This window comes from Sorangium sp. So ce119 (genome assembly GCF_051524405.1).
GTDB lineage: Bacteria > Myxococcota_A > Polyangia > Polyangiales > Polyangiaceae > Sorangium > Sorangium cellulosum_G.
Genome location: NZ_CP150310.1, coordinates 9,904,550 through 10,019,892, shown reverse-complemented (window position 1 = coordinate 10,019,892; position 115,343 = coordinate 9,904,550). Strand labels below are relative to the sequence as shown.

The 115,343-nt window shown below is 73.2% G+C and carries 94 protein-coding genes (2 of these 94 running past the window's edge); 48 read left to right on the top strand and 46 right to left on the bottom strand.

Annotated features, from left to right (window positions below; genetic code table 11):
* The 3 genes from WME76_RS37920 to WME76_RS37910 form a co-directional block, all read left to right on the top strand.
* On the top strand, positions 1-598 hold the final stretch of the coding sequence (locus WME76_RS37920) for a sensor histidine kinase (protein WP_437957034.1). 722 nt of this gene lie to the left of the window's left edge; 598 of the gene's 1,320 nt are visible here — the last part of the coding sequence; the start codon falls outside the window, past its left edge; the stop codon is at positions 596-598.
* Positions 595-1,137, top strand: a complete 543-nt coding sequence (locus WME76_RS37915) for a response regulator transcription factor (RefSeq protein ID WP_437957033.1) — start codon at positions 595-597, stop codon at positions 1,135-1,137. The genes WME76_RS37920 and WME76_RS37915 overlap by 4 nt, the downstream gene beginning before the upstream one ends.
* Positions 1,138-1,204: 67 nt before the next feature.
* A complete protein-coding gene (locus tag WME76_RS37910) occupies positions 1,205-3,031 on the top strand; it encodes a glycoside hydrolase family 15 protein (RefSeq protein WP_437957032.1) in 1,827 nt (608 codons plus the stop codon).
* Between the two features lie 292 nt (positions 3,032-3,323).
* Here the strand turns inward: WME76_RS37910 and WME76_RS37905 are convergent, their stop codons facing one another.
* Together WME76_RS37905 and WME76_RS37900 are read right to left on the bottom strand one after the other, a co-directional pair.
* On the bottom strand, positions 3,324-4,127 hold the full coding sequence (locus WME76_RS37905; protein WP_437957031.1) for a hypothetical protein: 804 nt from the start codon (positions 4,125-4,127) through the stop codon (positions 3,324-3,326).
* A gap of 1,126 nt (positions 4,128-5,253) precedes the next feature.
* Positions 5,254-5,700, bottom strand: coding sequence for a hypothetical protein (locus WME76_RS37900; RefSeq protein WP_437957030.1), 447 nt, complete (start codon positions 5,698-5,700; stop codon positions 5,254-5,256).
* On the opposite strand from WME76_RS37900, the gene WME76_RS37895 reads away from it, so the two are divergent.
* Positions 5,681-6,538, top strand: coding sequence for an RCC1 domain-containing protein (locus tag WME76_RS37895; RefSeq protein ID WP_437957029.1), 858 nt, complete (start codon positions 5,681-5,683; stop codon positions 6,536-6,538). The genes WME76_RS37900 and WME76_RS37895 overlap by 20 nt on opposite strands.
* A gap of 404 nt (positions 6,539-6,942) precedes the next feature.
* Complete coding sequence (locus WME76_RS37890; RefSeq protein WP_437957028.1) at positions 6,943-7,587, top strand: hypothetical protein; 645 nt, start codon at positions 6,943-6,945, stop codon at positions 7,585-7,587.
* Here the strand turns inward: WME76_RS37890 and WME76_RS37885 are convergent.
* Positions 7,569-9,647, bottom strand: a complete 2,079-nt coding sequence (locus tag WME76_RS37885; protein ID WP_437957027.1) for a carotenoid oxygenase family protein — start codon at positions 9,645-9,647, stop codon at positions 7,569-7,571. The two genes, WME76_RS37890 and WME76_RS37885, sit on opposite strands and share 19 nt — an antisense overlap.
* Positions 9,648-10,028: 381 nt before the next feature.
* On the opposite strand from WME76_RS37885, the gene WME76_RS37880 reads away from it, so the two are divergent.
* The 3 genes from WME76_RS37880 to WME76_RS37870 all read left to right on the top strand — a co-directional run bounded on the left by WME76_RS37880 (position 10,029) and on the right by WME76_RS37870 (position 12,165).
* Positions 10,029-11,159 carry a site-2 protease family protein gene (locus WME76_RS37880; RefSeq protein ID WP_437957026.1) on the top strand — a complete coding sequence of 377 codons (1,131 nt, stop codon included), beginning with the start codon at positions 10,029-10,031 and terminating at the stop codon, positions 11,157-11,159.
* A 199-nt stretch (positions 11,160-11,358) separates the two neighbouring features.
* Positions 11,359-11,709, top strand: coding sequence for a hypothetical protein (locus WME76_RS37875; RefSeq protein ID WP_437957025.1), 351 nt, complete (start codon positions 11,359-11,361; stop codon positions 11,707-11,709).
* A 27-nt stretch (positions 11,710-11,736) separates the two neighbouring features.
* A complete protein-coding gene (locus WME76_RS37870; RefSeq protein WP_437957024.1) occupies positions 11,737-12,165 on the top strand; it encodes a hypothetical protein in 429 nt (142 codons plus the stop codon).
* Between the two features lie 203 nt (positions 12,166-12,368).
* Here the strand turns inward: WME76_RS37870 and WME76_RS37865 are convergent, their stop codons facing one another.
* Complete coding sequence (locus tag WME76_RS37865; protein WP_437957023.1) at positions 12,369-13,778, bottom strand: sensor histidine kinase; 1,410 nt, start codon at positions 13,776-13,778, stop codon at positions 12,369-12,371.
* Positions 13,779-13,932: 154 nt separating this feature from the next.
* Between WME76_RS37865 and WME76_RS37860 the strand changes: the two genes are divergently transcribed.
* From WME76_RS37860 to WME76_RS37840, 5 genes are all read left to right on the top strand, one after another.
* Complete coding sequence (locus tag WME76_RS37860; RefSeq protein WP_437957022.1) at positions 13,933-16,107, top strand: MopE-related protein; 2,175 nt, start codon at positions 13,933-13,935, stop codon at positions 16,105-16,107.
* A gap of 48 nt (positions 16,108-16,155) precedes the next feature.
* Complete coding sequence (locus WME76_RS37855) at positions 16,156-17,088, top strand: ABC transporter permease (protein ID WP_437957021.1); 933 nt, start codon at positions 16,156-16,158, stop codon at positions 17,086-17,088.
* Positions 17,085-17,738 (top strand): hypothetical protein, encoded by a 654-nt coding sequence (locus WME76_RS37850; RefSeq protein ID WP_437957020.1) that lies wholly within the window; start codon positions 17,085-17,087, stop codon positions 17,736-17,738. Before WME76_RS37855 ends, WME76_RS37850 begins: the two co-directional genes overlap by 4 nt.
* Positions 17,739-18,057: 319 nt before the next feature.
* Positions 18,058-18,945, top strand: a complete 888-nt coding sequence (locus WME76_RS37845; protein ID WP_437957019.1) for a zinc metalloprotease HtpX — start codon at positions 18,058-18,060, stop codon at positions 18,943-18,945.
* Between the two features lie 263 nt (positions 18,946-19,208).
* A complete protein-coding gene (locus WME76_RS37840) occupies positions 19,209-19,694 on the top strand; it encodes a hypothetical protein (protein ID WP_437957018.1) in 486 nt (161 codons plus the stop codon).
* A 182-nt stretch (positions 19,695-19,876) separates the two neighbouring features.
* On the opposite strand, the gene WME76_RS37835 is transcribed toward WME76_RS37840, so the two are convergent.
* The 5 genes from WME76_RS37835 to dapA form a co-directional block, all read right to left on the bottom strand.
* Positions 19,877-20,614 carry a hypothetical protein gene (locus WME76_RS37835; protein ID WP_437957017.1) on the bottom strand — a complete coding sequence of 246 codons (738 nt, stop codon included), beginning with the start codon at positions 20,612-20,614 and terminating at the stop codon, positions 19,877-19,879.
* A 379-nt stretch (positions 20,615-20,993) separates the two neighbouring features.
* Complete coding sequence (gene glyS / locus WME76_RS37830) at positions 20,994-23,093, bottom strand: glycine--tRNA ligase subunit beta (protein WP_437957016.1); 2,100 nt, start codon at positions 23,091-23,093, stop codon at positions 20,994-20,996.
* 147 nt (positions 23,094-23,240) lie between these two features.
* Positions 23,241-25,559 (bottom strand): hypothetical protein, encoded by a 2,319-nt coding sequence (locus WME76_RS37825; protein ID WP_437957015.1) that lies wholly within the window; start codon positions 25,557-25,559, stop codon positions 23,241-23,243.
* Between the two features lie 136 nt (positions 25,560-25,695).
* Positions 25,696-26,547, bottom strand: a complete 852-nt coding sequence (gene dapB / locus WME76_RS37820; RefSeq protein ID WP_437957014.1) for a 4-hydroxy-tetrahydrodipicolinate reductase — start codon at positions 26,545-26,547, stop codon at positions 25,696-25,698.
* Between the two features lie 29 nt (positions 26,548-26,576).
* A complete protein-coding gene (gene dapA / locus WME76_RS37815; RefSeq protein WP_437957013.1) occupies positions 26,577-27,482 on the bottom strand; it encodes a 4-hydroxy-tetrahydrodipicolinate synthase in 906 nt (301 codons plus the stop codon).
* Between the two features lie 387 nt (positions 27,483-27,869).
* On the opposite strand from dapA, the gene WME76_RS37810 reads away from it, so the two are divergent.
* From WME76_RS37810 to WME76_RS37785, 6 genes are all read left to right on the top strand, one after another.
* Positions 27,870-28,511, top strand: coding sequence for a NuoI/complex I 23 kDa subunit family protein (locus WME76_RS37810; RefSeq protein ID WP_437957012.1), 642 nt, complete (start codon positions 27,870-27,872; stop codon positions 28,509-28,511).
* 67 nt (positions 28,512-28,578) lie between these two features.
* The gene (locus WME76_RS37805) at positions 28,579-29,094 is read left to right on the top strand and encodes an NADH-quinone oxidoreductase subunit J family protein (RefSeq protein WP_061619465.1); all 516 of its coding nucleotides are present in this window, start codon (positions 28,579-28,581) and stop codon (positions 29,092-29,094) included.
* Positions 29,095-29,097: 3 nt separating this feature from the next.
* On the top strand, positions 29,098-29,406 hold the full coding sequence (nuoK, locus tag WME76_RS37800; protein WP_061606420.1) for an NADH-quinone oxidoreductase subunit NuoK: 309 nt from the start codon (positions 29,098-29,100) through the stop codon (positions 29,404-29,406).
* Between the two features lie 326 nt (positions 29,407-29,732).
* Positions 29,733-29,978, top strand: coding sequence for a hypothetical protein (locus WME76_RS37795; protein ID WP_061619469.1), 246 nt, complete (start codon positions 29,733-29,735; stop codon positions 29,976-29,978).
* Positions 29,979-30,156: 178 nt separating this feature from the next.
* On the top strand, positions 30,157-31,200 hold the full coding sequence (locus tag WME76_RS37790) for a glycosyltransferase family 2 protein (protein WP_437962199.1): 1,044 nt from the start codon (positions 30,157-30,159) through the stop codon (positions 31,198-31,200).
* A 5-nt stretch (positions 31,201-31,205) separates the two neighbouring features.
* Positions 31,206-31,805: a class I SAM-dependent methyltransferase gene (locus WME76_RS37785; protein ID WP_437287008.1), complete on the top strand. Its 600-nt coding sequence runs from the start codon at positions 31,206-31,208 to the stop codon at positions 31,803-31,805.
* 19 nt (positions 31,806-31,824) lie between these two features.
* Here the strand turns inward: WME76_RS37785 and WME76_RS37780 are convergent, their stop codons facing one another.
* The 6 genes from WME76_RS37780 to WME76_RS37755 form a co-directional block, all read right to left on the bottom strand.
* Positions 31,825-34,431 (bottom strand): hypothetical protein, encoded by a 2,607-nt coding sequence (locus tag WME76_RS37780; RefSeq protein ID WP_437957011.1) that lies wholly within the window; start codon positions 34,429-34,431, stop codon positions 31,825-31,827.
* Between the two features lie 191 nt (positions 34,432-34,622).
* On the bottom strand, positions 34,623-35,693 hold the full coding sequence (locus tag WME76_RS37775; RefSeq protein WP_437957010.1) for a lysylphosphatidylglycerol synthase domain-containing protein: 1,071 nt from the start codon (positions 35,691-35,693) through the stop codon (positions 34,623-34,625).
* Entirely contained in the window at positions 35,690-36,433 is a 744-nt protein-coding gene (locus tag WME76_RS37770) for a class I SAM-dependent methyltransferase (RefSeq protein ID WP_437957009.1), read from the bottom strand. Before WME76_RS37770 ends, WME76_RS37775 begins: the two co-directional genes overlap by 4 nt.
* Positions 36,434-36,441: 8 nt before the next feature.
* A complete protein-coding gene (locus WME76_RS37765) occupies positions 36,442-39,339 on the bottom strand; it encodes a protein kinase domain-containing protein (RefSeq protein WP_437957008.1) in 2,898 nt (965 codons plus the stop codon).
* A gap of 55 nt (positions 39,340-39,394) precedes the next feature.
* Positions 39,395-39,826, bottom strand: a complete 432-nt coding sequence (locus WME76_RS37760) for a hemerythrin domain-containing protein (protein ID WP_437957007.1) — start codon at positions 39,824-39,826, stop codon at positions 39,395-39,397.
* Between the two features lie 82 nt (positions 39,827-39,908).
* The gene (locus tag WME76_RS37755; RefSeq protein WP_437962198.1) at positions 39,909-40,322 is read right to left on the bottom strand and encodes a hypothetical protein; all 414 of its coding nucleotides are present in this window, start codon (positions 40,320-40,322) and stop codon (positions 39,909-39,911) included.
* A gap of 207 nt (positions 40,323-40,529) precedes the next feature.
* Here WME76_RS37755 and WME76_RS37750 point away from each other — a divergent pair, with 207 nt between their 5' ends.
* Positions 40,530-44,624: a transglutaminase domain-containing protein gene (locus tag WME76_RS37750; protein WP_437957006.1), complete on the top strand. Its 4,095-nt coding sequence runs from the start codon at positions 40,530-40,532 to the stop codon at positions 44,622-44,624.
* A gap of 202 nt (positions 44,625-44,826) precedes the next feature.
* On the top strand, positions 44,827-45,717 hold the full coding sequence (locus tag WME76_RS37745) for a DUF2267 domain-containing protein (protein WP_437957005.1): 891 nt from the start codon (positions 44,827-44,829) through the stop codon (positions 45,715-45,717).
* A 14-nt stretch (positions 45,718-45,731) separates the two neighbouring features.
* Here the strand turns inward: WME76_RS37745 and WME76_RS37740 are convergent, their stop codons facing one another.
* From WME76_RS37740 to WME76_RS37720, 5 genes are all read right to left on the bottom strand, one after another.
* Positions 45,732-46,118 carry a response regulator gene (locus WME76_RS37740; protein ID WP_437286999.1) on the bottom strand — a complete coding sequence of 129 codons (387 nt, stop codon included), beginning with the start codon at positions 46,116-46,118 and terminating at the stop codon, positions 45,732-45,734.
* The gene (locus WME76_RS37735; RefSeq protein WP_437957004.1) at positions 46,115-47,662 is read right to left on the bottom strand and encodes an RAD55 family ATPase; all 1,548 of its coding nucleotides are present in this window, start codon (positions 47,660-47,662) and stop codon (positions 46,115-46,117) included. Before WME76_RS37735 ends, WME76_RS37740 begins: the two co-directional genes overlap by 4 nt.
* Positions 47,659-48,696 (bottom strand): sensor histidine kinase, encoded by a 1,038-nt coding sequence (locus WME76_RS37730; RefSeq protein ID WP_437957003.1) that lies wholly within the window; start codon positions 48,694-48,696, stop codon positions 47,659-47,661. The genes WME76_RS37735 and WME76_RS37730 overlap by 4 nt, the downstream gene beginning before the upstream one ends.
* A gap of 301 nt (positions 48,697-48,997) precedes the next feature.
* Positions 48,998-49,999: an NAD-dependent epimerase/dehydratase family protein gene (locus WME76_RS37725; protein ID WP_437957002.1), complete on the bottom strand. Its 1,002-nt coding sequence runs from the start codon at positions 49,997-49,999 to the stop codon at positions 48,998-49,000.
* Positions 49,996-54,585: an AMP-binding protein gene (locus tag WME76_RS37720; RefSeq protein ID WP_437957001.1), complete on the bottom strand. Its 4,590-nt coding sequence runs from the start codon at positions 54,583-54,585 to the stop codon at positions 49,996-49,998. The genes WME76_RS37725 and WME76_RS37720 overlap by 4 nt, the downstream gene beginning before the upstream one ends.
* Before the next feature lie 279 nt (positions 54,586-54,864).
* On the opposite strand from WME76_RS37720, the gene WME76_RS37715 reads away from it, so the two are divergent.
* Positions 54,865-55,797, top strand: coding sequence for a deoxyribonuclease IV (locus WME76_RS37715; RefSeq protein ID WP_437957000.1), 933 nt, complete (start codon positions 54,865-54,867; stop codon positions 55,795-55,797).
* Between the two features lie 89 nt (positions 55,798-55,886).
* Here the strand turns inward: WME76_RS37715 and hutU are convergent, their stop codons facing one another.
* A complete protein-coding gene (hutU, locus tag WME76_RS37710) occupies positions 55,887-57,560 on the bottom strand; it encodes a urocanate hydratase (RefSeq protein WP_437956999.1) in 1,674 nt (557 codons plus the stop codon).
* Positions 57,561-57,736: 176 nt separating this feature from the next.
* On the opposite strand from hutU, the gene WME76_RS37705 reads away from it, so the two are divergent.
* On the top strand, positions 57,737-58,102 hold the full coding sequence (locus WME76_RS37705; RefSeq protein ID WP_437956998.1) for a hypothetical protein: 366 nt from the start codon (positions 57,737-57,739) through the stop codon (positions 58,100-58,102).
* Positions 58,103-58,182: 80 nt separating this feature from the next.
* On the opposite strand, the gene WME76_RS37700 is transcribed toward WME76_RS37705, so the two are convergent.
* The 4 genes from WME76_RS37700 to WME76_RS37685 all read right to left on the bottom strand — a co-directional run bounded on the left by WME76_RS37700 (position 58,183) and on the right by WME76_RS37685 (position 62,520).
* Positions 58,183-60,222: a protein kinase domain-containing protein gene (locus tag WME76_RS37700; RefSeq protein WP_437956997.1), complete on the bottom strand. Its 2,040-nt coding sequence runs from the start codon at positions 60,220-60,222 to the stop codon at positions 58,183-58,185.
* 22 nt (positions 60,223-60,244) lie between these two features.
* Positions 60,245-61,234 (bottom strand): hypothetical protein, encoded by a 990-nt coding sequence (locus WME76_RS37695; protein ID WP_437956996.1) that lies wholly within the window; start codon positions 61,232-61,234, stop codon positions 60,245-60,247.
* Positions 61,235-61,355: 121 nt separating this feature from the next.
* Positions 61,356-62,120 carry a hypothetical protein gene (locus tag WME76_RS37690; RefSeq protein ID WP_437956995.1) on the bottom strand — a complete coding sequence of 255 codons (765 nt, stop codon included), beginning with the start codon at positions 62,118-62,120 and terminating at the stop codon, positions 61,356-61,358.
* Between the two features lie 94 nt (positions 62,121-62,214).
* Positions 62,215-62,520, bottom strand: a complete 306-nt coding sequence (locus tag WME76_RS37685; protein ID WP_061610113.1) for a YfhL family 4Fe-4S dicluster ferredoxin — start codon at positions 62,518-62,520, stop codon at positions 62,215-62,217.
* 162 nt (positions 62,521-62,682) lie between these two features.
* On the opposite strand from WME76_RS37685, the gene WME76_RS37680 reads away from it, so the two are divergent.
* The 6 genes from WME76_RS37680 (at position 62,683) to lpdA (ending at position 68,430) form a co-directional block, all read left to right on the top strand.
* Positions 62,683-63,414, top strand: a complete 732-nt coding sequence (locus WME76_RS37680; RefSeq protein WP_437956994.1) for a hypothetical protein — start codon at positions 62,683-62,685, stop codon at positions 63,412-63,414.
* A 124-nt stretch (positions 63,415-63,538) separates the two neighbouring features.
* Complete coding sequence (locus tag WME76_RS37675; RefSeq protein WP_437956993.1) at positions 63,539-64,516, top strand: HEAT repeat domain-containing protein; 978 nt, start codon at positions 63,539-63,541, stop codon at positions 64,514-64,516.
* A gap of 114 nt (positions 64,517-64,630) precedes the next feature.
* Positions 64,631-65,245: a DUF4149 domain-containing protein gene (locus WME76_RS37670; RefSeq protein ID WP_437956992.1), complete on the top strand. Its 615-nt coding sequence runs from the start codon at positions 64,631-64,633 to the stop codon at positions 65,243-65,245.
* Positions 65,246-65,273: 28 nt separating this feature from the next.
* Positions 65,274-65,549 (top strand): hypothetical protein, encoded by a 276-nt coding sequence (locus tag WME76_RS37665; protein WP_433930663.1) that lies wholly within the window; start codon positions 65,274-65,276, stop codon positions 65,547-65,549.
* Positions 65,550-65,667: 118 nt separating this feature from the next.
* Positions 65,668-66,861 carry a thiamine pyrophosphate-dependent dehydrogenase E1 component subunit alpha gene (locus WME76_RS37660; RefSeq protein WP_437956991.1) on the top strand — a complete coding sequence of 398 codons (1,194 nt, stop codon included), beginning with the start codon at positions 65,668-65,670 and terminating at the stop codon, positions 66,859-66,861.
* Between the two features lie 162 nt (positions 66,862-67,023).
* Entirely contained in the window at positions 67,024-68,430 is a 1,407-nt protein-coding gene (gene lpdA, locus WME76_RS37655; protein ID WP_437956990.1) for a dihydrolipoyl dehydrogenase, read from the top strand.
* 288 nt (positions 68,431-68,718) lie between these two features.
* Here lpdA and WME76_RS37650 read toward each other — a convergent pair whose 3' ends face one another.
* Both WME76_RS37650 and WME76_RS37645 read right to left on the bottom strand, forming a co-directional pair.
* Complete coding sequence (locus WME76_RS37650; RefSeq protein ID WP_437956989.1) at positions 68,719-69,873, bottom strand: bifunctional methionine sulfoxide reductase B/A protein; 1,155 nt, start codon at positions 69,871-69,873, stop codon at positions 68,719-68,721.
* Between the two features lie 139 nt (positions 69,874-70,012).
* Entirely contained in the window at positions 70,013-71,017 is a 1,005-nt protein-coding gene (locus WME76_RS37645) for a hypothetical protein (protein WP_437956988.1), read from the bottom strand.
* Positions 71,018-71,184: 167 nt separating this feature from the next.
* Here WME76_RS37645 and gloB point away from each other — a divergent pair, with 167 nt between their 5' ends.
* The 3 genes from gloB (at position 71,185) to WME76_RS37630 (ending at position 74,714) form a co-directional block, all read left to right on the top strand.
* Entirely contained in the window at positions 71,185-71,940 is a 756-nt protein-coding gene (gene gloB, locus WME76_RS37640; protein ID WP_437956987.1) for a hydroxyacylglutathione hydrolase, read from the top strand.
* Positions 71,941-72,006: 66 nt separating this feature from the next.
* Positions 72,007-73,785: a 1-acyl-sn-glycerol-3-phosphate acyltransferase gene (locus WME76_RS37635; RefSeq protein WP_437956986.1), complete on the top strand. Its 1,779-nt coding sequence runs from the start codon at positions 72,007-72,009 to the stop codon at positions 73,783-73,785.
* The gene (locus WME76_RS37630) at positions 73,782-74,714 is read left to right on the top strand and encodes an NAD(P)-binding domain-containing protein (protein ID WP_437956985.1); all 933 of its coding nucleotides are present in this window, start codon (positions 73,782-73,784) and stop codon (positions 74,712-74,714) included. The genes WME76_RS37635 and WME76_RS37630 overlap by 4 nt, the downstream gene beginning before the upstream one ends.
* 586 nt (positions 74,715-75,300) lie before the next feature.
* On the opposite strand, the gene WME76_RS37625 is transcribed toward WME76_RS37630, so the two are convergent.
* Positions 75,301-76,602, bottom strand: coding sequence for an SUMF1/EgtB/PvdO family nonheme iron enzyme (locus WME76_RS37625; protein ID WP_437956984.1), 1,302 nt, complete (start codon positions 76,600-76,602; stop codon positions 75,301-75,303).
* A gap of 350 nt (positions 76,603-76,952) precedes the next feature.
* On the opposite strand from WME76_RS37625, the gene WME76_RS37620 reads away from it, so the two are divergent.
* Positions 76,953-78,611, top strand: a complete 1,659-nt coding sequence (locus WME76_RS37620; RefSeq protein ID WP_437956983.1) for an SBBP repeat-containing protein — start codon at positions 76,953-76,955, stop codon at positions 78,609-78,611.
* Positions 78,612-78,642: 31 nt separating this feature from the next.
* Here WME76_RS37620 and WME76_RS37615 read toward each other — a convergent pair whose 3' ends face one another.
* Positions 78,643-79,353 carry a hypothetical protein gene (locus WME76_RS37615; protein ID WP_437956982.1) on the bottom strand — a complete coding sequence of 237 codons (711 nt, stop codon included), beginning with the start codon at positions 79,351-79,353 and terminating at the stop codon, positions 78,643-78,645.
* 184 nt (positions 79,354-79,537) lie between these two features.
* On the opposite strand from WME76_RS37615, the gene WME76_RS37610 reads away from it, so the two are divergent.
* Entirely contained in the window at positions 79,538-80,227 is a 690-nt protein-coding gene (locus WME76_RS37610) for an HAD family hydrolase (RefSeq protein WP_437956981.1), read from the top strand.
* A gap of 92 nt (positions 80,228-80,319) precedes the next feature.
* Here WME76_RS37610 and WME76_RS37605 read toward each other — a convergent pair whose 3' ends face one another.
* Positions 80,320-82,125 (bottom strand): right-handed parallel beta-helix repeat-containing protein, encoded by a 1,806-nt coding sequence (locus WME76_RS37605; protein ID WP_437956980.1) that lies wholly within the window; start codon positions 82,123-82,125, stop codon positions 80,320-80,322.
* A gap of 340 nt (positions 82,126-82,465) precedes the next feature.
* On the opposite strand from WME76_RS37605, the gene WME76_RS37600 reads away from it, so the two are divergent.
* From WME76_RS37600 to WME76_RS37585, 4 genes are all read left to right on the top strand, one after another.
* Positions 82,466-83,029, top strand: a complete 564-nt coding sequence (locus WME76_RS37600; RefSeq protein WP_437956979.1) for a hypothetical protein — start codon at positions 82,466-82,468, stop codon at positions 83,027-83,029.
* Between the two features lie 186 nt (positions 83,030-83,215).
* A complete protein-coding gene (locus WME76_RS37595; RefSeq protein WP_437956978.1) occupies positions 83,216-84,322 on the top strand; it encodes a M50 family metallopeptidase in 1,107 nt (368 codons plus the stop codon).
* A 10-nt stretch (positions 84,323-84,332) separates the two neighbouring features.
* Entirely contained in the window at positions 84,333-85,367 is a 1,035-nt protein-coding gene (locus WME76_RS37590; RefSeq protein WP_437956977.1) for a hypothetical protein, read from the top strand.
* Positions 85,368-85,486: 119 nt separating this feature from the next.
* Positions 85,487-86,203, top strand: coding sequence for a hypothetical protein (locus WME76_RS37585; RefSeq protein WP_437956976.1), 717 nt, complete (start codon positions 85,487-85,489; stop codon positions 86,201-86,203).
* Positions 86,204-86,269: 66 nt separating this feature from the next.
* On the opposite strand, the gene WME76_RS37580 is transcribed toward WME76_RS37585, so the two are convergent.
* A complete protein-coding gene (locus WME76_RS37580; RefSeq protein ID WP_437956975.1) occupies positions 86,270-88,045 on the bottom strand; it encodes a hypothetical protein in 1,776 nt (591 codons plus the stop codon).
* Between the two features lie 191 nt (positions 88,046-88,236).
* Here WME76_RS37580 and WME76_RS37575 point away from each other — a divergent pair, with 191 nt between their 5' ends.
* The 3 genes from WME76_RS37575 to WME76_RS37565 all read left to right on the top strand — a co-directional run bounded on the left by WME76_RS37575 (position 88,237) and on the right by WME76_RS37565 (position 90,347).
* Entirely contained in the window at positions 88,237-89,040 is an 804-nt protein-coding gene (locus WME76_RS37575) for a hypothetical protein (protein WP_437956974.1), read from the top strand.
* A 383-nt stretch (positions 89,041-89,423) separates the two neighbouring features.
* Positions 89,424-89,750: a BatC protein gene (locus tag WME76_RS37570; protein WP_437956973.1), complete on the top strand. Its 327-nt coding sequence runs from the start codon at positions 89,424-89,426 to the stop codon at positions 89,748-89,750.
* Between the two features lie 21 nt (positions 89,751-89,771).
* Entirely contained in the window at positions 89,772-90,347 is a 576-nt protein-coding gene (locus WME76_RS37565; protein ID WP_437956972.1) for a hypothetical protein, read from the top strand.
* 582 nt (positions 90,348-90,929) lie between these two features.
* Here WME76_RS37565 and WME76_RS37560 read toward each other — a convergent pair.
* Together WME76_RS37560 and WME76_RS37555 are read right to left on the bottom strand one after the other, a co-directional pair.
* Positions 90,930-91,091 (bottom strand): hypothetical protein, encoded by a 162-nt coding sequence (locus tag WME76_RS37560; protein WP_433930630.1) that lies wholly within the window; start codon positions 91,089-91,091, stop codon positions 90,930-90,932.
* A 247-nt stretch (positions 91,092-91,338) separates the two neighbouring features.
* Positions 91,339-94,638 (bottom strand): DNA translocase FtsK 4TM domain-containing protein, encoded by a 3,300-nt coding sequence (locus WME76_RS37555; protein WP_437956971.1) that lies wholly within the window; start codon positions 94,636-94,638, stop codon positions 91,339-91,341.
* Positions 94,639-95,095: 457 nt separating this feature from the next.
* On the opposite strand from WME76_RS37555, the gene WME76_RS37550 reads away from it, so the two are divergent.
* The 3 genes from WME76_RS37550 (at position 95,096) to WME76_RS37540 (ending at position 99,348) form a co-directional block, all read left to right on the top strand.
* Entirely contained in the window at positions 95,096-96,691 is a 1,596-nt protein-coding gene (locus WME76_RS37550) for a hypothetical protein (protein WP_437956970.1), read from the top strand.
* Between the two features lie 172 nt (positions 96,692-96,863).
* The gene (locus WME76_RS37545) at positions 96,864-98,009 is read left to right on the top strand and encodes an FHA domain-containing protein (protein ID WP_437956969.1); all 1,146 of its coding nucleotides are present in this window, start codon (positions 96,864-96,866) and stop codon (positions 98,007-98,009) included.
* 55 nt (positions 98,010-98,064) lie between these two features.
* Positions 98,065-99,348 (top strand): L,D-transpeptidase, encoded by a 1,284-nt coding sequence (locus tag WME76_RS37540; RefSeq protein ID WP_437956968.1) that lies wholly within the window; start codon positions 98,065-98,067, stop codon positions 99,346-99,348.
* A 191-nt stretch (positions 99,349-99,539) separates the two neighbouring features.
* Here the strand turns inward: WME76_RS37540 and WME76_RS37535 are convergent, their stop codons facing one another.
* From WME76_RS37535 to WME76_RS37495, 9 genes are all read right to left on the bottom strand, one after another.
* Positions 99,540-99,878, bottom strand: coding sequence for an ATP synthase F0 subunit C (locus tag WME76_RS37535; protein WP_437956967.1), 339 nt, complete (start codon positions 99,876-99,878; stop codon positions 99,540-99,542).
* Between the two features lie 294 nt (positions 99,879-100,172).
* Positions 100,173-100,940 (bottom strand): F0F1 ATP synthase subunit A, encoded by a 768-nt coding sequence (gene atpB, locus WME76_RS37530; RefSeq protein ID WP_437286962.1) that lies wholly within the window; start codon positions 100,938-100,940, stop codon positions 100,173-100,175.
* Positions 100,941-101,158: 218 nt separating this feature from the next.
* Positions 101,159-101,623 (bottom strand): ATP synthase subunit I, encoded by a 465-nt coding sequence (locus tag WME76_RS37525; RefSeq protein ID WP_437956966.1) that lies wholly within the window; start codon positions 101,621-101,623, stop codon positions 101,159-101,161.
* A complete protein-coding gene (locus WME76_RS37520) occupies positions 101,613-101,981 on the bottom strand; it encodes an AtpZ/AtpI family protein (protein WP_437956965.1) in 369 nt (122 codons plus the stop codon). Before WME76_RS37520 ends, WME76_RS37525 begins: the two co-directional genes overlap by 11 nt.
* A gap of 115 nt (positions 101,982-102,096) precedes the next feature.
* Positions 102,097-102,723 carry an RdgB/HAM1 family non-canonical purine NTP pyrophosphatase gene (gene rdgB, locus WME76_RS37515; protein WP_437956964.1) on the bottom strand — a complete coding sequence of 209 codons (627 nt, stop codon included), beginning with the start codon at positions 102,721-102,723 and terminating at the stop codon, positions 102,097-102,099.
* Positions 102,720-103,493 (bottom strand): ribonuclease PH, encoded by a 774-nt coding sequence (rph, locus tag WME76_RS37510; protein ID WP_061615156.1) that lies wholly within the window; start codon positions 103,491-103,493, stop codon positions 102,720-102,722. Before rph ends, rdgB begins: the two co-directional genes overlap by 4 nt.
* 80 nt (positions 103,494-103,573) lie before the next feature.
* Positions 103,574-104,587, bottom strand: a complete 1,014-nt coding sequence (locus tag WME76_RS37505; RefSeq protein WP_437956963.1) for a murein hydrolase activator EnvC family protein — start codon at positions 104,585-104,587, stop codon at positions 103,574-103,576.
* On the bottom strand, positions 104,584-105,477 hold the full coding sequence (locus WME76_RS37500; protein WP_437956962.1) for a cell division protein FtsX: 894 nt from the start codon (positions 105,475-105,477) through the stop codon (positions 104,584-104,586). Before WME76_RS37500 ends, WME76_RS37505 begins: the two co-directional genes overlap by 4 nt.
* 42 nt (positions 105,478-105,519) lie before the next feature.
* Positions 105,520-106,338, bottom strand: coding sequence for a cell division ATP-binding protein FtsE (locus tag WME76_RS37495; RefSeq protein ID WP_433930612.1), 819 nt, complete (start codon positions 106,336-106,338; stop codon positions 105,520-105,522).
* 74 nt (positions 106,339-106,412) lie between these two features.
* Between WME76_RS37495 and WME76_RS37490 the strand changes: the two genes are divergently transcribed.
* The 4 genes from WME76_RS37490 (at position 106,413) to WME76_RS37475 (ending at position 112,187) form a co-directional block, all read left to right on the top strand.
* A complete protein-coding gene (locus WME76_RS37490) occupies positions 106,413-107,291 on the top strand; it encodes a methionyl-tRNA formyltransferase (protein ID WP_437956961.1) in 879 nt (292 codons plus the stop codon).
* A 119-nt stretch (positions 107,292-107,410) separates the two neighbouring features.
* Positions 107,411-108,538 (top strand): hypothetical protein, encoded by a 1,128-nt coding sequence (locus WME76_RS37485; protein ID WP_437956960.1) that lies wholly within the window; start codon positions 107,411-107,413, stop codon positions 108,536-108,538.
* Positions 108,539-108,563: 25 nt separating this feature from the next.
* Complete coding sequence (locus WME76_RS37480) at positions 108,564-111,620, top strand: BamA/TamA family outer membrane protein (RefSeq protein WP_437956959.1); 3,057 nt, start codon at positions 108,564-108,566, stop codon at positions 111,618-111,620.
* 60 nt (positions 111,621-111,680) lie between these two features.
* Positions 111,681-112,187, top strand: a complete 507-nt coding sequence (locus tag WME76_RS37475; RefSeq protein ID WP_437956958.1) for a hypothetical protein — start codon at positions 111,681-111,683, stop codon at positions 112,185-112,187.
* Positions 112,188-112,336: 149 nt separating this feature from the next.
* On the opposite strand, the gene WME76_RS37470 is transcribed toward WME76_RS37475, so the two are convergent.
* The 4 genes from WME76_RS37470 to WME76_RS37455 all read right to left on the bottom strand — a co-directional run.
* A complete protein-coding gene (locus WME76_RS37470) occupies positions 112,337-112,516 on the bottom strand; it encodes a hypothetical protein (RefSeq protein ID WP_433930605.1) in 180 nt (59 codons plus the stop codon).
* A gap of 302 nt (positions 112,517-112,818) precedes the next feature.
* Entirely contained in the window at positions 112,819-113,115 is a 297-nt protein-coding gene (locus WME76_RS37465; RefSeq protein WP_148314458.1) for a hypothetical protein, read from the bottom strand.
* A gap of 449 nt (positions 113,116-113,564) precedes the next feature.
* Positions 113,565-114,848 (bottom strand): penicillin-binding transpeptidase domain-containing protein, encoded by a 1,284-nt coding sequence (locus WME76_RS37460; protein ID WP_437956957.1) that lies wholly within the window; start codon positions 114,846-114,848, stop codon positions 113,565-113,567.
* A 162-nt stretch (positions 114,849-115,010) separates the two neighbouring features.
* Positions 115,011-115,343 carry the 3' portion of a porin gene (locus tag WME76_RS37455; protein WP_437956956.1) on the bottom strand. The gene runs 1,434 nt beyond the window's last position, so only the last 333 of its 1,767 coding nucleotides appear in the window; its start codon lies off the right edge, out of view — the gene reads right to left on this strand; it ends in the stop codon at positions 115,011-115,013.

Sequence of the window (115,343 nt, the reverse complement as noted above, 5' to 3'; positions counted from 1 at the left end):
CGACGCCGCGCGGCGCCGCGCCCGCACGGTCGCGGAGCAGGTCGAGCGCTGCCGCGTGGTCATCGCGCGCATGCGGGCGGACGTCCGGGCGGACGGGCTGCGCGCCGGCGTCGACGTCGGCCAGGCGACGCGGCGCGGCGTGGCGGCGTGGCAGGCGGCGCACCCCGGGGTCGCGGTCGAGGTGCGCGGCGACCTCGCGCCGCGCCGCACGGTGCCGCTCGACGCGGCCGACATCGAGGCGGCGCTGTTCGCCCTGCTCGACAACGCGCTCGAGGCGCTCGGGCCGAGCCCGGCGGCCGCGGGGCCGATCGTCGTCACGGTCGGGGACGAGGGCGGCGCGCCGGTGATCAGCGTCGAGGACGGCGGGGTGGGCGTCCCGCAGGGCCTCGAGGGGCGGCTCGGCGAGCCGTTCGTGACGACCAAGGCCCCCGGCGAGGGGATGGGCCTCGGGCTCTACCTCGTGCGGACGCTCATCGAGCAGGTCGGAGGGCGCCTCACGGTGTCGTCGAGGCAGGGGCCGGACGCAGGCGGCGCGGGCAGCGCCAGCGGCGCGCGCGGCACGCGGGTCGCCCTGCGCCTCGCGCCGGTGGACTCATGAGCGCGGAGCCCGCTTCCGAGCCGACGCTGCTCATCGTCGACGACGACGCGACCTTCCGGTCCGCGCTCGGCCAGGCGCTCGGCAGGAACGGCTTCGCCGTGTTCCTCGCCGGCAGCGCGGAGGAGGCCACGGCGATGGCGCGCGAGCACGTGTTCGAGTACGCGCTCGTCGACGTCCGGATGCCCGGGCAGAGCGGGATCGAGCTCGTGGGGACGCTGCGGGGCATGGATGACGGCATCCGCATCGTGGTGTTCACCGGATACGGCACGATCGCGAACGCGGTGGCGGCGATCCGCGCGGGCGCCGTGGATTACCTGACCAAGCCGGTCGACGCGGCCCGGTGCGCGCGGTCGCTGCTCGGCTTCGCCCCCGCCGCGGGCGGCGACGAGGACCTGCCGTCGCTCGAGCGGGTCGAGTGGGAGTACCTCCAGCGCGTGCTCGCGGACTGCGAGGGGAACATCTCCGAGGCGGCGCGCAAGCTCCGGATGCACCGCCGCTCGCTCCAGCGGAAGCTCTCGCGGCTGCCGCCGCGATCGTGAGCAATTTAACATTCCAGATTTGCCGGGGGGCGGTTCCTATCGGCCGGGCGGGCGCTATGGAGAGGCCATGCCCTACAAGCCCATCGAGTCCTACGGCGTCATCGGCGACATGCACTCCGTCGCGCTGGTCGGGATGGATGGCTCCATCGACTGGTGCTGCCTCCCCCACTTCGACTCGCCGAGCGTGTTCGCCGCCATCCTCGACGACAAGCAGGGGGGCAGCTTCGAGCTCGCCGCGGCGCACAGCGCGTCGCGCAAGCAGATGTACCTGCCGGACACCAACGTGCTCCTCACGCGGTTCCTCGACGCGGAGGGCGTCGGCGAGGTCTGCGACTTCATGCCGATCCACCGGGACACGTACGGCGCGTACCGCCGCGGCATGCACCAGATCGTCCGCGTCGCGCGCGCCGTCCGCGGGGCGGTGCGCTTCCGGCTCTCGTGCCGCCCGGCGATCGACTTCGCCCGCCGCCCCCACCGCGTCCTCCTCGACGACCCGCGCGGCGCCGTCTTCGACTCGGATGGCCTCGACCTCGCCCTGATCAGCCCGGTCCCCCTGCTCCCCGACGGCGCGGGCGGGGTGACCGCGGACTTCGTCCTGCAGGAGGGCGAGTCGGCCACGTTCTCGCTGCGCCAGGTCGAGGACTGGACCGCGAACGCCGACCTGCTCTCGACGCCGATCAACGGCGAGGAGGCGCTCCGGCGCACGGTCACCTTCTGGCGGCAGTGGCTCGGCAAGTCGCGCTACAAGGGGCGCTGGCGCGAGATGGTCGACCGGTCGGCGCTCGTCCTCAAGCTGCTCACGTTCGAGCCGACCGGCGCGATCGTCGCCGCGGCGACCACCAGCCTGCCCGAGGAGATCGGCGGCGTCCGCAACTGGGACTACCGCTATGTCTGGGTGCGCGACGCCGCGTTCACCCTCTACGCGTTCCTCCGGCTCGGCTACACCGAGGAGGCCGCGCGGTTCATGGAATGGCTGAGCGCCCGCGTCTCCGAGGAGGACGGCCCCACCGGCCCGCTCCAGCTCATGTATGGAATCGACGGGCGCCATGAATTGCCCGAGGTCGCGCTGACCCACCTCGACGGCTACCGCGGGTCGAAGCCGGTCCGCGTCGGGAACGGCGCGACAGAGCAGCTCCAGCTCGACATCTACGGCGAGCTCATCGACTCGGTGTACCTGTTCGACAAGTATGGATCTCCCATCTCCTACGACTTCTGGCGCGAGCACCGGCGCATGGCCTACTGGGTTTGCGAGAACTGGGACAAGGAGGACGAGAGCATCTGGGAGGTGCGGGGCGGGAAGCGGCAGTTCGTCTACTCCAAGCTCCAGTGCTGGGTCGCGCTCGACCGCACCTTGCGGCTCGCGGACAAGCGCTCGCTGCCGCTCGACCGGCAGCGCGTCGCCCGCGCGCGGGACGAGGTCTACGAGACGATCATGACCCGCGGCTGGGACGCGGAGCGGCGGACGTTCGTGCAGTCGTTCGGCTCGGCGGCGCTCGACGCGAGCAACCTGCTCATGTCGCTCATGCGCTTCATCTCCCCCACCGATCCGCGCATGGTCGGCACGATCGATCGCACGCTCGCCGAGCTCGCGAGCGACACGCTCGTCCACCGCTACGAGCTCGGCAAGGGCGCCGGCGATGGCCTCGACGGCAAGGAGGGCACGTTCAGCATCTGCAGCTTCTGGCTCGTCGAGGCCCAGGCGCGCGCTGGCCGCCTCGACGACGCGCGGTTCCTCTTCGAGAAGATGCTCACGTACGCCAACCACCTCGGCCTGTACTCCGAGCAGATCGGGCCGAGCGGAGAGCTGCTCGGCAACTTCCCCCAGGCGTTCACCCACCTCGGGCTGGTGAGCGCGGCGTTCTACCTGGATCGCGCGCTCGGTCAGGGCGGCTGAAGGTGGAGCGACGGCGGGTGGAGTGACGGCGGGTGGAGTGACGGCGGGTGGAGTGACGGCGGGGGGGATTGACGGCGGGTGGATGGAGGGCTCGCGCGATCCCCACCGGCATCGGTGGGGCGGCTTCCGCGCGAGCGTGAGGAGGGGAGAGGGAGCCGCCGGCAGCCCGGGATATCCAACCCCGGGCTACCGGCGCTCGGGAACCCATCGAAGAGGAGGGCCGGAGCGGCGCCGTGGCATCCTGGGACGCGGAGCCTGTGGCGCCGTCCGGCGCGGTGCGGTCAGATCAAGCTCACCAGAAGCCGCCGATGCCGCCGAAGCCGCCGCCGAAGCCGCACGGGCTGAAGCACGGGTTGACGAACGTCGGGACGAGGCTGGTGATCGACGTCGTGACCGCCGTCAGACCGCAGCCGAAGCCGCCGCCGAAGCCGCCGAAGCCGCCACCGAAGCAGCGCGCACCGTCACGCTGGCTGGCGTCCTGCCCCACGAGGCCCGTCTGCCCGACGCCGACCTGGCTGATGCCGGCCGTCTGACCCGTCTGCGCCCAGCCGAGCTGCCCCTTCGAGGCGACCTGCGCCTGCGAGCTGATCTGCGCCTGCGAGCCGATCTGCGCCTGCGAGCCGATCTGCGCCGGCCCGACCTGCGCCTGCGAGGGGCCCATCTGCCCGACGGCGGACTGGCCGATCTGCGCCGGGCCTTGCTGCCCGTACTCGCCCTTCGTCGGGTAGCCCTTGGTCGGGAGACCCTTGGTCGGGAGGCTGCCCTTGCTCGGGAACGAGGCCTTGCTGGGCAGGAGCTCGCCCTTGCTGGGGCCGAACTCGCCCTTGCTGGGCAGCATCTGGCCGACCTTCGAGGGCAGACCCTTGCTCGGGGGCAGGCCGAGCTTGCTGGGCCCCATCTGGCCGACCTGGGCCTGCGACTGAGCCGCGTACCCGCCGCGCTCGGCCTCTTCCAGCGCCGCGGTCGTGGAGTCGACGCTCTCCTCGTCGAGCTCCACCGCGTCCATGTCGACCTCCTCGTCCGCGCCCGCCGCGCACCCGGCCCCGAGCGCCAGCACCATCGCGAGACCCATCATCTTGCCGTGAATCGAGATCATTGGTCCTCCCCGGTGTCCATGCCTGGCCTTGCGGCCCCGAACACCTTGGCTCACCTATGAGCAGGGTGTGTGCCTCGCTCTTCTGTGCAGGTGCTGCCGCTCCGAGCCCGCGTGGATTCGCGCGCTGCGTCCGCGAAATAGGCGCTCCTCGGATCTGCGCGCCCTTGGGACTTCTCCGCGATTCGAGCAAATTGGACCCTGGTGACGCGCGTCGCGCGCGCGCCTCGGCGCTTGTTTTCGCGCCGGATCGGCGGCTCGTCGTCCTCGCCGCGCCCCTGCGCGCGGCAAAAAACGATACGAGACATGGCCCACGCGCTCTCTGCCGCGTGGAGCTCCCGCCGCGGCGCGATCCCGCGCTGCGGTCGTGGCGAGCTCAGGTGTTGTCAAAATGTGGAGCTCCCCTCCGCGGGCAGAAAAACGCGGGCCGCGCGCAGCGCCGACGCAACCGCTCGCGCCGTCCCGGGGAGACGGCCGCGCTGCGCCCTGCCTGCTCAGCGCCGTACGGGTCGTCACGTTTGTGCATCCGCGCGCTCGCAGGAGCGGAATGCTCGCTTCGGGCCGGAATGCTCCGCCGTGGCCGTGATCGAACCCTCCACGACATAACCGCTCCGGGCCGTGTCGCCGCCATGTCGCGACGTTACGCGCCGTTCATGCGTGCTCGCATCCGGCTAGGTCGCGTGTCCGCAGCTTTCCGCGTTGGGCGCAGCTAGGACGTAAAATAACAGGACCGCAGGACCGCTGGAGTGGAGAAGACGCGGCGAGTCGGGGCGCGAAGAGGCGTTTGCCGCCCGGCGCTCGGATCTCCTGTCGAGCGCATCGGGCATCGATCTCCAGCGGCCTTCCGGGGGCTCCAGCAGGGCAACTCGGTGGTAATGAAGTTTTACGCTGAGATTGCAGCCATTACCCGCGGGGTGGGACTGAGCTAGATTTCGTGCTGCGCTCCTCGAGCTCCTCCCTGGAGACGAAGCCCGTTGCCCCGGCGGCACCGCGCCGGCTTCCGCGGTGGATCCGGGAGGCAGCGAGGGCACGGAGGAGAAAGAACGAGCGTCTCTGTGTCCTCTGCGCCTCTCGGGCCCGTCTCATGAATCAGGGGCGAGCCGGGAAGCGCGGTACCAACGCGAGGTCTTCACATGAGTTCGAAACGTTCCTTGGTGATACTGGGCTTCTTGGCTTGTGGATGGATGGCCTGCTCGTCGTCGGGCGGGGAGGAAGGCACGGGCGGCGCGGCCGCGTCCGGCGGCGGCGACCCCGGCGTCACCAGCGCCGGCAGCGGGACGACGAGCGGCGTCGGGGCCGGCAGCGCGAGCAGCGCCTCGGCCGGCAGCGCGACCAGCACCTCGGCCAGCAGCGCGAGCAGCACCTCGGCCAGCAGCACCGGGGCGAGCAGCGCGAGCAGCACCTCGGCCAGCGGCGCGAGCAGCACCTCGGCCAGCAGCACGACGGGCGCGGGGGGCAGCGACCCGGGCACCGGGTCGGATTCTCCGGCGTGCGCCGGGCTCAACAACGGATCGGGCACGACCATCCCGTGCGCGACGACGGTCGACGGCAAGGCGGTGTGCTTCGCGTCGACCACGCCGACGACGCTCACGTACGAGGGGGGCGGGGAGATCACCGGCGTCGTCCAGGTCACGGGCAAGGGCTTCACCGAGGAGGCGTGCGTCCTGCTCGACACGGGCGCGGTGCACTGCGGCCGTCACACAACGATCTCCAGGACGCCCACCGTCGGCGCGGGCGCGACGATGGTCTCCGGCGGCCTCAACCACGCGTGCGCGATCGTCGGCAGCGCCGTCAAGTGCTGGGGCGGGGACGTCCCCGCGGACGTGACGTTCAGCGGCGAAGCGCCCGTCCAGGTCGCTTGTTATTACCATGGCTGCTGCGCGGTGACCGACGCAGCGAAGCTGTACTGCTGGGGCGAGAACAACGGCGGAATGCACGGCATCGGCACCTCATCAGGCACGGGCGGCCCCGTGTCGCCCACGACGGTCCCGGGCAGGGCGCTCTACGTCGGTCCGGGTCAAGATCACATGTGTGCGGTCTTCGAGGGTGGCAAGGTCCAGTGCTGGGGTCAGGACTGGAACAAGCAGCTCGGCGGCCTCGGCGCCTCGTCCGACCCGGGCGTCACCCTGGTCGAGTCGGGGGCGGTCGCCGTGGTCGGCGGGCAGTTCCACACCTGCGTGCTCCTGGCGACGGGGCAGGTCCAGTGCTCGAGCGGCGGGCAGTCCGAGGGCGCAGGGCTCGACATGGGCCGGCTCACGCCCGTCGCGGGCATCTCGACCGCCGTCGCGCTCTCGGCGGGGAAGCACTATAGCTGCGCCCGGCTCGCGGACGCCTCCGTGCAGTGCTGGGGCGCGATCAACCACAGCGCCACCCCCGCGACGATCAGCGGCCTGAGGACGCGCGACTGCGACTGAGGCGCGCAGGCCCCCATGCGCGGCCGGCCCCGCGGACCTGCGACGCGCCGCGGCGCGCGCATCGCGGGCGGGCGGATCGCCCCCGATGCGACGCGCAGCGCCGCCGCGCGCCGCTCCTCCGGGAACGGACGGGGGCGCAGCGGCGTCATTCCCCCTTGCGCAGGACGTTCAGTAAATGGTCCAGTGGATGACGTCGGAGACGGGGAGGGAGCATCCGAGTTGTTGGCTGTCGCACGGTGCCTGTCGTGTCGACGGCGGATTGTCTCGTGCTGTCCGGGACACCGGCTCGACGCGGTACCCGGCGCTGGCCGATCGGCGCCGGTGGGGCTCCGGATCGAGCCTTCCCGGCGGAGGATTGCATCGTCGGCGCGCGCCGGGGGCGGGCGCTGGAGCAGAGCGGGAACATGCTTGAAGGGCGCATCACGGCCGTCGCAACGTATCTTCCGGAGCGCGTCGTCACGAACCAGGAGCTCGTCACGAGCTACGGTCTCCCTTGCTCCGCCGACTGGCTCCAGCGGGCGACGGGGGTCGTGGAGCGGCGCTTCGCCGGCGCGGCGGAGACCACGCTGTCCATGGCCGCCGCGGTGCTGCGGCAGCTCATCGAGGCGGGGCGGCTCCGCGACCCGTTCGTCGACGTCCTCATCATGACGAGCGGCGACGGCGCGCGGGGCGACGGCGGCGCGGCGGCGTTCGCCGCGTGCATGGCCGGCCTCTCGCCCGAGCTGGTGCTCGACCTCTCGTCCGCGCAGGGCGGCCTCGCCGCGGCGCTCCACGTGGCGAACCGGCACCTCGACAGGGGCTTCCGGCGCGCGCTCGTCGTCGCGAGCGAGGTGCGGTCGTCGCGCCTGCGCGCGGGGCAGCCGTGGGCCGGCCACGACCTCGAGGCGGTCCTCGGCGACGGCGCCGTGGGCGTGCTGCTCGAGCGGGGCGACGGCGTCGTGCCCGACGCGCGCGGCGCGGCGCTGCTCGGGTCCCGCGCGGCGGCGCCGCTGCTCGGGTCCCGCGTGGCGGCGCCGCTGCTCGCCGCGCCTCACGCGAGCCGCGGATAGACCTCCTCCTCGAACAGCGTCTTCACCTCGTCGGTGGGGGCCTCGGCCACGAAGTCCTCGTGATCCTCCGCCGCCGGCACGCGGTATCCGCCCCTCCAGGGCGCGACAGCGTTGAGCCACGCCATGTGCTGGGTGAGCCCCGGCCGGAACGACGGGTGCCCGAGCTTGCAGAGCGGCCCGCGCGCCAGGTTCGTCGCGTCGAACACCCAGATCTCGGCCCGGTGCGCCGTCGCGACGAGCGCGACCACGTACCCGTCGGTGTCCGCGCCGCTGCCGCCGCGCCGCGGCACGAACTGCAGCGAGCTGATCCAGCCCCCCACGGCGCGGCGCGGGAGCTCGTGGCGATCCTCGATGCGCATCGCGCGGTGGTTGAACCGGAACAGGCTGTCGGGGTGCCCGCCCTCGGCGCGCATCCGCCGGAGCGCGGCCAGGGGGAGCGACCGGTGCGGGTGCGCCGCGTAGAGCCGGTCGATGAACTCGGTCGAGAGCTCGTCCCAGACCCCGACGCCGCGCCAGTAGACGTTCTCGAGCCGATCGGGCGGCATCCACGACGCGCCTGTCTCCCGGTACGTGTAGAGGCCGACGCCGAGCGCCCGCGCCGGGTCGGCGAACACCGTTTGATCCACGACCCGCTCGGCGGCCGCGTCGAGCGTGTACCGGCCGATCCGGTGCACGTCCGCCTGCCCGGACGGGGACATCCCGCGGAGCCGCGGCGGCGCCGGGGCCTTGCTGGCCGCGTGCCGGTCGAAGGACCGCAGCCACTCCCCGTGATCGGTCGCGCAGCTGTGCGCCGCGTGCACGGTGATGCGGTCGCCCGCGTCCTCGTAATCGACGAGGAAATGGAGCGTCTCCAGGGGGACGACGACCTTCTTCACGACGGCCTGCCCGCCGCCTGGCCGCAGCGCGTCCCGCCGGACCAGGTAGAACGTCGTGCTCGGCTCCTGGGGCATGGTGAGCAGCGCCCGGAGGAGGCGCTCGACGCCGGGGCTCTCCGGCGCGCTCTGGCTGACCACGCTCTCCAGGCCGATCCTGGGCGCCGTGTCCGCGAGCACGACCCAGCGCCGCGTCAGCCCGAGCTGGTGCACGCTCTGCTCGATCCGCAACGGCCGCACCGCCGCGCCGCCCGGCGCCGGCAGGACGAGCTGGTGCCGCTCCGGCTCGTTGTGGCCGTCCCACCGCAGCAGGAACACGAAGTCTCCCCCGGCCTCGGCGAGCGGGGTGCCGCCGAGGCGCGCCGCCTGCCGCGCCAGCAGGTCGCCCGGGCCCGGCGGCGCGCCCGGGCGCAGGCGCGCGGGCAGGAGCTCGAGCGCGCGCTTCGCGAACAGATCGAGCCGCTCCGCGCTCGGCCGGAGCATCTGCTGCTCGATCATCGACGCGGCCGCCGACGCGAGCCGGTCCCAGGAGCGCGGGAGCGCGCCGAGCTCGTCGAGCCACGGGAGCGACGCGAGGAAGCGGGGGAGGAGCGAGCGGCCGTGGTTGACGGTGAAGAGCTCGCCCCGCGCGGCGTCGAAGCACGGGTGCGCGGTCGCCAGCGTCACCGGAAACGGGTGATCGACGGGCACCGCCGGGTACCACGTGCTGTTGCGCCCGACCGGCGTGACGAGCTCCAGCGTCGCCGGGTCGATCTCGTAGGGTCTCCCGGCGTCCCCGGTGACGAGGAGGCGCGCCGGCGCGCGCGGCGCGTGCATGGGCACGAGCGCGTGGTTGAGGTGGTTGCGCAGGCCGAGGTGGGGCGAGAAGCGGAGCAGCCCGGCGTCGCGGAAGCCGAGCGCCTCGAAGCGCGTGCCGGGCCGCGAGGCCGCGTCCGCGTGATAGCAGGGGGTGCGCGCGAGCCGCGACGTCAGCCGGACCGGGCCGCCCGTGTCGAAGTCGAGCCGGTAGATCATCCCATTGCCGTTCGGGATCGGCGCGCTGTCCGCCCCGGGCAGGCCGCTATCGATCGAGCCCGCCGGCCCGATCGCGAATACATGGCCCGTGAGGTCCCTCGGCACGCCGCTCGAGAGCGACGATTCGAGCACGGTGAGCTCGACGCCCGTGAGCTCTTCCGCGCTCGCTGCCATCAATGCATCGGGGACCCGCTGGCGCATGGGCGACCTCGGTCACACCACGCTACGCCAATTCACGCGCCGCGGGGAGCGCGCCGCGCTGCGCTGCGCGATTTCGAGCGACGATTCCCGCCTGGGACGGAAACATGAGTGAACGCGAACGCCTCGGCGTGGGAGCAGAAGCGTCACCGCACGGCGAGCGCTGGAATCGAGTCGGCGCGGCGCTCGCCGCCGATTTCGGGGCCATTCCACCTCGGCTTCCACCTCCGCCTGGGTGCGCCTGCGCATTGCGGGGCAGATTGGCGCGAATGGTCCTGTTTTCCATGCGCCGGCGCGCTCTCGGCGGCTTGCGAAGGCGCTTGTCGGCCCCATCTGTGCGAGTGCACCAGGAGGCACATGTTCGACCACGGGTTGACTGTCCTGAGGATCCGGGGAATCCCGATCAAGCTGCACATCACGTTGCTGATATTCCTGCCGTACGTCGCGTATGTGGCGGCGTCGCAGTTCTCGCTGATCGCGTCGTCGCTCGAGATCCCACTAGAGTCCATGCGGCTGCCGCCGCTCGCCTGGGGAGGGATCCTGGCGGTGGGGCTGTTCGTCGCGGTCCTGGCGCATGAGCTGGCCCACTCGTTCGTCGCGCTCAGGAATGGAGTCCGGGTGCGCTCGATCACGCTGATGATGCTGGGCGGCGTCTCGCTGATGGAGCGCGACGATCCCGAGCACGAGGCGTGGATGGCGTTCGCGGGGCCGCTGATGAGCTTTGGCATCGCGCTCGGCAGCTACGGCGCCTATCGCCTGCTCCCGGGGCCGGCGGAGGTCCGCGCGGCGCTCCTGGCGTTCGCGCTCACGAACGCGATCATCGGCGCGTTCAACCTGCTCCCCGCGTTCCCGATGGATGGCGGCCGGGTGCTGCGCGGGCTGCTCCGCCGCCGCCTCGGGCCGGTCCGCGCGACGCGCGTCGCCACCGCGGTCGGCAGGGGCATGGCGGTGGTCTTCGGGCTCTTCGGCCTGCTCTCGTGGAACTTCATCCTCGTGCTGATCGCCGTGTTCGTCTACATGGGCGCCTCGTCCGAGCAGGCGCGCTCCAGCACGCGCGAGCTGCTCCGCGGCGTCCCCGTCGCGCGGTTCATGACCGATCGGCTCGGCGACGCCTATGCGGACGAGAGCCCTCGCGCGGTGGCCGAGCGGCTGCTGCGCGACAACCTGGTCGGCGCGCGGGTGATCGACGAGCCCGTGGGCGGCGAGGGGCGCCGGGAGATCGGCGTCGTCACGGTCTGGGACCTCGCGCGCCAGCTCGGGCGCGGCGTCGCCCCGGCGACGGTGGGCGCGGTGATGCCCGTCGACGTGCCCAGGGCGCGCGCCGACGACGACGCGTCGCGCTCGATCGACGCGCTGGCGAGCGGCGAGGCGAGCGCGGTCGCGGTGCTCGACGGGGGAGAGCACGTGATCGGGCTGGTGACGACGGCGGAGATCCAGCGCGCGCTCGCGCTCGCCGGCGCGCTCGGCGCGCCGCGCGCGGGCGGCTGAGCGCTCCGTCACCGGAGATCCCGAGTCGCGCCGCCCCGCGCTGGCACTCGCATTGCTGAGCTGCCCCGCGAGGAGCACGAATGTGAACCATGACATGAAGCATGACGTGAAGCGTGACGTGAAGCATGACGTGAAACTGAGCAACACGGTGACTTCGCTCGTGCGAAGACGGCCCACGTGTCGCTCGGTGACGAGGTCCGTGCTCACGGCGGCTGCGCTCGGGCTCGGCGCCTCGCTGCTCACGGGCTGCCTCGCGACGGTCGGGACGGAGGGCTATGTCGTGTCCGGCTATCCGGCGGTGCGCGCGGAGGTCGTTCCGGTGGAGATCGCGGCCTATCCGCGCGTCTATTTCCGCGGGACCTACGCGTACCTGGTCGACGGCCAGTGGTATTACCCGACGAACCGGGGCTGGGTGATCTTCGAGGAGGAGCCGGTGGAGCTCAGGCGCTACCGGCAGACCTACCGGGCGTCGCCGCGGTACGTGCCGGAGCGCGAGCTGAGCTATCCGCGCGAGCGGGGGCGCCGTTTCTACACGCCGCATGGACGGTGAGGCAGCAGCGAAAGGACAGGTTCGAGGATGAATCAGGAGAAGAGCGTCTTTCCCCTCTGCGGTCTCGCTTTATCGGGCTTCCTGGCCGCGGGCTGCATCGTCGACGTGCGGGACGGGGCTCGTCCCCGGCCAGCCGTCGGGAGCCTCACGGTCGAGTGGACGGTGAACCGCCGGAGCGACCCGCGGGTCTGCGACCGATACGGCGGCCGCCAGGGCGCCGATTTCGAGCTGATCGTCTACCGGGGCAGCCGCGAGGTGGCGCGGGAGTACGCGAGCTGCGAGGACTTCAGCATCACGGTGGATCTCCCGCCCGACGAGTACAGGGCCATAGCCACGCTCGTGGAGCGGGGCGACGAGCGCCCTGTCACCACGACGCTGCCGCTCGAGGACCTCCGCATCGTGCGGGGCGCTCAGCTCAACGTCGACGTCGACTTCCCGTCGACCTCGTTCCTTTGAATGACGAGCCGCTCGTCTCTGATACCGCGAAGACGGTAGGCCCCCGGAGAGGGTGTTCGTCGCGCGGGGTGGGGGATGGGCCGATGTCTGAGCCTGAGACATGAGTCATCCGGCAAGGCCGGATGGCTCATGTCTCAGGCGAGTTCGGCGGGGCCCCCACCCCGCGCGACGAACACCCTCTCCGGGGGCCGGTCAGCTCGGCGCTACCCCGATCGAGGAATGGTGAGCCGCACCCGCGTCTCGCCGCGCGGCCCGTCCTCGATGGTGAGCCCGTAGTTCGTGTGGGCCGCGATCGCGTGCGCCGCGATGAGCGGCACCGCCGGAGGCCGCCCCTGCGCGACCGCCTCGAAGTCGCGGCTCAGCACCACGCTCCGCGCCGCGGCAGGGAGCGCCGGGCCCGCGTCGTCGAAGGTGATCTCGACCCCGCTCGGGTTGTCGACGAGCGTGACAACCACCTCGCTGCCCGGCGGCGACGCGCTGATGGCGTGGTCGAGCAGCGCGTGCAGCAGCACCGTCAGCGCGCCCTGCGGCACCACCTCCTGCGTCGCCTCCGGCGACTCGAGCACCACGCGCACGTCGTGGCGGGCGGCGCGCGCGACGTCGTCCTTCACGACGTCGCGCAGCAGGTCGGCGACGTCGCAGTGGCGCGGGAACTCGTGGAGCGGGCACGCGCCCAACCTCGCGAGATCACTCACGGTTTCCGAGGCCGCCGTCACGTGGCGCCCGACCGACGAGGCCGTCTCGCCCACGTCGCCGCCGTGGCTCCGGAGCGGCGCGATGTCGCGGCCGATCGCCGACAGGATGCCGCGGAGCTGCGTCCCGAGCACGCGCGCCGCGGCGACGAGCACGGCGAGGCTGTCGCCGCTCGGCGGCAGGTGCGACACCGGATCGCTGCCGAGCCGCGACACGGCGCCCGCCAGCGACCCGCGCTCGCGCTCGCCCTCGACCCGCGAGAACACCGCGGCGAGCTCGCGCGCGTAGGCCTCGCCCTGCGCCTGCGCCGCGGCCAGCTCCTTCTTGAGGCTCTCGACCTCGAGGCGCTGCTGGTCGATCTCCGCGGGCAGCGTCAGCGTCTGCATCAGCCCGTCGAGCTCGAGCCGGCCGCCGTAGCGGAGCGCCATCCGCGACAGCCACACCCGCTCGGTCTCGAAGTTCACGGGCGTCTCCGGGCCGAGGTTGACGCGGACGCTCACCTCCTCGCCGACGCGGCGGATGCTCACCTCGGGCGCGCCGGCCTGGCTGGTCGGATCGCCGCCCTGGGCGATGAGCACCTGGAGCATCCGCCGGAGCTCGGTCTCGTCGCCGAACACGGTGGTGCCCTCGCCCATCTCGATCTGCACGCGCGCCTCGGGCGCGACCTCCCAGAGCAGCGCCGTGAGGTCGACGCGGCCGCGCCGCCCGCGCGCCATGGGCCGGCCGTGGAGCGACGCGAGCATGCTCACCGCCTCGTCGAGCCGGTTGAGCGTGCTCTCGACGCCGCCCGCGCCGTCGTCCTGCGTCGGCAGCGGCGGCGGCGTGGCCTCGGTCGCGATCATCCCCACGCCTTGGCGGAGCTTCTGGGCGGCGCTGCGCGCCTCCTGCGCCAGCAGCCACGTCAACTCGGGTCGGGTCAATCTGTCGCTGGTCACCCTGTTGTCCCTCTGTCCGCCGCGCTCCGCGGATTCGCGCGCCATGATGCCAGACGTGGCGGTGCCCTGCTACGCTCATTGCCGCTCACCTCGCTCGATGCCGATCCCCTCGACCTCCTCTGCCTCTTCTTCCTCCTCGATGCGTATCGCGCTTCTCGGTGCCGTCTGGTGCGCGGCCCTGACGGGCGCTGCCTGCAGCTCGAGCGCTCCGAGCCCCTTCCCGTCCACCGGCGGAGCGGGCGGGGCCGGAGGCGAGGGCGGCGCCGGCGGTGAAGGGGGAGAGCTGGCTCCCGCGGACCCGACGCTCGGCGGCCCGTGCGTCGACGACGAGCAGTGTGAGGACGGATTTCCCTGCACCTTCGACGCGTGCGACACCGCCGCAGGGCGGTGCCGCTTCACGCCGGAGGACAGCGCGTGTCAGAACGACGTCTACTGCGACGGGGTCGAGCGCTGCAACCCGCAGCTCGGCTGCGTGCGCGGCGAGCCGATCGGGTGCAGCGACGGGAGCTCGTGCACGATCGACGCGTGCGACGAGCGGACGAGGACGTGCTCGAGCGCGCCGCGCGACGCCGATCTCGACGGCGATCCCGACGCGCACTGCGGCGGGGGCGACTGCGATGACGCCGATCCCGCGACGTCCTCGTCGCAGCCCGAGGTTTGCGGGAACGAGCGTGACGACGACTGCGACGGCGATACGGACGAGGACGGCTGCGTGTCCCCGGAGCACGACACCTGCGCCGACGCGCTCGAGATCTCCGTGCCGGGCTCGTACGGAATGACGACGGCGGGCGCGGGCTTCCACTACGCCAGCGCGTGCGGCTTGCCCCGCCCGGCGAGCACGCGCGACGTCGTGGCCGCGGTGCTCTTGCCGCCGGGGCCGCCGGTCGACGTGCAGGTGACGGCGCGGACCGAGGGCACGGACGTCGCGGTGACGCTCGCCGGCCAGTGCGGCGACGCCGCGACGGAGCTCGCGTGCGGCCGCCCGTTCGCGACGGCGGAGGGCGGCAAGCTCGCGAAGCTCCGCGCCCGCGGCCTCGGCGACCCGGAGCGGACGACGGCGCTGCCGGTCTACGTGACGACCGCGGAGGGCGCGCCGGTGCTGGTCGACGTCGCGTTCCTCCCGCCCTCGCCGGCGCCCGAGAACGAGACGTGCGGCACGGCGGCGCCGATCGCGCCGGGCGAGCCGGTGCTGGCGACGATCCTCGACGCCGCCCGGGATCTCGGGGGCGCGTGCGAGACCGAGCTCGGGGAGCTCGTCTACGCGTTCGAGCTCACCGAGCCCCGGGACGTCGACCTCTACGCGGTCTCGACCGACGGCGACGGCGCGCCCTCGCTCTCGCTGCGGACCGCCGCGTGCGCGCTGCCGGAGGACGAGCTCACCTGCCAGACCGCCGTGGCGACGCACCTCTTCCGGCGCGCGCTGCCCGCGGGGAGCTACGCGGTCGCGGTCTCCGCGACGGCGCCGACGTCGGCGCTCGTGACGCTGGAGCTCTCGCCGCCCACCGAGCCGCCGCCCGACGAGGGCTGCGCGTCGGAGGCGGCGCTCGAGCCGAACCGGACGGTCGCCGTGTCGCTCGTCGGCCACCAGGACGACGTGGATCTCGGCTGCGGCCCGGCCGCGGTCGACGCCGTGTACGCGCTCGAGCTGCCGGTCGCGTCCGACGTGCTCCTCGTCGAGGAGCTGTCGTCCGGCGACGCCGGCGCGATCGCCCTGTCCGCGCCGGCGTGCGGCGGCCCCGACGACCGGCTCGCGTGCGGCGAGGGCGACGTCTCCCCGCTCCGGAGCGCGCGGCGCGGGCTCGCGGCGGGCTCGTACCGCGTCGTGGCGGAGTCGCAGCTCGGCCAGCCGGTGAGCGTGACGGCGTTCGTGCGGCCCGCGGCGCCGCCCACGCTGGTCCCGTTCTCCGACGCCTGCGAGGGCGCCCTGGAGATCCCCGAGTCCGGCGGCTTCTTCCAGGGCAACACGACCAACGCCGCCGCCGACTTCGACGCGGGCTGCGACAGCGCCGGCATCGAGGATCGCGGCGCGCGGGACCAGCTCCTGAAGCTCACGCTCACCGCGCGCCGGCGGGTCGTGCTCGACATGGCCGGGTCGAGCTACGAGACGCTGCTCTCGGTCCGCCGCGGCCCGACCTGCCCCGGCACCGAAATGCCGCTTTCCTGCACGATCGGTGTGGGCCCCCAGCGGAGCTTCCTCGATCTCGCGCTCGATCCGGGCGTCTATTACCTCCAGATCGACGGGCACGCGATGGCGCACGGCCTGTGGTTCCTCGACGTGCGGGTCGTCGAGCCCGACGACGCGGCCGACCCGTGACCCGCGGCCCTTTGCAAGCTCCCCCTGTCCCTTGCTAACGTCGCCCTGATGTTCGGCCGGATCTCCGCGATCGCGCTCAACACCTACCGGGAGTCGCTCCGGGCGCGCATCCTGATCGGCCTCGCGGGCGTCGCGTTCGCGGTCGCCTTCTACGCGATCATCGTCGGCGCCTACACGCTCCGCAACGCGCCGCGCGTCGTCAGCGATCTCGGCGTCGCGTCGCTGTCGGTGTTCAGCATCGCGGTCGCGGTCATCATCGGCGCGACGTCGCTCTACCGGGAGCTCGAGCAGAAGACGATCTTCCCGATCCTCGCCCGCCCTGTGCGGCGGGGCGAGTACCTCGTCGGCAAGTACCTCGGCACGCTGCTCACGCTCGCGGTGTTCATCCTGGCGGACGCGGGGCTCGTGCTGCAGATCAGCGCCGTGCTGGCCGGCCGTCCTGCGGCGCTCGTGGCGGGCGCCGGCGCCGCGTCGCTCGCGGTGCTCGGCGTCGCGGCGTGGCGCTCCCCCGCGGCGCGCACGTACGGGTTCATCCCGTGGTCGGTGGTCTTCCTCGCGCTCGGCGTGCTCTTCTCGGCCGCCGCCCCCACGGAGCGGCGCGTCGTGCTCGCCGGCAGCGCGCTCGTGTTCCTCGAGGTGGGCATCGTCGCGGCGATCGCCACGCTGTTCTCGTCGTTCTCGACGCCGTTCCTGTCGTCGCTGCTCACGCTGGGCCTCTTCCTGGTCGGGCGCAACGCCGACTCGCTCGCGCGGCTGCCGGTGAAGTACTTCGGCCCGCAGATCAGCGCCGCGGGGCGCGCGCTGTCCCGGGTCGTGCCGAACCTGCAGATCTACGTGCCGCCCCGCCCGCTGCTCGCGGGCGAGGTCGCCGACGCGAACCTCCTCGTGTACCTCGGCTGGGCGGCGATCACGTGCGTCGGCTGGGCGCTCGGCCTCCTGGCGGTCGCGACGTTCGTCTTCAAGAAGCGCGACTTTCTGTGAAGCTCTCGGTCGTGCTCGGCGTCCTGCGCGGCCTCGCGCTCGTCGGTTTCCTCCTCGGCGCGGCGTCCGTGCGCGTGGTGGTCGCGGGCGAGCGGGAGATCGCCGAGAGCACGGAGGCCCTGCGCGCCGGCGATCCGCACGCCGCGGCGCTCCATGCCCGGCGGGCGGCGGGCTGGTACGCGCCCGGCGCCCCGCACGTCCGGGTGGCCTACGAGCGGCTGATCGCGCTCGCGACGGCGGCCGAGGGCCTCGGCCAGGCCGAGCTCGCGCTCTTCGCCTGGCGCGGGGTGCGCACGGCCGCCCTGGAGACGCGGTGGCTCACGACGCCGCACGCCGAGGACCTGGAGCAGGCCAACGCCGCGATCGCCCGGATCTCGGCGGCGGCGCCTCGCCCGCCGGGGACCCGGACCGAGCCTGCGGCCGCGGTGGCGCGGGAGCACCTCGAGGCGCTCGCGCGCGACGACGCGCCGCGCGTCGGCTGGGTGGCGGCGCTCGTCGCGGCGTTCGTGGCGTGGGTGGCCGGGGCGATCTGGGTGGTGCGGCGCGCGGTCACGGTGACGGGCCAGTGGGTCTGGCCGCGGGCCGCCCCGGGGCTCGCGATCTGCGCGGCCGGCGTCGCGGTGTGGCTGCTGGCGATCTGGCAGGCCTGACGCCGGGCGAGGCGGGCGGAGCGGGCGAGTCGGGGCGAAACGGGGCGGCGGGGCGAAATGGGGCGGAGCGGAGCGGGGCGGGCCGTCCGGGCCGCCACGCCGGGAATCCGCCGGATGGGACGACTGCTGATCGTGGCACGCGGCATTGCAATGCCGCGGAGCGCGACACATCGATCTCCGGGAGCGGCGTTTGCGGCGCCCTTGTTCCGCGGTTTCCCCGAGGTCCACGGGTTCGTGGGAGCGGCGCGCGCGGCGTTCCGCTTGGTGGAGCGGTGTTTGCAGCGCTCCATTTCAGGGTTCCGAGGAGGTAACGAAGTTCATGAAGAATCAGATCAAGACGATCCTGTTGCTCGGCGTCATGTCGGCAATCCTGGTGTCCATCGGTGGGGCGCTAGGGCCGGGGTACCTCGTCTTGTTCGGCGTGCTCGCGCTCGCGATGAACCTGGGCGCCTATTTCATGTCGGATCGCATCGTGCTCGCGATGCACAGGGCCGCCGAGGTCTCGCCGGACGAGGCGCCGGGCCTGCACCGGATGGTGGAGGAGCTCTCGCGTCGGGCGGAGATCCCGAAGCCGCGCGTCTACGTCATTCCGGACGCGCAGCCGAACGCCTTTGCCACCGGGCGCAACCCGGAGCACGGCGTTGTCGCGGTGACCGAGGGCATCCTGCAGCTCCTGAGCGAGCGCGAGCTGCGCGGCGTGCTGGCGCACGAGATCGCGCACATCAAGAACCGCGACATCCTGGTGTCGACCATCGCCGCGGCGTTCGCCTCGGGCATCACGTCGATCGCCCATGCGGTGAGCTTCGCGGGGCTGTTCGGCGGTGGGCAGTCCGACGAGGAGGAGGGCGGGGGACTGCTCGGGGGCCTGGCCCTCGCGATCGTCGCCCCGATCGCGGCCACGCTCGTGCAGCTCGGCATCTCGCGCTCTCGCGAGTACCTGGCCGACGAGGTGGGGGCGAGGCTGTGCGGCGATCCGGAGGCGCTCGCCAGCGCGCTCTCCCGGCTGGAGCGCGGGGTCGAGCTCGTGCCCTCCGAGGCCGCGCGCCCGGCGACGGCGAGCCTGTTCATCGTGAGCCCGCTCGCCGGGGCGAGCTCGCTGCTGAAGTGGTTCTCGACGCACCCGACGACCGAGGAGCGCGTGAGCCGGCTCCTGTCGATGGCCGCGAGCGGCCGGACGGTGCCGCGCTGGACCGGGGTGGTCGCCTGACGCGGCGTCGCCTCCCCGGCGGATGCATCCCGACATTGCCCTTCCGGGATGCATCCCGGCGCTGGTCCGGCGGTGGCGCCGTTCTCCCGTGCTCGCCCCGCTCGCCGCGTGACACGTGACGCGCGAATGACGCGCTGCGAAGATGGAATAGCAACCACCCGGCCGACGTCAGACCGGCCGAGCGCGTGGCGCCAGGAGCGCCTCGGCTCGCTTCGCAGCGACCTCGTCGCCACCGCATCGCGTTCTTTCGAGAGGCAGGATCCATGAACAAGCTCGTTCGCATCACCTCGGCGCTCGCCGCGCTCGTCGCCCTCTGCGCCGCCGCTCCCCCGGCCGCGGCTGCGGCCAAGGAGACCCCGGCGGCGGCCGCGAAGGCGCCGCATCACGGCCGCGCGAAGGGCCGGCCCCAGTTCCCGCAGGACGCCGCCAGCTTCAGCAAGCGGGTCGACGCGAAGATCGCGAAGCAGCGCGCGAAGGTGGAAGCGAAGATGCAGAAGGGCGGCGTCCCCGACGCGCGCCGCGCCGAGATCCGGAAGGCGCTCGACGACGCCCAGGCCAAGGTGCGCGCGGCGGTCGACAGGGCCGCCAAGGACGGCGTGATCACCCAGGACGAGGCGAAGCAGGTCCGCAAGCTCGCGCGCGAGGCGCGCAAGGCGATCGCGGAGCAGCTCGGGCTCGGGAAGAAGCACGAGAAGAAGGCGAAGCGCGAGAAGGTGAAGGGGCGTCGTATCGTGGTTCCGGTCACCTAGCGCGACCGAGGACGGTACGAGGTGGATGCCGGCTGGCGGCACGCCGCCGCCGGCCAGGGCGCCAGCCGTGATGTTCTGTCACCGATGCCTGGCGCGCCGCCGCGCCAGGGGGCACGGCGGGGAAGCAGAGGCGAGGCGGCCGACCGCAATCGCGGCGCCGGCGCCGGCTTCCTGGCCGCTCCTCAGTGCAGCTTGTTTTTGGCCTCGGCGAGCTCCTCGTTGATGCGGTTCACGAACGCGTCGAGGGTCATCGGCCCCTTGCCCGCCTTGGCCGCGGCTTGAACGGCGTCCGTCGTGATCGCGGCGAGGCGTTCGACGTAAGCGAGCTCGGCTTCGAGCTTCTCGTAGTCGCCGCTGGCGAAGTACCCGCTGTCGTCCTTGACCTCGAGCTCGGGCGCATAGCGCTCCTTCACGTAACGCAGGATGGCGCACACGGCGACGTGCACCTTGGGACCGGCGAACTGCGTCTTGGTCCAGTTGTAGCGGCTCCCCTGCTTGAAGAACTCGACTCCTGGCGCCTCCGGCAGGGCGGGGACGGCGATGCGCGGCGCGCCGGCGCGCCCGGCGTCCGCCGGCGCGCTTTGCGAGCTCCGGGCCAGATTGCGGGTGAGGGCGGCGGACTCGGCCAGCGCTTGACGCATCATGTCCGCCATCTCGGTGTTGCTGAGGAGGGCATGATAGTAGTGGTTGATGAAGGTGCCTTCCTCATCGAAATGGAAGTGCAGCGGCTCGCATTCGCGATGGGGGTAGAGCGTGATCCCCTCGAGACCGGAGCAGGTGACGCGCTTCTCGGCGACGAGCTCTCTCATGGTCTTGCTGAGCCAGCCGGCAGACTCGGCCTTGGCGGCGAGATCGCCGACGAGCTCTGGGACGAGGGCCGGGTCACGGAGCTTGCCGCTGTACGCGATGGAGATGCCCATGGTGCCTCCTGGTCAATCCCCTTTACTCCACCGCGGCTGTCGCGGCCAGCGCGCTCCGGCGCGCGATCTCGCACCGCGGCGACCCTCGCGGGCCGGCGATGGCGACGCCCATCCCGCTTACGTCCTGTAACGCTTGTTCATCACGCCTCCCGGAGAGAACCGCCAGGAGGCCGCCGGCCCCGACCTCGACGACAGCTTGTTTCATCGGCTGCGCGAGGCGTCCGCCTCCGGATCCTCGGCGTGCCACAGGGCACCTCACGGGTCGGCTGGCGCGGTCCCCGAGGCGACCAGCGCCTCGAACGTGGTCATTACGTGAGTGTTGTCGAAATTGTCATCGATTGCGTCACGTCGGTAGGCAGGACGTGACCGACGGAATTCGTCAGGACGCCGCGCGCGGCGCCTCACCGAGGAGCTCGAGCCTCGCCAGGCTCGCGCAGGTCTCGGAGAGCGCGCGCATCAGCCGCAGCCGGTTGTCCCGCACGGCCGCGTCGTCCGTCATCACGAACACGTCGATGAAGTACTGGTGGAGAAGCGGCGCGAAATCCGCCACCGCCCTGAACGCAGCGTCGTACGCGCCGCTCTTCACGTCCGACGCGATCTGCTCCCGCAGCTTGAGGTACCCCGCGAAGAGCGCCGTCTCGCTCGCGTGCACCTCCTGCCCGAACGGCGCGACCGGCTCGCCCGGAGGCGCCTTGTCCGCGATGTTCGTCGCCCGCTTGAACACCTCGCCGACCCGCGCGCGCACGTCGGGGCTGAGCGCGTCGATCGCGCGCACGCGCGCCCGGAGGTCGAGCGGGCGGTCCGCGGCCACGCGCAGGCACGCGAGGACCGCGTCCTGCGGGAGCCGGTCCGACAAGAGGCCCCGCAGCCGCTCGGCGAAGAACTCGCCGAGGCGCGCCGTGAGCTCCTCGCGCGAGGCGCTGAGCTCCACGCCCGCGTAGCCGTCGTACGCGGCGCTGAACGCGGCGCCGAGGCGCAGATCGAGCTCGCGATCCAGCAGCGTCCGCAGCACGCCGAGGCAGGCGCGGCGCAGGCCGTACGGGTCGGCGGTGCTCGTGGGGATGAGCCCGATCGAGAAGCAGCCGACGAGCGTGTCGAGGCGGTCGGCGATCGCGACCAGCGCGCCGGCGTTCGTCGGCGCGGTCGCGTCCGCGGCGCCCCTGGGCAGGTAGTGATCGCGGATCACGTCGGCGACGTCGGGGCTGACCCCCTGGGCCAGCGCGTAGGCGCGGCCCATCTCCCCCTGGAGCTCGGGGAACTCGCCCACCATCAGCGCGACGAGATCGGACTTCGCGAGGTGCGCCCCCGACGCGGCCGCCATCAGCGTCGGCTCGGGCAGCATCAGGAGCAGGCCGAGCTCGCGGGCGAGCCGCTCGACGCGCTCGGCCTTGGCGAGCACGCTGCCGAGCCGCTTCTGGAACACGATGCCGCCGAGCTTCTCGCGGCGGTTCGCGAGCGGGATCTTGACGTCCTCCCGGTAGAAGAACTGCGCGTCCGACAGGCGCGCGCGCATCGTCTTGTCGTTGCCGCGCTGGATCGTCTCGGGCGCCTCCGCGGTGTTCACGACCGCCAGGTACCTCGGGAGCAGCGCGCCCGTCTTCGCGTCGCGCACGCCGAAGTAGCGCTGGTGCCCGCGCGCGACCTCGAGGATCACCCGCTCCGGCAGCTCGAGGAACCGCTCCTCGAAGCTGCCGACGATGACGTGCGGCTCCTCCACGAGGGAGAGGTTCTCGCCGATCAGGAAGTCGTCCTCGATCAGCGCTCCGCCGGCGTCGCGGGCCGCGGCGACCAGTCGCTCGCGCATGAGGCGCGCGCGCTCCTCGGTGTCGACGATCACGTGCGCCGCGCGCATCGCCTCGACGTAGTCCTTCGCCGCGCCGATCGCGATCTCGCCCGGCGCGAGGAAGCGGTGGCCGCGGCTCGCGCGGCCGCTGCGCACGCCGGCGATCTCGACGGGGATGACGTCGCCGCCGGAGAGCGCGACAAGCCACTGGATGGGGCGGCCGAAGGCGAACTCGCCCGTCCCCCAGCGCATCGACTTCCGGAACGGGATGGCCGCGACGAGCGCCGCGAGGACCTCCGGCAGGAGCTCGGTCGCGGGCTTGCCGGCCTCGCGCCGGGTGCCGGCGAGGTACTCGCCCTTGGGCCCCTCGACGCGGCGCAGATCGGACACGGCGCAGCCGAGCTTCTGCGCGAACGCCTCGGCCGCCTTCGTGGGCGCGCCGTCCTTGAAGGCCGCCTTGACGGGCGGGCCGGTGACCTCCTCCTCGAGGTCCGGCTGGCGCGCCGCGACCGCGGAGACGAGCAGCGCGAGCCGCCGCGGGGTGCCGAGCGCGCGCATCGCGCCGTGGCGGAGCCTGAGCTCTGCGAGGCGCTTCGTGGCGAGTTCCGGGAGCGCGCGGAGCGCGGCCTCGACAAACGACGAGGGGAGCTCCTCGACGCCGATTTCGAGCAGGAGATCGCTCGCTTCGTTGGACATGGGACCGCGGACGCTACCCCAGAACCGCCCGTCCGGCGAGGCGGTCGATCGATCCACGCTGGGCCACCTCGAGCTGCGGCTCGCCGCGCCACCGCCGCGCCGCTCCCCACGCCAGGCCACGCCGGACCGAGCGCCCGGCCGCGCGGCTCAGCGGCGTGGCGCCGCGTCCTGGAGGGCGCGCGCGAGCACCTTCTTGAGGGCGCGAGCCTCTCCTCCGTTCGGGTTGTTCTTGCGCCCGTAGTGGCTCGCCGCGCCGACGCGCACGATGCACTGGACCGTCCGCGTGTACCGCCGGGCTGCCTTCGCGACCGCTCGATCGTCCGGCGCGGACGCCGACGAGACGGCCGCGCCGAGGTCGTTCAGCGCCGCGTCGAGCGGCGGGCAGCCCTCCGGCGTGCCGGGCAGCTCGAGGGGGGGCGGGGCGTGGCAGCAACGGGCGCGCAGGGCGGCGAGGGCCGCCATGTCGTACCAGCGGAGCACGCCCCATTCCTTCGTCGCGTCCGAGATCCCCGTGGGCCCGGCGGCCTGGGCGAGGTGGCTCTTCAGCGCGGCGACGCCCTTCATCGGGTCGACCTCGGCGCAGACGAACGCCATCTGCCCCGCGGTCGCGGCGTCGACGCTCTTGCCGGGGAAGAGCGGGGTCATGCACGCGGCGAACTCCGCCGAGGCCGCTTCTATCGCCGCTGCGCTCGCCGCGCCGGCGTCCACCGGCTCAGGCGCCGCCGCGGCGGCGTCTTGCGTGGCCGCGGAGGCCGCGTCGTGCGCCGCCGCGGAAGCGGCCGGCGGGGCGCCTGGCTCCGCGGGGGTGGCGCAGGCGGCGGGCGCGGCAGGCAGCGCCGGGACGGGCGGCGGGGGCATCGCGGCATCGCGGTGGCGCAGCCAGAGCCAGGCCGCCGCGGCGGCGCCGGCGAGGACCACGGCACAGAGGACCAGCGCCGCGATCCGGCGGGCGCCGGACGGCCTCTCGCGGCGCGGTCTCGGCGCCGCGGCCGGGGCGCGCGGCGCGCCGGGCCCGGGCGCGCGGACACGCGCGACGTCGCTGGCGGGCGCGAGCGCGAACGGCTTCGAGGGGGTCGGCGGCACCTCGTCGCCCGCGAACAGCGGCACAGCGACAGCGCGCAGCGGTGGCGGGCTCTCCGGCTCGTCGTCATCATCGCCCGCAGCGGAAAACAACAGTGCGGGCGAAATGGACGGCGGTTCCGCTGCGGGCCAGACGGCCGGCGGCTCAACCCGCGCCGGCGACCCTGCCGGCGCGGGCGGGCTGCTGGAGGCACCTGCCGGCGAGGCGCTGGCGAGCTCCGACGGACCGGGAGGCGAGGCCGGGGGCGCGTTCACGGGGCGATCCGGCGCCTCGGGCACCGGGGTGGTCGGCGCGCCCGCCGTCGGTCGAAGGCCCAGCGTCGCGAGCCCGTGGAGCGGGATCGGCGTCCGGCGCGCCGTGGCGCCCCCGCCGTGTGGCGGCAGCGAGCTCGCGTGGCCACGAGGCGGCGGGCTCCAGCGAGGCGGCTGGAAGCCGCCGGGGCTCTCTCCGGGCGGGGCGCTCCTGCGCGGCGGCTGGGAGCCGCCGGGGCTCTCTCCGGGCGGCACGCTCCTGCGCGGCGGCTGCGAGCCGCCGGGGCTCTCTCCGGGCGGGGCGCTCCTGCGCGGCGGCTGGGAGCCGCCGGGGCTCTCTCCCGGCGGGGCGCTCCTGCGCGGCGGTTGCGAGCCGCGAGAGCTCTCTCCGGGCGGAGCGCTCCTGCGCGGCGGCTGGGAGCCGCCGGAGCTCTCTCCGGGCGGGGCGCTCCTGCGCGGCGGCTGGGAGCCGCCGGAGCTCTCTCTCGGCGGGGCGCTCCTGCGCGGCGGCGGCTGCGAGCTCGACGCGCCCCGCAGGCCGCTGCTCGAGGGGCGCGGCGCCGGCACGGTCCTCGCCGGCTCCGCGAGCGGGTGCTCGTCGAGCGGCGGCAGCTCCTCCAGGCCGTCGCCTGACCGCGCCGCCTCCAGCGCGCGGCGGAGCGCGGCGACCTCGACGATCCGCTCTCTGGCGTCGCGCGCGAGCGCCTGCTCCAGGACGCGCCACAGCGCGTCGCCCTCCTCGCCCGCCGGCGTCACCCGCGGCGCGGCGCCGGCGCCCTGCAGGCGGCGCAGCTCCCTGTCGCTCTCGGCCGGGAAGGGGAGCTTCCCCGAGAGCGCCACGTACAGGGTCACCGCGAGCGCCCAGGTGTCATCCCGGCGGGACGGCCCCTCGCCGGCGGCCCGCTCCGGCGAGCGGTAGCCCACGAACGCGGGCGTCGCGAGCGGATCCGAGAGCCACCCGCTCGACGCGCACGGCTCGCCCTCCATGACGACGCACGCGGCCGACAGCCGGCCGTGCACGGTCCCGCGCCCGTGCAGGCGCTCGACGCGCTTCGCCAGGCGGATGACCCAGCCCACCGCGTCCCGGGCCGGCAAGGGTCCCGCGCGTGCGATCCGCGCAGCGAGCGTCTCCATACGAGCGCGGCAGCCTAGTGCGGCGCCACGCCGCGGACCACATTGTGGCGCCCCGCGCGACCCGCCGGAGCGCGGGTCGCCCGCCTCGTCATCCCGTCGTCGCGCCGCCTCCTCGTCCGGCTGCCCGGCGTCGCCGTCAGCCCTCGATCACGTCCGCCATCGTGTAGCGGCCCGGCGGCTTGCCGTGCAGGTGCCACGCCGCGCGCAGCGCCCCGCGCGCGAAGAGATCCCGGCTCGTGGCGCGGTGCGTGAGCTCCAGGCGCTCGCCGGGGCCGAGCAGGTGGACCGTGTGGTCGCCGATGACGTCTCCGCCGCGCACGGCGAAGATCCCGAGCTCGTTCGCCTTGCGGGGGCCGACGTTGCCCTCACGGCCGTGCACGTCCGAGAGCGCCGCGGCCGCCTCGCCGGCCTCGCCGCGGGCCGCGCGCACGGCGTCCGCGAGCCGCACGGCCGTGCCGCTCGGGGCGTCCACCTTGGCGCGGTGGTGCACCTCGACGATCTCGACGTCGTAGCCGGGTCCGAGCCGCCGCGCCGCGCTCGCCGCGATCTCCGCGAGCACGTGGATGCCGATGCTCGTGTTCGGCGACCAGAGCACGGGCACGTGCCGCGCCGCCTCGTCGAGCAGCCGCTCGCAGGTGGCGTCGAGGCGCGTCGTGCCGCTGACCACCGCGACCTTGGCCCGCATCGCGAGGTGCAGGAGCCGCGGGAGCGCCTCCGGCCGCGAGAAGTCGATGACCACGTCAGCGCCGAGCAGCCCGGCGCTGACGTCGTCGCTCATCGCGACGCCGATGGTGCCCGTCCCCGCGAGCTCGCCGACGTCGCGGCCGATGCGCGACGAGCCGCGCGACACGATCGCGCCCACGACCTGCGCGCGCTCGTTCGCGGCGAGCCGGACGATCGCCTGCCCCATCTTCCCGCTCGCGCCATGGATCGCGACCTTCAGCGAGTGGGCCTCCTCGGTCGCGGCGGCCCCCAGCAGCACGCCCATCGGTACGCCTCGATGATCGCCGTTCGATTTCACGTCGCCTCGCGCCTCGCCTCGAGCCGCCGCACCGCCTCGGCGATCTGCTGCCTGGTCGCGTCGCCGGCCGGCGCCAGCGGCAGCCGCACGGCGGGGCTCATGCGGCCCAGCGCGGCGAGCGCGGCCTTCGCCGGCGCGGGGTTCGGCTCGACGAACATGAGCCCGTGCAGCTCGAGCAGCGCGAGGTGCGCCGCCCGCGCGCCCGCGAGGTCGCCGGCCAGGAACCGCCGGGTCACCGCGCTCGTCTCGCGCGGCAGCACGTTCGACGTGACGCTGATGACGCCCTTCGCGCCGAGCGCCATCGTCGCGACCGTCAGCGAGTCGTCGCCGCACAGCACGGTGAGCCGGTCGCCGAGGCGCCGCACGAGCTCCTGGCAGCGGAGCACGTTGCCCGTGGCGTCCTTGATGGCGACGACGTTCTGCGCGGCCGCGCAGATGCGCTCGGTCGTCTCGGCGGACAGGTCGACCCCGGTCCGGCCCGGGATGTTGTAGAGCACGATGGGCGCCGAGATCGCCTTCGCGACGGCCAGCATGTGCTCGCGGAGCCCGTCCTGCGACGGCTTGCTGTAGTACGGCATCACGATCATCACGCCCTCGGCGCCCGCCGAGATCGCGGCGCGCGAGGCCTCGATCGTCTTCTTCGTCGAGAACGAGCCCGTCCCCGCGATCACCGGCACGCGGCCGCGCGCCGCCTCGACGACGCGCCGGATGACCGCTGTCGTCTCCGATTCGCTCAGGGTCGGCGACTCGCCCGTGGTCCCGCACGGCACGAGCCCGCTGACGCCCCCCGCGATCTGCGCCTCGACCAGCGCGTCCAGCGCCTGGAAGTCGACGGCCTCGCCGTCGGGCGTGAACGGCGTGACCAGGGCGGTGAGGGTTCCCGACAAGGGGAGCTGCGTCATGAAGGGACCATGATCGCCACCCGGGGTGCGCGTCAACAGGAGAGGACAGGTTCACCACGACCTCCGCGCACTCCGCGGGTTCCCGCCGCGCCGCGCGCCGCGCCGCGCTGGTCGGGCGCCGCCGCGCTGCGCCGGACGGGCGGCGCGCGCCGCGTGGTCGGGCGCGGCGCTCCGCGCCGATCGGGCGCGGCGCGCCCGTCGACCCACGCCGGTCGGGCGCGGCCATGGAAGGCCTGCGGCGCGGGTCGGCGGACGCGCCGCGGGGCTGACGGATCGCGCCTCGGACGCCTCGAGGAAGGCCGGCATTCTGCTAGCCTGCTTGGTGTGGCACCTCGCTCGTCAGGGCCGTATGCCCGCGCGCGTCAGGTCCCGGAGAAGCCCCCCGCCATGGATCTCGCCCAGTACATCAAGAGCATCTCCAGCGCGGCCACTACCATCCTGGAAGGGATGGCGGTCACGTTCTCCCATCTGTTCCGGGAGCCCATCACCGTCCAGTATCCCGACAAGACGGACCGCCCTGTCAGCGAGATGCTCCCCCCGCGCTACCGCGGCTTCCTCGAGGTGCAGATGGACATCTGCACCGGGTGCAAGCGCTGCGAGCGCGCGTGCCCCATCGAGTGCATCGCCATCGACCTGGAGAAGGACCCGGCGACGAAGAAGCAGGCGATGAGCCGCTTCGACATCGACATGGGCAAGTGCATGTACTGCGGCCTCTGCGTCGAGGCGTGCAAGACCGAATCGACCGGCGCGATCCGCCACACCCGCGAGTTCGAGGGCGCGGCGCCGACGCTCGATCACCTCACCTTCCGCTTCATCCCCGAGGGGCTGGTGCCGCTGTACAAGGCGCCGAAGGACCTCGGCGAGGTGCCAGTCGGCGAGTACGGGCCCCACGCCCGCGAGGCCCGCGAGCGCGCCATGCGCGACAACCCCGCCGCGCTGGAGGAGCTGCGCGCCATCTGGCGCAAGGAGCGCGGCAAGGAGAAGGGCGCCGAGGGCGGGGCCGAGGACGCCGGCGCGGCGGACGCGTGAGCCGGGGCGCCGCGCTTGATGGCTTGATGGGCGGTGGGCAGCGATCTAACGTCGCGGGCCTCACCACATGCCCCCCCTGAGCACACTCGCCTTCCTGGGGCTCGCCGCGCTGACGCTCGGCTCCGCCGGGCTCGTGGCGTTCTCCAGGAACATCATCCACTCGGCGCTGGCCCTGCTCGGCACGTTCCTCGGCGTCGCCGGGCTGTACGTCACGCTGTCGGCCGATTTCCTCGCGGCGACGCAGGTGCTCGTCTACGTCGGCGGCACGCTCATCCTCATCCTGTTCGCCGTGATGCTCACGAGCCGCATCCAGGAAATGAAGATCTCGAACCCGCGCGGCGGGCTCGCCGTCGCCTTCGTCCTCGTCACGGCGGTGCTCCTCGTGCTCGGCAGGGTGGCGACCCGGACCCCCTGGCCCGCCGAGGCCCGGCCGGCGATGCCGTCCACGGCCAAGCTCGGACACGCGTTCCTCGGCGAGTACCTGCTCCCGTTCGAGCTCGGATCCATCGTCCTGCTCGCCGCCATGATCGGCGCTGTCGTCCTTGCGCGCCGCGCCGTCAAGCGCGCCTGGGAGCGGGAGTAGGCGATGGAGATCGGGCTCATCCATTACCTCACGGTGGCCGCCGTGCTCTTCGGTCTCGGGCTGTTCACGGTGATGACCCGGAAGAACGCGGTGGGCATCCTCCTCGGCGTCGAGCTCATCCTCAACGCGGCCGCGCTCAACTTCGTCGCGTTCGAGCACTTCGTCGCGGGCGGCGTGGCCGGCCAGGTGTTCACGGTCTTCATCATCGTCCTCGCCGCGAGCGAGGCGGCGATCGCGCTGGCCATCGTGCTCCAGGTCTATCGCAGCCACCGCAGCATCATGGCCGACCAGCTCACGTCGCTGAAGCACTGACGCGAGCGCGGCCATCCGTGCGGAAGCGTGGGATGGACGACGCGCCGCGCTCGTCGCGCCGCGCGGCGAGGCGAGGCGGACGACGCGCCGCGCGGCGCGACGAGCGCAGCGATGGGCGGCGGGCGATCGCGATCGACGACGCGGCGCGCGCGACGCCCGGACCAGCGCGTCGCGCGCCCTGCGGACCGCGTGTGCTGGGCTGCGCTGTCGTGGGGGAACAGGCTTGACATGCGCGCAATCTGCCTGTTCCGGTGGAGCTCAATCCCACCGACAAGCAGGAAAAACCTGACCTTGCTAAGCCCCTGCGGGCGACCCACGTTCGAAGCATGCAGAACCTATCCAAGTCGGAGCTGGTGGGGTTCGTGGAGCTCGAGGTCGGCTCGCTTGCTGTGCAGGTGCCGATCCGCGCTGCAGCGGCGGCGACGGAGCTCCCCCTCGCATCGTTCGAGGCCGAAGGGGACAATTGCGCCATCCTCGTGCGCGGCGACACGTCCTCCAAGGCGGTCGAGGTCGCGCTGCGGCAGGCGGCGCAGGAGGCGGTCAAGCACCTCTCGAAGAAGCTGCTGAACTAGCGCGGGCGATCGTCCGCGGTCCCGGCGCGTGGGGCTGCGGGCCGTCGCCTCCGACGCACGGCGCCCGGGCGCCGTAGCTCCGAGGAGGAGCGACGCGGACATGTGAAGGCGGGCCGCGATGTGATCCGAGGTGAATCCCTCGACGCACATCGTGCTACGCTGCGCCGCGACATCCCCCGTGAAGCTCATCATCCAGATCCCTTGCTTGAACGAGCGCGAGACGCTCGCGCAGACATTCTCCGACCTGCCGAGGTCGATCGACGGCGTGGACGAGATCGAGGTCCTGATCATCGACGACGGCAGCACGGACGGGACGAGCGAGCTGGCCGAGCAGCTCGGGATCCACCACATCGTCCGCTTCGCCATGAACCGCGGCCTCGCCGCCGGCTTCATGGCCGGCATCGACGCGTGCCTGCGGCTCGGCGCCGACATCATCGTGAACACCGACGCCGACAACCAGTATCGCGGCGCGGAGATCCCGAGGCTCGTCGCTCCGATCCTCGAGGGCCGCGCCGACCTGGTGATCGGCGACCGGCAGACGGACAGGATCGAGCACTTCTCGCCGCTCAAGAAGGTCTTGCAGCGGTGGGGCTCGCGGCTCATCCGGCGCCTGTCGGCCACCGACGTCGCCGACTCGCCGAGCGGCTTCCGCGCGGTGAGCCGGAAGGCCGCGCTGCAGCTCTTCGTGCACAACCGCTTCACCTACACGCTGGAGACCGTGATCCAGGCAGGCCGCCGCGGCCTCGCCGTGGAGAACGTGAAGATCACGACCAACCCGAAGACGCGTGAGTCGCGGCTCTTCCGGTCGATCCCCGACTACCTGCGGCGCGCCGGTCCGGTGATGTTCCGGGCCTATGCGATGTACCGCCCCGTGCAGCTCGTGGGCTGGGTCGCGGCCATCTTGCTCGTGTTCGGCGTCGCGCTCGGCGTCCGGTTTCTCTATTTCTACCTCCAGAACCCGGATTACAGCGGTTATATCCAGTCGCTGATCGTCGCCACCGGCGCCGTCGTCGTGGCGTGCATCCTGGTGGCCGTGGCGCTGCTCGCCGAGCTCATCGCGGCGAACCGCCGGCTCGTCGAGGAGGTGCTGATGCGCGTGCGCCGGATCGAGACCGAGCTCGCGCAGCGGGCCCCGGGCGTCAGGCCGGAGGGCATCCACACCACGGGCGCGAAGCCGTGGCGCGACCAGCAGGTGCACAAGGCGCGGGCGAGCGCGGGGTGATGGTCATGTCGGGGAACATCGTCGGCAATCATTACGACAAGTACGGCACGAAGAACCCTGTCGCCCGGATGCTGATGGGCGGGTTCCTCGGCGCTGTCACGGACCTCTACCGCCGCGTCGCGCCGCGCTCCGTGCTGGAGGTCGGGTGCGGAGAAGGCCGGCTGGCCCACCACATCGTGACGAGCGCGCCGCGGCCCGAGCGGTTCGTGGCCACCGACGTCTCGCTGGAGCGCGTCGCGCCCGACGTGGATCCGCTCATCCAGTTCCGGGAGGCGTCGGTCTACGAGCTGCCGTTCGAGGATCGCGAGTTCGATCTCGTCGTGTGCTGCGAGGTGCTCGAGCACCTGGAGGACCCGGCGCGCGCGCTGCGCGAGCTGCGGCGCGTGGCCGGCCGCTGGGTGATCGCGAGCACGCCGCGCGAGCCGCTGTGGCGCGCGCTGAACGTGCTGCGCGGCCGGTACCTCGCCGATCTCGGCAACACGCCGGGCCACATCCAGCACTTCGGCCGCCGCGATCTCGTGGCGCTCGTGGGGAGCGAGCTCGCCGTCCGCGAGGTGAAGAGCCCGGTCCCCTGGACGGTGCTGCTCGCCGAGCAGCGACCGTAGCCCTGCCGGGCCCGGGCGCTCAGCCGCCCGGGTCCTCCATGTCGTCGTCCTGCGAGGGATCCGCCGGGTCCGAAGGCTCCGGCGCGGACGGCGCGTCTGCCGGCTCCGGCGGCGCGTCGGCCGGCTCGGGCGCGGACGGCGCGTCCGCCGGCGGCGGCGCCTCTGCCGGGGCGGCGCTGCGCTTGTCCCGCAGGTACACCGTGTAGTTCTTGAAGCGCTCCGCCGCGGAGAACGCGCTGTCCAGCTTCAGCGCCCGGCCGCGCCGCGCCGCGTCCTTTCCGACCACCACCGCCTCCGCGGCCTCGACGAGCGCGGCCTGCGCCCCGCTGTCCCTGGGCCACGCCTGGGCGGGCTTGGGTCCCTGGCCCTTGGGCGGCTGGAGCTTGGGGAGGATGTGGAGCGCCTCGACCGGATAGAGCCCGTCCTCGTAGCCCGGCGCGCCGAGCGCCAGCACCTCGTAGGGCAGCGCGTCGGGCGGCGGCGGCTCCTTCGGCATGGTCACGAGCTGGAGGCTGCCGAAGCGGCGCTTCTCGGTCGCGTGGCGGTGAACGAGCTCGTTGAACAGCACGGCCGCCTGGATCGTGTCCGGCGGGCGCTGGTTCGGCGGATACAGGATGTGGGTGATACCGACGCTCCGGTAATGCTCGTAGAGCTCGCGCGGCCCTCGCACGGGCTCGTAGAAGATGAGCGACTGCCAGGCCTGGATATCGAAGACGATGTCGCGCTCGATGCCGAGCGTCGTGCGGTAGTTGCGCGCGAGGATGCGCGCGTCCGGCGGGGTCGCCTGGGTGATCGCGCGATGATTCTCGCGGAACTTGAACCGCTGCGCGTCGCTCCATTTCTTCTCGTACGTGGAGCGGATCAGCGAGAGCGCGCGCTCCAGCCGGTCGGGGCCGGAGTAGAAGGGCACGTCGCCGCTCCACACGATCTGGAACACAACGAGCGGCACCAGGCCGAGCCGCGCGACCGTCCCGAGCTGCCAGGTGCGGACGAGCATCGCGGCCGTGGCGGCGATCGGCACCGCGAGCAGGCCCTGCAGGTAACGGTCCGCGGTGTACGTGTTGCCCCACACCCAGATGCCGGCGAACGCCGCCCAGGCCGCGAGCGCCGGCCGGCGCCGGCCCCGGATGACCAGCAACGTCGGCAGGAGCAGCGTGAAGAGCGAGCCCATCGACGGGACGTAGCGAGTGAACGAGTAGTGCGGGGAGAACGAGAACGAGAAGAAGTTCCCGACCGCGATGAGCTGCCGCTCCAGCCCCTTCCCCTTCGGCAAATAAGGCTTGTTGGGGTACGCCTTCTCCATGAACTCCGCGGAGCGCGCGTGTTGCGGGTACGACCGCGTGAACACGCGCTGCGCCATCGGATAAACGGGGTTGTTGTAATAGATCGTGTTCTTGACGAAATGCGGCGCGGCCGTGCCGAGCGCCACGCCCGACGCGATGAGCCCCGCGACGAGGACGCGGCGCGGCGAGAGGAGCGGGCGCCGGCGCTTCTTCGCGGCGCGGAAGGCCGCGCGACCGAGCAGGTACGCGGCGCGGGGCACGACGATCGCCGCCGCCATGCCGAGGTGGTAGACGGCCTGGTACTTCACCAGCATCGCGCCCCCGAGGGACGCGCCGAGCAGGACGGCATACCGCCTGTCGAAGCGCTCGGCGAAGCGCATCGACGCGAGCAGGACGGGCGCCGCGAAGAAGCCCAGGAAATGGTCCGCCGAGCCGCTGGGGTTCTGGTCGTGGACGAACAGCGACGGGAACAGGAAGAACGCCGCCCAGAGGCCGGGGACGCGCTCGCCTTGCAGCAGGTACCGCGCGAGCGCCGCGACGCCGACCACCTTCCACGCGACGAACACGAGCTCCAGGTGGAGCGCCATCATCCACCGCTGCTCCACGATCATCGCGGGGACGCTGAAGCCCCAGGCGTAGAGCATGCTCGCAAAATGGGGGAAGGCGCGGTTGACGTCCCCGTAGAACGGCACGATGCGGCCGGCGCGCGCGTAGTCCTGCCCGATCGGCAGGTGATACCAGGTCGCGTCGAAGCCGATGGACTCCGGGGTCAGCGACATCAGGTAGAGGAGCACGAAGCCCACGGCGCCCACGCCCGTGGCCGCGAGCCACAGCCAGCGCATTGCCCCCCTCGGCGTGATCGAGGCGTCGAGATCTCCCTTCAACCGCGACAGCCAGCGCGGCAGTTCGAGGAGGCCGCCCGCGAGGAGCGCCGCCGGCAGCGCGAGCCCGAACCAGGGCCGGATCCAGCCGACCGCGCCGGCGAGGTACATGCCGAACACGAAGGCGATGGTGCCGAGCGCCATGCCGAACAGGCCCTCTTCGACCGGCGGCAGGTGCGCGAGGCGGACCGCCCGGCGCAGCAGCACGAGGCCGATACCGAGGCTGGAGAGCAGGAACAGCAGCGAATAACCCCAGAGCGGCGCGAGCCGCCACAGGAGCCAGTGCTGCACCGGGATGTGCTTGTGGACCGCGAACGCGTAGCAGGCGAGCCCCGCGACGCACGCGACGGCCGCGAAGGCGCCGCGCAGGAGCCTCGGCCGGGGCGAGTCGGAGGTCAGGGCGGCGCGCAGGCGAGCCAGGGGCGAGTCGGGGGTGAGGGCAGCACGCAAGCGAGCCAGCATGGCGGGCGCGCATCCTAGTACCGGGTGTCAGAAATCCAGGCAGGTTTTATGGCCGAAGCACCGCGGCGACGGGCGCGGCGCAATGGGCCGGTTTCGCGCGTCAGTGATCCCGCCAGGGGATCGCTGAGGCGTGAAACCAGCGGCGGCCGCGAAGCGGACGCCGGGGTTCGGGGCGGAGCCCCGAGAGGGGACTACTGTGGTCGGGATTCCGCCCCGCGCCGCCCGCTGAGCAGGCGCGCTGCGAGCCAGCCGCCCACGTCGACGGCGAGCGAGGTGGCGCGCGAGATCACCGCGGCGCCCAGCGCGGCGGCGGGGCCCACGGCCGGGGCGAGGCCCACGGAGAGCAGCGCCTCGCGCACGCCGATGCCGCCCGGCGTGGCCAGCGCGAGGAAGCCGAGGATCGGCGCGAGCACGAAGAGGCCTGAGCCGCCGAGCGCCGCGCGCGGCGTCGCGCCGACGGCGAGCGCCGCGCAGGCGCCGTGCGCGGCCCAGGTCAGCCAGTACGCCGCGTGGGCGAGCGGCAGCCGCGCCGGCATGAGCGGCCCGCGCCCCTCGGCCGCGAGGAGCTTGCGCACGCGCGCGGGCGCGCGGGCCCGATCCACGGTCATGAGCGCGACGAGCACCACGCCCACGGCGAGGAGCAACGGCAGGCTCCACCGCCCGATGAGCGCGCTCACGCCCGCGACCTGCTCGCCGCCCGCCGCGAGCAGGCCGAGCCCCACGATGGCGCCGACGGCGACGAAGCTGATCAGCTCGACGGCGAAGGAAGACCCCACCACCGCGCTGGTCGTGCCGATGCGCGGCGCGCCGAGCATGCGGATCAGCGGTACGCCGACCTTGCCGGGGATGTACCTCGCCGCCTGCGACTCGATGTGCAGGGCGATCGCCGGCCAGCGGGGGATGGACCGGCCGGTCAGCTCCTCGAGGAGCCAGGCCCACGCGAGCCCGAGCACGACCGCGCCCAGGGCGAGGGGCAGCACCGACAGGGCCACGAACGCCGGGCGGACCTCGATGGGCTCGCCGCTCTCCCACCGGCGCGCGAGATCCCGCCCGGCGAGCCCGATGAACAGCGCCGCGGCGACCAGCATGACCGGGCGCAGCGCGGCGCGCACCCTGGCGAGCGGGCCCCCGATCCCTTGCGGCGGGCCGGGGGCGCCGGGCGCCGGCTCGGGCGGAGCGGCCGGGATCCTCGGGGGGGCGGGCGGGGCGTCTGGGGGCGGGGCGGCAGGGAGGTCGACGAGCGGCGCGGGCCTGTCCTTCACGTCGGCCGGCGCCTCGCCACGCAGAAGACCGACAGCCCGAAGCGCGGCCGGTAACCGCGCGCGATGAGGTCGACCTCGGCGCCGAGGACGGCCTCGAGCGCGGTGGAGGCGAGGCCCGACTTCGGCGAGGGCTGCTTCATGCTGCCCTGGCCCGGGCGCAGCTTGCGCGCGGCGCTCCAGACGGCGCGCGAGCCGACCGCGGCGGGAAAGAGGAGCTGGTTGAAGTACGCGCAGGCCTCCACCTGGAAGTCGGCCGGCAGCGCGGCGCGGAAGCTGCCCGCGGTGTACCGGCGGAAGTGCTGGAGTGCGCGGTCGTGATCGCTGAACAGCCACGGATACGCCGGCACCGTGGCGACGAAGATCCCGCCGGGGCTCAGGTGATCGTGGATCCACCGGAGCGCGGCGCCGTCGTCCTCGATGTGCTCGATGACGTCGAGCGCGCAGATGACGTCATAGCGCCGGTCGAGCTCGAACGGGAGCGGCGCGCTGTAGAGCGTCCTCGCCGCGCCGGCCTTCGCGATGGACTCCTGTCCGAGGGGGCTCACCTCGTTCGCGTCGACGGCGCCGAACTCCGCGAGAACGCTCAGGTTCTGGCCGACCCCGGCGCCGACCTCCAGCAGCTCGAGCGGCCGCCGCGCGGGGGCGAACTCGCGCACCAGATGGGCCAGCAGCCGAGCTCTCCCCTTCCTCAACCAGTCGCCGGATTCCTCGGAGTACTGCTGGTATGCCGTCGTTTCCATCCGCTCTTTTATTCTGCGTGCGTCGGTGCTTCGGGGGGAGGCGGCTCGCTCGGGGGAGGCAGATCCGGGGGTGAGGTCGGCTCTGCCTCGGCCGGCTCCGGGACCGGGTCCGGGATCTCGATCGTCAGGTCATCCACCTTGGTGGCCGGCTGCTTCCGCGGCCTCTTCGGCGGTGGCGGCGGCGTGCGCCGCTTGCGCGGCGCGGTCGATGTCGCGGCGGCGCTCGCCGACGGCTGCGCGGCCGGCGCCGCCGACGCGGCCGGCGCCGTGTCGCTGGGCGGAGGCGCAGGCTCCTGCGGAGGCGCCGGCTCGGTCGCGACGGCCGGCGGCGCGGGCTCGACCTCGGCCGCCGGCGCGCCCAGCGGCGGGAGTCGCAGGCGAACGACCTGCCAGACCGCGACGCCGGCGAGGACCACCAGCGCGAGCGCTCCCCAGCGGGCGAGCCGGCGCCGGCGCGAGCCGGGGTCGAACTCCGGGAGCTCGCCCTCGTGTGCCATCCCGTTCACGGTGGAGCCCCTCATCCAGTGCTCCGGCGTCTGGCCGGCGCGGGCGGTGCGCTCCGGCGGGACCGGAGCGTGCTCCGACGGGACCGGCGCACGCGCGATCGGCGGCTCGGGGGGCTGCGGCGCGCGCGGCGCGGCGGGAGGCGCGGCGCTCAGGGCCGCGACCGCCCCGACGGCCGCTGGCTCGACGCCGTCGCGACGCTCTTCGGGCAGCGCCTGGCCCGGCGGCGCGCCGCGCACGCTCGGCGCCTCCGTCGGATCGCCCGCCTGCAGCGCGGGCGCCTGCGGCGGAGGCGGCGCTGCGGCCGCCGACGCTGCCGGCACGACGAGCGCGAACGCCTCGCCGCTCTGGGGCGCCGCGTCCGCCGGCTCCGCCGTGTCCGTGGCCGCCTGCGGCGCGAGCGCCGCGGGCTCCGGGGAGGCGAGCGCCGTGGCCGCCTGCGGCGCAAGCGCCGCGGGCTCCGGGGAGGCGAGCGCCGTGGCCGCCTGCGGCGCGAGCGCCGCGGGCGCGGACGGCTCCACCCAGGGCTCGTCCACGTCGGTGTCGATCGCGTCCTCTTCGAAATCCTCGATATCGACGTCGACGAGCGAGGGCGCGCTGTCGGCCGGCGGCCGGGGCGCTCCGCTGCGCGGAAGCGGCGTCGATCCTTGCGGGACCTCGAGGCTGCCGTCCGCGGTCGCGGGTCGCGCGCCGCTCGGTGGCGCCGTCGCGGGTCGCGCGCCGCTCGGCGGCGCCGTCGCGGGTCGCGCGCCGCTCGGCGGCGCGGTCGCGGGTCGCGCGCCGCTCGGCGGCGCGGTCGCGGGTCGCGCGCCGCTCGGCGGCGCCTTCGCGGAGAGCGGCGGCGCGTCGCCCGGCTGCGCGTCGCTCGGGGACGCGGTGAGCGGTGCCCTCGCGGAGGGCGGCGGCGTCCGGGCGAGCGGCGCCCCCGTGGAGATCGGCGTCGCCGTCTGCGAGGCGGCGTCGCCGCGCCGCGGGGGCAGCGGGGGCCGCTCGCCGCGCCGCGAGGACAGCGGCGGGGCCTCGCCGAGCGGGGGCCGCTCGGCGAGCGGGGACGACGTGGGCGGCTGCTCGCCGCGCTGCGCCTGAACCGCAGGTCGCTCGGTGAGCCGCGGCGGCGCTGCAGGTCGCTCCGTGGGCCGCGGCGGCGCAGGGGGCCTGTCGGTGAGCCGCGGCGGCGCCGGCGGCCGTTCGCCGAGCCGGGACGACAGCGGCGCGCGCTCGCTGAGCGGAGGGCGCTCGCCGAGCGCGGGCGGCGCCGGCGGCCTGTCGGTGAGCCGCGGCGGCGCCGGCGGCCGCTCGCTGGGCCGCGCGAGGATCTTCGCGCTCGGCAGCGTCGACAGCGGAGCAGCGGCCGCGGGCCGATCGCCCGGCCGTCGATCGGACGATCCTGCCGCGACGTCGCCGTCGGGGTCGGCCATCCGAGGCAGCGGCGGCGCCTTCGGGATCGTCGAGCCCGTCGCGGGCCGCGGCGGGGCCGCGGGCGGGCGCGTCGGCGCGGATCGAGGCGGCAGCGGCGGCGGCCGCGGCGAGCTCAGGCTGCTCGGGGCCTCGGTCGACAGGTCGGCGATGCGGGCGAGCGCCTCCGCCAAGTCGCGCGCGCTGCTGAAGCGCCCCTCCGGATCGCGATCGCACGCGCGCGCGAACCACGCGTCGAACGTCGGCGGCAGCTCCGGGTTCACCCGCGAGGGGACCGGGATCTCGCCGACCGAGATCTTGATCAGCAGGTCGCCGACGCCCTCGCTGTCGAACGGGAGCTCGCCCGTCACGCACTGGTAGACGATCACGCCGAGCGCCCAGAGGTCGGCGCGGTAGTCGACCTCCCGGAGCCCCTTCACCTGCTCCGGGCTCATGTAGTGCGGCGTGCCCATGAGCGTGCCGACCGTGGTGCGCTGGGCGGCGCGCTTGCCGTGGCCCACCTTGGCGATGCCGAAGTCGAGGATCTTGACGACCTCGTCGTCCTCGTTCGCGCAGAGGAAGAAATTCTCAGGCTTGAGGTCGCGGTGCACGATGCCGGCCCCGTGCGCGCGGGTGAGCGCGCGCGCGACCTGCGTCACGATCTTCGACGTCTCCTGGATCGAGAGGCGGCGCCGGCGCGCGAGCCGGTCGAAGAGGTCCTCGCCCTCCAGCAGCTCCATCACGATGAACGGCTGCTCGCCCTCGATGCCGTGATCGAGGATCTGCACGACGTGCGCGCTGCGGAGCTGCGCCGCCGCCGTGGCCTCGCGGCGGAACCGCTCGCGCGCGTCCTCCTGCTTCGCCAGGTCGGGGTCGATGAGCTTGACGGCGACGTGCGTGCTGAGGGCCAGGTGCTCGGCGACCCACACCGAGGCTTGCGCGCCCTGCCCCACGGGTCGGATGAGGCGGTAGCGCTCGCTCAGCACCTGACCTGCTGCGATAGACACGGCGGCAAAAGCCTACGTCGAGGGGAACATCCGTGTCGAGTTCCTGCGCACCGTCTCAGATCTCCTGACGAGCCGTTTCCTTCATCAGCGCGCGCCACTCGTCATGGGTGAGCTCCGGATAAATGTAGTCGCCCTCGAAATTTGTATGGTGCAGGAGCAGCCTCGCGACGTGCGCGATGACCCCGGCGACGTCGCTGCCCTGCGCGGCGCGCGCGAGCGCCTCGGTCGCGTCGCGCACCGCGGCGTGCTGCTTCAGCGCGACCTGGACCTCCTCGGCGAGCCCGCGCGCCTGGAAATGCGGGAAGAGCGCGGCCTCTTCGTAGCGCATGTGCCGCTCCATGGGCCCGCGGAGGAAGGCGAGCAGGCTCTCGCGTTCAGCGCTCGCCTCGTCCGCGGAGCGCTGCGCCATCGCGAGGAGCTTCCTCGCCATGTCGCGAGCGAGCTCCTCCTCCTGGAAGAGGTCGCTCACCATCCGGTCCAGTTCCATGACGCGCCGACCCTCGTAGTTCAGATCCCGCGGAGGGTCGAGCGCGTCCCGACGCGATCGGAGCAGCGCGCGGCCGTCCGGCTCAGTCGCGCGCGGCCTCCCGGGACCGGACGATGGCGGCGAGCCTGCCGACCACGCCGTTGGCGACCATCGTGAGGACCTGCTTCTCCAGCGCCTGTCGCTCGCTCGGCCTGCCGCCGAACGAGATGCGCGAGCGGGCGGTGGGGCCGCCGACGACGCGGCCGACCACGGTGCAGCTCACGCGGTGGACGTCGCCCCGCGTGGACGAGGTGAACTCGACGACGCGGGCGCTGAGCACGACCGATTTCGCCTTGCCGAAGTCCGCCTTCTTCGCGGCGCTCGCGAGCAGGCCGCGCAGCGCGCGCGCCCGCCGGGCCTGCCCCTCGCCCGCGGGGACGTCGACGCTCTTCCAGTCGACCTTGGTCTCGCGGGCGGAGGCCATCGCTGGCAAGGCCATGAGCGTGGTCAGGGCCATCACCGCCAAGAACACCCATCGTGACGCGTGCCGCAGCATGCGAGCCACGCTAGTGGGCCGCGCGCTGGCCGGCCAAGTTCGCGCACGGCGATCGCCGCGCCGGATCGCACGCGCGCGGCGGCCGCGTCCGTGCGATCCGGCGCGGTGATCGCCGCGCTCGCGCCGCGATCGGGCTCGCGCTATGCCGTGGCCTGGAAGCGAGGATCGATGGAGCGGAGCTCGCCGGGGGAAGATCGACGCGGTCGACGAGGGCGGCGCGATCGGCTGGATCAACACGATCGACGAGCGGGGCGCGCGCGCGCCCGCGCGGCGCGTCGCGGCGCATGGGTCGCGGCGCTGCTCGCCGTCGCGGCCGCGCCCGCCGCGGGCAACGCGCAGGCGCCGCGCCCGGGCGGCGCGCCGGCGGACGCGAGCGCGCCGGCGGACGCGAGCGCACCGGCGGCGGACAAGGCGCAGGCGCCGCGCCCCGGCAGGGTCGTGGCGCCGCGCCTGCCCGCGGCGGGCGGCGCGCCGGCGCCGCGCCCGGGCGGCGCGAAGGTGGAGGCGCGCGCGCCCGCGGTGGGCGGCGCGCAGGCGACCGAGAAGCGCTCGCCGATCGCGCCGGCGCCGCGGTGGACCGCCGCGACGCCCGACGAGATGCTCGGCGCCGCGCTGGCCCGCGCGCGGCGGGGCGGCGACGACGCGATCGCGGGGCTCGTGATCGCGGCGGCGCTGTCCGACCGCGCGGCGCAAGGCCGCGCGCGCGAGGGCCTCGCGCAGATCGCCGCGTCGTCGTCGCCGCTCGCCGACGACGCGCGCTGGCTCGCGGCCTCGCTCGCCCCCGAGCCCCCGGCCGCGGCGTGGCCCGGCGCGCGCGCCGTCTCGTACGACGCGCCGCCGGATCCGTCGGGGCTCGTGAAGGCGTTCGCCGTCCTGGGGCCGTTCCAGGACAGCTCGGGCGGCGGGCTCGCGCGCCGCGAGGGGCCCGAGGCCGAAGGCCAGCGCTTCTCGGACATGAGCGCCCGCTACGCGTGGGGCGTGTACGACGTCGCGTGGCGCCGGGCGCTGCCCGCCGCATCGACGGCGCGCGGCGTGCCGCTCGACCTCTACATCCACCCGCGCGCCGAGAGCTGCACGTACCTCGCCTCGCGCGTCACCGTGCCGGCCGCGCTCGATCGCAAGCCGCTCCTCGCGCACGTCGCCGCGACCGGCGCCGTGCGGCTCCAGTGGGACGGCGTCGACGTCGCCGCCAGCGACGTGGAGCACGAGCGCCTCGTGCTCGACCGCATCGCCGCGCGCGTCGAGGCGCCCGCGGGCGATCACCTGCTCGCGCTCAAGGTGTGCACCGGCGCGATCGGCGACGAGGGGCGCGTCCGCGTGCGCTTCACCGACGAGCAGCGCCGGGCCGTCGCGCTCGCGACCTCGTCGGACCTCACGCCGCTCACGCTGCCCCCGGCCGCGCCCTCGGCCGTGACCCCGGTCAGGACGGCGCTCGACAGGGCGCTCGACGCGGGCGCGTCGCAGGCCCTCGATCAGACGCTCACGGCCGTCGTGGCGCGCACGCTCGGGGGCGCCGAGGACCAGCGGTCTCCCCGCGCGCCCGGGCTGCTCGACCGCCTGACGCGCGCGGCGGGCGTCTCCGCCGACGCGATCGCCATGGCGGGGTGGGTCTCCCCGTTCGGCGCGAACCGCAGCGGCTGGCTCGAGGCCGCGCGCGCCCGCGGCCTCGCCGACAAGGACCGGGCCACCGCCTCGTTCGCGCAGCGCCGGCTCGTCGCCGCCCACCTCGCCTCGGACCGCGTCGACTGGGCGGCCTCCGCGCTGCGCGAGGATCCGCTGCGCTCGGCGCGCGATCCCGAGGCGCGCGTCCTCAGGGCCCTCGTGAAGAAGAAGCTCGCGGCCTCGGGGCTCACGCGGGCGGCGCTCGACGATCTGCTCGCGATCGAGCGCGAGCAGAAGGACCGCACCCCGGTGGTCGTGTGGCAGGAGATCGCGGCCGCGGCCCGGTCCGACCCGGCGCTCGGGCTGCGGGCCGCGCGCCGGCTCGCGGAGATCTCGCCCGAGTCGCGCGGCGCGGGCTACGTGCGCGCGTTCGAGCACGAGGGCGGCGCCGCGCTGGAGGTGGCCGCCGCCGGGGCGCTCGCGCAGCAGACGTCGGCCGAGGACGTCATCCGCATCGGCCGCGCGCTCCACGACGCGGGCCGCGCCGCGTGGGCGCGCGAGGTGCTGGCCTACGCCGCGCACGTCGCGCCGAACCAGCCCGCCGCGTTCCAGGCGCTCGCCGCCGCCCGGCAGGGCGCCGGCGCCGCGCCGTGGCCAGCCCTCTCGACCGCCGCGCTCGCGCGGGCGCGCGACCTCACGCCCGGCGACCCGTTCCTCAAGGCCGAGCTCGCGCTCCGCATGGGCGAGGGCTCGGCCGGCGCGCCGGGCCGGCGGCGCATGCGCGACGAGCAGCACCTCGTCGCGCCCGACGTCTTCCTCGCGCGGGCGCGCAAGGACCCGGCGAAGAAGGGGGAGATCGCCGACCGCCAGCTCCACTGGGTGCGCGTCGTGACGTACCACCCGGACAAGCGCGTCTCGCAGCTCATGCACTACGCGCGCGAGATCGTGATCGAGCCGCGGACCGATCAGGATCTCTACGAGCGCGACATCCCCGCCGAGGCGGCGGACACCGAGCTGCTCTTCGCGCGCGTGCATCGCAAGGACGGCACCGTGGCGCAGCCGGACGAGCAGGGCGCGGGCGGGCAGAGGCCGTTCGTGCGCTGGCCCAAGCTCAAGACGGGCGACGTGGTGGAGGTCGCGGTGCGCTCGTGGACCCCGGGCCCGGTCGGCCGCCGGGGCGACGCGCCGTTCTACTTCATCGATTACGTCGGCTCGACCGACACGCGGCCGATCCTCTACAACGAGGTCGTCGTCGACTCGCCGAAGAGCGATCCCTTGGCGATCGACGTGCTCAACGGCAAGGCGGAGCGGGTGCTCACGTCGGAGAAGGACGGCCGCCAGGTGACGCGGTTCATCTGGGACGACCCGCCCGAGGTGCCCGAGGAGCCGCTCGCGCCGCACCTGTCGGAGGTGCTGCCGGTCGTCGTGGGCTCCACGTTCCACGGCTGGCACGACTTCCGGGAGTGGTACCGGGGCGCTGTCGCGGGCTTCATGGAGCCCGACGACCAGGTCCGCCGGCTCGCCGCCGAGCTCACGAAGGGCAAGGCGACGCGCGAGGAGAAGCTGCGGGCGCTCTTCGACTTCGTGGCGGACGACATCCGTTACGTGAACTTCGTCTCGGGCGAGTGGTGGCTGCCGAACCGGCCGCAGGAGCTCCTGGCGCGGCGGCAGGGCGACTGCGACGACAAGGCGATGCTGCTGATCACGCTGCTCAAATCGATCGGCATCGAGGCGACGGAGGTGCTCGTGCAGACGCGCTACACGAGCCAGCCGTCGCTGCTCCGGAGCGAGGTCGCGGCGATCCCGGTGTTCGATCACGGCATCGCGTACCTGCCGGGCGCGGGCGGCGCGCCGGGCATGTGGCTCGACGCGACGAGCCCGCAGAGCCGGCTCGGGCCGCTGCCGGCGATGGATGCGCGCACGCTGGCGCTGTTCGTCGACGAGGGGCCGCCGAAGATCGTGGAGACGCCAGCGAGCTCGCCGGCCGATCACGGCGTCGACGCCGAGTGGACGATCGCGCTGCAGCCGTCGGGCGCGGGCGAGCTCACCGCGAAGGAGCGGCACATCGGCGACGCGGCGTTCGAGCTCCGGTCGAACCTGGCCGAGGCCGACGCGCGCGCGCAGTGGGTCGAGCAGTACCTCGCGTACGGCTGGTTCCCGACCGTGGACGTGAAGCCGAAGGTGGCGTTCCAGGCCGATCTCCCGCACGGCGCGGCGTCGCTCGCGTACGAGGCGCGCTCCGAGGGCCTCGCCCGCCGCGAGGGCGCGGAGCTCTCGGTGCCGCTCTCGGGCACGTCCACGATGACGTCGCAGCTCGCGCCGCTCGTGAAGCGCACGCTGCCGGTGGTCCTGCCGCCGAGCCTCGCGCCGCGCCACCATCACCGGACGATCACGATCGCCGCCCCCGCCGGGTTCACGTTCGCCGAGCTCCCGCCGGGCGGCGACGAGAACGGCGGCGAGTTCGGCCGCGCGACGCTCTCGTTCGCGAGGGTGCCGGGCAGGAACGCCGTGGTGGTGAAGGAGCGCGTGGTCCTCGATCGCTCGACCATCCCCGTGGCCCAGTACGCCGCCTGGCGAAGCTGGCTGCAGCGCGTCGACGGCCTCCAGCACCGGATGGTGCGGCTCGTGCCCGTCGCGCCGGCGAACAAGAAGGCGCCGTGAGAGGACCGCCGTCCGGAGGTGTCCTCGGGCGGCTCGGCCGGGTCGGTCTCCCTGCCCTGAGACCGCCCTGAGGCCGCCCCGAGGCCGCCCGTCGGCGTCCGTTGGTACCGTTCTGGCTAGCCGCTCTGCAACGCACCCGCACGCCAGCGCTACCCAGGGGAGGGATCTCGCCATGCCGCTAGAACAGTACCGACGCCCGCGCATGATCGTTCTGAGCCCGCGCTCGACCGCTTACGACGCGGTGAGGGCGATGGTCGACAACCACGTCGGCGCGGTCCTGGTCCACGATGGCCAGCGGATCGCCGGCATCGTGACCGACCGCGACGTCGCGCTCGAGATCGTGGCGGGCGACCTCGACGCGCGCAGCACCATGCTGCGCGACATCATGTCGGACGAGGTCGCGACGCTCGAGATCGACGCGTCGATCGACGACGCCGTGCGCATCATGCGCGATCAGGCGTGTCGACGCGTGCCGCTGACCGAGCAAGGGCGGCCCGTCGGCCTCGTGACCCTGGACGACCTGCTCGCCGACGGCGCCGTCGACACCGAGTCCGCCGGCTCGGTCGTGCGCGCGCAGCTCGAGGTCGCCGCCCGGTTCAAGCCGGGAGGCGCGCTGCACCCGGAGGGGATCGCGCGCCCCGAGCGCTCGCGCGGCCCCGTGCGCGCCCTCACCCGGCGCAAGGCGCGCGCGGACAGCGCCTATGGCCGGCTGCTCCACGCCGTGGAGCGCCACAGCGGCCTCCAGCAGCGCGACCGCGCGGAGCTCGCGCTCCAGATCGTCCTCGGCAACCTCTGCCGCAGGGTGACGCCGCAGGAGGCGCGGCACCTCATCGCGCAGCTCCCCTCCAAGCTCCACCCGTCGCTCGATCCGTTCCTCGACGGGCCCGACAAGCGCATCACGACGGCGACCATCGAGGACGACGTCGCGCGCGAGCTGCGCATGGACCGCGAGGCCGCCGGCTTCGTGCTGCAGGCGATCTGCGAGGCGGTCGCGGACAGCGTGTCCGCCGGGGAGATCGAGGGGTTCCGCGGTCAGCTCCCGCTCGACATGAAGGACCTGTTCCCGCCGACCCCGCTGCGCCGGGCGGTCTGATCCGCGGCGGCGCCTCAGGGGGCCGTCGCGGACGCGGGCGCCGCGAGCAGCTTGCGGACCGTGCCGAGGAGCTTGTCGGCCGTGAACGGCTTCTTGAGGACGGCGTGCACCCGGTCGCCGAGCTTCTGGAGCAGCTCCTGGCGCTGCTCGACCGCGCTCATGATGACGATCGGCATGCCGTCGAGCCGCTGCTCGTCCTTCACCGCCCTGACCAGGTCGAACCCGCTCATGATGGGCATCATCAGGTCCACGAGGGCGAGGTCCGGGCGGGCCTCTCGCAGGTAGTCGAGCGCCTGCTTGCCGTCGGAGCACGTCACGACAGAGTACCCCTCGTCCTCGAGCAGCCCCTCGATGCACGCGAGGAGGTCCGACTCGTCATCTACCACGAGCACCGTTGTCACAGCTCCCCTTCTTTCTCCTGGAATCCGGCGAGCTGCCGCGCCTGCCCCGAGAGGATCTGCTCCGCCGAGCCGAACGAGCTCGCCACCTCGATGCCGCGCTCGGAGATGACGAACTCGCGGATCGACCTGTCATAGGCGCTCTCTCGCATCTTCATGATCGAGAGGAGCCGGTGGATCTGCGACTTGAGCTCGACGTAGCGGAGCAGGACGACGGTCTCGACCACGTTCCCGAGCTCCGGGTTCGGCATCTTGATGAGCGGCGTGAACAGATCGAGCTCCTCGGTCACCACCGTGGTCACGTCGAGCATCCTGAGCTGGTTGGTGAAGGCCGAGAGGAACCGCGGCATCCGGTCCGGGTAGACGGACGCCGCCCGGAAGCCCTCGATACCGTCGATGAACAGCCGTCGTCGCGGCTTAGGGTCCTGCCGGAGCAGCTCGATGAGATGCGCTGCCAGCGAGTCCATCATGTGCTCCAGCGGCGGCTGCCAGATGAGCCGGATGGTGCCCTTGTCGATGTGCGTATCGAGGTCGATCCCCACCATCCGGGCCTTCTCGCGGAGCCGCGGCGGAGGCTCGTAGAAGCCGAAGTAGATCCCCTCCTCGCCGCGCCTCGCTCCCTCGACCAGGAACGAGAGCCCGAGGAGCGTCTTGCCGGTGCCGGGCGCGCCGAGGAGGGCCGCCGCCGAGCCTGACGGCAATCCGCCCTCGATCATCGCGTCGAAGCTCTCGATCCCGAAGCCCATCCGCTCGCGCTCCTCGGTCGCGCTGGCGCGCGGGCTGTCGAACTGGATCTCGGTGCGAGGGTGGATGACCATCCCGGACGTGTCGATCTCGACCTCGTGCTTCCCGCGCAGGTAATCGCTGCCGCGGAACTTGTGGACCGTGAGCTCCCGGACGGCCCTCGGCCCGATGAGCTGATCGGTGAGCTCGATGATGCCGTCGACGAGCGCGTTCTCGGCGTGCGACCGCTCTCGCATGCTCGAGAGGAGGAACGTCGTGCAGTCGCTGAGCGTCGAGAGCCCCTGGATCTCGTGCACGAACTCCCGGTAAGCGAGCGCGGTGGGCGCGCGTTGCTCGACGCTCTCGAGCCCGTCGATCACGAGCACATCGGTGCCGCGGCGCTCGCGCAGCGTGCGGCGCAGGAGATCGAGCAGCCCGTCGAGGCCCTGATCGCGGAGCGCCGGGTAACCGCTGATGTAATACATGCGGTCCGGGATCATGCTCGGATCGAAGAACCTCATGCCGCTCAGGTGGCGGATCATCTTGCTGTGCGACTCGACGAGGAGCGTCACGTAGACGCACCGCGCGCTCGCGCTCCTCCGCACGTGCTCGAAGCAGAGCTGGTTGCCGAAGATCGTCTTCCCGCTCCCGGGCGGGCCCATCAGGGCGTAAGTCCCGTTCCGGAGGAAGCCGCCCTTCAGGATGTAGTCGAGCCTCGGAATGCTCGTCTCCAGCCGGGGGACGGCCGCGCTGGAGCCGCCGCCCTCTGCGTCTTCCGCGGAGGACCCCTGTGTGCCTGTCTGGTCTTCTCGTTCTCGCGTCATGCCTGTTCCGCTGATGCTTCTGCTGTCGACTGCTCCACGGGCAGGCGCACGACGAACGCCGCCCCGCCGCTGTCGGGCGACTCGATGGAGATGCTGCCGCCGTGCGCCTGGACGATCTCCCGCACGATGTAGAGGCCGAGCCCGAGGCTCTGTGACTTGTAGGTGGACGCGATCCGCTGGAAGGGCTGGAAGACCCGGTCGCGGTCGTCCGCGGCGATGCCGGGCCCCTGGTCGCGGACCGTGAGCCTGGCGGTCGCCCCCTCGCGCGCGACGGAGACCTCGATCGGGCTGCCTCCGCCGTACTTCAGCGCGTTCGTGAGGAGGTTCTGGACGACCTGCTCGATGCGCGCGCCGTCCCAGAGGCCGTGGATCGGCTCGCCGGTCACGACCCGGACCGGCGTCCCGGCCGCGCGGGCGTGCTCGGCGACCGCCTCCGTGGCGTCGCGCACGATCTGGAGCAGATCCTTCGGCTCCAGATCGAGCTCGAGCCGGCGGGCGCGGATCCGCGTCACGTCGAGGAGGTTCTGGACCAGGCTGGTCAGGCGGTCGACCTGGCGCTGCGACATGTCGACGAGGCGATCGAGCTCGGAGGGCGCCTCGTCCGACGGGACGCGCAGCTTGACCCGGTGGATCGTGAGGAGCAGGGCGTTGAGGGGCGATCTGAGCTCGTGCGCCGCGATGGACAGGAACTCGTCGCGCGCGGCGAGCGCGGCGCGCGTGTCGTCCGTCCACCGCTGGAAGGCGGTCACGTCGACGAAGGTCAGCGCGGCGAGCTTGTGATCGAGGTCGACGGGGTCGCACCGGACGATGAGCGCGACGTCGCCGTCACCGGTCTTCCAGTGCGTCATCAGGGGGCCGAACGCCTCGCCCCGGAGGGCGCGGGACCGGGGCCGCTCGTGCGGCGCGATCGGCGCTCCGTCGGCGTCCGTGACGTGCGGGGTCTGCCCGTCCAGGTCCTCGTAGGCGAAAAAGACCTCGCGCGCCGACGCGTTGGCGAAGACCACCCGGCCACGCCGCTCGATGTCCAGCAACACGAGTCCCACCTGAATCGAGCCCACGGTCGGTGCATCGGTGGATAGAGACGGTCTCACCAGGCTTGCTCCCTCGCTGCTGCGAAGTCCCTCTGGCAGGCTCATCCTGCAAGCGGCGGACCGCGCCGCGACTCCGGCGGCACCGTCGCCGTTGCCGGACGCGGCTGTGGCGTAACGCCATCACGCGGGGCAACTTGGCGCGTGCGGGGGTGGTGACGGGACCACCCTGGGAGCTGGATTGGCGTGCTGATATCGCCGCTCTACCGCCTCTCGGCGCGCGGCGGCCGCGAGCTCCGCGCTCGGCTTACGGCTGCGGCCAGACCACGCCGCGCGCGCGCAGGTCCGCGACCGTGTCCGCGAGCGTCTCGACCGGGTCGCGGGGCGTCCACCCGAGCTCGCGTCGGGCCTTGGTCGAGTCGAGGTACCAGAAGTGCTGGGCCATCTCCGCCGACACCGGGTCGACCGGCAGGTCGAACGGGAGCCGCTTGCGCGCCCGCTCGATGAGGTGCGCGCCCGCCTTCGCGAGCGCGATGCTCCGGGGCAGCCGCAGGGCGGGGGCGGGGACGCCGGAGACGCGCGAGAGGCGGTGGAAGAAGACGTCCAGGCTCATGTTCGCGGCGCCGAGCAGGTAGCGCTCGCCCGGGCGGCCCTTCTCCATGGCCAGCGCCATGCCCTGCGCCGCGTCGCGGGCGTCGACGAAGGACAGCCCGCCCGCGGGGATGAACGGCAGCCGGCGCTCGAGGAAGCTCACGACGTCGCCGGTCGACGCGCCGTGGACGTCCCCCGGCCCGAGCAGGATGCTCGGGTTGACGGCGACGACCTCGAAGCCCGGCCCGCTGCGATCGAAGGCCGCGCGCTCGGCGTACAGCTTCGAGCGGTAGTAGGGCCAGCCGGCGATCACGTCGATCGGCGGCGGCGCCGTCTCGTCGCGGACGTCGCTCGGCTCCCGGCTCACGGCGACGACGCCGCTCGTGCTCGCGATCACCGCGCGCTTCACCCCCGCGTCGCGGCAGGCGTCGAGGGTGATCTTGGTCCCCTCGACGTGGGTCCGGTAGAGCGCCTCGGCGTCCTCGCGGCGCCGCGAGACGCGCCCGGCGCAGTGGAAGAGCCCCTCGCAGCCCTCGGCGGCGGCGCGGACCGACGCCGCGTCGAGGATGTCGCCGCGGCGGAGCGCCACGCCCTGCTCGACGAGCGCCGGCGCCTCCGACCGGCAGAGCGCCACGACGTCGTGGCCCGCCCCGCGGAGGGCCGTGACGAGGTGCGAGCCAAGGAAACCGGTCGCGCCGGTGACGAGGTAGCGGCTCATGCGAGGTCGAAAACCTTCTGGAAGGTCTGGAGGAGGGAGATGTCGTTCGATTTCACGAGGCCCGTCATGAACTCCATCGGGCTCGGCGTGTAGGCCTCGCGGACGATCTTGGTGAAGATCTCCGGCGTCGTCTTGAGGACGCAGTCGGCTTGCTGGCTCGGCTTGCCGATCCGCGCCTCGCAGCCGGCCGGATCGATCCGCAGCGTCCACTTCGCCTCCTCCTCCGCGCCGAGCGTGACGTAGTACGTGATCGGCTGGGCGACCCGCCCGGCCACGTACTTCGCCTCGAGCTCGCGGAACAGGACCGTGAGCGGGTGCTCCTTCGTGGTGGCCGCCTGGTCGATGCTCTCGACCCGGCGCAGGTCGAGCGCGCCGCCTTCCCGCAGCTTGATCACGGCGAGCTGCGTGAGCTCCGCGACCTTGCGGCAGGCCACCGCGTACTTCATCCCGGCGGTGAGCCGCTTGAGGTCGGCGATCTCGAGCGGCGGCCCGATGCGCGCGACGAGATCGCGGCGGATCGGGACGCTGCGCCCCTTGGGGAGCGCCTCGAAGGTGCCGCCCAGGTAGAGGGGCAGGATGTCGACGTTGTGCGTGAGCGCGAGGTGCCCGATCGCCGGCTTGAACTCGAGGATGCTGCCGTCGGGGCTGCGCGTGCCCTCGGGGAAGAGCAGCACGGTCCGCCCCCGGTCCAGGATCTCGCCGGTCTGCCGCAGCGCCGTGCGCAGGCCGCCCTTGCGGTCGAAGGGCGCCAGGTTCGTGAGGTTCTCGAAGTAGGCGCGCCGCCAGCGGTTGCCCTCGAAGAAGTAGTCCTGGGCGGCCAGGGAGACGAGGCCGTCGCCGTAGCTGCCCAGCGCGAACTTCACGAGCCCCATGTCGAGGTGGCTCGCGTGGTTCGAGACGACGATCGTGTTGCGGTTGTGCGGGATGAACGCGCGCCCGTAGACCTTCGGGCGCATGACGTTCCCGTAGAAGCCGGACTGGACCTTGTTCATCCAGTGCTTGGCGAAGTCGGCCACGGGGCGGGGGATGTGGATCGGCTCCTCGCCCGGCGCGTGCGACCTCGGCTCGATGCTCCCCGCGGCGCCGTCGTGCGCGAGGCTCCCCGCGCCGGCGTCGGCCGCCGCGGACGCGGCCGCCTCGGCGGCGAGGCGCGCGACGATCGCCTTCACCTCGGCGCGCTTCACCTGGCCGGACGCGGTGCGCGGCAGGTCCGCGTCGTGGAGGTGCACGGCCATGGGGTGGCACGGCTTGGGCAGCGCCTGGATCGCCGTCCGGAGCGCCTCGAGCGCGCGCTCGTGGTGCAGCGCCCACGCGAGCTCCTCGTCGTCGCCCTCGTCCTTCGGGCCGGGCGCCGTGGGGACGGCCAGGCACGCGACCTGCTCGCCGCCGCGGCCGTTGTCGATCCCGACGATCGCGAGCTCCTTGATGTGCTCGACCTTGCCGAGCATGCGCTCGATCTCGGCCGGGTACACGTTCTCGCCCTTCGCCGCGGTGATCACCTCGCTCTGCCGGCCGACGAGGGTGAGCCGCCCCTGCTTGTCGAGCTTGCCGAGGTCGCCGGTGTGGAGCCACCCGTCCGCGTCGAGCGCCGCCTGGGTCGCGTCGGGGGCGTCGGCGTAGCCCTTCATGACGTTGGGGCCGCGCGCGAGCACCTCGCCCACGCCGCTCGCGTCCGGGTTCGCGATCTTGATCTGCACGCCGGGGAGCGGCTTGCCGACGTTCCCCGGGCTCGCCGCCGGCGAGGCCTTGGCGACGGTGAGGAGCGGCGCCGCCTCGGTCAGGCCGTAACCCTCGGCGAGCGGCAGGCCGAGCCCCTTGAAGAGGGCGGCCGTGTCCCTGGGGAGCGCGGCGCCGCCGGAGATGAGGAAGCGGACGTTCCCGCCGAGCGCGTCGTGGACGCTGCCGAAGAAGAGCCGCCCCGCGTTCAGCCCGAAGCGCTTGCCGAGCATGCGGTTCAGCTCCATGGCCCAGTTGAACGCGGCGGCCGCGGCGGGCCCCTGCTCCTTCATCCGGGCGACGATCTGGCGCTCCAGCATCTGCCAGAGCGCCGGCACGCCGACCATCGCCGTGACGCGCACCTTCTTCAGCCCGTCGCTCACCCGGTCGGCCGACACCTCGTCGAGGTAGATGATCCGCGCGCCCTGCGACAGCGGCAGGAGCAGGCCGCAGGTGACCTCGAAGGTCTGGTGGAGCGGCAGCACGCTGAGCACGCGGTCGCTCGCCTTGAGCGGGAAGAGCGGGGCGAGGGAGGCGAGCAGCGCGGTGAAGTTGCCGTGCGTGAGCAGCACGCCCTTCGGCTCCCCGGTGGTGCCGCTCGTGTAGACGACGCTCGCGACGTCCTCGCTGCCCACGCGCACGTCCGGCGGCGCGAGCCCGTCGCCCGACGCCGGCCCGAGGTCGGCCGCGCGGCCCTCGGCGAAGCCGGACAGGTCGAAGGCGTAAAGATTCGGCAGCGCCGCGCGCACGTCGGCGCCGATCTTCTCCTCCACGCCGCTGTCCCAGAGGACGACCTTCGCGGTCGACGAGCGGACGACGGCCGCGAACGCCTGCGCGTCGACCGTGGGGTCGATCGGGACGGCGACGGCGCCCGCGCGGAGGATGCCGAAGTAAGCGACGGGCCACGCCGGCTGGTTCGCGCCCGAGAGCGCCACGCGATCGCCGCGGCGGACGCCGAGCGCGGCGAGGCGCGCGGCCGTCTTGCAGGCCGCGTCGCGGAGCTCGCGGTAGCTCGTGCGCGAGAGCCCGTCCTGCTCGATGCGCTGCACGGAGAGCGCGTGATCGAAGCGCTCGGCGACCTCGTCGAGCAGGTCGACGAGGCTGTCGTAGGGCCGGAGCGCCTTGATCTCCCGGCGGAGCATCTCCTCCATGAGCGGGAAGGCCCACTTCTCCAGGCCGGGGAGGTGGACGTTCCAGATGTAGTCGCGCCAGTCGATCTTCTCGGGCGCCCAGACGAAGCGCGCCCGCTCCTCGGGCGGCATGCGGGCCATGGCCGCGCGGGTGTTGGCGCAGGAGTAGACCCAGTCCGCCTCCGCGACGAACGGCATGAAGACCTCGAGGAGGGCGGCCGTCTTCTGCTCGGTCTTCGCTGCGCTCTCCAGCGCGGCGGCCGCCGGCTTGAGGAGCGCGGCGGCGGGGCCGACGCCGGCCGTCTTGAGCAGGCCTCCGAGGCCGCGGAGCGCGCCCTCGATGGCCCGCGCGCCGTGCGCGTTGTACTGCTGCCGGCTGAGCCCGCGCGGCTCGAAGCGGGACGACACGACGTCGAAGAGCGCGGTCTTCTTCCCCTCGAAGACCTGCCGTCGCTTGTAGAGCCCGGCGAGCTCCAGGTAGCGCGTCACGCGGCAGCCGTTCGTGTCGGTGCTCCCGTACTGGTACACGGCGGGCGCGCGGCCCTCGATCAGCTCGCAGAGCGACGCGATCATGCCGCTCGCGGTCATGTCGACCGGGATGAGGTCGAGCCGCACGTCGTGGTCGCCCGGGAACTGCACCTGCCCCTTCGAGGCGAGGTAGAGGTAGGGCGCCGAGGTGTTGATCCCCTCGTTCCAGCCGCAGAACGGGAACTCGACGGCGGTCTCGACGACGGCGGGGCGGACGATGGTGAAGGGCAGCCCGGAGCTGGCGAGCACCTGCTCGCCGATGCTCTTCGTGTAGGTGTAGATGTTGGTCCACCCCCAGAAGAGCGCGCGCTCCTTGCCGGCCTCGACGAGCCGGTCCTTGATGAACTTGCGCTTCACCCGTGCGAGCTCGTTCTCGAGCGCGCTGCCGCGGCCGGGCTCGCCGCGCGCGGCCAGGTTCGCCTTGGCCTCGTCGAGGAAGGCGCTCTGCCGGAAGGCGTCCTCGCACCGCTGGCGCGCCTGCTTGACGAGGTCGAGGCACTCGCTGATCTCGCGCTGCGGGTCCCAGTGCGATCGATCGAGCGTCCGCTTCGGGCAGGCGGCGCCGAACCACGTCTCGCCTGCGGCGCGGGGGAAGGGGATCTCGGCCGGGTGGTTCTCCTCGATGAGCCCGGAGCGGTACCCTGCGACGAAGCAGGTGCTCGTGTGCATCACCTTGGCCCCGATAGTCCGCGCGAGCTCGACGATGTTGCTGATGCCGAACGCGTTGACCTCGAGCGCCTCGTCGAGCGGCGGGTTGAAGTCGACGACGCCGGCGACGTTCACGACCGCGGCGATCTGGCCGGTGAGCTCCCCGACGCGGTCGCCGAGCCCGAGCAGCGGCTGGCCGACGTTGCCGTTCATGGGGGTGATCTTCTGCCGGAGGTACTCCTCGAAGGCGGGCCCGGGGTGCTGCTCGCGGACCGGATCGAACACCGGCGAGGTGGCGATCTGCGACCAGAAGCGCTCTTCCGGCGACTGCCCCTCCTTGGCCCGGACGAGCAGGTAGATGTGGGCGATCTCCGGGAACCTCGCGAGCAGCATGGCCAGCCAGACCTTGCCGAGGAACCCGGTGCCTCCGACCACCACGAGCCGCTTGCCCGAGAGCACGTGAGACGGCACCAGCGGCGGGGCCGCCGCGATCTCTTGGCGGCCCGCTTCACCCGGCGCCCCGGGCTCCGTCGCTCTGGCCCCAGCCCCGTTCGTAACACCCATATGGCTCATCGAGACTCCAGGAAGGCCGCTCAATTCGCGCCTGGGCCGGAACGCGTCAAGGGCGAGGTGCCGCGAACCGGGGTTCGCGCCCTCCAGGCATGGGGTTTGCTCACATCTTGTTCGCAGAATTGAGCATGTCGCGGCGTGTCGACGGCGTGTTCCGGGCATGTCGTGTCCGCGCGTGGCGCGAGCGTGTGGTGGGCCGGTGCGGTGGCAGATCGCGCGCGTTCAGCGCAATGCCTTGCCCGCGCGCGCGAGGCGACCCAAGCAGTGCGGCCCATGATCTTCGGCGCGCACGAGTCCGTGGCCGGCGGCCTTCACCGCGCGATCGCGCTGGCGGGGGAGGACCGCTGCGAGGCGATGCAGATCTTCACCAAGGTCTCGGGCCAGTGGCGCGAGCCTGCGCTGAGCGCGGAGCAGATCGCGGCGTTCCGCGCCGCGCGCGCGTCCTGGGCCGGCGCGGGTCGGACGCTCGCGCATGCGAGCTACCTCATCAACCTGTGCGCTGATGACACCGCGATCCTCGAGCGCTCGCGGGAGGCGCTGTACCAGGAGCTCGCGCGGTGCGACGCGCTCGGGATCGACTTCGTCGTGTTCCATCCGGGCGCGCACCGCGGCCTCGGCGAGGAAGCCGGCCTCGACCGCATCGGCGAGAGCCTCGCGATCGTGCTCTCGCGGGGGAAGGGGCTCCGCGCGCAGCTCTGCATCGAGAACATGGCCGGGCAGGGGTCGACGCTCGGTAATCGGCTCGACCAGATCGCCGCGATGATCGAGCGCGCCGGGCCGGAGGGGGCGCGGCTCGGGGTCTGCATCGACACCCAGCACGCCTTCGCGGCGGGGCACGATCTCCGCGCCGAGGCCGGCTACGAGGGGTTCTGGGGCGACTTCGGCCGGCTGCTCGGCATGGACCGGCTGCGGTGCATGCACGTGAACGACTCGAAGGCGGCGCTCGGTCAGCGGCTCGATCGGCACGAGCGCATCGGCGACGGGGAGATGGGGCTCGCGCCGTTCTGGCGCCTCGCGAACGACGCGCGGCTCGCGCGCGTGCCGGCGGTGATCGAGCTGCCGCCGCTCTCCAAGGAGCGGCGCGGCTACGCGGAGGAGCTCGCGCGGCTGCGCGGCCTCTGCGGCGCGGCAGCGCCGGCGGCGGCGCCGGTCCCCGTCGACGCCCGTCCGGCGAGGAAGGGGAAGCCGCGCGCCCCACGCGCGTGACGCTCGCGCGAGCCGGTGCTTCCAGGCCGGTGCCTCCCAGGGATCGCGGCCCCGCGGCGCGGCTCGCGCGCCCCCAGCGCTCCGCCCGGTCACCCCGCCCGGTGCGGCACCCTGACGCCCTTCTCGTCGGCGACGCGGAGCGCCGTCTCGTACCCCGCGTCGGCGTGCCGGATGATCCCCATGCCCGGATCGATCGTGAGCACCCGCTCGAGCCTGCGCCGGGCGGCCTCGGTGCCGTCGGCGACGATCACCATCCCGGCGTGCAGCGAGTTGCCGATCCCGACGCCGCCGCCGTGGTGGAAGCTGACCCAGGACGCGCCGCCGGCGGTGTTCGCGAGCGCGTTGAGGATCGCCCAGTCGGCGATCGCGTCCGAGCCGTCCTTCATCGCCTCGGTCTCCCGGAACGGCGACGCGACCGACCCGCAGTCGAGGTGGTCGCGCCCGATCACGAGCGGCGCCTTCACCCGGCCGGTGCGCACGAGCTCGTTGAAGGCGAGCCCGACCTCCGCGCGATCGCCGTAGCCGAGCCAGCAGATCCGCGACGGGAGCCCCTGGAACGCGATCTTCTGCTCCGCGAGCTCGATCCAGCGCCGGAGGTCGGGGTCGCCCGGGACCGCCTCGAGCACCGCGCGGTCGGTGGCGAGGATGTCCTCGGGGTCGCCGGAGAGCGCGACCCACCGGAACGGGCCCTTGCCCTGGCAGAACAGCTCGCGCACGTACGCCGGCACGAAGCCGGGGATCGCGAACGCGTCCTGGCACCCCGCCTCCATCGCGCAGGTGCGGATGTTGTTGCCGTAGTCGAAGACCTCGGCCCCGCGCCGCTGCATCGCGAGCATCGCGTCGACCTCGACCCGCATCCCCTCCTTGGCGCGTGCGACGTACGCCCCGGGGTCGCGGGCGCGGAGCTCCGCCGCCTGCTCCAGCGTGAGCCCCGGCGGGACGTAGCCGACGAGCGGATCGTGCGCCGCGGTCTGCTCGGTGACGAGGTCCGGCGTGACGCCGCGGCGAACGAGCTCCGGGTACACGTCGGCTGCGTTGCCGCAGAGGGCGATCGAGCGCGGCGCGCCGCGCCGGACGCTCTCCAGGACCGCGTCGAGCGCGCGGTCGACGTCGTCGATGCGCTCGTCGACGTAGCGGGTGCGGAGCCGCTTCTCGATGCGCGCCGGGTCGATCTCGACGCCGAGGCAGGCCATGCCCGCCATGGTCGCGGCGAGCGGCTGCGCGCCTCCCATGCCGCCGAGGCCCGCGGTGAGCACCCAGCGCCCGCCGCCCTGGACCCGCGCCGCGTGCGCCTTCCGCGCGGCGACGAACGTCTCGAAGGTGCCCTGCACGATGCCCTGCGAACCGATGTAGATCCAGGAGCCCGCGGTCATCTGCCCGTACATCGTCAGGCCGAGCGCCTCGAGCCGCCGGAACTCGTCCCACGTCGCCCACCGGCCCACGAGGTTCGAGTTCGCGAGGAGCACGCGGGGAGCGTCCGGGTGCGTGCGGAAGCGGCCCACCGCCTTGCCCGACTGCACGAGGAGCGTCTCGTCGTCCGCGAGCTCCCGGAGCTCGCGGACGATCACGTCGAACGCCTCCCACGATCGCGCGGCCTTCCCCGTGCCGCCGTACACCACGAGATCGTCGGGCCGCTCCGCGACCTCCGGATCCAGGTTGTTGTGGATCATCCGGAGCGCCGCCTCCTGGATCCACCCCTTGCAGCTCCGCTCGCTCCCGCGCGGCGCGCGCACCACCCGGGCCCCCTGCTCTCCGGTCGCCATGCTGTCGTGTACTCCAGCCGCCCCGGATCGACCAGGCAGCGCGGCGCCCGCCGCGCGCCACGCTGCGTGGCGTAAGCCTGCTCCGCGAGGTCGGTCGCTCTCCAGGGCAGCCGGCTTCGTCCGAACCGGAGTATGCTCGCCCCGGGCGCGCGCAGCGCCCCTATCCGGGAGAGTCCATGATCTCGAGGATCCGTTCGGCCCTTGCGCGTTGCTCCATCCCGGCCCTTCCTCCGCTCGCAGCGCTGGCGCTCGCCGTCGCGACCACCGGGTGCGACAAGGTCGGGTGCTTCGAGTGGACCGAGCTCGAGGGGGCATGCCCCTCCCAGGCCGAAGCGCTCGCCTACTTCGGCAGCGATGAGTGCAATGGCCAGATCGAGTCGGTCGACAGCGAGCCCGAGTACGACGGGGACTACTGCTGTTACAGCATCACCAAGCGCGACGACTACGGCGCGTGCACCTCGTTCGACGGGCGCTCGTCGCCGCCGTCTCCGCCGCCGCAGCCCGCTCCGGCACCGCAGCCCGCGCCTTCTCCGCCGAACTGAGCCCTGACGCCGGGCCCTCGTGGCCCTCGTCGTCGGGTGTTGCGCCCGGACGAGCGTGGCGCCGCCCCCTCTCGCGATTCCTAGAGCTCGTCCAGCGCGTTCCTGTCGAGCTCCTGGAGCGCCGCGAGATCCCGCGCGGTCATCTCTTCCACGTCGCCGGGAGCCCCGCGCGGGTAGGCGAGCGCGACGTCGCCGTCGTGCAGGTAGAGGTGCTGGTCGTCGATGCACCCGTGCGCGCCCCCGGCGGCGTGGAGCGCCGCGACGGCCTCGCCGAGCCGGGCGCGCTGGCCCCTGGTCAGCGCGCGCCCCTCGTCCGCGAGCGCGCGGCCCTGGGGCAGCGCCACCCAGACCTCGCCGGCGGCGAGGTCGACCCGCAGGACGCACGGCAGGGACGGGTGGCCGGCGCGCGCGAACGCCCGGGCGCGGGCGAGGGTCGCGTCGTCGAGCTGCAGCACGAGGACGTCGCGGTCGAGCCACGCGTCGCGCCACCGCCCCTCCGTGTCCCGGCCGTCGCCGACCTCCAGGGTCGCCGCGAGCCGCGCCGTCGTCGAGGGCGGCGCGTCGCTCGCTCGAGGCCGGGCGCTCGCGCGCGATCGCTGCGGCCGCGCGCGCTCCGGCCAGGAGAGCGCGGTCAGCGCGCGCCGCGCCTCGAACGCGTCCCCGGGCCGCGCGGCCGGATCCTCCGCGAGCAGCGCCGCCACGACCGCGTCGTGGGTCGCCGTGAGGTCCGGGTGGACGTCGCTCGGCGCCGGATCGAGCTGCCCGTGCACCGCCGGGGCGGGCGGCTCTCCGGTGAGCAGCTCGGCGAGCACCGCGCCGACGCCGTACAGATCGCTCGCCAGCGTCGCCGGGCGGCCCATGCGCTGCTCCGGCGACATGTACGCGAACGTCCCGATCGCGCCGGCCGTGGCGGTGGTCGAGAGATCGCCGAGGTGCGCCGCGCCGAAGTCCGCGAGGTGCGCCGTCCCGACCTCGTCGAAGAGCACGTTGCTCGGCTTCACGTCGCGGTGGAGGATGCCGAGCCGGTGCGCCTCGCCGAGCGCCGACAGGAGCGCGCACGCGATCTCCACGGCGCGCGCGGGCGCGACCGGCTCCCCCCGCAGCCGCTCGATCAGCGATCCGCCCGCCATCCAGGCGAGCACCATCGCGGGCCCCTCCGGGTGGTACGCGCGGAGCGCGACGACGTTCGGGTGCCGGAGCTGGGCGAGGGCGCGCGCCTCGCGCTCGAACCGGAGGAGCGCGTCGCGGCCCGCGCCGAACGCCGCGCCCGCGAAGATCTTCACCGCGACGCGCTCCGCCGTGATCCGGTCGCGCGCCTCCACGACGCGCGCGTGCGGCGTGGCCGTGACCTCGCGCAGCGTCTCGTAGCGCCCGAAGAGGAGCGGCGCGCCGGGAGGCCCCGCGGCGGGGACGACGTCGCGCGGCGGGGGCGCCTCCTGCGCTCTCGGATCGAGCTGGGCGATCTCGTCGCGCACGGTCCGCGCGGCGTCCTCGAGCCCGAGCTCGCTCAGGCACCTGGAGAGCAGCGGCAGCGCGCGGGCGCGCTCCGCGGCGTCGGGCGGCAGCCGCTGCAGCGCCCGCACCGCGGCCTCGGCGCGGCCGTGGCGCGCGAGGAGCTCGCCGAGCGCGAGCCACGCCGCCGCGTCGTCCGGGCGGCGGCGGAGCGCGGCCTCGAGCACCCGCGCGCCGTCCGCGGGGCGGCCGGCGAGCTCGAAGCTCTCGGCGGCGCGGCGCGCGTCCTGGGCCGCGGTGAACGCCTCCGCGGCAGCGGCGTGCGCGCCGAGCGCCGCGAACAGCGCGCCGGCGTGGCGGGCGAACCCGCGCGCCGCGAGATCGGCGGCGGCGCGCAGCGCGGCGTCGCGGGGCGCCGTGGCGGCGAGCAGGTCGAGCGCCTCGCGCGCGAGCGCCTCGTCGCCGCCGAGCGCGGCCATCAGCGCCGCGCGGGCCGGGTCCTCGGCCGCCAGCGCCTCCCGGGCCGCGCCGACGAAGTCGCAGGCCCGCTCGAGCAGCTCCGAGGCGCCCGCGTGATCCCCGACCGCGACGAGCAACGCGGCGCCGCGGCCGCGCTGCCCGATGGCGGCGAGCTCGGCCGCGCGCCGTCGCAGGTCCTCGTGCGTCACCCTGACGCCGATCGTCAAACGGTCAGTGCGCGGCGATGCGCGCGCGGCCGACCACGGAGAGATCGAAGCGCACCTCGCCGAGGTCGATCCCCGAGGCGCTGAACGGCACCTGCCGCGTGCGGTGCACGGCGAGCGTCGCGATCGCCGGCAGGGGCCCGAGCGTCGAGGGGTCGAGCAACGAGCCCGGGATCACGCCCCGCCCCGTGTCCTTGAAGGCGCACCGCACGGCCGCGCCGCGCGTGGAGGTGACGTCGACGTAGATGACGTCCCGCGACCGGCCCGCCTCGGCGCCCTCGTCGGCGCGCCACTGCACGACGGCGCCGACACCGGCGTCGAGCTCGACGCCGTCGGCCAGCTCGGCGTCGCCGACCCGCACCTCTTCAGGGCCCGCCGGCGCGTCGGCCTCGAAGGAGAACCGGTCGAGCAGGCCCGACCCGGAGCTCTCGAAGACGTACCGCGCCGGCGCCGGCAGATCGCTCGTCGCGTCGCGCGACGTGTAGAACACACCGAAGACCAGATCGCCGACGTCGGGGAATGCGCGGGCGGCGAGCGGCATTGCCGTGCTGTCGGTCTTCATCGTCACGTCGCCCGCGTCGAGGAGCTCGATCGGCCCGAGCGAGCTCAGGCTGCTGGTCGCCGTCTCGTCGTCGGCGGGCGAGAGGACCATGCAGCTGCCGGCGGACGGAAGGTCGAAGGGCGAGCCGACCACCCGCTCCGCGAGCTCGGAATCGGCCGCGGACGAGAGGCGCATGAACTTCGCCGAGACGTTGGTGACCGACCCCGACCCCTCGACGGCGGCGCTCGGCAGCGCCGCCTCATCGAGCTCGACGGCCGAGGTGGTCCAGGCGTCGTCCCGGCTCAGGTTGATCGCGCGCTCGACGCGCACGACCCCCTGGGTGACCACCCCGCTGGCGCCGGCCGCGTCGTCGCCCGCGACAGGGGCCGAGCAGCCGATGAGAGCCGCACCGGCGAGGACGAGGCATGAGGTGCAGAGGGCGCCGATGGGACGCATAGATCCGAGTCTAAGGCCGGTCCTCCGGGCGGGCAAGCGCCTGTGCAGCCTACAGAAAATGCAAGAAAATCCGCCAGCTTGCGGTCAGCTTGCGGTCTGGCCGGCGGCGGTTACGGCCGCGTCAGAAGGTGACCGTGAGACCGCCGCCCGGAACGACGGTCCCCTGGTCGAGCGCCACGGGAACGCCGGCGATCTCGCCCTCGGCGTGGTGGTAGGTCGCGGTGGCCTCCAGGGCGACATGCACGTGGCGGAACCCACCGCGCACGCCCAGCACGAAACCGACCCGGAGGTGCTGGCCCGACGCATCGACGAGGGGCCCCGGGGCGGCTGCCCCGGCGGCGGGCAGCCGCACCTCGCCGCCGAGGAGCTCGAGCCCGAGCCGCGGGCCGAACCAGAGCGCATAGAGATCGGCGTCCGAACGGAAGCCGAGCAGGACGGGAACGTCGATCCCGGCGCCGAGGACGTCGCTTCCTTCCGAGCCCGGTCCGCCCGCGAAGAGCGCGGAGGCGCCGAGCCCGACCGACAGGGCCGCCTCGCCGATCGGGAACGCGTGCCGCCCGTCGAGCCGGAGGGCGCGCCCCGTGTACGTCAGCCCCGCCTCGTTGTCGCCCGCGATCCCGACGCGGGCGCTGGCCCAGGGCGCCACGCCGGGCGCCACGGCGATCTCGGAGAGCTTCCGCCGGGCGGCGCCCTCCGTCGCCGTCGGGCCGCCGCTCGCGTCCGGCGGGGCGGTCGTCGCGCCGGCGAGGACCATCTCGCCGGACAGGCCTCCGCCGAAGCTCACGGTGCCAGGAAGGAGCGGGTGGGCCGGGTGCAGCAGCGGGCCGCCGCCGTGGCAGCCCGCGCACGCGCTCGCGAGGAGCCATGCGGCCCAGCGCCGGGTCACGGCGTGACCCGGGCGCCGAATCGAACCGACGGGGCCGGCGGAGACATGGCAAGCGCGGCCCGGGTGGCGACGCGATGTGGATCGAGAGGGGGCGCTACTTGCGGAAGCGCGAGGGGTAGTCGTTGGCGGCGGCCCGCTTCTGCAGATCGGCATCGTCGGGGTGCAGCTTGATGGCGCGCGCGATGAGGGCCTCCTCGGTCTCCACGATTTGCGGGTTGGGCAGGCAGCACTCGACCGGGCACACGGCCTGGCACGCTTCGTGGTCATAGAAGCCGACGCATTCCGTGCAGAGCTCCGGATCGATCACGTAGATCTCATCGCCCTCGCTGATGGCTTCATTCGGGCATTCCGGCTCGCAGGCGCCGCAGTTGATGCAGTCTTCGGTGATGTAAGTCGCCATGACCTTCGCTTCATTCTCCGGGGTCCAACCCCGGTCCGCTCGTTTGTAGAGGCCTGGCCGCAGGGTGTCAATTCGGGCGGAAGCAGGCGCCGGTTCTGCGCGCCAGAGCCGCGCCTATGCTTGCGCGCGGGCGCCCCCGCCAGTACTAAGCGGCCCTCCTCGATGCTTCGCCTCACCGGGCCCGCCCAACTGCTCGTCGTCCTCGGCGTTTCCTCGCTGCTCGCCGGATGCGGCCCGCAGATCGGCGATGAGTGCACCACGTCGCTCGACTGTGTGCAGCAAGAGCAGGCGCTCTTCTGCGACACCACCCAGCCGGGCGGCTACTGCACGATCTTCAACTGCGAGCCGAACGGCTGCTTCGGCAGCAGCGTCTGCGTCGCCTTCAACCCGGTGCTGGACCAGGCGTGCGGCGCGCTCGAGAACGCCCGGTGGCCGCGCTTCGAGCGGACCTTCTGCATGGCCACGTGCGACGAGGACGAGGACTGCCGCGGCGGCTACGCCTGCGTCCCGCTCCGCGATGTCCGGGAGGCAGCGGCGATCGCGCCGGGCGAGCGCAACGCCGTGATCGTCGACACGGAGCCCGAGGGCTGGAAGGCGTGCCTGCCGCTGCCGTCCTCCTCGCCGAGCGCGCCCGGCGAGCCGTCGGGCGAGGCCGAGAGCACGCCCGGGATCTGCGGGGCCGCTACCGAGCAGCCCGAGTGGACTCCTTATACGCCGGGGTCTTCGGGCACGGGCGGGGCGGGGGGCGAGGGCGGCGCGGAGGGTGACGGCGGCGCTGGCGGCGGCTCGGGCGGCGCCGGCGGCTCGGGCGGCGCCGGCGGCTCGGGCGGCGCTGGCGGCGGCTCGGGCGGGGCCGGCGGCTCCGAAGGCGACGGCGGCGCGGGCGGAGGCTGAGCGCTGCTCGGTCGATCCGGCGTCGCGCGTCGACCGTGCTAGCGTTGGCCGCGTGTTCGGACCGGCCCCTGCGAAAAGGACGCTCGAGGCTGCGCTGCGCGACGTCGGCTCACAGAAGCCCGCCGTGCGCGTGGAGGCGGTGAGCGACCTCGTCCCGTACGCAGCGACGGCGCGGGAGCAGGTCCTGCGCGCGGTCGAGGGCGCGCTGCGCTCCGATGCGCACGCGGCGGTGCGCGCGGCGGCGGCGATCGCGCTCGCCGATACCAAGGCGGTCGAGGCGCTCCCCGCGCTGCTCCTCGCCGTGGAGGACGTGGACCCGCACGTCCGGCAGATGGCGATCACGGCGCTCGGCGAGATCGGCGACGGGCGCGCGACGGGCCGGCTCCGGCGCGCCCTCTCGGACGAGCGGCCCGAGGTCCGCTTCCAGGCGGTGATCGCGTTCCCCCGCGTCTGCGCCCAGCGGGCCGACGCGGTCGACGCTGTCATGCAGGCCACGCACGACGACGACCCGCTCGTCTGCCACATCGCCCTGCGCATGTTCGAGGAGCTCGGGGAAGCCGCCGGCGAGCTGCCGCCGCTGGCCATGGATCGAACGCGGGCGCTGCTCGGCCACGCGTCGCCGCTCGTCCGGGCGGCGGCGGCGGTCGTCACCGCGCGCTTCGGCGATCCGATCGGCCACCCGGTGCTCGTCGAGATCGTGGACGGGAAGCTCCGCGGGGTCGACCACGAGGACGAGGCCGCGGCCATCGAGCTCTGCGGCGAGCTCGGCCTGCAGGCCGGCCGGAGCGCGCTGGAGCGGCGCGCTTTCGGGCTCAGGATCGGCTTCGGCCGCGACCCGCTGCGCTGGCACGCGCGCGTCGCGCTCGCGCGCATGGGGCACGAGCGCGCGGTCCGGGAGATCCTCAGCGAGCTGGGCGCATGGGACCGCCACCGCCGCACGCTCGCCGTCGCCGCCGCCGGTCGCGCCCGCCTCGAGGCCGCCCGCGCGACGATCGCGGCGATGCGGGGCGACGAGCGGAAGGCCGATCAGGGGGCCGTCGAGGAGGCGCTCGCCGCGATCGCCTCCGCCGCCGAGGGCGCGCCGACGGCGCCCGGCAACTGAGCCGCGCGGCGGCCGCGCGCGGGGCATGCGGCGCGGTCGAGGGTGGCGTAGAGGGACGGAGCCAACCGCGGGCAGGTCGCCGGGACGCCGCGCTGCCCCCACCGAGGTGGATGCATGAACGATGAAGCGCAGTTCAGCGAGGCCGACCTCGCCCCGGGCCCCGAAGAGCGCGCCGCGTCGCGCCGCTCCCTGATCGACCGGGTGGCCGCGAGCGTGGCCGCGCTCGCGGCGGGCGCCTGGGCCGGCGGGATGGTGGCGCTGGGGGCCTGCGCCGCGCCGTTCGTCTTCCGGCTCGCCCCGGCCCCCTTCTCCGGTGACGCGATGAGCGCGGCGTTCGCCCGCTTCGATCAGCTCGCGCTCGGCGCCGCGGTGATCCTCCTCGGCGCGGAGGTGGCGCGCACGTGGGCGGCAGGACGTCAGGGCGCGGGCCCCGCGGCCCGCGTGCGCCGGGTCGTCGCCATGGTGATGGCCGGCTGCGCCGCCTACGTCGGCCTGGCGCTCACCCCCCGCATCGCCGCGCTCCACCGCGACGGCGTCCGGCGCGGCGAGGGGGAGCTCGGCATGGAGCTGGAGCGCGCCCACCGCCGCGCCGAGCTCGTGGGGCGGTCCGAGGTGTTCCTCGGCGCGGGCCTGGTCGTGCTGCACGTCTTCACGCTCGGCGCGCGCCGTCCCGACCAGGACGATGACGACGACGAGGCGGCCGCGCCGCTGCCGCCCGGCCCGCGGTGACGCCGCGCCCACGACAGGGAGAGACCAGGTGCCGCGCGACAACAAGCTGTATAGCGGCTTCGTCAACCACGATTACATCCTCACCTTCTCGATCGCCGACGAGGCGAACCGGGCTCGCCTCGTCGCGCTCTGCGCCGGACCGTGGCAGGGCGACGAGGTCACGCCGGATACCTGGGAGGTGTCCAACACGCTGAGCCCGGACCAGATGGAGCGCGCCATCCTCGAGCTCATGGGCGACGCGGACCGCGCCGCCTATTACTATCTTTCCGACAGCAAGCGCATGTTCCGCGTCCTCCTCGGCTGAGCGCGGGCGCGAGGGATGTGAGCCGCTTCGCTCCGGCAGGCGACCAGGGCGAAAGGGCTCGTTCCGGCGGGCTGAAGGCGCCACGATCGCCGCCATTTCGCGGTATGGTCGTCACGTCATGAGCGAGCTGGAAGCCACGCCGCCCGGCGCCACGACGAGGCCTGCAGCCGACGCCTCTCCGCCCACCGCGCCGCCGTCCCGAGCGGCGGAGGGGGACGACGAGGGCCTGCTCAGCGTCCTCCGCGACGACGGGACGCTGGACCCCGCGACCGATCCCGGCCTCGCCGACGCGCTGCTGCTGCGCGCCTTCCGCGAGATCAAGCGGCTCAGGCTGCTCGACGCGCGCATGCTCCTGCTCCAGCGGCAGGGGCGGGTCGGCTTCTATGGCGCGTGCACCGGCCAGGAGGCGACGCCGATCGCCGCGGCGCTCGCGCTCGAGCCGGGCGACTGGGTCTTCCCCGCGCTGCGCGAGAGCGTGATGATGCTGGTGCGCGGCTTCCCGCTCCGCACCTACGTGGCCCAGGTGTTCGGCAACGCGGGCGACCTGCTCAAGGGGCGCCAGATGCCGTCTCACATGAGCGGTCGGCGCGTGAACCAGGTGTCCTGGTCGAGCTGCATCGGGCCGCAGATCCCGCAGGCGGTCGGCGCCGCGTGGGCCGCGAAGCTGCGGCGCGACAGCACGGTGGTGGTGGGGTTCATGGGCGACGGCGCGACGAGCGAGCCCGACTTCCACAGCGCGATGAACTTCGCGGCGGTGTTCAGGGTGCCGTGCGTGATGATCTGTCAGAACAACCACTGGGCGATCAGCGTGCCGACCGAGCGGCAGACGGCGTCCCGGACCATCGCCATCAAGGGGCGGGCGTACGGCGTCCCGTCGATGCGGGTGGACGGCAACGACGTCATCGCCGTCTACCGCGCCGTCTCCGAGGCGGTCGCGCGGGCCCGGTCCGGCGGCGGGCCGACCTTCATCGAGGCGCTCACCTACCGCGTCGGGGCCCACTCCTCGAGCGACGACCCGAGCCGCTACCGGTCGCAGGAGGAGGTCGATCGCTGGACGCAGCGCGACCCGCTGCTGCGCCTCGGGCGCCACCTCGCGGCCCGCGGCCTGCTCGACGACGCCGCGGAGGCGGCCCTGGAGGCGGAGCTCAACGCGGAGATCGCCGCGGCGGTCACGGAGGTCGAGGGGATGGACCCGCCCGCCCGCGAGACGCTGTTCGAGGACGTCTACGCGGAGCTTCCCTGGCACCTGCGCGACCAGCGCGCGGAGCTCCTGCGCTCCCCGAAAGCGCCCGCGCACGGCGGCGGACGCTGACCACGCGAGGGATTTCCCCTCGGTGCGAGGTCGTGTAAGCCCGCCGGAACCCAGGGTACGGCTCGCCGTGGCGGGCGCGGCCTCAGGGCTGGTCAGCGAGGGGCTTGCCTGGCCCACCCCGGCGCCCCTATTCCAGTCTCCGAAGCGCACAAAAGGACAAGGATGAAGACCTACGACGCGATCGTCATCGGTGCCGGCCCCGGCGGTTACCCCTGCGCCATCCGGCTGGCTCAGCTCAAGCAGAAGACGCTCTGCATCGAGAAGGAGCAGCCCGGCGGCGTCTGCCTCAACTGGGGCTGTATCCCCTCCAAGGCGTTGATCTCCGCCGCCCACCTCTACGAGAAGTCGCAGGCCGGCGCCTCGATGGGCATCAAGGTCAGCGGCGTCGAGCTCGACGCCAACGCGATGCAGGACTGGAAGGAAGGCATCGTCAAGAAGCTCACCGGCGGCGTCAGGTCGCTGCTCAAGGGCAACGGCGCCGATCTGCTCACCGGCACCGCGACGATCGTCGGGCCGAAGCGCGTGGACGTGACCCTGCCGGACGGCTCGGTGGAGCAGATCGAGGCGACCAAGGGGATCGTCATCGCGACCGGCTCGACCACCATCGAGATCCCGACGTTCAAGTTCGACGGCGACGCGATCATCGGCGCGAAGGAGGCGGTGAGCCTGCGCCGCATCCCGAAGCGGCTGCTCGTGATCGGCGGCGGCGTCATCGGGCTCGAGCTCGGCATGGTCTACCAGGCGTTCGGCGCCCAGCTCACCGTCGTCGAGGCGCTCCCGGACCTGCTCACGGGCGTCGATCCGGACTGCACCAAGATCGTCGAGCGCAAGATCCTGAAGCGCGGCGGCACGATCTACAAGAACGCCAAGGCGCTCGGGTACGAGAAGCAGAAGGACGGCTCGGTCGGGGTGAAGATCCAGATCGAGGGCAAGGAGCAGACGATCGTCGTGGACACGGTGCTCGTCGCCGTGGGCATGCGGCCGAGCTCGAAGGGCCTCGGCCTCGAGAAGGTCGGCGTGACGGTCGATCAGCGCGGGTTCATCCCCACGGACAAGGCGGGCCGCACCAACGTGCCGTCGATCTACGCCGTGGGCGACGTCAGCGGCCCGCCCCTGCTCGCGCACAAGGCGACGAAGGAGGGTGAGATCGTCGCCGAGGTGATCGCGGGCCACAAGGCCGAGAAGGACTGGGTCGCGATCCCGGGCGCGATCTTCACCGATCCCGAGATCGCCACGGTGGGGCTCACCGAGGCGGAGGCGAAGGCGAAGGGCCTCGACGTCAGCGTCGGCAAGTTCCCGTTCGCGGCGCTCGGTAAGGCCATGGCCATGAACGAGACCGAGGGGTTCGTGAAGATCGTGGCCGACAAGAAGACGAAGCAGGTGCTCGGCGTCCACATCGTGGGGCCGGAGGCGAGCACGATGATCAGCGAGGCCTCGCTCTCGCTCGAGATGGCGGCCTTCCTCGATGACCTCTCGCTGACGATCCACCCCCACCCGACCCTCGGCGAGTCGCTGATGGAAGCCGCCGCCCACGCGATGGGCGCGGCGATCCACATCGCGAACCGCTGAGCGCACACGCTGGCAGAGCCGGCCGGCGGCTCACGGGACGTGACCGCCGGCCGTCAACGAGCCGGTGCGTTGCTCCCTTGAAGCAACGCCCGGCTCGAAAGGGCCAGAAATAAAACCACAGAGGCACAGAGGGCATAGAGGAAAGAGGAGATAAAATTCTCTCTCTTCCTCCGTGCCCTCTGTGCCTCTGTGGTTCTAACTTCTTCTTCTCCTCGAGCTGCTGTGCTTCAGCCCGGCGATCCGGTCGCAGAAGAGAGCGCGCCGCCGGGGCAGACCGTACCCGCCGCGTCAGTCGCGCATGTAGTGGCACGTGTACCCGCCCGGGTACTTCTCCAGGTACTTCTGGTGGTACTCCTCGGCGCGCGTGAACGGCCCGGCCTCCACGATCTCGGTGACGAGCGGCGCGCGCCACTTGCCGCTCTGGCCCACGCGCGCCTTCACCTCCTCGGCGACGCGGCGCTGCTCGGGCGTCGTCACGAAGATGGCTGAGCGGTACTGCGTCCCGACGTCGTTGCCTTGGCGGTTGCGCGTCGTCGGGTCGTGCATGCGGAAGAACCACTTCTCGAGCAGCTCGGCATAGGACAGCTTCGCCGGATCGAAGACGATACGCACCGACTCGGCGTGGCCCGTGTCGCCCGTCTTCACGTGCTCGTAGGTCGGGTTCGTCATCCGGCCGCCCGTGTAACCGACCTCTGTCTCGAGGACCCCGGGGATCCCCCGGAGGATCTCCTCCATCCCCCAGAAGCAGCCGCCTGCCAGGATCGCCGTCTCCAGCGTGGTCTGGCAGCCGGGGGCTTGCCCGGGCGCCGGGGCGGCGCAGGCGTTGGCGCCGGCCTGCGCCTGAGGCGCGCCGCTCCCGCCCTCGAACAGGGCGCGGTAGGCGCCGTAGCCCTCGGCCTCGAGGCGATCCAGCGGGATGAACCGGAGCGACGCCGAGTTGATGCAGTAGCGCAGCCCGGCCGGCGCAGGCCCGTCCTCGAAGACGTGCCCGAGGTGCGAGTCGCCGTCCCTGGAGCGCACCTCCGTGCGGACCATGCCGTGGGCCCTGTCGACGCGCGCCACGACCCGCTCCGGCGCCACCGGGCGCGTGAAGCTCGGCCAGCCGGTGCCCGAGTCGAACTTGTCGAGCGACGAAAAGAGCGGCTCGCCGCTCGCGACGTCCACGTAAAGGCCCGCGTCGTGGTTGTTCCAGAACGCGTTGCGGAACGGCGGCTCGGTCGCGTCGCGCTGCGTGACCTCGTACGCGAGCGGCGTGAGCCGCTTGCGCAGCTCCTCATCCGACGGTTTGCGATAGCTTCTGTCCGACATCGTCACAGCCTCCTTGGACCCAAGAGCAACCTCGCTCGCGCGCCCCGCCTCGCCCGCGCGCCGGCACGCGAACAAGGCGGCGCACCCGACGAGCAAGAGCGCGAAAAGTAGACGAGCAGCGCGGAGCCAATTCATATCCACCTGGCCTGCGGGAAGGGTAGCGTAACCACCCCTCCTACGCCGCGCAGCGCCGCCGGTTTCGCCTCGCCGCGCCGATTTCGCCCCGCCGCGCCGATCGCGCGGCCGGCGCAGCCTCGCGGCGCCGGACTCGGCGTTACGGGCCGCCGCTCTCGAGAGCGACGTCGCCCTCGGCGGCGCGCCGCTCGAAGCAGTCGTCGGGGATCTCGCGCGCGCGGCGGACGAGGCGGGTCGCCCCGATGAACGCCGTGGTGACAGGATCGTGGTAGCCGCTCGCCCCGTGCAGGCCAGGGACGGCGCGCTGGTAGTGGCGCGCGACCCGCTCCATCAGCGCCTCGCGGACGTACTTGCCCACCATCGACGCCATCGCGACGCACAGATCCGAGGCGTCGCTGTCGCGGACGAACGCGATCTCGCCGAGGCCGGGGAAGCGGTAGGCGCTGCGGGCGCGGCCCTCCTCGAGCACCGCGTGCAGCCGCCCGGCGAGCGGGCCGAAGGCGGAGCCGTACTTGCCAAAGCCGCCGACCTTGCCGCACACCGCGAAGACCTCCGCGCCGGCCAGGCCGCCGAGCTCGAGGATGAGGCGCTCCATCGCGTGGAGGTCGAGCACGAACCGGTTCTTCCCCGCGCGGACGCCGTCGTTCATCCGCTTCACGCAGAGCAGCATCGAGCGCACGGCCACGATCTCGACCCCCTTCTCCGCGAGCTTGTCGAGGTCGCGGCCGATCGCGCGCAGCAGCTTGTCGGGCGCCGTGAACGCCTCTCCCTCGGTCGACCAGCACTGCTCCTCGACGTGGCCCGGGCAGAGCGCGCGCAGCGCGGCGCGATCGTCGAGCGAGACGGCATCTAGCAGCTCGTCGACCGACGACGCGTCGCTCGGCGCCCCCGCGCGCCCGCAGCCGCGGGCGACCAGCGCGCGGGTCCAGGCCTCGCCGAGCGAGACGTCCCCGTACGCGACGAGCTGCTTGGAGTCGCCGAGCCGCTGGGCCAGGGCGCCGCGGGGCGCGCGGCTGGCCGTGTCCCAGCCGGGCCCGGTGACGCGCGAGAGGACCGCCGTCACCACCATCGGGCCGAGCCGCGGGCCGAGGCCGTTCTCGTCGACGCCGATGCGGTAGCGAATGGAGGTCTCGGCCGACGCCATGTCCGCCCCTTGCCACACGCCGCCGCCCGCGTCACGGCGCGAGGCGAACCGCCAGCGTCATCCCGCGCGCCGCCTCGTACGAAGTCGACCAGCGCGCGTCATTACGGTCTCCGCCTCGAGTTTTTCTCCGGAGCGCCCCGCGAGCGCCGCGATATAGTTCCCGCCCGATGCGCATCCTCCCCGTGCCCTGCCTCAGCGACAACTACGCCTACCTCGTGGCCGCGGACGGGCGGAGCGAGGCGATCGTCATCGACCCATCGGAGGCACCGCCGGTCATCGAGGCGCTCGAGCGCGAGAAGCTCCGTCCGGTCGCCATCGTCAACACGCACCACCACCACGATCACGTCGGCGGCAACGAGGCGCTCCGCGCGCGCTATGGCGACCTCCCCGTGTACGCGCACTCGAGCGACGTCGGCCGCGTGCCCGCGCAGACGGAGCGGGTCGAGGAGGGCCAGCCGGTCCGGGTCGCCGGCCTGGAGCTCCGGCCGCTGCACGTCCCCGGGCACACGCTCGGCGCCGTCTCGTACTGCGTCGAGGACGCCGTGTTCACCGGGGACACGCTGTTCATCGCCGGCTGTGGCCGCATGTTCGAGGGCACACCGGAGGGGATGCACGCCTCGCTCTCCAAGCTGGCCGCGCTCCCGGGGCACACACGCGTGTTCTGCGGTCACGAGTACACCGTGAACAACCTTCGTTTCGCCGAGACGGTCGAGCCCGAGAACGCGGCTGTCCGCAAGAAGCTCGAGGCCGCCCGCGCGGCGCGCGAGCGCGGCGAGCCGACGGTGGGGAGCACCATCGCCGAGGAGCTCGCGACGAACCCGTTCCTGCGCTGCGGCGAGCCGTCCGTACAGGCGCGATTCCCGGGGGCCACGCTGCCCGACGTGTTCGCCGCCGTGCGGCGCGCCAAGGACAATTACCGCTGAGTGACGCGGTCGCGCGCGGCCGTATTCCGCTCGCGCCCGCCGCCTGATTTCTATACGACTACGGGCATGGACTCCCGCGCTCCCATCTTCGGGTTCAACGACGCGCGCGACGAGATCGTGCGCACCGTGGTCGACCGGGTCGTCGGCGCCACCAGGGATCCGCTGCTCGCCATGAACGAGGCGGCGTATCAGGAGGCGAAGCGGCTCGAGGGCTCCCGGAAGCCGCAGGACGTCCGCGAGCTCGCCGAGTGGCAGCGGCTCGCCCGCTCGCTCGGCCGCATGCACGACGCGGAGCGCCGCCGCCGCCTGCGGGAGCTCTCGGAGGAGTACGCGTGGGACATCGCCGGCAACTTCGACCGGCGCGTCTACCAGCTCTCGTCGCGGCTCCTGCCGCCGGTCGTGAGCGCCCTGCTCGCGCCGCGGAAGCTCGTGACCGTGGTCCGCGACCCGCGCAAGCTCGTCAGCCTCGAGCTGCTCGCCGACCGTGTGCTCGTGCAGGGGCCGCTCGCGAAGCTCCGGTCGCTCGTGCAGCGCGGCACGGCGGTCTATGTGCCGACGCACCTGTCGAACATGGACTCGATCGTCTTCGGCTATGCCCTCGAGCGCGCCGGCCTGCCGCCCGCGACCTACGGCGCCGGCAAGAACCTGTTCACGAACCCGGTCCTCTCGTTCTTCATGCACAACCTCGGCGCCTACCGCGTCGATCGGCGCATCCGGCACAACCTCTACAAGGACGTGCTGAAGACGTACTCGGGCGTGCTGCTCGAGCGCGGCTACCACTCGCTGTTCTTCCCGGGCGGCACGCGGTCGCGCTCCGGCGGCATCGAGCGGAAGCTCAAGCTGGGCCTGGTCGGCAGCGCGTTCGAGGCTTACACGCGCACGCTGCTCAGCGGCCGCGAGCGCCGCGTCTTCTTCGTCCCCGCCACGATCAACTACCTGATCACGCTCGAGGCCGAGACGCTCATCGCCGATTTCCTCTCCGAGGCCGGCAAGGGCCGCTTCATCATCGAGGACGACGAGTCGAGCCGGATCGGCCGCATCGCCTCGTTCCTCCGGAAGCTCCTTGCGATGAACGCCGCGGTGGTCATCCGCTTCTCGGAGCCGCTCGATCCGTTCGGCAACCGGGTCGACGAGCTCGGCCGCTCCTTCGACGCGCGCGGCCGCGAGGTCGACCCGGCGAGCTACGTGAAGAACCAGGACGGGGCCCCGGTGATCGACGGGGCGCGAGACGCCCAGTACGCCCGCGAGCTCGGCGAGGAGATCTGCCGGGCGTACGCGCGCGACACGGTGGTCATGGCGACGCACGTGGTCGCTGCGGCGAGCTTCGCCCGGCTCCGCGCGCACGCGCCCGCCGCGGATCTCTTCACGGTGCTGCGCCAGCGCGACGTGCTCACGGTGCCGCGCGACGACCTCGCGGCCGACGTGATGGCCCTCTGCGAGCGCCTGCGCGAGCTGGAGCAGAGGGGGTGCATCGTGCTCGGCGAGGACGTCCGGCTCGGCTCGGGCGGGGACGTCGTCGAGCGCGCGCTGCGCGCCTTCGCCGGATACCACTCGTCGCCGGTGCTCGACTCGCGGCCCGACGGCATCGCGATCTGCGACACCAACCTGCTCTTTTACTACCAGAACCGCCTCGCCGCACACGGCGTGGCGTGGGACGTGATCGCGCCGCCCGGCGTCCCATCGGGCCTCCAGGTGCAGCCGCCGCTGCCGCCGCTCGCGCCGTCGTCGCCGCCCCCGCCGCTCGACGACCGGGGCGCGGCCTCGTCGCGCGGCGGCGCGTCGCTCGGTGTGGGCGGCGCGGGCGCGCGCGCGGGCTCGATGAACGGCGCCGGGGGTGGCCGGTGAGCGCGCGTCCGGCGGCGACGGTGGGGGTCATCGGCGGCGGCTTCTGGGGCGTGGCGCTGGCGCTCGCGGCGAGCCGCACCGGGGCGGAGGTGCTGCTGTTCTCGAGGCGCGAGCACCCGCAGATCGACGACGGGCCGCGGATCGTGCGGGGCTACGCGGAGGTGGCGCGGGCGCGGCTGCTCGTGATGGCGGTGCCGTCGAACGCCGCGCGGACGGCGCTGCGCGCGCTCGGCGATCACATGGATGGGTCGCACCTCGTGGTCCACGGCGTGCGCGGCCTGGAGGGGGAGGCGCTGAAGACCGTCTCGGACCTCGTGCGCGAGGAGACGCCGGCGCGGCGGGTGGGGGCGCTGGGCGGCCCGGTGCAGGCGGACGAGCTGAGGGAGGGCCGCCCCTCGGCGATTGTGTGTGGCTCGAGGTTCCCCGAGGTGCACGCGGCGGTGGCCGCGGCGTTCCAGTCCGACGCGCTCCACGTCTACACGACGCCGGATCTCCAGGGCCTGGAGTGGGCGTCGGCGCTCGTCGGCTGCCTGGCGATCGGCGTCGGCTTCGCCGAGGAGGCGGGCGCCGGGCCGGGGCTCCTGGCGGCGCTCATCTCGCGGGCGGTCGACAGCGCGGCGCGCGTGGCCGTCGCGGCGGGCGCGGAGGATCGGACGATGCTGGGGCTCGGCGGGTATGGCGATCTGCTCGCCTCGATCCGGCTCGAGAGCCGGCCCGAGGTGCTGCTCGGCAAGGCGCTCGCGCGCGGTCGGACGCTCGACGAGGCGGTCGCGGGGGCGAGGCTGCGCGTGGAGGCGATCCCGCTGATCCCGCGCGTCGTGGCGTTCGCGAAGGCGCGGAAGGTCGACGCCGGGGTGTTCGAGGCGCTCGAGACGATCCTGCAGGGCGGGGCGCCGAGGGCGGTGCTCGACCGGATGTTCACGGCGTGAGCGGATCGGCTTCCGCGCCTCCTGCGCCACGGCCATGAGGCTCCGGTGGTGCCGTATCGTCGCCAGCGGGTGTGGATCCGGGCTGGGCGCGTCCCCTTCCTCGTCGAGGAGCCTCCGGCGGTAGACCTCCGGAATCCTGTCGATCCATCGCTGGCACGCCTCGACGGGATGACCTTCACGCGAAGCCCTCGAAAGGCCATTTCCAGAACTCTTCAAGACAGGGCGGTTGACCGCCCCTGGTGCTGTCATCTTGACAGCGAGAGGGCGGTCGGACCGCCGTTCCGGCATCCATCTCGACAGCGACGAGGCGGTCGGACCGTCGTTCCGGCATCGATCTCGACAGCGACGGGGCGGTCGGACCGCCGTTCCGGCATCGATCTCGACAGCGACAGGGCGATCGGACCGCCGTTCCGGCATCGATCTCGACAGCGACAGGGCGATCGGACCGCCGTTCCCATCGATCTCGACAGCGATGGGGCGGTCGAAACGTCCCGTCGGCCGCGCTCTCGCCCAGGGGGGACGGTCGGACCACTTGAAGAACGTGTTTCCCGCGAGAGTGGACAGGTCGGAGCAGCCGGCCACGCCTTCAGCTGCCGTCTCGCCTCGTCACGCCGGACGCGTCCGGCGCTGTGGGCAGCTCGGGGCTGTCGCAGCAACGGAATCCGGTGGAGTAGTCGTGATAGGTCGGCTCGTGGGCGATGGTGGTGAAGTAGCAACCCGGGCCGAGCTCGCTGGTCGTGCTGAAGAAGCCGCCCATGAACACGCCGTTGCCCTCGTGCCAGGGCTGGTCGCGGCGCTCGACGCCCTCGGTGCGCATGCGCTGCACGAGCTCGTGATCGACCATGTCGCCGACCCACTCGTGCAGGTTCCCGACCATGTCCTGGACTCCGAGCTCGCTGGCGCAGCCGGGGTGGTCGCCGCTCCTCGCCAGGAAGCCGGGTTTCTGGTTGAGGTCGGCGCTGTTGAAGTGGCGCTCGTAGCTCCACCCGCCCGGCGGGTGGTCGCCGAAGAGCTCGCGCAGGAGGTGGGGCTTGCCGGTGTTGCACCGCCCGCGCTCGCCGCGGGGGCCGTACGGGTAACGTTCAACTCCGTTGCCGCGGCAGGCGCGCTGCCACTCCCGCCGCGTGCACAGGCGCTTGCCCGCGGCGACGCACGCGGCCTTGGCCTCGACGCGGCTGATGTACGCCTGCGGAAAGACGCCGGCCTCGCTGCGGGCGAGATAGCGGACGTTCGGCTCAGGCCGCTGGTAGTGGGGGTGAACGGTGAGCTGTCCGCCGGCGTCGGTGACCAGGTGCGCCTCGTAGCGATCGATGCAGAAGCCGCCGACGAGGACCATCTCGGCGGGGCAGGACCCGAGCTCCAGCGGAAGCCCGAGCGGCCGCGGAGGAAAGACGGCGGGCGCGGCGCTGGCGGAGCCTGGCGGCTGCGCCGCGGCGGGGGCGGCGCTCGCGGCGGCCGCGGTCGGCGCGGGCTCGGCGGCGGCGCCGCCCGGGATGGCTGCGCCGGCGTGCGCGCTGGCCGCGGGCGCGGGCGCGGCGGGGGCCGACGCTGCGGCGGCGGCCGAAGCGGCGGCGAGCCCCGGAGATGCGGCGGCGGCCGAAGCGGCGGCGAGCCCCGCAGCCGCTGCCGGGGCCGCTTCCTCTGCGCGGTGCGCCACGTGGGCCTCGCCGGAGGCCTCGGCCTTCTTCGCCGCGCTGCCGCCGCCGTCGTTCGGACCGACGCAGGCCGCGAGCCAACCCAGGGCGGCCAGCAGGCCTGGATGCGCGCGTCCTGACAGGCGCCGGGGGAGTGAGGATCTCTTCGACAGGCGAGCCCGGAGGCGGTCGCAGGGCGGCGCGGACGGCACGAGGCGGAGTGTACACGCGCCCGGCGCGCTGCTGCGATCCATCGCGGCGCGCTCTTCCGCAACGAAGCCTCGGGGAGGAGCGCAACTCCAGCGAGGAGGCCGCGCGCGATCGACGCCGAGGTGCGGGCGGCCGTCACGGCGGCGTGCGGGCGGGGACGCGCTGTGCTGAGAGAGGGGCTGCAGGTGCTGCACCGCATCGCGGGGCGGCTGCTCGAGCGGGAGACCCTGGAGAGGACGGAGCTGGCGGTGCTCGTGCGAGCAGAGCGTGCCGGCGCGGGACGGCGCGCTGGAGGAGGGGAGGGCGGCCTCGCCGTAGCCTCACCTCGATGCGGGCGGACTGAGGGATGTGCTCGGGCTGACGGCCTGCGCACCGTCGCTCTACGATGGCGCGCATGAAGATGCGTACGTTGCCTCGATGCATGGCCGGCCTCAGCATCCTGGCGGTATCCGGTTGCGGTCTGGTGCTCGGCCTGGACGACTTCAAGGACGCCGCGCCCGCTGACGGCGCGACGTCGGCCGGAGCGGGAGCGGGTGGAGCAGGATCAGGCGGGGGGCCCTCGTGCGAGCCGGAGAGCGTTGCCGAGTGCTACTCCGGCCCTCCCGCGACGGAGGGCGTTGGGATCTGCCAGGCCGGGACGCAGGCGTGCAAGCAGGATGGCTCCGGGTACGAGGCGTGCTCGGGCGAGGTGACGACGGAGGCGGAGACGTGCGCGAGCACGGAGGACGAGGACTGCGACGGGAAGGACTGCGAAGTATGGGCGGTGTCGTTCGGTGGTGAGCTGCGAGACGAGCCCACGGGTCTCGCGATAGACTCGTCTGGGAACTCGTACGTTATCGGTGAGTTTTCTGGTCGAATCGACGTGAGTGGTTTCGTGCTGTCGACGACGGCGGGAAAGAACATCTTTCTCGTCAAAATAGGCCCAGATGGTAAGCCTCTATGGGCCAGGCAGTATGGCGCCGCTGATGGCTCTGAAGCGATGCTTCAGGTGCCCTCGGCGATCGTGCTCGATCGAGACGGAAATGTGTTCGCGGCTGGATTTTCGTCTGAACCGTTCAGCTTGGGAGGGAACCTCATCGATCGTGGCCACTTCGTGGCGAAGTTTGACCCGGATGGACAGCACGTCTGGAGCAAGCACCTGACGGGCGCCTGCTTGCTCGCTCGCGTTTCATCGCTGGCGACGACAGCTCAAGGAGATCTGTTGGTTACAGGCTCATTCTGCGGCTCGATCGACCTTGGCGATGGTGCGATCCCGTCACAGGGGGCAGACGTGGACGTATTCTTGGCCAAGCTCAGTGGCTCCGACGGGTCAGGCAGGCGAAGCGACGGATTCTGGGGCAAGGCGTTCGGCGGCGAAGGTGCACAGCTTGGCACCAGGGTGATGGTCGATCCCGCCGGCAACATCTGGCTCGCGGGAAATTACGCAAGAAGCATAGATTTTGGTCTGGGAAGTCTACCACCCGCCGATCGGATGGATGCGTACGTGGTGAAATTCTCCTCGGATGGAGTAGCGGTGTCCGATGCGTCGTTCCACGGTTCCGGTATTCAGACGGTCACAGGCGCTGCCCTGGATGAGATGGGTGGGCCGCTGCTGGCGGTGGCATTCGATGGATCTGTAAACACCGGTGCCGGTACCTTCGTGTCCGACGGTTCGGACTCCTATCTTATCAAGTTGAGCAGTCAGGCAACTTACCAATGGGCCAAGTTGTTCGGTGGCGCCGGTGACTACGACGGTGGAGAGCTCGCCTACGATCGCTCCGGCGACGTGTTCTTTTCTGGAGCCTTCGATGGGGACATGTCGATCGGTGGCGAAGAGCTATCTGCGTCCGGAGACTCGAGCGATATATTTGTGGTGAAGCTCACGAGGCTGGGTCAGCCGCTGTGGAGTAGGCGGTTCGGCAGCCCTGAAGGCGACCGGGTGCTCGCCATCAAGAGCGACTCTCTTGGAGATCCAGTGATTGTGGGAACGGTGTGGGAGACAGTCGACTTCGGTGGCGGTGCGCTCGCGACGAACGGCGGTGCAGATGTGTTCGTCGCGAAGCTCTCGCCGTAGCGCCGCATCCGGGCGTGCGAGCCCGAGCTCGCTACATCCCCGGCTGATTGCAGGGATCTGCGACGGCACCACAGCTCTCGCTGCAATCCGTGCAGGCGCAGGCATAGACGGCTTCAGCCATCTCCGCTGCTCCAGGGTAATCTGTGTTGCAGTCGCTGAAGCACTGCGGCTGCGGATCGCTCTCCATGCATGTCCGTGCGCAGCCAAGCCAAAGTAGGCACGTGCCGTCGCGCGCACAGTCGGTCAGACAGCCGTTCTGTCCCGCGCAGCTCAGGCACTCCACGCCGCTGCCTCCCCCTTCTGTGCCCTGGCACTCGCTCAGGCAGCCGGCGAGCTCTGGATCGACAGCATCGCTTGAGATCGACTGGATCTGCTCGCACGACGCATCGAGCACGCACTGAGCGCTGCACTCCGCGGCCGGGTCTGCGCAGTCGAACGTGAGGATGCTGCACACCGGAACCATGCATTCCTCTGCCTTCTCGCAGGCCTGATCGCACACGGTGTTGCTGCCGGGGCCGCCGCCATCGCCCCCAGCTCCGCTCGACGTCGTGGCCGCCGACGTCGTCGTCGCCGAGGTCGTGGTCGTGGCTGCCGTCGTGCTGCTCGTTGTTGCCCCGCTGCCGCTCCCGCCGCTCCCCCCGGTCCCGCCGGGGTTCTCCGTCGTCTCCCCCGAGCAGGCCGAAAGCGCCGCGCCCGCGGCCACGCAGAACACGAACACAAGAGAAGAAGTCCTGTTGCGCATCTCCGCTCTCCTTACAGGGCACGCCGCGCCCGTTCCGCCGCGTTACTCCAACGCCGCGCGATCGTTCGCCTACCTCATTCCCTCCGCAAGATTTTTTTCTCACACCCGCGCGCCCCGTCGCCTGCGTCCCCACCACCCCGGCGCCGGTTGGCATCGCGCCCCGGCTCGGCTACCCACCCGCCCCATGCCCGGTCTGCCCCCTGCCGCGCTCATCTTCGATATGGATGGCCTCCTCGTGGACTCCGAGCCGCTCTGGCTCCAGGTCGTGCAGGCCTTCTGCCGCGCGCGCGGCTTCACCTGGACCAAGGAGCACCACGCCGGCTGCGTGGGCGGGGGCCTGCGCGCCACCCTCTCGGCCACGAGCGAGCGCTTCGGGTTCGCCGTCGATCCCGAGCGCGACATCGCCGCCCTCCTCGACGACTTCATCGGCTCCGTCGGCGGGCTCGCGCTCAAGCCCGGCGCCGCCGAGCTGCTCTCCGCGGCCGCGCTCGCAGGGCTGCCCACGGCGCTCGCCTCGTCCTCGCCGCACCGGCTCATCGCCGCCGTGCTCGAGCGCTTCGCCCTCCGGCCGCGCTTCCAGGCCGTCGTCTCCGGCGACGACGTCGCCCACCCGAAGCCGGCCCCGGACATCTTCCTTCGCGCCGCGGCCGAGCTCGGCGTGCCCCCGGCCCGGTGCGCCGTGCTCGAGGACTCCCTCGCGGGCGTCACGGCCGGGCGCGCCGCCGGCATGGTCGTCGTGGCCGTCCCCGAGGGCCCCTGGGAAGGCCGCGGCTTCGAGGCGCTCGCCGCCGTCTGCCTCCCCAGCCTCGAGCACGCCCACCGCTGGCTCGGCATCGCCGCCCCGGCCGCCGCCACCGCCGCCGGCGATCCCTGACAGGCGCGGCGCGCCCGGACGCGCCCCCGCCCGGCGCCGCCGCCGCGCCCGCGGCAGCCCGCCCCGGCCCCTCAGCCCGCCCTCAGCCCCCCTCAGCCCCCCGGCGAGAGCGCCCCGAGCTCCGCGCCGCTCCGCTTGTTGCCGAGCAGATCCCGCGCCGGCATCTCGCGCGCGTCGCCCTGCCCGAGCAGCATCTTCGACGACCGCTTCGGCCTGAAATCCGGGCGGTTCGGGTTGAGCTTCCACCAGCTCCCCTCCAGGACCACCCACGGCTCCTCGCTCGCCCGCACCACCTCCGCCGCGAGCCGCGCGCGCGTGATCCCCGTGATCGCCCGCGTCTCCGGCAGCGCCGCCGCGAGCCGCTTCAGCCCGTCGGGCATCCCGCCGTAGCTCACCTGGGTCACCACGTTGTGCTCGGCGTCGAACCGGTAAATCCCCGTGCTCAGCACCTCGATCGACGACGCCGCGTCGTTCACGAAGATGTTGTTCCGCAGCCGGCAACCCCAGCTCCCGTTGCCGCACTGGAGCGCGGCCCGGCCGCTCGTGTTCATGATCACGGTGTTGTTGCGGATGAGGTTGTTGCGGCAGCCCCAGAGCGGCAGCGCGTCGGGGCCGCTCACCTGCTCCGGAGAGCGCGGGCCGGGCTCCACGTACGCCCGGTCGAACGGGTTCGCGTCGTCCCACTGCGCGATCCCGCTGGCGAGGTTGCCGTAAACGAGGTTGTTCTGGATCAGCGAGTCCGACAGCCCAGCCAGGTTGATCGCCCCGCCGCCGACGCGCCCGTTGCCGTTCATCACGTTCTGCTCGATGATGAAGTTGACGCCGCGGCCATCCGGAAACCCGTGCTCGCCGAACCTGTCCGTCGCGAGCTTCATCAGCCCCGCGGCCCAGGCGCGGGTCGGCTGCATGGACGGGTAGCCCCGGAACGACGGGTGCTTCATCACCTCCTCGAGCGACGCCTCCGGATCGAGGTTCGCCTGGAACCCGCCCGCGTTGTTGCCGAAGAACACGTTGCGACGAACCACGTAGTTGTCCGAGCCGTCGGACACGTACGCGCCGTGCTCGCGCGCGGACAGCGCGAACAGGTTGTCCTGCAGGAGGACGCTGTGGCTGTCGGTGGAGTGGAACCCCCACATCCGATGGTGATGGGAAAAGTTGCCGACGATGGCGATGTGGTGCGCGAGCCTGCCGGTCTCGCCGAACGCGCCGTCGACCATGATCCCCGCGCGCGGCGAGCCGGCGCTCTGCTTGCCCGGCTCGCTGCTCCCGGCGAGGTTGAAGCCCTCGATCACCACGTGGTGCGACGTCTTCAGGTAAATCATCCAGCTCGGGTCGGCGGTACACGCCCGGTCGATCACGACCTCGCCCGGGCTCCCCAGGGCCTTGAAGTGGATGTACTTCTCCTGGCCGGCGCTCGGCTTGTCGCCCATCGAGAACCCCGCGTACGTCCCCGGCAGCACCGCGACGAGGTCGCCGCCGCGGGCCGCGTCTGCCGCCTCCTGGAGCGTCGAGAACGCGCGCGTGACCGGCAGATCCTGCGGCTCGGCCGCCGCGTCGCGCGCGTTCAGATCGAGCGCGGCGACGCGGATCGCGGCGGGGGCCGGCGCGCCGACGACGAGGACGCGCTCGTACCGCCGCTGCAGCTTCAGCGTCTGGCTCACCCACTCGTCGGAGTCCCGCGTCTTCACGAACGGCTCGACGGGCGCGGGCGCCGGCGGCTCCGGCGTCGTGAGGGGCCCGGCCGGAGCGGGCGTCTTCTTCTGCGGCGCCGGCGGCTGGGCCGTCTCGTCCGGCGGCGGGCCCGCGACCTGGATCGTGGGGCTGCAGGCGAGCGCGGCGACCGCGGCGAGCGCCGAGGCGATGCGCACGCAACCACGGGCCCGCTGGATGACGCTCATCGATCCTCTCCTCTCGACGCTCCGGGAACGCCGCCCCTCCGCGGCACGCGGCCTCATGCGGCGCTGCGCTCTGTTGACCTCTTACCCCGAAGCGCGCGTCTCAGCCAGACGAGCTCGCCCTCGGCGAGAGCCCGCGCACGGCGTGACGCAGGCCACGCGCGCAGCGCGCGGCGGGCCACAGGGCGCCGCCCGTCGTGGGCCACCCCGCGCAGCGCGCCACGAGCCACGGCGCCCGGGAGCGCCGCGCGGAGTGCGACACCGCCTTCCAGCGGCGGCTTTCCTGCGCCCGGCACGTGGCCGTGCGCTTCCTTCGCTGCCGTTCCTTTGGTACGTAGAGCACATGAAAGCGCTCCCCTCGCTCGTGAGTGTCGCTCTCGCCGGCGCCACCCTCCTCACGCTCGCGCCCGAAGCGCAGGCGAACATCAAGAATCCGAACGACCACCCCGACTACGTGGCCGAGCTCGAGCCGCACGGGAACTTCGTCTTCTTGCACCGCGACTACGGCCTGCGGCGGTTCCGGGGCAGGTACGACGGCGTCGGGGACCCGGAGTTCGGCCTCGGCTTCAGGGCCACGATCGAGCTCGCCGATCCGGCGTTCATCCCGCGGCTCAACAACACGGTTGGCATCTCGTTCGGCCTGGATTTCACCAACTGCACGTACTGCCGCCGCGACTTCACCATCTGGAGTCCGGTCACCATGCAGTGGAACTTCTTCTTCAACGATAAGTGGAGCGCGTTCGCCGATATCGGCGGTGTCCTCCGGACCGACGGGTTCTACGACGACGTGTACCTGGACTTCGTCACCATGGTCGGCGGCCGGTACCACTTCAACGACGACATCTCGCTGACGATGCGGATCGGGTATCCGTTCTTCAGCTTCGGCGTGTCGTTCTTCACCGGCTGAGCCCCACCCCGCCCGTTCTCTGGCCGGACTGAGCCGCCACGGCGCTGCCCGGCGGTCTCGCTGCCCTGCTGCCGGCCGGGGGAGCGCCGGCCTCCGCCGTGGGCGGCGGGATCTCGCCGGGGCGGGCGTACGGGGTGGTCATCGGGCGCGTGCGGAGGAGGCCCGCCCTGGTTAGACTAGCCGGAGATGTTCGGCTGGTATTTTGTAGGCATCCTCGGTCTCGCCCTGCTGATGGTGGTCCACGAGGCAGGGCACTACTTCGCCGCGCGCGCTTACGGCATGCGCGTCCTGAAGTTCTCGATCGGCTTCGGTCCCACCTTCTTCAAGGTCGTCCCGAAGGACGGGTACTTCTGGTTCACGACCGCCGCGGACAAGATCCGCGTGCGGCTCTGGCGTCACAACCCGGTGAAGCACGGCCCCACCGTGTTCCAGGTCGCGATGATCCCGTTCCTCGCGTACGTGCAGATCGCTGGCATGAACCCGCTCGAGGACATCGATCCCGAGGACAAGGGCAGCTACGCGAACGCGAGCCTGGTGGGCCGGATCGCCGCGATCTTCGCCGGTCCGCTCGCGAACTACCTGTTCGCGTCGGTGCTCTTCTTCGCGAGCCTGATGGTGGGCGGCAAGCCCTACCGGTTGACCGACATCGGCGTGGTCGCCGGGATGCCCGCGGCGGCGGCCAACCTGAAGGACGGCGACCGCATCGTCGAGATCGACGGCACCCCGGTCCAGGACTGGGAGAAGATGGCGGAGATCATCTCCAAGAGCCCCGGCCGCCCGCTCGATATCATCGTGGAGCGCGCGGGCGAGCGCGTCGAGGCGAAGGTCACGCCCGCGAACGAGAACGGCACGGGCAAGATCGGCGTGATGGCGATCGGCGCTGTGCAGTCGGCGCCGGTGACCGTGAAGGAGGCCGCGGTGCTCGCCGTGACGAAGCCGCCGAAGGTCGTGCAGAGCCTGGTGGTCGGGCTCGGCCAGTACCTGACGGGCAAGGTCGACGGGGAGCTCGGGGGCCCGAAGCGGATGATCGAGGAGACCGCGCACGCGGCCAAGCGCGGGTGGGCCGACGGGCTCGAGTTCCTCGGGCTGCTGTCGGCGTACCTCGGCGCCTTCAACCTGATCCCGTTCCCGGCCCTGGACGGCGGCCGCCTGATGTTCCTGTTCTACGAGGCCGCCACGCGGCGCCGGCCGAACGCCCGCATCGAGGCGCACATCCACCTGGTCGGCGTGGTCATGCTGCTCGGGCTCATGCTCTACGTCACGGCGAACGATTTCGGCCTCGGGTCGAAGTAGCGCTCCCCGCGTGGCATCGAGGCGGCCCGCGCGGGTTCCGGCGTCGCACCGGCGCCGCGCCCGCGCGCCGGCGCGGCGGCTCGCCCACGTGATCTCGCGCCGCTTCGCCCGCGCGGCGGCCTCGCTCTCGCTGCTCGCGCTGGCCGGCTCGCCGGCCTCCGCGCTGGCGGCGCCGCCGGGCTCGGGCGCGTGGTCCGACGAGGAAGAGGCCGTCTTCGACGTCCCCGCGCCGCCGACGCTCCCCGGGCTCACGCGGCGCGATCCGACCTTCACCTTCGAGTACACGGCGGCCGTGATCGAGCCCGAGTCGACGAGCCGGGCGAGCGGCAGGACCGCCTTCGCCTGGTACTCGCACGGCGAGATGGAGATGCCGCTCGTCCCCCGGAAATGGTTCGTCGGCGCGGTGCACGACAGCGCCGCCGCGAGCGTCCCGGGGGTCGCGCGATCGATCCTGCTCGGGAGCCCCGAGCTCTACGGGCGGGGCGTCTGGTCGAGCGCGCGCGGGCTCTCCTCGGGCGGCGGCTTCGGCGTCGTGATCCCGGTCCCGCGCGACGTCTCGCCCCAGGAGGCCGAGGTGCTGCGGACCGCGCGTGTGGTGCGGCCGTGGGACGAGACGCGCTTCCGGGATCTCACGCTGACTTTCCGCCCCTGGTTCGACATGCGGCACATCACGGGGCCGTTCATCTTCCAGCTCCGGCAGGGCCTCGACTGGTCGCTGGTCGTGCGCGGCCTCAGGTCCGGCGAGCGGCGCACCGACATCCGGGCGCACACCGCGTTCTACTTCGGCTACCGGATCGCGCGGCCGGTCGGGGTGGGGCTCGAGCTGTGGGAGGTCTACCAGCTCACGGAGGGCCTTCCGGACGACAGGCGCGCGACGTTCGCGATCTCGCCGAGCGTCCGGTTCATCCTGGCGAACGTGCAGCCGGCGCTCAGCGTGCTGCTGCCGATCGCGACCCCGCTGCGCGGCGACGTGGCCTCGTACTACGCCGCGCGGATCAGCGTGGGGTTCGCCTTCCCGACCGACGATCCTGCGGCGCGCCCGTGAGCGGCGGGCGCGCCTCCGCGCGGGCGCTCCCGGCGGGCGCGGCGGCGCGCCGCGGGCGAAGGTGCGGGGGGCTCGTTCGAGTGCGTGCATCCAGCGCGGCTGCTGGGTACCCTGGGCGCGTGGTCAAAGCGGCATGGCTCCGGCGCGGTCTGGTTCTCGCGGCGCTCCTCGGGGCGACAGGCTGCTCGACCCAGCTCGTGAGCCTCAACGAGGGGCCCCGCGAGTACGTGGCGACGGACTACGAGAACGTGCTCCGCGCCTGGACGCGCACGGAGCACCTGTTCGCGCTCTCGGAGCTCGACAACTTCCTCACGGCCACCGCCACGTTCGAGTCGTGGGACTTCCGCTGGGCCTACGTCGCCCGCTACGCGCAGGACTACCGGCTCACGATCGAGCAGCGGCAGAAGCTCCTCGAGAAGACGCTCGAGGAGACGCGCCACCATCACCAGTTCTTCGTCGCGATCTTCGGGGGCGAGCGCAAGTACAACGACCTCTCGACGCCGAACAGCGCGTGGATCGTCCGGCTGATCGACGACACCGGCAACGAGACGGCGCCCGAGGAGATCATCGCGATCACGAAGCCGAACGCGCTCGAGCGGACCTACTTCCCGTACAACACGGTGTGGCGGCAGGCGTTCCGCATCCGCTTCCCGCGCGCGACCGCGGAGGGGAGGCTGACGATCTCGCCCGCCGCCAAGTGGTTCGGGCTGCGCTTCGCCGGAGCGCAGGGCAACAGCGAGCTCGTCTGGCAGTTGACGGAGGACGAGGAGCCCGCCGAGCCGGTCGAGCTGGAGCAGGAGGCCGCGCGGCGGCTGCGCTCCGTGGCGGGCCGCTGACCGGCCCGGGGGACCGGCCGAGCCTGCGGCGGGATTAGCGGCGCGAGGCTCGACCCGCCCGGGGCTTCAGCCGCGCTGAGCGCTCAGCGAGACGGACTGCGCGAGGATGGAGAGCAGCTCCGGCGTGCTCTCGAACAGCTCGCGCAGCACGGGGTGGTCGGCGATGAGCACGAGCGCGCCGCCTCCAGCGGCGCGAGCGATCGACGGCGCCGGCTGGCCTCCGAGCAGCTCGGAGGCGAACAGGAGCTCACCGGGCCGCGCGGCGCCGATGGCCTGGTGCGAGCGCTCGTCGACCAGGTCCAGCGCGCCGGCGCCGATGATGACGAGCCCGGGCATGGGATTGCCGGCGTGGACGAGCTGCTCGCCGGGCACGAGGCCGCGCACGCGGAGCCGGCCCAGGACCCGGCGGAGCAGCGACTCCTCGAGCTCTCCGAGCGGCCCCATCGTGGCTCCAGCGAGCGACTGGATCCGGTCTGCGACGGCGCGCAGCTCATCGACCACCCAGGGGCAGGTGCGGAGCGCGTTGTCGATGGTCGCCTGGTCCCAGATCGCGACCCGCGCGCCGCCTGCGCCGGCGACGACGCGCAGCGGGATCCCTTCCTCGAGCGTGCCGCGCGACGGCACGAGCGCCCCGATGGCGGCGCGCTCGGCCGGCACGTCGACGATGCTCGCGCACACGGCGACGCTCCCGCTCAGCACCAGCGCCGCGCCGTCGACGGCGAGCTCCTCGTCGGGCGCGAGGTCGTCGACCTGCGCCGCGCGCGCGAGCTCGTCGTGCATCTCCTCGGGGAGGTCGGCGAACGCCTCGATCTGCTCGATGTCGCGGCCGGTGATGACGGCGGTCGGCGGGGCGCTGGCGACCGGCGCGGCGCCGGCGCCATCCGGCTGCGGTAGATCCGGCGCGATCTCCGGGTCGATGTCGAGCGCCGCGATCGCTCCCTCCGCCGGTGGCGCTTCGGACGGCAGGTCGAGCACCATCGCGCCGAGGTCGACGGCGTCGCCTGCGTCCGGTCCGGGAATCTCCACCGCGAGCACCTCGGGCGGCGCCGCGGCGGTCCCCGGGCGCGCATCGCCTGCCGGCGCGCGGGCCGATGCCGGGCGCGGTGGCGGCGGCTCGGCCGCAGGGGCCTGGGCCACGGGGGCCCGGGTCACGGGCGCCTGGATTGCGGGCGTCTCGTCGAGCGCGATGTCCGCCTCGTCGAGCAGCTCTTCTTCCGCCGCGGGCTCGGCGACCGCCTCGCCGAGCTCGCGCGGGGGCTGCGCCGGGGCGCTCGCGACGCCGGAGGCGGGCTCGCCGTGGGCAGGGTCGGCTTTCGCCTGCAGGTCGCCGTCCTGCACCGCCGCCTGGGGTGCTGGCGCCGCGTCGTCGCGCACCGACGGCGGCTGCGCGTCGAGGTCGTGATCGGAGAGCTCGATCACGACGGTTCCCTCGGGCGTCGACGCCGGATCCGACGCTTCTGCGGTCGCAGGGGGCTCGATCGGCTCGTCGCGGATCGAGGACACGACGGCGCCCTTCGGGGGGATGCTGTCTGCCGACGTCCCGAGGTGTCCGGGCGGTTCGCTTCCGGCGGGGGTCGCTGGCCGGGGGCGGGCTGCCGGCGCCGGAGGCGCGGGAGGTCGCGCGGAGATCGGCTTTCGCTTGAGCGTCAGATCGAGCGGCGCAGCCGAGGTGATGACCTCGTCTTCGTCGCCCTCGTGCGGCGTCGAGGGAGGCCGGCGAGCCACGAGGTACGTGTCGCCGCTCGGCGAGATGGTCTCCTGCGGGGGCCGAGGTGGTGCGGCCGCCTCGGCGTCATCGGACCAGGGGTCGAGGATCGGCTCGCGCGGCTTCCGCCTCGACATGGCCGTCCCCGGAGCGGGCGCGGCCGGGCTGGGGCGGGTCGCGGCGGGAGGCGAGGCCTGAGCCTCGACGAGGATCTCGCCGACGTCGACATCTGCCGCGGGATCCTCGGCGCGCGTCGCGGGGCTCGGGCTCTGCGGCGGCGCTGACGGCGACAGCGGTGCGGCCGAGGGCAGAGCCGCGGCGGGCGGCGGTGACGACGGCGCGACGGTCGTGGCCGGAGACGGAGGCGCCGCGGGCGGCGGAGGCGGCGCAACGGGAGCCGACACGGCCGGCGCCGCAGGGGCCGAAAGAGCCGGCGCAGCGGCAGGCGGAGGCGCCGTGGGCGGCGCAGGAGGCGGCGCAGCGGACGCCGACAGGGCCGGCGGTGGGGTTGATGGAGGCGCCGCGGGCGGCGGCGCTGGCGGTGCAGCGGGCGCCGACAGAGATGGAGGCGACGCAGCCGATACGGCGGGCGGCGGTGGCGGTGCAGCAGGCGAGGGTGGTTGCGGTGGAGCGGGCACCGGCGGGGACGGCGGCGCTCCAAGCGCTGCCGGCGGCGGCGGTGCGACGAGCGGCGGCGGAGGCGGAGGCGGCGCGACGGATGCCGGCGCGGCGGGCCGAGGAGGCGGCGCTGCGGAGGTCGACGGGGCGAGTGGCGCCGAGGCAGGCGGCGCGACGGACGCCGACAAGGACAGCGGCGGCGCTGAAGGCGCTGGCGGCGCCGAGAGCGGCGGCGCTGAGAGCGGCGGCGCTGAAGGCGCTGGCGGCGCTGAGAGCGGCGGCGCTGAGAGCGGCGGCGCTGAAGGCGCTGGCGGCGCTGAGAGCGGCGGCGCGAGGGGCGCAGCGGGCGGCCGCGATGCCGACGGCAGGGTGTGGGGTGGAGGTGGCGCCGGCGGCGGCAGCGCCTGCGGATGCGGCGGCGCGACCGGCGGCGGCAATGGCGATGCAGCGGATGCGAGCGTCGAGGGGGGCGGCGGCGCGACCGGCGGGGGCAGCGCCTGCGCATGCGGCGTGACCGGCGGGGGCAGCGCCTGCGCATGCGGCGCGACCGGCGGGGGCAGCGCCTGCGGGGGTAGCGGCGCGACCGGCGGCGGCAGCGGTGCAGCGTAGGCGGCCGTCAAGGGCGGCGGCGCGACCTGCGGCGGCGCGACCGGCGGGGGAAGCGCCTGCGGGGGCGGCGGTGCGACAGGCGGCGCCGCCGCGGTCGCCGGCGCGGCGGCTGGAGGCGGCGGCTGCGGGCGCGGCGGCGCGAAGGTCGGCGGATGCGGCGCCTGCGCATGCGGCACTGGCGGCGGTTGCGGGCGCGGCGGCGCGAAGGTCGGCGGATGAGCCGGCGCCGGCGGAGGTCCGAAGGACGGCGGATGCGGCGGCGCTGGCAGTACCCCAGGAGACGGCGGATTGGACGGCGCTGGCGGAGGCCCGAAGGACGGCACCGGCGGAGCCCCGAAGGACGGCGCTGGCGGAGCCCCGAAGGACGGCAAAGGCGGCGCAGACGTCGGGGAAAGGCGAGGCGGAGCCGACGACGGCCGCTGCGATGCGGCGCGCGGCGGGGCCGGCGGAGGCGGCGGGGGCACGCTCTGCGGCTTCGACGGCGCGGCGAGCCACGGCGGGTCGGCGGCGACCTGCGGCCTGTACGACGGAGCCCCGGACAGCGGAGGCGGCGGCGGGATCGCGCTCGCAGCCTGCGTGGCGGCGAGCGGAGACGCCGGCGGCGGCTGGCTCTGATAGAGGGCGCTGCCCTGGAGGGTGGTCACCCCCGGCGGCGGTGCGGACGGCGCGACGGGCGCCGGCGGCTGGGCGTGGGGGGGATCGAGCCGCTGCGGGTACGCGGCGGGGGGCGGCTGCGAGCGCGGCGCTACAGCCTGCGCCGCCGGCGCGAAGGGCGGCGGCGGCTGGACGGGCGGCGCGGCCTGCGGGAACGGGGCGCCCGGAGGCTGCTGCGTCCTTCGTTGCGGCGGGGGCGGCGGCGCGGGCGGCGGGGCGCTGCCCTGCGCGATGCCGGGAAGCGCCGGGGCATACGGCGCGATCGGTCGGGCCGCGGGTGCGTCGTCCGCGGCCGGGTGGATCACCGGCAACGGCCGTGAGAGCGGCGGCGGCACGCGCTCCGACTCGGCGGCCAGCTCCGGCTCCGAGAGCGGCTCGAACATGTCGATCTCGATCGAGGGCATCGAGGCGCGCAGCTCCTCGGTGAGCGAGCGGCGGCGGCGCCAGGTCTGCTCGTCGGAGGGCGGGCCTTCGTCGTCGGTCTCGGTGTCGTCGGACGTCAGGGTCAGCTCGTCGTCCTCGTCGATCGTCTCCAGGAGGTCGGGATCGCTCGGCTGACCGACCTCCGAGGCCATCACCTCCTCGAGCGCGGTCGCGCAGAGCCCGAGCTCCGAGGCGCGGAACGTCTGCCCCGCGGCCCCGGCCGCGTCGGCCGCGCGCCGCAGCCACACGATGGCGTCACGTCGCTCGCCTCGCGCCCACAGCGCGCTGGCCGTGGAGATCCCCCACACGACATCTTCATCGTCATTCGGGTGCGGTTCGGGGAGGGCGACCACGCGGTTCGCCATGAGCAACACCACCTATCACAGGCCCAACAGCGGCCGTTGACCCCATCGTACCTGGCGAGCCGACGTCCCGGTTCGAGCGTCGCGCGAGCCTCACGGCGCGGGATACCGCGCCACCCGGAGCTTAGCCGCGCTGGATACGGCACGTACAAATTACGGCACCGCGGTCGGCTTCCGGCCGTCGCGGCCGCTGGATACGGCCGCCGGAGCCCGCCGCCCGTCGCGGCCGCGCATGGGGCGGGAGGCGCCAGGGAAGCAGGACGACCGCCTCGCGCCCGCCGCGGAGCGCTGGTCAGCGCGTCGGCAAGGCTGCTCTCCCGCGGCGCCGGCGCGGCGCCCGATCAGCGCCGCCCGATCAGGTGGACCGCCGCCCGCCCATGCGCCGCGGCCGGCAGCCCAGGACCGCCGCGCGGCGGCACATCTCGTCGACACCGTCGCGCGACGCCGCCTCTCCGGGCATGCGCCTCGCGAGCCAGCCGATGAGCGTCAGCCCCGCTGCGCGGGCGTCCGCGGGCATCGTTCCCTCTTTCAGGAGGCTCGCGATCTGAGCGATCAGACGCGTGCGCGTTTCCTCAGGCGCCATCCTGCGTGCTCCATGAAGCATTCGAACGGGAAAGTCAAAACAACCGCCATGCTAGCGCGCTGCCCCCGCGGCGGGGACGCCGGGGCTGTGCTCTCCTCAACATCCGTCTCGGTCTGCTCGCCCGGGTCGACCGCGTGGCAACACGCACTGCGGCGCGGCGTCAAGACAGATCCCGTGAGGGTCAGATCGGCGCGATGAGCACCTCGCGATCCTTGGCGCCGTTGGCCGGCCCGACCAGCCCGCGCTTCTCCATCGCCTCGACCAGCTTGGCGGCGCGGTTGTAGCCGACGCCGAGCTTGCGCTGGAGCCAGGAGGTCGAGCAGCGCCGGGTGTCGGCCACGATCCGCACCGCGGCGTCGTACATGGGATCGGCCTCCGCGTCGGACGTGTCGGGCTCCTCGCCCTCGTCGTCGCGGGGCCGGAGGATCGCCTCGTCGTAGACCGGCTCCCCCTGGAGCCGGAGGAAGTCGGTGATCTTCTGGACCTCCTCCTCGGAGCAGAACGGGCACTGCACGCGGCGCGTCTCGTTGGAGCCGTTCATCTTGATCAGCATGTCGCCGCGGCCGAGCAGGTGCTCGGCGCCCTGCTCGTCGAGGATCGTGCGGCTGTCCACCTTCTGCGCGACCCGGAAGGCGATGCGCGTGGGGAAGTTCGCCTTGATCATGCCGGTGATCACGTCGACGCTCGGCCGCTGCGTCGCGAGGATCACGTGCATGCCGGCGGCGCGCGCCTTCTGCGCGAGCCGGGCCACGCTCGCCTCCACGTCCTTGCCCTGCTGCATCATCAGGTCGGCGAACTCGTCGACGACGATCACGATGAAGGGGATCTTCTCCGGCAGCGCCGCGTCCGACCCGTCCTTCGCCGCGTCGATCTCCACCTCGAGCCCGTCGGCCCCGATCGCGCTCACCTTGGCGGGCGGCTTCGGCGGGCGCGCCTCGCCGCGCTGCACGCGCTCGACCCAGGCGTTGTAGGTCGTGATGTTCTTCGTCCCCGCGTTCGCGAAGAGCTGGTACCGCCGCTCCATCTCGTCCACGGCCCACTTCAGCGCGTTCGCCGCCTGCTTCATGTCGGTCACGACCGGCAGGAGCAGGTGAGGGATGCGGTCGAAGGGCGCGAGCTCGACGACCTTGGGATCGATCATCAGGAGCCTGAGCTCCTCCGGCGTCTTGCGGAAGAGCAGGCTCACCAGCATCACGTTGAGCCCGACGCTCTTGCCCGCGCCGGTCGCGCCCGCGACGATCACGTGCGGCATCGACGCGAGGTCGGCGAAGTACGGCGTGCCGATGATGTCGCGCCCGAGCACGCAGGGCAGCGGCGCCTTCATCTCGACGAAGCGGCGGTCCTCGACGAGCTCGCGCAGGTTGACGGGCAGGCGGTGCTCGTTCGGGATCTCGAAGCCGATCCGGTTCTTGCCGGGGATGGGGGCGACGATGCGGACCTTGCGCGAGAGGCCGAGCGCGAGGTCGTCCGCGAGGCCCGCCACCTTCGAGACCTTGGTGCCGGCGGCGGGGGAGACCTCGAACGTCGTCACGGTCGGTCCAGGGTGGATCTCCTCGACCTTGCCGCTGACGCCATAGTCGGCGAGCGTCTTCTCGAGGAGCTGCGCGGTCGCCTTGAGCTGATCCGCGTCGAGCTGGATGCGCCCGCCCGCGGCCGCGTCGAGCATGTCGGTCATCGGCAGGCGGAAGCCCGCCCCGGTGGCCGGGACGACCTTGACCACCGCCGGCTTCTCGCTGACGAGCTCGCGGCTCGTGTCGACGATCGTGGGCGCGCGCGGCGCGGCGCCCTGAGATCGCTCGGGGCCGCCGGCCGGCGGCGGCTCGCGGTGCGCCGCCCGGGCATCCGGCTCCCGCGGCTCGCGTGCAGGCAGGTCACGCGCCTCGTGCGCGGGCAGATCGCGCGGCTCGCGGGCGGTCGGATCGCGCGGCTCCCGCGGCTCGCGGGCGGTCAGATCGCGCGGCTCGCGGACGGTCAGGTCGCGGTGGGCCACCCTGGCGTCGGGCTGCCGCGCCGGCAGCTCGCGCACGGGCAGGATGGGCGACGGCGTGGGCACGTCGAGCGCTTCCGGCGCTGCGAACGCGGCCACGCTCTCCTCGTCGGCCTCGGTCTCGACCGCGTCGTCCTCATCGAGCTGCGCTTCCCTCTCGAAGAGGCGCGCCTCGCCCGCGAAGGGCGACTCGTCGCCGTCCTCCAGGGCCGCGGCGCCGCGCGGCTCTGCGGCGGCCCCGGCGCGGCGCCGCCCAGCGCGGCGCGGTCCGCCGTCGCGCGGCTCGACGGCGCGCTGCGCTCGTTCGCGCGGCTCGACGGCGCGCTGCGCTCCTTCGCGCTCCTCTCCCTCGAACAGCTCGACGAACCGCTGCCCCACCTCGCGCGGCGCGGGGCTGTGCTGCGCCACCTCGCGCAGCGGGTCGCTCTGCGGCGCCTCCTCTTCCGGCTCCGGCTCGGCGCTGTGGATGACCACCTCGTGCGCCTCGCCGCCGTGGATGACCACCTCGCGCGGCTCGGCGCTGTGGATGACCACCTCGTGCGCCTCGCCGCCGTGGATCACCGCCTCGCGCGGCTCGGCTCCCTGCGGCGCCGCCTCGCTCGCCAGCGGCGCCGCCTCGCGTGGCTCGCGCGCCGGCGCCTTCCTTCCGCGCTTCGGCTTCGACGGGGCCGCCGGCTCCTGGGGGGCGGCGCTGGTCGGCGCGCTCTTCCACAGGTCGAGCGCCGGCGTCTCGACGCCGGCCGGCTCGACGGGCGTGCTCCTCGCGCCGGGGTCCGAGAGCGGCTCGTCGGCGTCGTCGGCCAGCGCGGCGATGATCGCGTCGGGGCTCGAGTTGCGCGCGATGATCGGCGGCGCCTCCTGCTCCGAGCCCGTCGCCCGCCGCTCCAGGTCGCGCGCCGCGGCCCACGCCCCGAAGAGCGCGCGCGCCCAGCCGGCGATGCGCGCCGCGATCGCGACCGCGAGCTGCTCGGCCCGATGCGCGAGCTCGATGAACGAGAACGTCGCGCGGCCCATCAGGATCAGCGCGACGATGGTGAGCCCGATGATGTACGACCCGATGTTCGAGAAGAGCGCGCGCAGCACCTCCCCGAACAGCTCCCCCACGGCGCCGCCGAGCGGCATCGCGCCGAACGCGACCGCCCGCGGGAACGCGACGTGCGAGAGCGCCGCGAGCACCACGACCACCACGATGTCGCCGCTCAGCCGGAACAGGCTCGCGATCGAGCGCTTCGCCCCGAGCAGCGGCATCGCGAGCAGCGCCAGCTCGAGCGGCACGAACCACGCGATGACGCCGACCGCCTCGACCGACGCGCCCGCGAGCGCCGCCCCCACGGGACCCACCCAGTCCTCGCCCGCGATCTCCGGGCGCAGCGGATCCCCGCGAAACGAGGCGAGCGCCAGGGCGCTGTACAAGGCGGACACCAGGAGGACCAGCGCCGCCGCGTCCCGGGCGTAGCTATGCCCCTGCGGCGCGGCAGGGCCCGCGACCCCCACCGGGCTGGTCCGTGCGGCGCCACGTGCCCCGGACCGCAAGGGCTCGCCAGGGCCGGCGGCGGGCTGGGCACGGCGAGGAGCGAACAAGGGGACGTTCATACCTACCTAAACCTACTTTGCTCACATATGCGTACTCCGCCCCGGGGGCAAGAAGTCTGGCAGGGCTGGTAAGAATCGGGCAAGGGCGGAACAGACGGGCGCGGCCGCGTACATCCGCGCGCTTGCGTGCGCTTGCGTGCGCGCGCGTGCGCCCGATTTCGCCGGGGGTGCGGGCTCAGCCCTCTCCGGCCCGTGACGGGCGCGACGAGGGCAGGGGACGGAGGGCAGGGGACGACGCCGCGCTGGAGTTCCGGCCCGATTTGGCGGAAACTTCGCTCGGGCTCCCTTCTCGTCGGCCTTGAAATTCTTTCAAACAGGACGCGGCGGGCGGTACCATCCCCACCCTCCTGAGACGTGCATGGAAACTGTCGAACGAGCAGGGCGGCGCGTCGGCGCTGCGGGCCTTCTTTTGCTGTGCCTCGCCACCGCCGGCGTGGGGCTCGCCACCAGCGGGTGTCGCGTCAACGAGAACGACATCCACCGCTGGGAGAGCACCGCCCACGGGCCGGACAAGCTCAGGGCCGTCTTGTTTCACGACAAGTACGACAACTCGCTCCGCGTCGAGGCGGCCACCTCGCTCATCCGCATGAAGCCGCGGCAGGGCCGGCGCGTGGGCATCGGCATCATGGTCGAGACGCTCGCGACCATGGCGCCCGAGGCCCGGCAGGCCATCGTCGCGGCGCTCGTGCCGACGATCATCGCCGAGCTGAGAAAGCCGCCGCCCGTCGCGCAGCCCGGGCAGCCGGTCCCGCCGGACACCTCGTTCCCCTACAAGGACGCGGCGTACGCGATGCTCACGTCCGACCGGACCGTGATCATCGCGGATGAGGGGCTGAAGGAGGGGCTCAAGGCCGCCCTCATCGACTGGGCCATGGCGGACTTCGAGCACCGGCTCGAGGACCGCTCGCAGGCGTACGGGATGGAGCAGCTCCTGCGCTTCATCGGCCCCCCCGCCGTGGCCGGCCTGCCCAAGCTCATGACGCGCGAGGCGAAGCGGCTCGACCAGATGGCGTCGCTCGTGGCCGAGTACGGCGACCCGCAGACCAAGGAGGCCGCCTCGGCGAACCTGGTCGCCATCGCGAAGTTCGTCACCTCGAGCGACTGGGTCAACGTCAAGAAGCCCGATCTCCAGGCGGCGAACGCCGCGTCGAAGCTCACGCCCACCGAGAAGCAGTTCGAGGCGCAGCTCGCGCAGTACCAGGAGGAGGAGCTCTTCCGGGTCTTCGGCTCGATGAAGAAGCTCGGCGGCCGCCCGTCGGTGGACTTCCTCCTCGGCTTCGCGGCGGACACCCAGCAGCCCGAGAAGCGCCGCCAGGCCGCGCTCGCCGCCCTCGAGGGCCGGCTCGATCGCAACAACCCGAGCGACATCCAGCGCATCCTCGAGATCGCGACCGCGGACGCGCCCGACGTGGTGCTCGACCAGGCGTTCCGCCGCGTCGGCGAGATGCCGCGCGAGCTCGTCGTCGAGAAGCTCTACGGCCTCTTCAAGACCGACAAGTGGAAGATCCGCCGCGCCGCCGCCGCGACCATCCTGAAGATGTCGACGGTGAAGCACATCGACGAGTTCATGAGCAGGCTCCCCGACAGCAAGGGGTTCGCCATGCCCGAGGCGCTCACGTACGGCGCGGCGTTCGGCGACCTGAAGGAGGGCTCGCCCCTCGAGGCGCTGAAGAAGCACTTCGCCGCGGGGCCGGCGCCGGCGCGGACGAGCGCCATCGCGTACTACTTCACCTTCGGCACCGCCGCCGACCTCGCCGCGGTCAAGCCGCTCGAGGGCGACACCACGCGCGCGCCGGTCTGCGATGCCGACCCGGACTGCAAGTGGGCGTGCGAGGTGCCGAAAGAGGGGTCCAACGAGCGCGAGCTCAGGGACGTGAAGACCGTCGGCGAGTTCGTTCAGTACTGCATCGAGCCGGCCATGCAGGAGCGGAAGCCGGAGGGCGAGAAGAAGTGACGCGCGCGTCAGGTTTCGCGGCGAGCTGCGCGGGCGATCACGGGATCTCACGACGGCATGTTCAGGGTCGCAGCGCGCCATCGGCGCGGCCGAGAGCCATCAGGTGCTTGCAGGGAAGAGGCCGGGAGGAGGCTTCCCAGCGCAATTCATCCTCCATTATCGTTGGGTAGAGATGAGCGCGGATCCGAACAAGAAAAGCGCACGGACGTTCCAGTGTCGCGATGTCCTTTGGGAGACGTTCGAGCAGATGGCGCGCGAGCTCGAGTGCTCCATCGACTACCTCATCAACGAGTCGATGAAGCAGTACGCGCGGCAGCGAAGCTACAGCCCGCGCACGCCTTTCCCGCCGCCCGCCAGGGTCGACGCGCCTCCCGGCTCCGGTCAGCAGGCGATCGCGCACGCTCATCAGGCCAATGCGATGCCCCCGAACCCGCCGCTCCAGCCGCCCGGGCTGATGACGCCCGGCTCGCCGCCGCCCTTCGGCGGGGGCGTCTCGCTGCAGCAGCAGCCGGCGGTCGGCGGGTCGCCTTACGGGGCATCGCCCGGCGCGCCCGCCTACGGCGCGCCGTCGCCGCCCTACGGCGTGCCGCCGGTGGGGCCGATGCCGACGCCGGTCCCGGCGCTCACGCCGCCGCCGCCGCCGCCCGGGCAAGTCCGGCAGGGCGCGCCGCCGCCGCCCCCGCCGCCGCCCGGCAGCAGCAACGCCGGCGGGAAGCGGCCCAGCTTGCCCGTGCCGCCGCCGATCCCGGGCCGCATGGGCGCGCCGCCGCCGCCCCCGCCGACCAGCGTGACCCGCCTCGGCGCGCCGCCGCCGCTGCCGTCGCAGGCCTCGGTCCCCGGTGGGCGCCAGAGCATGCCCGGCGCGCCGACGGGCCGCTCGGGGCCGCCGCCGCCCCCGCCGATGAGCAGCGTGACCGGGTACGCCTCGCCGATCGGACCTCCGGTGTCGCCGCCGTACGGCGTTGCGCCGCCGACGGCCAGCAGCGTGCCGGGCCCGCCGCCGATGGCCATGGGGATGCCGAACCAGGTCCCCGCCGGCCCGGTGCTCGCCGCGTTCTACGCGGGGCAGCGCTTCGTGGTGAACAAGGACCGGTTCATCATCGGGCGCGGCAAGCAGTCGAGCGATCTGACGATCAAGGACCCGAACGTGTCGCGCCAGCACGCCATGGTCGAGTTCCTGAACGGCCAGTACTACATGGTCGACATGGGCTCGACGAACGGCGTCGAGTACAACGGCCAGCGCATCGCCCGGAAGGCCATCGTCGAGGGCGACCTCTTCCGGATCTGCGACCACGAAGTGCGCTTCTCGTACCGCTGATCGCGGCAGGTCCTTGAGCGCGCGCCGCGTCCCGGGATCCCGCCGCGAGAGGGGGATGCGAAGCGCCGCAGCGGCGGCCGCCCTCGGCGCGGCGGTCTGGGGTGGGGCGGTCTTCGCCTCGCAGCCCCCGCCGTGGGTGCCGGCGGGCGAGCTCCCGCTCCCGGCGTGGGTCAAGAGCGCGCGCGTGCTCAAGCGGGATCAGCCGCTGTTCGAGGCGCCGGGCGAGAACCCGCGCCGGCGCGGCTCGGTCGATCGCAACGTGCAGCTCCCCATCTTCGCGGTCCGGCGCGGCGACGGCTGCCTCGGGCGCTGGCTCGAGGTGGGCGCCACCGCCTGGGTCTGCGACGACGCCGTCGAGCTCTCGGCCGCAGGTCCGATCAGCCCGCTGGTGCGCACGTGGCGCGACATGCCGGACGGGCTGCCGTACCGGTACTATTTCGTCGGCCCCGAGGGGACCTTCGGCTATCGCCGGGCCGAGGCGGCCGACATCGACGCGCCGGACGCGCAGCTCGAGCCCGGCTTCGCGGTGGCGATCGTCGAGGAGCGAGCCCAGGGCGGGGCGCGGTACGGCCGCACGAACAGCGGGTTCTGGGTGCCGATGCGCGATCTCGGCCCGGTGCGCGCCTTCGCCTTTCACGGCGTGGACGTGCCCGCGGGCGCCGAGCAGATCGCGACCGCGTGGGTCGTGTCGGAGAAGGCGCCGCTCTTCCGGAGGACGGCGGCGGGCTTCGCGCGGACCGAGGAGAGCAAGGCGCGGTTCGAGGTCGTCCCCTACCTGGAAGAGGCGCAGGGCGCGTCGGGGAAGCTCGCGCGCGTCGCGGACGGCGACGGCGCGGCGTGGATCGCGGCGCGCGATCTCCGGCGGCCGTCGGTGGCGCCGCCGCCGCCCGAGGTCGACGTCGAGGCGGGCGAGCGGTGGATCGACGTCGAGCGATCGACGCAGACGCTCGTCGCGTATGAGGGCCGGCGCCCCGTGTTCGCGACGCTCGTCTCGACCGGCAAGGGGGCGCCCGGGTCGCCGCGCGCCACGCCCGCCGGCACCTACCGCGTCTGGGCCAAGCTGCTCACCTCGGACATGGACAACCTCGAGGACGAGGGCGCCGATCGCTACTACCGGATGGAGGACGTCCCTTACGTGCAGTACTTCTCCAGGGGAGTCGGGCTGCACGGCGCGTTCTGGCATCGCTCGTTCGGCCAGGTGCGGAGCCACGGCTGCGTGAACCTGGCCCCGCTCGACGCGCAGCGGCTGTTCTGGTGGACGTCGCCCCGGCTCCCCGCCGGATGGACCGCGGTCCTCCCCACGGCGCACGAGCCAGGGACCGTGGTGCGCGTGCGCTAGCAGCGGGCGTCGGAGCATCGCGCGGGCCAGGGCGCGCGGTGCGCGTGCGACGGCGGCGGGGAGCGGGGACATCGCGCGCGCGGGCGAGGCGCTCCGTGGGCGGAGCGCTCGACCGGCGCAGCAGAGAGGGCGGAGGGGAGGCGGGGGAAGGAGCAGCGAAGCCGGGCCCGGTGGGCGCGGCGAGCGCTGGCTCAGGGGGCGATCTTGCCCTGGAGGAAGAAGGCGATGACCCAGGAGAGGAGCACGAGCGACTCGATGAGCGCCAGGCCGAGGATCATCGGGGTCTGGATACGGGCCGCAGCGCCCGGATTCCGGGAGATGCCCTCCAGGGCGGCCGCCGCGGCGCGCCCCTGACCCATGGTGCCGCCGAGGGCAGCGATGCCGATCGCGAATCCAGCCGCGACGGCGAGCCACGAGTTCGCATCGTACTTGTTCGACGCCGCGCCATCCTGCGCGAGCGCCATAGCGGGAACCAGTACCAGCGCAGCGCCGACAACGGCGGACAGCGACAGCTTGCTCTTCAGCGACATCCGAATCTGCTCCTTTCAAGCCACACAACCCGCGCGGGGCTGCATGCGTAACATCTGCGTGGGTCGGGGGCTCCGCGGGCGGCCCCCTATCGAGCTCCGGGGATCGCTCCCGGGACCTCGGCGACTGCATCGGTAGGGGACGCGCTTCCGCGATCCACCCACCTCTCTGGGGCAACCCATCGACAGCGGGGCCCCTCTAATCCGTTTTTCGAGGGCTGGCTAGCCTTCTCTTCACCCCCGAGCGCTGTTCTCTGCTGCGCCGGTAGGCCCCGACCGAGCGGTCGGGCGAAGCGTTCAGTGGTGATCCGCCTTCTCCGTCGCGAGCCCGATGTAGATGCAGCTCAGCAGGCAGAACACCAGCGTCTGTACGGTGATGACGATGATCGCCAGGAACATCAGCGGCACCGGGACGAACAGCGCGACGAGCCCGAGGAAGATGCTCGCCACGAGGTGGTCGACCGCGATGTTGAGCATGAGCCGGATCGAGAGGGTGACCGGACGGACGCAGGTGGAGATGACCTCGATGGGGAAGATCAGCGGCGCCAGGTACCACTTCGGCCCGGCGAGGTGAGCGATGTAGCCCCAGCCGTTCTCCTTCAGCCCGTAGTAGTTGAAAAGGACGAACACGACGACGGCGCACCCGATCGTGACGTTCAGGTTCGAGGTCGGCGGGTTCACCCCCGGGATCAGCGCCGACGCGTTCGAGAAGAAGACGAACGCGGCCGAACCACCGATGAGCGGGAAGTACCGCTTCGCGTTCACGGGCCCCATCACGTCGCGGGCCATCCCGTAAAAGTAGCCGAAGAACGCCTCGAAGAACGTCCGCAGCGTGAGCTTGTCCTCCGGGATCACCGACTCGTTCAGGCGCCGGTACTGCGCGCGCACCTCGCTGGCGAGGAGCACGAACAGCACGATGATGAGGAGGCTCATGAAGATCGGCTCGGTCCCGCGGTAGTCCACGGTGTGGTGACCGATGAACGTCTTGCCGATGTTGCGAGCGTTCTCCCGGAGCCCGGGGAGCTGCGCCAGGAGGTACGTGAGGAACCCTGTATGCTCAGGCATGGCTTTCGTCGTCGATGCGCCGCGCTGGCAGCCGCGCGGCAGTGCTGAGACGGCCGCGAGCGCTCGCGCGCCTTGGAGGAGTTCGCCCTCGGTCGAGGGGGCCTCGCCTCTACCACAACTCGCCTACGATGGGCACCCTTGGAGCGCGCCAGGCCCGCTCCAGGTGACGTCAGGTACCGCGCTGGTCCCCCGGGCGCGGCGCCGGTCCCCGCGGGAGATCAGCCGGGAGCGCTCGGCGGGGCCCCCTCCGCAGGAGGCTTCGGTCCGAACAGCGTACCCAGGCTGATGCCGACCACGAGGGAGGCATAGCCGACCATCAGGGCGACCCCCGAGACGGTCTCGCTCTTCAGGATGAGCCACACCCCGCCCATCAGGGCGGTGAGCTTCACCATCGCGATCACCGTCCACGACACGGTGTGGCCCCGCCGCGAGATGAACGCGTCCACGATGCGGGCGAAGACGTAGAGGTTCGCCGTGGCGATCGCGCCCCCGATGGCGACGCCGAGCGCCGCGCGCACGCCGTACGCGAGCAGCCCGGCCACGGACAGGACCGCGGCGGTGCCGGCGACCCAGCGGAGCACGGCGCGCATGGTCGCGTCCCCGACGCCCGGCTTCTCCTCCGCGTCGGGCTCGCTGTGCGGCGGCTCGCCGCCGCGCGCCCCGGATCGTCGCTCAGCGCTCATCGTGCTCCTTCGCGGGCTGCCGCTCGTCGGGATCGAGGGCGACGCTGCCGGAGACCGCCCGCCGGTCGTCCTCCGGCGCGCGATCGTCCTGCCGCGCCCTCCGGTCGTCGAACATCGGCGCGGGGTTCCCCTGCTCGCGCTCCTCCCGCGCTGCCTCCGCCTGCATTTCCTTCCACGCCCGATGGACCGCCTTGCCGGCGGCGCCGAGCCCGAAGAAGAACCAGAGCACCGACATCAGCGGATCGGTCCCGAGCTTCCCGTCGAGCCAGCGGCCGATGAACAGGCCGAGGAGGATGCTCAGCACCACCTCGAGGCCGATGGTCCCGTAGCTTCCGACGGCCTTCCAATCCTGCTTCATCAGGGGATCCGATCACCCGGCAGTACCTGGGTGCCTCAGGTCGCGATTACAAGCGGTCCCGGACGGGGTCAACCGCCGTCGGGCGCCCGGCCCGGGGCGCCGCGGCTAGCCACCGCTAGCAGCGCCGCGCGATCAGCGCGTCGAGCGAGGACCGCATCGCCCGCGCGGCCTTGCCGCGGTGGCTCACGAGGTTCTTCTCGGTCTCGCCGAGCTCGGCCATCGTCCGTCCGTAGTCCTCCACGACGAACAGCGGATCGTAGCCGAATCCGCCCGCTCCCCTGGGCTGCCGGCCGATCCAGCCTTCGCAGCGCCCCTCGGTCACGATCGGCTGCTCCTCGGATCGCGGGTCGAGCAGCACCATCACGCAACGGAAGCGCGCGCGACGCTGGTCGTCCGGCACGCCCGCGAGCGCCGAGAGCAGCGCCTCGTTGTTCTCCGCGTCGGTCGCGCCCTCCCGCGCGAAGCGCGCGGACCGCACGCCCGGCCGGCCGTCGAGCGCGTCCACCTCGAGCCCCGAGTCCTCGGCGAGCGTCACCATCGACGACCGGAGCGCGCCGGCGCGCACCTTGAGGAGCGCGTTCTCGAGGAACGTCTCACCGTCCTCGACGACGGGCGGCGCGCCCGGCAGCACCTCCGCGAGCGAGAGCACCTCGATCGGGAGATCGGCGAGCAGCGACCGCAGCTCCGCGAGCTTCCCCCGGTTCGAGGTCGCGGCGAGCAGGCGCATCGGCTCCCGGCTCACGCGACCCTCCAGTGGTCCGTCTGGAACAGGCCGGAGAGATCCACGCCGGCGTCGGCCAGCGCCCGGTGCTGCGCGCTCGCGAGCGACGCCACGCCCGCGAGCGCGAGGTCGATCATGCTGTCGAGCTCCGTGCGGGGGATGGCCTCGTCCTCCGCGGTCGCCTGGACCTCGACGATCGAGCCGACCGCCGTCGCCACGACGTTCATGTCGACGCGCGCCGCGCTGTCCTCCGTGTACACGAGGTCCAGGGCGAGCCCGCCCGGGAGGTGGCCGACGCTGATCGCCGCGACCTGATCGCGGAGCACCGGCCCCTTGAGCGCGCCGGCCGCGCGCAGGCGATCGAGCGCCAGCGCGAGCGCCACGAACCCGGCGGTGATCGACGCGGTCCGCGTCCCCCCGTCCGCCTCGAGGATGTCGCAGTCGATCGCGATCGTCTGCTCGCCGAGCTGCTTCAGGTCGACCGCCGCCCGGAGCGCGCGCCCGATGAGCCGCTGGATCTCCTGCGTGCGGCCGCTCGGGGCCTTGCCCCGCCCGTCGCGCGACTCCCTGCGCGCGGGGCTCGATCGCGGGTGCATCTGGTACTCGGCGGTGAGCCACCCCGCGCCCTTGCCCATCATCCAGGCGGGGACGGTGGGATCGACCGACGCCGTGCAGAGCACGACCGTCCTCCCGGCCCGGTAGAGGACGGACCCCTCTGCGTTGCGGTGGAACCCGAGGATCATCTCCACGGGGCGGTGGGCGTCGAGGGGGCGACCGTCAGGGCGATTCACGAGCGCCGCCTTAGCACATCTCCGGCGGGGCACGGCCGCGCCTCGCGGCGGCGCGCATGGTGCGCCGCGGGCCGCGGCCGCTACATCCCGAACCAGGGGCCCGGGTCGATCACCTCGGCGCCGCGCCTCAGCTCGAAGTAGAGCTTCGCGCCGTCCGGCCCGCTCGCGACCGTGCCCACCCGCGCCCCACCCGCGAGCTGATCGCCGGCGCGCGCGTCCGCGGCGCCGAGGCCGGCGTACACCGAGTAGTGCCGCTCGCCGTGATCGACGATCACGGTGAGCCCGTAGTCCGCGTAGGTGTCGGCGAAGGCCACCCGCCCCGCGGCCACGCTGCGGACCGGCGCGCCGTCCAGCGCGGTGAGCTCGACGCCCGGCCCGCCGGCGCCGCGGCGCGACACCTTGCGCACCTCGGCGCGCCCGGCGATCGGGAAGGGGAGCCGCCCGAGGAGCGAGCGGAAGCCGGCGCGGCGATCGAGCTCGGCGGGCCCCACGTCCGCTCCGTAGATGGCGACGTAGTCGGGGCGCACGCTGGTCTCGAACGCGCGCGCGAACGCGGCGCGGCGCTCCTCCTCCTGGGCGAGCGCGACCCGGGCGCGGTTCATCGCCTCGCGGTGCACCTCGAGGGGCGCGCGCTCCGCGCCGAGGTGCGTGAGGCGGTCGGCGAGCTCGGCGCTGCGCCGGGTCAGCTCGGCCTCGCGGGCGAGATCGCGCTCGAGGGCGAGCCGGGTGCGCTCCACGCGGGCGGCGTGGTCGACAAGCGCGTCGAACCCGCCGCCCACCGGGAGGAAGCCGGCGCGCACGTGGCGGTAGTACGCGCGCCCGCGCGCGATCATCCGGCGGCGCGTGACCTCCAGCGCGGGGCCGATGGAGTCGAGCTCCGCGCGCAGCGCCTTCTCCTCGGCGTCGAGCTTCGCGAGCAGCCGGTCGAGATCGTTCTCCGCCAGCGCGGAGCCCGGGCGCGGGGCCGGCGCCCTCGCGGCGGGCGAGGGCGCGCGCGCCGCCGCCGGCTCCAGCGCCGGGACCTCCGCGCCGCTCGTGGCGGCGCCGGTCAGCAGCGCCAGCGCGATCGGCGCGATCCGGGCGCGGCGCCTCACACCGCCACCATCTTGCGCAGCGTGAGCAGCGCCGTCGCGGCGCCGAGCGCGGCGCCGAGGGTGACCATCCCGAGCGCGACCGGCCAGGGCAGGAACGACGGCGAGACGCCGAGCAGGTTGGCGAGCTCGTGATCGAAGCGGCCCCGCACCATCAGGAACAGCGCCCCCAGCATGAGCAGCGCGCCCGCCGCGCCGGCGGCGCCCTGCGTGGCGCCCTCGACGATGAACGGCCGGCGCACGAAGCCGTCGGTGGCGCCGACCAGCTTCAGCACCTCGACCTCGATCTTGCGGCGGTGCAGGAGGAGCCGCATCGTCGAGCCGATGACGCTGACGACGGCGCAGAGGACGATCGCCGCGAGGCACCCGCTCGCGGCCACGCCGCCGCCGAGGAGCGACGAGAGCCGCTCGGTCCAGCGCTGGTACGTCTCCACCGTGTCCACGGCCGGCAGCGCGCGCAGCTTCACGGTCATCGAGGCGAGCGCCTCGTCCGAGATCTCCTCGGTGAAGCCGACCTCGAGCGACGCGGGAAACGCGCTCGGCGGCAGCGCGGCGAGCGCCTTGTCGCCGTCGTCGTGCACCACCTCGCGCCGCGCCTCGGCGCTCGTCACGAGCCGGACCTTCTTGACGCCCTGGGTGCCCTCGAGCGCGCGCGCGAGCTCCGCGGCCTCCGCGTCGGTCGCGCTGTCGCGCAGGTAGATCGTGGCGCGGCCGGCGCGCGACCAGCGATCGCGCACCGCCATGAGGTTCGTGACCACGAGGAGGGCCGACGCGAGGCAGACGAACGCGACCGCGAGCGAGAAGATCGACAGCGCCTGCAGGCGCCAGTCGCTCCTCCCGGCCCGCCAGGTGCGAAGCCACCTCCGCCGATCGTCACGTTCGCTCGTCTGCATCCGGTCCCTCTATCCGTCGATCGCCTGGGCGGCGCCCTCGGCCTACGCCGCGCCGCGCACGCCGCTATCCATCTCGTCCTCGTCCTCGCCGCCGGCGAGGTCGCCGCCGCCGAGGCCGTGCGGCACGTCGGTCGCCTTGCCGTCGTCGAGCACCACCACGCGCCGCGGGCGCACGTCGAGCAGCGTCCGATCGTGCGTCGCGAACAGCACCGTCGTGCCGGTCTCGTGGATGTCCTCGAACAGCCCGAGCAGATCGATCGCGAGCTGCGGATCGAGGTTGCCCGTGGGCTCATCCGCGAGGATCAGCGCCGGCTCGCCGACGATCGCCCGCGCGATCGAGACGCGCTGCTGCTCGCCGCCGCTCAGCACCTGCGCCCGGTCGCCGCCGCGCCCCGAGAGCCCTACGCGCTCGAGCGCCTCGCCGACCCGGGTCCGGAGCAGGCGCGACGGCAGGCCGAGCACCTCCAGCGCGATCGCCACGTTGTCGAACACCGTCCAGCTCGGGACCAGCTTGAAATCCTGGAAGACGAAGCCGATGTTGCGCCGCAGCGCCGGGATCGACGTGTCGGTCAGGCGCGCGATGTCCCGGCCGAGGAAGAGGATCCGGCCGTCGTCCACGCGCTCGGTGCGGTGCACGAGGCGGAGGAGCGTGCTCTTGCCCGAGCCGCTCGGGCCGGTGATGAACACGAACTCGCCCCGCTCGATCGAGAGCGACATCCCGCGCAGCACCGGCTGGTCCGCGCGGTACGACTTATATACGTCCTCGAACACCAGGATCGGCCGGCGCGCGGCGGACGCGTCATAGCGGTGGCCGGGCCGGAGCGCCGGTCGAAATGAGCCTTGCGGGGGGGGCGCCGCCATCGGACCCTTCACCTATCAGCCTGCTCGGACACGGAAAACTTTTCGGCCGAGGTGCGGAGGGGCGACCCCTCCGGGTGGCCTTCTTCGGCCTCCCGCTCGCGGCGTTGCTGCTCCACGCCGACGGCCACGAGATCGCCCTCGCCGCGATCAGCCGCGCCGACGCGGTGGGGCTCCGCCGCGCCCGCCGCGTCTTCGGGGAGCGCCTCCTGATGCGCCCCGACGTCGAGCGCCCCGGGCTCAGGTCGCGCGTCCAGGCGCTCGCGCCCGACCTCCTGGTGAGCTGGTTCTGGACCACGCGCCTGCCGATGTCGCTCGTGAGGGCGGCGCGGCTCGGGGGGATCGGCGTGCACCCCTCGCTGCTCCCGCGCCACCGCGGACCGGACCCGACCTACTGGGCGATCGCCTCGGGCGACGCCGAGAGCGGCGTCACGGCGCACCGGATCGAGGCGGAGTACGACACCGGCGACATCCTGGACCAGGAGCGGCTCCCGATCGATCCGGCGTGGACCGCGTGGCAGCTCGCCCGCGCCCTGGATCGCCCGAGCCTGCGCGTCCTGCGACGCACGGTGGCCCGGTTCGCGCGCGGCGAGGAGGTGGCGGGCGTCGCCCAGGATCCGGCGCTCGCGACGGCGGCGCCTGCGCCGGACGACGAGGCGTGCGCCATCTGCTGGTCGTGGCCGACGGAGCGCGTCCTCCGGCACGTCCGCGCGCTCGCGCCGGCGCCGGGGGCGTGGACCGAGATCGAGGGTGCCTGCGTCATCGTCCTGCGGGCGGCGCCGGCGCCGAGCTTCCCGGAGGCGCTGGCGCCGGGCGAGGCGGTGGCCCAGGGCGGGGTGGTCGTCGTGCGGACGGGCGACACGGCGGTCGCGTTGCTGGAGGGGGAGATCGACGGCGAGCCAGCGTCGGCGGGCGAGCTCGCGGCGCTCGTCGCGCCGGGCGCCGCGAGCGGGTGACCGCCGGCCGGGGCGCGCCCGGCGGCCGTGGCCGGCGGGGTCGCCTGGCCGGCTCGCGGGCCATCGAATCCTGAACCTGCGCGCGCGCGACCGCGTAGGATGCGCCCCTCGGAGGATTCATGTCGGAACCCGCGCAGCTTGCGAAAAGCGCCCGCGAACTGCTCGCGGCGGCGCTCAATGCGCTCCAGTCGAACGGGGGAGTGTCGCCTCAGGTCGAGGCGCTCGCCGAGCCGATCGCGCAGGCGATGGGCATCATGCACCGCATCGAGCGCTCCGGGGGGCAGACCCTCGACGGCAGCGACGTCGCGCTCGGCCACGTGCGCGACGTCCTGAACCGCCTGCAGAGCGTCACCGTGTCCGATCCGGTGGTGGACGTGCTGATGGAGCACGTCGCGTCGTCGCTGAGCAAGGTGCATGCGCTGAGCAGAGCGCAGGCGGCCGGCGCGCAGGCGCCCGTGGCTGCGCCCGCGCCCGTCGCGGCGGCGGTGGCTGCGCCCGTCGCGGTGGCCGCGCCCGCGCCCGTCGCGGTGGCTGCGCCGATCGCTGCGCCCGTCGCGGTGGCGGCTGCGCCGATCGCTGCGCCCGTCGCGGTGGCTGCGCCGATCGCTGCGCCCGTCGCGGTGGCTGCGCCGATCGCTGCGCCCGCGCCGGTCGCCGTCGCTGCTCCTCCGCCGATCGCTGCGCCCGCGCCCGTCGCCGTGGCCGCGCCGCCGCCGGTCGCCGTCGCTGCTCCTCCGCCCGTCGCGGTGGCCCCGCCGCCCGCGCCGGTCGCCGCTCCTCCGCACCTCCAGCAGACGCTGCCCTCGCCGCAGCAGCCCCGGCACGCGCCCGCCCCGCCGGCTCACCCGGCCGCGGACGCGCGCAGCGCGCCGCCGTTCCAGGCCACGCTGCAGTCCGTCGACAACCGCGCGCCCGCCGCGGTCGTCGATGTCGAGCTCGGCGCTTTGACGCCGTCGAATTTTTACAAAGGGCTCGCTGGCAACGACGTCGTCGAGCACGGCGGAATCTTCGTCGCGACCTACAAGATCCCGCCGATCGGCACGGCCGTGACCCTGCGCGTCCGCTTGCCGGGCAACTACGAGTTCACCGCGCTGGCGACGGTCCGGTGGACGCGCGAGGCCGGCGGTTCGAGGGACTCGGCCGAGCCCGGCTTCGGCGCCCGGATCACGCAGATCTCGGCGGAAGGGCGCCAGCTCGTCTCCCGGTTCACCCGCAACAGGGAGCCGCTCTTCTACGACGACCTCTGACACCGTCACGTCGCATCGATCTCCGGTGAATCTCCTTCCCCCGCGGCCCGGCTCGCGAGCGAGCCGGCCGCTCCACCGCGCAGCCTCCGTCCTCTGTGCCGTCGCCCTCGCGGCGCTGCTGCTCCTCGCGCCGCGGCCCGCCCGGGCGACGGGCGACCCCGACCTCGCGTTCTGGACCTACGAGACCGCGCACTTCCGCGTGCACCACCCGCAGGGCCTCGAGCCCATCGCGGCGCGCGTCGCCTCGCTCGCCGAGACGATCTACGGGCGCGTCGAGGACGCGCTCGGCTACGCCCCGAAGGGTCACACCGAGATCGTGATCACCGACGACTCCGAGATCGCGAACGGGTCGGCCGGCACGATCCCCTACAACGCGATCTCCCTCCTCGTGTCCGGGCCCGAGGACCTGTCGACGCTCGGCGACTACGACGACTGGTACCTCGACCTCGTCACGCACGAGTTCACGCACATCGCGCACATCGACAACACCTCGGGGATCCCGGCGCTCCTGAACGCGATCGTCGGCAAGTCGTTCTCGCCGAACCAGGTGCAGCCGCGGTGGATCATCGAGGGCCTCGCGGTGGTGAGCGAGAGCCATCACACGAGCGGCGGCCGCATGCGCTCGACCATGTTCGACATGTACCTGCGCGCCGACGTGCTCGCGGACAACATCGCGGGGCTCGATCAGCTCTCGAGCTCTCCGGTCCGCTGGCCGCAGGGCAACCTCTGGTACCTCTACGGGTCGAGGTTCCTCGGCTGGATCCTCGACGTCTACGGTCCCAACACGATGCGCGCCGTCTCCGCCGACTATGGAGCGTCGATCCTCCCGTGGGGGATCAACCGCGCCATCCGCCGCGTGACGGGCAGCACCTACGTCGATCTCTACGAGGGCTGGAAGGACCACCTCCGCCGGCTCTACCAGCAGCAGATGGCCGCCGTCGAGGCGCGCGGGCTCCGCGAGGGCGCGCGCCTCACCCACCACGGGCGCATCGTGTACTACCCGCGGTTCGTGCCGCCCGTCGCGCGCCGGGGCGCCGCCGACGAGATCGTCTACTACCGCGACGACAGCCACGATCGCCGCGGCATCTACCGCCTCTCTCTCGCCGCGCCGGCGCCCGCGCCCGGGAGCGCGCGCCCCGAGGCGCTCCTCGCGCGCACCAGCTCCGCCTCGCGGCCGGCCTTCACGCCGGCCGGCGATCTGATCTTCACGGCGCTCATGCCGTGGCGCAACCAGTACTACCGCGACGATCTGGTCCTCCTGCCTCGCGGCGAGGCGGCGCCCGACGGCGACGAGCCCCGGCGCCGCCGGCTGACGCACGGCCTCCGCTCCTCGGCGCCGGACGTGAGCCCGACCGGGGACCACGTCGCCTTCTCCCTCAACAGCAAGGGCACGCGTTACCTCGAGATCGCGCGCCTCTCCAGGGACGGCGTCCTCTCGGAGCGGCGCGACCTCGTGCCGAGCGCCCGCTTCGAGCAGGCCTACTCCCCGTCGTTCTCGCCCGACGGCAATCTCCTCGCGTACAGCGTCTGGACCGCCGGCGGCTACCGCGACATCCGCGTGGTGGACGTCGCCACGGGCAGCTTCCGCCAGGTGACGCGCGATCGCGCGACCGACATGAGCCCGGTCTGGTCGCCCGACGGCGCGACGCTCTATTTCACCTCCGACCGCACCGGCATCCACAACGTCTACGCCTGCGAGCTCTCGACCGGCGCGCTGCGGCAGGTCACCAACGTGAGACTCGGGGCCTTCCAGCCGGCGATCAGCCCCGATGGCAAGACGCTTGTCTATGTCGGGTACACGGCCCAGGGCCACGACCTGTTCGTCATGCCGCTCGATCCGGCGCGCTTCCTCCCGGCGCCGCCGCCCCCGGGCGATCGCCCCGATCCCGCGACCGAGGCCTCGGCGATACGGCTCGAGCGAACGCCGTACAACCCGCTCCCGACGCTCGCGCCGCGCGCGATCACGCTCGACTACGCGCCAGGGAGCTACGGCTCCAACGCGCTGACGGTGAGCGTGACCGGCTCCGACATCGTCGGCCGCCACGCGATCTTCGGGCAGCTCACGGTGCAGCCGGACGCGCCGGCCCCGGACGTCCTGCTCGGGTACACCTACGGGCGTCTGCCCGTCGACCTCGGCGTCCGCGGGTACTACGTGACCTCGCCGCGCCGGGGCTACCGCATCGGCGGCCGGGACGTCACCTACGACGAGCGCGCGATCGGGATCGTGTCGGGCATCAGCTATCCGATCCGCGGCGAGTTCTCGCGGCAGACGCTGAGCGCGTCGTTCAGCAGCGTTGGCTTCAAGGGCAAGCTCCCCGTCCGCGGCAACATCGACCCCTACGCGCCCAGGACCATCCTCCCGCCGCAGGGCGCGCTGAACCTCGTGCACCTCGGCTATGGGTTCTCGAACGCCGAGGGCTCGCTCGACGCGGCAGGCGCGGTGCGCGGCGTCTCGTTGAGCGCCGGCCTCGATTACGCCGGTCCGGAGACGGGCAGCAGCTACAAGACCTACGCGTTCTCGACGGCCCTGAACGCCTACGTGGCGATGCCCTGGGCGCGCGACCACACCCTCGCGTTCCGCGTCGCCGGGGCGGTCTCGGGCGGCAACTTCCCTCGGGGCGCCGCCTACGCGGTCGGCGGGTACGATCTCGAGAACCTCACGCTGGTCGACACCCTGCTCACGGGGGTCACGAACAGCTCGTTCACGCTCCGCGGCTACGCGCCGGGCGTGATGTCCGGCCGCTCGTATTTCTCGCAGACCTTCGAGTACCGCGTGCCCGTGGCCGAGCCGGATCGCGGCCTCTCGACGCTGCCGATCTACCTGCGCCGCATCGACGCGAGCCTCTTCCTCGACCACGGCGGCGCGTTCAACCGCTTCGAGACCGACGACCTCGCGCTCTTCACGAACGGGAGCCTCCTCTACTCGCCCCAGCTCCACACCTCGGTGGGCGGCGAGGTGTGGTTCAGCATGAACCTCGGGTACGTCGCCTTCTCGCAGCTACGCTTCGGCTACGCCTACGGGCTGAGCGAGCGCGCGATCCCGGGCGGACAGCTCTACTTCGTCGCGACGAACTCGTTCTGAGCGCCGCGCGCCCGCTGGAAATTTTGCCCGCGCGGGCCGCTTCGCCCACGGTGCTCGGCCATGCGCCGCGTCCTCCTCGCCTTGTGCCTGCTCCCCCTCGCCAGCTGCGGCATCGCCCCGAGCAACTCCCAGCGTCTCACCGAAGCGGCGCTCGAGATGAACACGGCGACCCGGTTCGGCCGCATGGATGTCGCGCTCGAGCGCGTGGGATCGAGCGCGCGCCAGGACTTCATGAGCCGCCACGCCGCGTGGGGCACCCGCCTCCGGGTCGTCGACGTGGAGTTCGGCGGCTTCGAGATGGTCCAGCGCGACGAGGCCGAGGTCTACCTCGACGTCCTCTGGCTGCGGAACGACGAGGCCACGGTCCGCACCACCCGGATCGCCCAGCGCTGGCGCGACGCGCGGGGCCACTGGGAGCTGATCGGCGAGGAGCGGCGAGACGGCGACGTCGGGCTCCTCGGCGAGCCCCCGCCCAAGGCGGAGGAAGCCGGCGAGGCGTCGAGCGCGGTCGACACGGGCCGGAAACACGGCCTGAGCCTCCACACGCGCGTCATTCGAGATGAGTGAGCGCCGCCGCGGATGCCTGAGGCGTGCGGCGGCGCGCTGAGGACCGCGCCGGGCTCGAGCTCATCGCTGGCCGGCGCGATGTCGGTGATCGACGGGACCGCGCGGCAGCGGCGGTCCCCCGCGTGGCCGGCCTGCCGGCCACGCACCCGTCAAGCAGACGGCGCAGGGCTGGCGGGAGCGCTGCTCTTCGCAGCCCGGGGCTTCTTGGCCTTTCCGGCGACCTCGGTCGTGGCCCGCGTCAGCTTGCTGCGCTTGGCGCGCTCCTTCTTGGCAGCCTGCGCCTTGCGGCGCCTCATCTTCATCGACTGGCGACGATCGCGCTTGCCCATCTGCTTCAATCTCCTCACGGTCGGGGGCACGGGCGCGGCATCGTGAAGACAGCTCGCCAGGCGAGCCCCATCCTGCAACCGTGTGGATGGAGTACCGCGGGGCCCCTCGAAGGGAGCGGGAATGTGCCCAAGAGCGAATGGGAGCGCAAGGGGCAATGCGCGCGGAGGCGCAGTTCTCGAGCTAGACGCGTGTGCAGTGCCTCACGCGCGCTCTCGCAGCTTCATGTCCGCGATGTCCGCGTCGGCACGTCGTCAGCGGGGGTCCGGCGCGCTCTCGCGCTGCTCGGCCGCGCCCGGCTGGCTCAGCCCCCGACCGCGCCGTCCAGCGCGACCTCGCGGCCGCGGACCTCGAGGCGGTACCGGGAGTTCACGGTCTCTATGTAGAAGACTTCGCGCCCAGCGAGACGCAACACGCGCTTGACCGGGGTCGTCACGTATTCATGCATTCCGTCGGAAAACTCGATGACGATGACCGAGCCTTTCCGTGGTGCACGGACGAGCCGGCCAACGACTGCGCGCGATCCCCGGCCGAGCTTGCGGAGCACAACCTGCACAACAGAGATGCTAGCACGCAGATCTCGGCCGAGCACAAGCTGCACAAGCGGCACCTCTCGCAACTAGGTCCCACCCTGGCCCAGGGTGTCCGGCTGCATCGGAGCCGCCCGGACCTGCGCGCCGCGGACGGCGAGCGGGTGTAGGGGGGCCGGCTCCCGGGCGGAAAAGTTGTGTAAATGAATGGCCTTGGCGCCGCATACAATGGTTCAGCAAACCCTGCCGGACGACGAGCGGACGCGACGACCCGCCGCGTCGTTTGTCGCCAGGGCGCCGAGCCGCCGGCCGGGCGGAACGAGGCGAACGCTCTCGGCCGTTCAGCGAGGGCGCACAGGCTAGGCGATCGCTGGCCCGGTGCCCAGCCCGATCCGGGCGCGGCAGCGCTGCGCCGCGGCGCCGTGGCGGGCGCTCGGGTCCAGGCGCCGCCGGGCTGCGCCGCGCGGCGCGACGCAATGCGGGCCGGGTCGGATCCGGCGCCGAGGTCCGTCGGCGGACGTCAGCGGCGCTTGGCTGTCGCGCCCGTCCGATCGTTCGGATCGCTGACGCCGGGCGCGCCCTGATCCGCGAAGTAGGTGCGGAGCATGTCGCACGCCACGTTGGTCGCTTTCACCCGCCATTTCGCGCCGTTCGCGACCATCACGGAGATCGCGACCTCCGGCTTGCGGCTCGGGGCGAAGCCGACGAACCACGTGTAGAAAGGTCCCTCGGGCGTCGGCTTCGTGAGCGTCCCCGTCTTGCCCGCGACGCGGATATCCGGGAGGTACGCGCGGCCGTTGCGATCGTGGAACGAGCGGTAGCTCGTCCCGTTATCCACCGTCGCCTCCATCATCGTGGTCACGGCGCTGGCCGTGCTCTCGTCCATCACCCGCTTGAGCACCTGCCGCTCGCTCGCGCCCTGGTAGATCTCGCCGATCTCGTCCTTGACGCTCGACACGACGTGGAGCCGGATCATCTCGCCGCCGTTGGCGACGATGGTCGCCAGGTTCGCCCCCTGGAACGGCGACAGCGTCGTATTCCAGAAGCCCGCCGCGGTCCGCGCGAAGCCGAGATCGTCCTCCGGCAGCGCGATCGTGCTCGTCGCGACCTTCACGTCGAACGGCGTGTCCTGCCCCCAGCCGAGCTTCGCGGCCACGCCGCCGAGCTTCTCGTGATCGAGGTTCTTGGCGGCGAGGCGCGCGAACACCGTGTTGATGCTCCGGCCCATCGCCTGCGCGAGCGTCGCGCAGTACTTGTCGCGCCGCTTGTTGTCGATCATGTCGGCGGCCCGGATCGAGTGCTCGCCGCCCGAATAACACTGCTTGGTGCTCGGGCTCAGGCCGGCCTCGATGAGCGCGGTGCCCGTCACGACCTTGAAGATGCTCGCCGACGGCGCGGTGGCCTCGGCGGCGACGTCGTGCAGCGCCCCCTCGTTCACGTAGCTGGCCCAGACCAGCACCTTCCCGGTGCGGATATCGGTCATCACGACCGCGCCCTCCGGGACCTGGCCCGCCCGCAGGAAGCCGAGCGCCGCGCGCTGGTACAGCGGGTTGATGGTCAGCTCCGCGACGCGGCCGCCGTGCGCCGGCGCCGTCGGCGGGCTCCGCCGGTCGTCGATGCGCGTCAGATCGAGGTCCGTGAGCGGCGGCGGCTCCACCTTACGGGTGATCGTCGGCCCGCCGGCGGTCGTCTTCTTGGCGAGCAACCCCCCGAGCTGGACGTCGTGCTCGCGCAGCATGGGGAGGGTCACGGCAACGAGCCCGACGGCTGCACCGACGGCGATCCACTGACGCATGTCGCGCATGGCCCGACGGGTACCCCGCCGCGGCGCGCTGGGCCAAAATTGAGGCGCGCCGCCCGGCGGCCGCGGCGCCGGGGGCTGAAGGCGTTTCGTTGGAGTGCAAACGATCCAGGGACGCGGTCGGCGCGTCGCCCGCGGCGGCGACGGGCGGCGCGCCCGCGGGCGTCAGAAGGACACGGCCAGTCGGGCGCCGAGCTCGTGGAGCGCGTGCGCATCCGAGCGGGACGCGGCGCCCAGGGAATTGCCGGGCACCCGGAGCAGGTTCTCGTTCGAGCCGCTGCCGGGCGTCAGGTAGGCGTTGTAATTGACGCTGAGCCGCACGTTCCTCGTGTGCCAGTAGTTGGCGGCCAGGCCGATCTGCAGGACGTCGAGGTCGGTGCCCGGCCCCCTCTCGGCGCCCGGCGTCGTCTCGTCATAGTCGCCCTCGCGGGACGCGCCGTCGTATGTCGCGCTGATCCCCGAGAGCAGCGCCGCCACCTCGAGCCCCGACTTGGGCTT

Excerpts from the sequence above, each read along its gene's own strand:
- WME76_RS37870 (WP_437957024.1), top strand. The coding sequence starts at position 11,737 with ATGAATCAGGAGAAGAGCGTCTTTCCCCTCTGCGGTCTCGCTTTATCG.
- WME76_RS37470 (WP_433930605.1), bottom strand. The coding sequence starts at position 112,516 with ATGGGCAAGCGCGATCGTCGCCAGTCGATGAAGATGAGGCGCCGCAAG.
- WME76_RS37685 (WP_061610113.1), bottom strand. The coding sequence starts at position 62,520 with ATGGCGACTTACATCACCGAAGACTGCATCAACTGCGGCGCCTGCGAG.
- WME76_RS37615 (WP_437956982.1), bottom strand. The coding sequence starts at position 79,353 with ATGCGCAACAGGACTTCTTCTCTTGTGTTCGTGTTCTGCGTGGCCGCG.
- WME76_RS37855 (WP_437957021.1), top strand. The coding sequence starts at position 16,156 with ATGTTCGGCCGGATCTCCGCGATCGCGCTCAACACCTACCGGGAGTCG.
- WME76_RS37760 (WP_437957007.1), bottom strand. The coding sequence starts at position 39,826 with ATGGAACTGGACCGGATGGTGAGCGACCTCTTCCAGGAGGAGGAGCTC.
- glyS (WP_437957016.1), bottom strand. The coding sequence starts at position 23,093 with ATGTCCAACGAAGCGAGCGATCTCCTGCTCGAAATCGGCGTCGAGGAG.
- WME76_RS37495 (WP_433930612.1), bottom strand. The coding sequence starts at position 106,338 with ATGGCGGCGCCCCCCCCGCAAGGCTCATTTCGACCGGCGCTCCGGCCC.
- WME76_RS37560 (WP_433930630.1), bottom strand. The coding sequence starts at position 91,091 with ATGCCCGCGGACGCCCGCGCAGCGGGGCTGACGCTCATCGGCTGGCTC.
- WME76_RS37915 (WP_437957033.1), top strand. The coding sequence starts at position 595 with ATGAGCGCGGAGCCCGCTTCCGAGCCGACGCTGCTCATCGTCGACGAC.
- WME76_RS37625 (WP_437956984.1), bottom strand. The coding sequence starts at position 76,602 with ATGGATCGCAGCAGCGCGCCGGGCGCGTGTACACTCCGCCTCGTGCCG.
- WME76_RS37620 (WP_437956983.1), top strand. The coding sequence starts at position 76,953 with ATGAAGATGCGTACGTTGCCTCGATGCATGGCCGGCCTCAGCATCCTG.
- WME76_RS37525 (WP_437956966.1), bottom strand. The coding sequence starts at position 101,623 with ATGAGCGCTGAGCGACGATCCGGGGCGCGCGGCGGCGAGCCGCCGCAC.
- WME76_RS37860 (WP_437957022.1), top strand. The coding sequence starts at position 13,933 with ATGCGTATCGCGCTTCTCGGTGCCGTCTGGTGCGCGGCCCTGACGGGC.
- WME76_RS37520 (WP_437956965.1), bottom strand. The coding sequence starts at position 101,981 with ATGAAGCAGGATTGGAAGGCCGTCGGAAGCTACGGGACCATCGGCCTC.
- nuoK (WP_061606420.1), top strand. The coding sequence starts at position 29,098 with ATGGAGATCGGGCTCATCCATTACCTCACGGTGGCCGCCGTGCTCTTC.
- WME76_RS37795 (WP_061619469.1), top strand. The coding sequence starts at position 29,733 with ATGCAGAACCTATCCAAGTCGGAGCTGGTGGGGTTCGTGGAGCTCGAG.
- WME76_RS37890 (WP_437957028.1), top strand. The coding sequence starts at position 6,943 with ATGCTTGAAGGGCGCATCACGGCCGTCGCAACGTATCTTCCGGAGCGC.
- WME76_RS37825 (WP_437957015.1), bottom strand. The coding sequence starts at position 25,559 with ATGGAGACGCTCGCTGCGCGGATCGCACGCGCGGGACCCTTGCCGGCC.
- WME76_RS37750 (WP_437957006.1), top strand. The coding sequence starts at position 40,530 with ATGGAGCGGAGCTCGCCGGGGGAAGATCGACGCGGTCGACGAGGGCGG.
- WME76_RS37650 (WP_437956989.1), bottom strand. The coding sequence starts at position 69,873 with ATGAATTGGCTCCGCGCTGCTCGTCTACTTTTCGCGCTCTTGCTCGTC.
- dapA (WP_437957013.1), bottom strand. The coding sequence starts at position 27,482 with ATGACGCAGCTCCCCTTGTCGGGAACCCTCACCGCCCTGGTCACGCCG.
- WME76_RS37485 (WP_437956960.1), top strand. The coding sequence starts at position 107,411 with ATGTCGGAACCCGCGCAGCTTGCGAAAAGCGCCCGCGAACTGCTCGCG.
- WME76_RS37715 (WP_437957000.1), top strand. The coding sequence starts at position 54,865 with ATGATCTTCGGCGCGCACGAGTCCGTGGCCGGCGGCCTTCACCGCGCG.
- WME76_RS37545 (WP_437956969.1), top strand. The coding sequence starts at position 96,864 with ATGAGCGCGGATCCGAACAAGAAAAGCGCACGGACGTTCCAGTGTCGC.
- WME76_RS37550 (WP_437956970.1), top strand. The coding sequence starts at position 95,096 with ATGGAAACTGTCGAACGAGCAGGGCGGCGCGTCGGCGCTGCGGGCCTT.
- WME76_RS37580 (WP_437956975.1), bottom strand. The coding sequence starts at position 88,045 with ATGTCGAGGCGGAAGCCGCGCGAGCCGATCCTCGACCCCTGGTCCGAT.
- WME76_RS37910 (WP_437957032.1), top strand. The coding sequence starts at position 1,205 with ATGCCCTACAAGCCCATCGAGTCCTACGGCGTCATCGGCGACATGCAC.
- WME76_RS37885 (WP_437957027.1), bottom strand. The coding sequence starts at position 9,647 with ATGGCAGCGAGCGCGGAAGAGCTCACGGGCGTCGAGCTCACCGTGCTC.
- WME76_RS37540 (WP_437956968.1), top strand. The coding sequence starts at position 98,065 with ATGCGAAGCGCCGCAGCGGCGGCCGCCCTCGGCGCGGCGGTCTGGGGT.
- dapB (WP_437957014.1), bottom strand. The coding sequence starts at position 26,547 with ATGGGCGTGCTGCTGGGGGCCGCCGCGACCGAGGAGGCCCACTCGCTG.
- lpdA (WP_437956990.1), top strand. The coding sequence starts at position 67,024 with ATGAAGACCTACGACGCGATCGTCATCGGTGCCGGCCCCGGCGGTTAC.
- WME76_RS37770 (WP_437957009.1), bottom strand. The coding sequence starts at position 36,433 with ATGGAAACGACGGCATACCAGCAGTACTCCGAGGAATCCGGCGACTGG.
- WME76_RS37475 (WP_437956958.1), top strand. The coding sequence starts at position 111,681 with ATGCGCCGCGTCCTCCTCGCCTTGTGCCTGCTCCCCCTCGCCAGCTGC.
- WME76_RS37695 (WP_437956996.1), bottom strand. The coding sequence starts at position 61,234 with ATGCGTCCCATCGGCGCCCTCTGCACCTCATGCCTCGTCCTCGCCGGT.
- WME76_RS37805 (WP_061619465.1), top strand. The coding sequence starts at position 28,579 with ATGCCCCCCCTGAGCACACTCGCCTTCCTGGGGCTCGCCGCGCTGACG.
- WME76_RS37880 (WP_437957026.1), top strand. The coding sequence starts at position 10,029 with ATGTTCGACCACGGGTTGACTGTCCTGAGGATCCGGGGAATCCCGATC.
- WME76_RS37660 (WP_437956991.1), top strand. The coding sequence starts at position 65,668 with ATGAGCGAGCTGGAAGCCACGCCGCCCGGCGCCACGACGAGGCCTGCA.
- WME76_RS37835 (WP_437957017.1), bottom strand. The coding sequence starts at position 20,614 with ATGGGCATCTCCATCGCGTACAGCGGCAAGCTCCGTGACCCGGCCCTC.
- WME76_RS37745 (WP_437957005.1), top strand. The coding sequence starts at position 44,827 with ATGATCGTTCTGAGCCCGCGCTCGACCGCTTACGACGCGGTGAGGGCG.
- WME76_RS37600 (WP_437956979.1), top strand. The coding sequence starts at position 82,466 with ATGAAAGCGCTCCCCTCGCTCGTGAGTGTCGCTCTCGCCGGCGCCACC.
- WME76_RS37535 (WP_437956967.1), bottom strand. The coding sequence starts at position 99,878 with ATGTCGCTGAAGAGCAAGCTGTCGCTGTCCGCCGTTGTCGGCGCTGCG.
- WME76_RS37810 (WP_437957012.1), top strand. The coding sequence starts at position 27,870 with ATGGATCTCGCCCAGTACATCAAGAGCATCTCCAGCGCGGCCACTACC.
- WME76_RS37635 (WP_437956986.1), top strand. The coding sequence starts at position 72,007 with ATGGACTCCCGCGCTCCCATCTTCGGGTTCAACGACGCGCGCGACGAG.
- WME76_RS37605 (WP_437956980.1), bottom strand. The coding sequence starts at position 82,125 with ATGAGCGTCATCCAGCGGGCCCGTGGTTGCGTGCGCATCGCCTCGGCG.
- WME76_RS37460 (WP_437956957.1), bottom strand. The coding sequence starts at position 114,848 with ATGCGCGACATGCGTCAGTGGATCGCCGTCGGTGCAGCCGTCGGGCTC.
- WME76_RS37735 (WP_437957004.1), bottom strand. The coding sequence starts at position 47,662 with ATGACGCGAGAACGAGAAGACCAGACAGGCACACAGGGGTCCTCCGCG.
- WME76_RS37705 (WP_437956998.1), top strand. The coding sequence starts at position 57,737 with ATGATCTCGAGGATCCGTTCGGCCCTTGCGCGTTGCTCCATCCCGGCC.
- WME76_RS37595 (WP_437956978.1), top strand. The coding sequence starts at position 83,216 with ATGTTCGGCTGGTATTTTGTAGGCATCCTCGGTCTCGCCCTGCTGATG.
- WME76_RS37500 (WP_437956962.1), bottom strand. The coding sequence starts at position 105,477 with ATGCAGACGAGCGAACGTGACGATCGGCGGAGGTGGCTTCGCACCTGG.
- WME76_RS37610 (WP_437956981.1), top strand. The coding sequence starts at position 79,538 with ATGCCCGGTCTGCCCCCTGCCGCGCTCATCTTCGATATGGATGGCCTC.
- WME76_RS37755 (WP_437962198.1), bottom strand. The coding sequence starts at position 40,322 with ATGGCCCTGACCACGCTCATGGCCTTGCCAGCGATGGCCTCCGCCCGC.
- WME76_RS37905 (WP_437957031.1), bottom strand. The coding sequence starts at position 4,127 with ATGATCTCGATTCACGGCAAGATGATGGGTCTCGCGATGGTGCTGGCG.
- WME76_RS37670 (WP_437956992.1), top strand. The coding sequence starts at position 64,631 with ATGAACGATGAAGCGCAGTTCAGCGAGGCCGACCTCGCCCCGGGCCCC.
- WME76_RS37840 (WP_437957018.1), top strand. The coding sequence starts at position 19,209 with ATGAACAAGCTCGTTCGCATCACCTCGGCGCTCGCCGCGCTCGTCGCC.
- WME76_RS37680 (WP_437956994.1), top strand. The coding sequence starts at position 62,683 with ATGCTTCGCCTCACCGGGCCCGCCCAACTGCTCGTCGTCCTCGGCGTT.
- hutU (WP_437956999.1), bottom strand. The coding sequence starts at position 57,560 with ATGGCGACCGGAGAGCAGGGGGCCCGGGTGGTGCGCGCGCCGCGCGGG.
- atpB (WP_437286962.1), bottom strand. The coding sequence starts at position 100,940 with ATGCCTGAGCATACAGGGTTCCTCACGTACCTCCTGGCGCAGCTCCCC.
- WME76_RS37785 (WP_437287008.1), top strand. The coding sequence starts at position 31,206 with ATGTCGGGGAACATCGTCGGCAATCATTACGACAAGTACGGCACGAAG.
- WME76_RS37645 (WP_437956988.1), bottom strand. The coding sequence starts at position 71,017 with ATGGCGTCGGCCGAGACCTCCATTCGCTACCGCATCGGCGTCGACGAG.
- WME76_RS37720 (WP_437957001.1), bottom strand. The coding sequence starts at position 54,585 with ATGGGTGTTACGAACGGGGCTGGGGCCAGAGCGACGGAGCCCGGGGCG.
- WME76_RS37725 (WP_437957002.1), bottom strand. The coding sequence starts at position 49,999 with ATGAGCCGCTACCTCGTCACCGGCGCGACCGGTTTCCTTGGCTCGCAC.
- gloB (WP_437956987.1), top strand. The coding sequence starts at position 71,185 with ATGCGCATCCTCCCCGTGCCCTGCCTCAGCGACAACTACGCCTACCTC.
- WME76_RS37845 (WP_437957019.1), top strand. The coding sequence starts at position 18,058 with ATGAAGAATCAGATCAAGACGATCCTGTTGCTCGGCGTCATGTCGGCA.
- WME76_RS37780 (WP_437957011.1), bottom strand. The coding sequence starts at position 34,431 with ATGCTGGCTCGCTTGCGTGCTGCCCTCACCCCCGACTCGCCCCTGGCT.